The sequence below is a fragment of the Exiguobacterium aurantiacum genome (genome assembly GCF_001766415.1).
GTDB lineage: Bacteria > Bacillota > Bacilli > Exiguobacteriales > Exiguobacteriaceae > Exiguobacterium > Exiguobacterium aurantiacum_A.
This window is the reverse complement of record NZ_MKXO01000001.1, coordinates 859,833-975,175: the sequence shown is the minus strand read 5'-3', so window position 1 is coordinate 975,175 and position 115,343 is coordinate 859,833. Positions and strand designations below refer to the sequence as shown.

Annotated in this window: 111 protein-coding genes, 1 other RNA gene, 1 pseudogene and 3 other annotated features (1 of these 116 only partly in view); of the genes and pseudogenes, 93 read left to right on the top strand and 20 right to left on the bottom strand. The window is 53.0% G+C overall.

Annotation, left to right across the window (positions count from 1 at the left end; all coding sequences use genetic code 11):
• The 7 genes in view from BJU60_RS04960 to mnhG are tightly spaced (at most 7 nt apart) and all read left to right on the top strand, a layout consistent with a single transcriptional unit that may run on beyond the window.
• Positions 1-415, top strand: the final stretch of a protein-coding gene (locus BJU60_RS04960) for a Na+/H+ antiporter subunit A (RefSeq protein ID WP_070327740.1). The gene continues 2,021 nt to the left of window position 1, outside the view; 415 of the gene's 2,436 nt are visible here — the last part of the coding sequence; its start codon lies beyond the left edge, outside the window; its stop codon occupies positions 413-415.
• On the top strand, positions 384-836 hold the full coding sequence (locus BJU60_RS04955; RefSeq protein WP_083273987.1) for a Na(+)/H(+) antiporter subunit B: 453 nt from the start codon (positions 384-386) through the stop codon (positions 834-836). Before BJU60_RS04960 ends, BJU60_RS04955 begins: the two co-directional genes overlap by 32 nt.
• Positions 836-1,177, top strand: a complete 342-nt coding sequence (locus BJU60_RS04950) for a Na(+)/H(+) antiporter subunit C (RefSeq protein ID WP_016510019.1) — start codon at positions 836-838, stop codon at positions 1,175-1,177. Before BJU60_RS04955 ends, BJU60_RS04950 begins: the two co-directional genes overlap by 1 nt.
• On the top strand, positions 1,170-2,654 hold the full coding sequence (locus tag BJU60_RS04945) for a Na+/H+ antiporter subunit D (RefSeq protein ID WP_070327738.1): 1,485 nt from the start codon (positions 1,170-1,172) through the stop codon (positions 2,652-2,654). Before BJU60_RS04950 ends, BJU60_RS04945 begins: the two co-directional genes overlap by 8 nt.
• A 7-nt stretch (positions 2,655-2,661) precedes the next feature.
• The gene (locus tag BJU60_RS04940; protein ID WP_016510024.1) at positions 2,662-3,147 is read left to right on the top strand and encodes a Na+/H+ antiporter subunit E; all 486 of its coding nucleotides are present in this window, start codon (positions 2,662-2,664) and stop codon (positions 3,145-3,147) included.
• Entirely contained in the window at positions 3,144-3,443 is a 300-nt protein-coding gene (locus tag BJU60_RS04935; protein ID WP_016510029.1) for a Na(+)/H(+) antiporter subunit F1, read from the top strand. The genes BJU60_RS04940 and BJU60_RS04935 overlap by 4 nt, the downstream gene beginning before the upstream one ends.
• The gene (gene mnhG / locus BJU60_RS04930; RefSeq protein ID WP_070327737.1) at positions 3,421-3,780 is read left to right on the top strand and encodes a monovalent cation/H(+) antiporter subunit G; all 360 of its coding nucleotides are present in this window, start codon (positions 3,421-3,423) and stop codon (positions 3,778-3,780) included. The genes BJU60_RS04935 and mnhG overlap by 23 nt, the downstream gene beginning before the upstream one ends.
• A 37-nt stretch (positions 3,781-3,817) precedes the next feature.
• On the opposite strand, the gene BJU60_RS04925 is transcribed toward mnhG, so the two are convergent.
• A complete protein-coding gene (locus BJU60_RS04925; RefSeq protein ID WP_070327736.1) occupies positions 3,818-5,131 on the bottom strand; it encodes a dihydrolipoyl dehydrogenase family protein in 1,314 nt (437 codons plus the stop codon).
• Between the two features lie 71 nt (positions 5,132-5,202).
• On the opposite strand from BJU60_RS04925, the gene uvrC reads away from it, so the two are divergent.
• On the top strand, positions 5,203-6,987 hold the full coding sequence (gene uvrC, locus BJU60_RS04920) for an excinuclease ABC subunit UvrC (protein ID WP_070327735.1): 1,785 nt from the start codon (positions 5,203-5,205) through the stop codon (positions 6,985-6,987).
• A gap of 35 nt (positions 6,988-7,022) precedes the next feature.
• Here the strand turns inward: uvrC and BJU60_RS04915 are convergent, their stop codons facing one another.
• Positions 7,023-7,415, bottom strand: coding sequence for a YslB family protein (locus BJU60_RS04915; protein WP_254281642.1), 393 nt, complete (start codon positions 7,413-7,415; stop codon positions 7,023-7,025).
• A gap of 223 nt (positions 7,416-7,638) precedes the next feature.
• On the opposite strand from BJU60_RS04915, the gene BJU60_RS04910 reads away from it, so the two are divergent.
• The 22 genes from BJU60_RS04910 to BJU60_RS04800 all read left to right on the top strand — a co-directional run bounded on the left by BJU60_RS04910 (position 7,639) and on the right by BJU60_RS04800 (position 33,132).
• Entirely contained in the window at positions 7,639-8,256 is a 618-nt protein-coding gene (locus BJU60_RS04910) for a succinate dehydrogenase cytochrome b558 subunit (protein WP_070327733.1), read from the top strand.
• 15 nt (positions 8,257-8,271) lie between these two features.
• A complete protein-coding gene (gene sdhA, locus BJU60_RS04905) occupies positions 8,272-10,029 on the top strand; it encodes a succinate dehydrogenase flavoprotein subunit (protein ID WP_070327732.1) in 1,758 nt (585 codons plus the stop codon).
• An 8-nt stretch (positions 10,030-10,037) separates the two neighbouring features.
• On the top strand, positions 10,038-10,826 hold the full coding sequence (gene sdhB / locus BJU60_RS04900) for a succinate dehydrogenase iron-sulfur subunit (protein ID WP_173647397.1): 789 nt from the start codon (positions 10,038-10,040) through the stop codon (positions 10,824-10,826).
• A 9-nt stretch (positions 10,827-10,835) separates the two neighbouring features.
• The gene (locus BJU60_RS04895) at positions 10,836-11,276 is read left to right on the top strand and encodes an acyl-CoA thioesterase (protein WP_070327968.1); all 441 of its coding nucleotides are present in this window, start codon (positions 10,836-10,838) and stop codon (positions 11,274-11,276) included.
• A 72-nt stretch (positions 11,277-11,348) separates the two neighbouring features.
• Positions 11,349-11,612, top strand: a complete 264-nt coding sequence (locus BJU60_RS04890; RefSeq protein ID WP_021066838.1) for a phosphocarrier protein HPr — start codon at positions 11,349-11,351, stop codon at positions 11,610-11,612.
• A gap of 117 nt (positions 11,613-11,729) precedes the next feature.
• The gene (gene racE, locus BJU60_RS04885) at positions 11,730-12,536 is read left to right on the top strand and encodes a glutamate racemase (protein ID WP_070327730.1); all 807 of its coding nucleotides are present in this window, start codon (positions 11,730-11,732) and stop codon (positions 12,534-12,536) included.
• On the top strand, positions 12,529-13,278 hold the full coding sequence (gene rph / locus BJU60_RS04880; protein WP_070327729.1) for a ribonuclease PH: 750 nt from the start codon (positions 12,529-12,531) through the stop codon (positions 13,276-13,278). Before racE ends, rph begins: the two co-directional genes overlap by 8 nt.
• A complete protein-coding gene (locus BJU60_RS04875) occupies positions 13,275-13,865 on the top strand; it encodes an XTP/dITP diphosphatase (RefSeq protein WP_070327728.1) in 591 nt (196 codons plus the stop codon). The genes rph and BJU60_RS04875 overlap by 4 nt, the downstream gene beginning before the upstream one ends.
• A 5-nt stretch (positions 13,866-13,870) precedes the next feature.
• Entirely contained in the window at positions 13,871-14,383 is a 513-nt protein-coding gene (locus tag BJU60_RS04870) for a metallophosphoesterase family protein (RefSeq protein WP_070327727.1), read from the top strand.
• 545 nt (positions 14,384-14,928) lie between these two features.
• Entirely contained in the window at positions 14,929-15,834 is a 906-nt protein-coding gene (locus BJU60_RS04865) for a hypothetical protein (RefSeq protein ID WP_070327726.1), read from the top strand.
• A 98-nt stretch (positions 15,835-15,932) separates the two neighbouring features.
• Positions 15,933-17,225 carry a trigger factor gene (gene tig / locus BJU60_RS04860; RefSeq protein WP_070327725.1) on the top strand — a complete coding sequence of 431 codons (1,293 nt, stop codon included), beginning with the start codon at positions 15,933-15,935 and terminating at the stop codon, positions 17,223-17,225.
• A 210-nt stretch (positions 17,226-17,435) separates the two neighbouring features.
• Entirely contained in the window at positions 17,436-18,704 is a 1,269-nt protein-coding gene (gene clpX, locus BJU60_RS04855; protein WP_016508522.1) for an ATP-dependent protease ATP-binding subunit ClpX, read from the top strand.
• Positions 18,705-18,776: 72 nt separating this feature from the next.
• Entirely contained in the window at positions 18,777-21,080 is a 2,304-nt protein-coding gene (gene lon / locus BJU60_RS04850) for an endopeptidase La (RefSeq protein WP_070327724.1), read from the top strand.
• Entirely contained in the window at positions 21,077-21,673 is a 597-nt protein-coding gene (yihA, locus tag BJU60_RS04845; protein WP_070327723.1) for a ribosome biogenesis GTP-binding protein YihA/YsxC, read from the top strand. The genes lon and yihA overlap by 4 nt, the downstream gene beginning before the upstream one ends.
• A 771-nt stretch (positions 21,674-22,444) precedes the next feature.
• Complete coding sequence (locus BJU60_RS04835; protein WP_070327721.1) at positions 22,445-23,401, top strand: reverse transcriptase family protein; 957 nt, start codon at positions 22,445-22,447, stop codon at positions 23,399-23,401.
• Between the two features lie 141 nt (positions 23,402-23,542).
• The gene (locus BJU60_RS04830; protein ID WP_070327720.1) at positions 23,543-24,715 is read left to right on the top strand and encodes an AI-2E family transporter; all 1,173 of its coding nucleotides are present in this window, start codon (positions 23,543-23,545) and stop codon (positions 24,713-24,715) included.
• Between the two features lie 186 nt (positions 24,716-24,901).
• Positions 24,902-26,245, top strand: a complete 1,344-nt coding sequence (hemA, locus tag BJU60_RS04825) for a glutamyl-tRNA reductase (protein WP_070327719.1) — start codon at positions 24,902-24,904, stop codon at positions 26,243-26,245.
• Between the two features lie 58 nt (positions 26,246-26,303).
• Complete coding sequence (gene hemC / locus BJU60_RS04820; RefSeq protein ID WP_070327718.1) at positions 26,304-27,221, top strand: hydroxymethylbilane synthase; 918 nt, start codon at positions 26,304-26,306, stop codon at positions 27,219-27,221.
• The gene (locus tag BJU60_RS04815) at positions 27,214-27,879 is read left to right on the top strand and encodes a uroporphyrinogen-III synthase (RefSeq protein ID WP_070327717.1); all 666 of its coding nucleotides are present in this window, start codon (positions 27,214-27,216) and stop codon (positions 27,877-27,879) included. The genes hemC and BJU60_RS04815 overlap by 8 nt, the downstream gene beginning before the upstream one ends.
• Positions 27,876-28,856, top strand: coding sequence for a porphobilinogen synthase (hemB, locus tag BJU60_RS04810; protein ID WP_070327716.1), 981 nt, complete (start codon positions 27,876-27,878; stop codon positions 28,854-28,856). Before BJU60_RS04815 ends, hemB begins: the two co-directional genes overlap by 4 nt.
• Positions 28,853-30,157, top strand: coding sequence for a glutamate-1-semialdehyde 2,1-aminomutase (hemL, locus tag BJU60_RS04805; RefSeq protein WP_070327715.1), 1,305 nt, complete (start codon positions 28,853-28,855; stop codon positions 30,155-30,157). Before hemB ends, hemL begins: the two co-directional genes overlap by 4 nt.
• 47 nt (positions 30,158-30,204) lie before the next feature.
• Positions 30,205-30,425, top strand: a binding site (T-box leader).
• 55 nt (positions 30,426-30,480) lie between these two features.
• Positions 30,481-33,132 carry a valine--tRNA ligase gene (locus BJU60_RS04800; RefSeq protein ID WP_070327714.1) on the top strand — a complete coding sequence of 884 codons (2,652 nt, stop codon included), beginning with the start codon at positions 30,481-30,483 and terminating at the stop codon, positions 33,130-33,132.
• A gap of 93 nt (positions 33,133-33,225) precedes the next feature.
• On the opposite strand, the gene BJU60_RS15325 is transcribed toward BJU60_RS04800, so the two are convergent.
• The 3 genes from BJU60_RS15325 to BJU60_RS04790 all read right to left on the bottom strand — a co-directional run bounded on the left by BJU60_RS15325 (position 33,226) and on the right by BJU60_RS04790 (position 35,113).
• A complete protein-coding gene (locus BJU60_RS15325) occupies positions 33,226-33,402 on the bottom strand; it encodes a hypothetical protein (protein WP_161568392.1) in 177 nt (58 codons plus the stop codon).
• The gene (locus BJU60_RS04795) at positions 33,399-33,581 is read right to left on the bottom strand and encodes a hypothetical protein (protein WP_070327713.1); all 183 of its coding nucleotides are present in this window, start codon (positions 33,579-33,581) and stop codon (positions 33,399-33,401) included. The genes BJU60_RS15325 and BJU60_RS04795 overlap by 4 nt, the downstream gene beginning before the upstream one ends.
• Before the next feature lie 89 nt (positions 33,582-33,670).
• Positions 33,671-35,113, bottom strand: a complete 1,443-nt coding sequence (locus BJU60_RS04790; protein WP_070327712.1) for a protein adenylyltransferase SelO — start codon at positions 35,111-35,113, stop codon at positions 33,671-33,673.
• A 114-nt stretch (positions 35,114-35,227) separates the two neighbouring features.
• Here BJU60_RS04790 and BJU60_RS04785 point away from each other — a divergent pair, with 114 nt between their 5' ends.
• The 3 genes from BJU60_RS04785 (at position 35,228) to BJU60_RS04775 (ending at position 40,911) form a co-directional block, all read left to right on the top strand.
• Entirely contained in the window at positions 35,228-36,445 is a 1,218-nt protein-coding gene (locus BJU60_RS04785) for a bifunctional folylpolyglutamate synthase/dihydrofolate synthase (RefSeq protein ID WP_070327711.1), read from the top strand.
• Between the two features lie 212 nt (positions 36,446-36,657).
• Complete coding sequence (locus BJU60_RS04780; RefSeq protein WP_236633417.1) at positions 36,658-40,239, top strand: DUF5057 domain-containing protein; 3,582 nt, start codon at positions 36,658-36,660, stop codon at positions 40,237-40,239.
• Between the two features lie 21 nt (positions 40,240-40,260).
• Positions 40,261-40,911, top strand: coding sequence for an ankyrin repeat domain-containing protein (locus tag BJU60_RS04775; protein WP_070327710.1), 651 nt, complete (start codon positions 40,261-40,263; stop codon positions 40,909-40,911).
• Between the two features lie 50 nt (positions 40,912-40,961).
• Here BJU60_RS04775 and BJU60_RS04770 read toward each other — a convergent pair whose 3' ends face one another.
• Genes BJU60_RS04770 through BJU60_RS04760 form a run of 3 tightly spaced genes read right to left on the bottom strand, consistent with a single transcriptional unit; the run spans position 40,962 to position 43,604 of the window.
• On the bottom strand, positions 40,962-42,617 hold the full coding sequence (locus tag BJU60_RS04770) for a hypothetical protein (protein ID WP_070327709.1): 1,656 nt from the start codon (positions 42,615-42,617) through the stop codon (positions 40,962-40,964).
• A gap of 20 nt (positions 42,618-42,637) precedes the next feature.
• A complete protein-coding gene (locus BJU60_RS04765) occupies positions 42,638-43,201 on the bottom strand; it encodes a prepilin-type N-terminal cleavage/methylation domain-containing protein (RefSeq protein ID WP_254281641.1) in 564 nt (187 codons plus the stop codon).
• A complete protein-coding gene (locus tag BJU60_RS04760; protein WP_070327707.1) occupies positions 43,140-43,604 on the bottom strand; it encodes a type IV pilus modification PilV family protein in 465 nt (154 codons plus the stop codon). The genes BJU60_RS04765 and BJU60_RS04760 overlap by 62 nt, the downstream gene beginning before the upstream one ends.
• A gap of 156 nt (positions 43,605-43,760) precedes the next feature.
• Between BJU60_RS04760 and BJU60_RS04755 the strand changes: the two genes are divergently transcribed.
• The 26 genes and pseudogenes from BJU60_RS04755 (at position 43,761) to BJU60_RS04635 (ending at position 67,365) form a co-directional block, all read left to right on the top strand.
• Positions 43,761-44,987, top strand: coding sequence for a G5 domain-containing protein (locus BJU60_RS04755; protein WP_070327706.1), 1,227 nt, complete (start codon positions 43,761-43,763; stop codon positions 44,985-44,987).
• The gene (locus BJU60_RS04750; RefSeq protein WP_070327705.1) at positions 44,984-45,265 is read left to right on the top strand and encodes a hypothetical protein; all 282 of its coding nucleotides are present in this window, start codon (positions 44,984-44,986) and stop codon (positions 45,263-45,265) included. Before BJU60_RS04755 ends, BJU60_RS04750 begins: the two co-directional genes overlap by 4 nt.
• A gap of 1 nt (position 45,266) precedes the next feature.
• Positions 45,267-46,925 (top strand): GspE/PulE family protein, encoded by a 1,659-nt coding sequence (locus tag BJU60_RS04745; protein WP_141737217.1) that lies wholly within the window; start codon positions 45,267-45,269, stop codon positions 46,923-46,925.
• A 4-nt stretch (positions 46,926-46,929) separates the two neighbouring features.
• Positions 46,930-47,967, top strand: coding sequence for a type IV pilus twitching motility protein PilT (locus tag BJU60_RS04740; protein ID WP_083273986.1), 1,038 nt, complete (start codon positions 46,930-46,932; stop codon positions 47,965-47,967).
• Between the two features lie 4 nt (positions 47,968-47,971).
• The gene (locus tag BJU60_RS04735) at positions 47,972-49,189 is read left to right on the top strand and encodes a type II secretion system F family protein (RefSeq protein ID WP_070327704.1); all 1,218 of its coding nucleotides are present in this window, start codon (positions 47,972-47,974) and stop codon (positions 49,187-49,189) included.
• A gap of 140 nt (positions 49,190-49,329) precedes the next feature.
• A complete protein-coding gene (locus tag BJU60_RS04730) occupies positions 49,330-49,800 on the top strand; it encodes a prepilin-type N-terminal cleavage/methylation domain-containing protein (protein ID WP_070327703.1) in 471 nt (156 codons plus the stop codon).
• 89 nt (positions 49,801-49,889) lie between these two features.
• Positions 49,890-50,642, top strand: a complete 753-nt coding sequence (locus BJU60_RS04725; RefSeq protein WP_083273985.1) for a prepilin peptidase — start codon at positions 49,890-49,892, stop codon at positions 50,640-50,642.
• 12 nt (positions 50,643-50,654) lie between these two features.
• Positions 50,655-52,256, top strand: a complete 1,602-nt coding sequence (gene pilM / locus BJU60_RS04720; protein ID WP_070327702.1) for a pilus assembly protein PilM — start codon at positions 50,655-50,657, stop codon at positions 52,254-52,256.
• A complete protein-coding gene (locus BJU60_RS04715; RefSeq protein ID WP_070327701.1) occupies positions 52,253-52,960 on the top strand; it encodes a hypothetical protein in 708 nt (235 codons plus the stop codon). The genes pilM and BJU60_RS04715 overlap by 4 nt, the downstream gene beginning before the upstream one ends.
• 138 nt (positions 52,961-53,098) lie before the next feature.
• Positions 53,099-53,686 (top strand): Maf family protein, encoded by a 588-nt coding sequence (locus tag BJU60_RS04710; RefSeq protein WP_070327700.1) that lies wholly within the window; start codon positions 53,099-53,101, stop codon positions 53,684-53,686.
• Positions 53,687-53,709: 23 nt separating this feature from the next.
• Positions 53,710-54,201 carry a JAB domain-containing protein gene (locus BJU60_RS04705; RefSeq protein ID WP_070327699.1) on the top strand — a complete coding sequence of 164 codons (492 nt, stop codon included), beginning with the start codon at positions 53,710-53,712 and terminating at the stop codon, positions 54,199-54,201.
• A 718-nt stretch (positions 54,202-54,919) separates the two neighbouring features.
• Positions 54,920-56,845: a group II intron reverse transcriptase/maturase gene (ltrA, locus tag BJU60_RS04700; RefSeq protein ID WP_438802334.1), complete on the top strand. Its 1,926-nt coding sequence runs from the start codon at positions 54,920-54,922 to the stop codon at positions 56,843-56,845.
• Positions 56,846-56,978: 133 nt separating this feature from the next.
• Positions 56,979-57,131 (top strand): annotated as a pseudogene (locus BJU60_RS14975) (JAB domain-containing protein); the annotation flags it as partial.
• 62 nt (positions 57,132-57,193) lie between these two features.
• Entirely contained in the window at positions 57,194-57,637 is a 444-nt protein-coding gene (locus tag BJU60_RS04695; protein ID WP_254281640.1) for a hypothetical protein, read from the top strand.
• Positions 57,638-57,837: 200 nt separating this feature from the next.
• Positions 57,838-58,875 carry a rod shape-determining protein gene (locus tag BJU60_RS04690; RefSeq protein WP_070327697.1) on the top strand — a complete coding sequence of 346 codons (1,038 nt, stop codon included), beginning with the start codon at positions 57,838-57,840 and terminating at the stop codon, positions 58,873-58,875.
• Between the two features lie 13 nt (positions 58,876-58,888).
• Entirely contained in the window at positions 58,889-59,779 is an 891-nt protein-coding gene (mreC, locus tag BJU60_RS04685; protein ID WP_070327696.1) for a rod shape-determining protein MreC, read from the top strand.
• 1 nt (position 59,780) lies between these two features.
• A complete protein-coding gene (gene mreD / locus BJU60_RS04680; RefSeq protein WP_083274026.1) occupies positions 59,781-60,275 on the top strand; it encodes a rod shape-determining protein MreD in 495 nt (164 codons plus the stop codon).
• Positions 60,276-60,280: 5 nt separating this feature from the next.
• Positions 60,281-60,949 (top strand): septum site-determining protein MinC, encoded by a 669-nt coding sequence (locus BJU60_RS04675; RefSeq protein WP_236633412.1) that lies wholly within the window; start codon positions 60,281-60,283, stop codon positions 60,947-60,949.
• Positions 60,950-60,954: 5 nt separating this feature from the next.
• Entirely contained in the window at positions 60,955-61,812 is an 858-nt protein-coding gene (gene minD, locus BJU60_RS04670; protein ID WP_070327693.1) for a septum site-determining protein MinD, read from the top strand.
• A gap of 41 nt (positions 61,813-61,853) precedes the next feature.
• Complete coding sequence (locus tag BJU60_RS04665) at positions 61,854-63,179, top strand: ribonuclease E/G (protein ID WP_070327692.1); 1,326 nt, start codon at positions 61,854-61,856, stop codon at positions 63,177-63,179.
• 55 nt (positions 63,180-63,234) lie between these two features.
• Positions 63,235-63,306: a sequence feature (ribosomal protein L21 leader region), on the top strand.
• 15 nt (positions 63,307-63,321) lie between these two features.
• Entirely contained in the window at positions 63,322-63,630 is a 309-nt protein-coding gene (rplU, locus tag BJU60_RS04660; protein ID WP_070327691.1) for a 50S ribosomal protein L21, read from the top strand.
• A 5-nt stretch (positions 63,631-63,635) separates the two neighbouring features.
• Positions 63,636-63,971 (top strand): ribosomal-processing cysteine protease Prp, encoded by a 336-nt coding sequence (locus BJU60_RS04655; RefSeq protein WP_070327690.1) that lies wholly within the window; start codon positions 63,636-63,638, stop codon positions 63,969-63,971.
• 12 nt (positions 63,972-63,983) lie between these two features.
• Positions 63,984-64,265, top strand: coding sequence for a 50S ribosomal protein L27 (gene rpmA, locus BJU60_RS04650; RefSeq protein WP_016508537.1), 282 nt, complete (start codon positions 63,984-63,986; stop codon positions 64,263-64,265).
• Between the two features lie 66 nt (positions 64,266-64,331).
• A complete protein-coding gene (locus tag BJU60_RS04645; protein ID WP_070327689.1) occupies positions 64,332-64,772 on the top strand; it encodes a Spo0B domain-containing protein in 441 nt (146 codons plus the stop codon).
• Complete coding sequence (obgE, locus tag BJU60_RS04640; protein ID WP_070327688.1) at positions 64,773-66,062, top strand: GTPase ObgE; 1,290 nt, start codon at positions 64,773-64,775, stop codon at positions 66,060-66,062.
• 16 nt (positions 66,063-66,078) lie between these two features.
• The gene (locus BJU60_RS04635) at positions 66,079-67,365 is read left to right on the top strand and encodes a hemolysin family protein (protein WP_070327687.1); all 1,287 of its coding nucleotides are present in this window, start codon (positions 66,079-66,081) and stop codon (positions 67,363-67,365) included.
• A 36-nt stretch (positions 67,366-67,401) separates the two neighbouring features.
• On the opposite strand, the gene BJU60_RS04630 is transcribed toward BJU60_RS04635, so the two are convergent.
• The 4 genes from BJU60_RS04630 to BJU60_RS04615 all read right to left on the bottom strand — a co-directional run bounded on the left by BJU60_RS04630 (position 67,402) and on the right by BJU60_RS04615 (position 70,639).
• Complete coding sequence (locus BJU60_RS04630; RefSeq protein ID WP_070327686.1) at positions 67,402-68,178, bottom strand: NUDIX domain-containing protein; 777 nt, start codon at positions 68,176-68,178, stop codon at positions 67,402-67,404.
• Positions 68,179-68,303: 125 nt separating this feature from the next.
• Positions 68,304-68,885, bottom strand: a complete 582-nt coding sequence (locus tag BJU60_RS04625) for a DedA family protein (RefSeq protein ID WP_070327685.1) — start codon at positions 68,883-68,885, stop codon at positions 68,304-68,306.
• A 106-nt stretch (positions 68,886-68,991) separates the two neighbouring features.
• Positions 68,992-69,531, bottom strand: coding sequence for a transcription repressor NadR (locus BJU60_RS04620; RefSeq protein ID WP_070327684.1), 540 nt, complete (start codon positions 69,529-69,531; stop codon positions 68,992-68,994).
• Positions 69,509-70,639: a cysteine desulfurase family protein gene (locus BJU60_RS04615; protein WP_254281638.1), complete on the bottom strand. Its 1,131-nt coding sequence runs from the start codon at positions 70,637-70,639 to the stop codon at positions 69,509-69,511. Before BJU60_RS04615 ends, BJU60_RS04620 begins: the two co-directional genes overlap by 23 nt.
• Before the next feature lie 95 nt (positions 70,640-70,734).
• Between BJU60_RS04615 and BJU60_RS04610 the strand changes: the two genes are divergently transcribed.
• From BJU60_RS04610 to yajC, 8 genes are all read left to right on the top strand, one after another.
• Positions 70,735-72,168, top strand: a complete 1,434-nt coding sequence (locus BJU60_RS04610; protein WP_254281637.1) for an L-aspartate oxidase — start codon at positions 70,735-70,737, stop codon at positions 72,166-72,168.
• A complete protein-coding gene (gene nadC, locus BJU60_RS04605; RefSeq protein WP_070327682.1) occupies positions 72,122-72,991 on the top strand; it encodes a carboxylating nicotinate-nucleotide diphosphorylase in 870 nt (289 codons plus the stop codon). The genes BJU60_RS04610 and nadC overlap by 47 nt, the downstream gene beginning before the upstream one ends.
• Positions 72,954-74,033, top strand: a complete 1,080-nt coding sequence (gene nadA, locus BJU60_RS04600; RefSeq protein WP_070327681.1) for a quinolinate synthase NadA — start codon at positions 72,954-72,956, stop codon at positions 74,031-74,033. The genes nadC and nadA overlap by 38 nt, the downstream gene beginning before the upstream one ends.
• Before the next feature lie 84 nt (positions 74,034-74,117).
• Entirely contained in the window at positions 74,118-74,705 is a 588-nt protein-coding gene (gene ruvA / locus BJU60_RS04595) for a Holliday junction branch migration protein RuvA (protein ID WP_070327680.1), read from the top strand.
• A 10-nt stretch (positions 74,706-74,715) separates the two neighbouring features.
• A complete protein-coding gene (gene ruvB, locus BJU60_RS04590) occupies positions 74,716-75,711 on the top strand; it encodes a Holliday junction branch migration DNA helicase RuvB (protein ID WP_070327679.1) in 996 nt (331 codons plus the stop codon).
• An 18-nt stretch (positions 75,712-75,729) separates the two neighbouring features.
• On the top strand, positions 75,730-76,773 hold the full coding sequence (gene queA / locus BJU60_RS04585) for a tRNA preQ1(34) S-adenosylmethionine ribosyltransferase-isomerase QueA (RefSeq protein ID WP_083274023.1): 1,044 nt from the start codon (positions 75,730-75,732) through the stop codon (positions 76,771-76,773).
• Positions 76,770-77,915: a tRNA guanosine(34) transglycosylase Tgt gene (tgt, locus tag BJU60_RS04580; protein WP_070327677.1), complete on the top strand. Its 1,146-nt coding sequence runs from the start codon at positions 76,770-76,772 to the stop codon at positions 77,913-77,915. The genes queA and tgt overlap by 4 nt, the downstream gene beginning before the upstream one ends.
• Positions 77,916-77,997: 82 nt before the next feature.
• Positions 77,998-78,276 (top strand): preprotein translocase subunit YajC, encoded by a 279-nt coding sequence (gene yajC, locus BJU60_RS04575; protein ID WP_070327676.1) that lies wholly within the window; start codon positions 77,998-78,000, stop codon positions 78,274-78,276.
• Between the two features lie 26 nt (positions 78,277-78,302).
• Here the strand turns inward: yajC and BJU60_RS04570 are convergent, their stop codons facing one another.
• Positions 78,303-79,457 carry an FAD-dependent oxidoreductase gene (locus BJU60_RS04570; protein ID WP_070327675.1) on the bottom strand — a complete coding sequence of 385 codons (1,155 nt, stop codon included), beginning with the start codon at positions 79,455-79,457 and terminating at the stop codon, positions 78,303-78,305.
• A gap of 176 nt (positions 79,458-79,633) precedes the next feature.
• Here BJU60_RS04570 and BJU60_RS04565 point away from each other — a divergent pair, with 176 nt between their 5' ends.
• Positions 79,634-81,406, top strand: coding sequence for a methyl-accepting chemotaxis protein (locus BJU60_RS04565; RefSeq protein WP_070327674.1), 1,773 nt, complete (start codon positions 79,634-79,636; stop codon positions 81,404-81,406).
• A gap of 14 nt (positions 81,407-81,420) precedes the next feature.
• Positions 81,421-81,717 carry a hypothetical protein gene (locus tag BJU60_RS04560; protein ID WP_070327673.1) on the top strand — a complete coding sequence of 99 codons (297 nt, stop codon included), beginning with the start codon at positions 81,421-81,423 and terminating at the stop codon, positions 81,715-81,717.
• 124 nt (positions 81,718-81,841) lie between these two features.
• Here BJU60_RS04560 and zupT read toward each other — a convergent pair whose 3' ends face one another.
• The gene (gene zupT / locus BJU60_RS04555; RefSeq protein ID WP_070327672.1) at positions 81,842-82,702 is read right to left on the bottom strand and encodes a zinc transporter ZupT; all 861 of its coding nucleotides are present in this window, start codon (positions 82,700-82,702) and stop codon (positions 81,842-81,844) included.
• 218 nt (positions 82,703-82,920) lie between these two features.
• On the opposite strand from zupT, the gene secD reads away from it, so the two are divergent.
• The 8 genes from secD to aspS all read left to right on the top strand — a co-directional run bounded on the left by secD (position 82,921) and on the right by aspS (position 94,267).
• Positions 82,921-84,222 (top strand): protein translocase subunit SecD, encoded by a 1,302-nt coding sequence (secD, locus tag BJU60_RS14970; RefSeq protein ID WP_083273982.1) that lies wholly within the window; start codon positions 82,921-82,923, stop codon positions 84,220-84,222.
• Positions 84,212-85,141, top strand: coding sequence for a protein translocase subunit SecF (gene secF / locus BJU60_RS14965; protein WP_083273981.1), 930 nt, complete (start codon positions 84,212-84,214; stop codon positions 85,139-85,141). Before secD ends, secF begins: the two co-directional genes overlap by 11 nt.
• A gap of 102 nt (positions 85,142-85,243) precedes the next feature.
• On the top strand, positions 85,244-87,541 hold the full coding sequence (recJ, locus tag BJU60_RS04545) for a single-stranded-DNA-specific exonuclease RecJ (RefSeq protein ID WP_070327671.1): 2,298 nt from the start codon (positions 85,244-85,246) through the stop codon (positions 87,539-87,541).
• 1 nt (position 87,542) lies between these two features.
• On the top strand, positions 87,543-88,061 hold the full coding sequence (locus BJU60_RS04540; protein WP_016508814.1) for an adenine phosphoribosyltransferase: 519 nt from the start codon (positions 87,543-87,545) through the stop codon (positions 88,059-88,061).
• Positions 88,062-88,248: 187 nt separating this feature from the next.
• Entirely contained in the window at positions 88,249-90,438 is a 2,190-nt protein-coding gene (locus BJU60_RS04535; protein WP_070327670.1) for a RelA/SpoT family protein, read from the top strand.
• Positions 90,439-90,455: 17 nt separating this feature from the next.
• Entirely contained in the window at positions 90,456-90,899 is a 444-nt protein-coding gene (gene dtd, locus BJU60_RS04530) for a D-aminoacyl-tRNA deacylase (RefSeq protein ID WP_070327669.1), read from the top strand.
• A 38-nt stretch (positions 90,900-90,937) separates the two neighbouring features.
• Positions 90,938-91,172: a binding site (T-box leader), on the top strand.
• Between the two features lie 39 nt (positions 91,173-91,211).
• Complete coding sequence (gene hisS / locus BJU60_RS04525; RefSeq protein ID WP_070327668.1) at positions 91,212-92,492, top strand: histidine--tRNA ligase; 1,281 nt, start codon at positions 91,212-91,214, stop codon at positions 92,490-92,492.
• A complete protein-coding gene (gene aspS, locus BJU60_RS04520; RefSeq protein ID WP_070327667.1) occupies positions 92,489-94,267 on the top strand; it encodes an aspartate--tRNA ligase in 1,779 nt (592 codons plus the stop codon). The genes hisS and aspS overlap by 4 nt, the downstream gene beginning before the upstream one ends.
• 33 nt (positions 94,268-94,300) lie before the next feature.
• Here the strand turns inward: aspS and BJU60_RS04515 are convergent, their stop codons facing one another.
• Positions 94,301-94,492 carry a hypothetical protein gene (locus BJU60_RS04515; RefSeq protein WP_070327666.1) on the bottom strand — a complete coding sequence of 64 codons (192 nt, stop codon included), beginning with the start codon at positions 94,490-94,492 and terminating at the stop codon, positions 94,301-94,303.
• Positions 94,489-94,839 carry an iron-sulfur cluster biosynthesis family protein gene (locus BJU60_RS04510; RefSeq protein WP_070327665.1) on the bottom strand — a complete coding sequence of 117 codons (351 nt, stop codon included), beginning with the start codon at positions 94,837-94,839 and terminating at the stop codon, positions 94,489-94,491. Before BJU60_RS04510 ends, BJU60_RS04515 begins: the two co-directional genes overlap by 4 nt.
• Positions 94,840-94,957: 118 nt before the next feature.
• Between BJU60_RS04510 and BJU60_RS04505 the strand changes: the two genes are divergently transcribed.
• Positions 94,958-96,670 (top strand): ABC transporter ATP-binding protein, encoded by a 1,713-nt coding sequence (locus tag BJU60_RS04505; RefSeq protein WP_070327664.1) that lies wholly within the window; start codon positions 94,958-94,960, stop codon positions 96,668-96,670.
• A gap of 96 nt (positions 96,671-96,766) precedes the next feature.
• Positions 96,767-97,801 carry a zinc-binding dehydrogenase gene (locus BJU60_RS04500; RefSeq protein WP_070327663.1) on the top strand — a complete coding sequence of 345 codons (1,035 nt, stop codon included), beginning with the start codon at positions 96,767-96,769 and terminating at the stop codon, positions 97,799-97,801.
• A 50-nt stretch (positions 97,802-97,851) separates the two neighbouring features.
• Here BJU60_RS04500 and BJU60_RS04495 read toward each other — a convergent pair whose 3' ends face one another.
• Positions 97,852-98,499 (bottom strand): YczE/YyaS/YitT family protein, encoded by a 648-nt coding sequence (locus BJU60_RS04495; RefSeq protein WP_070327662.1) that lies wholly within the window; start codon positions 98,497-98,499, stop codon positions 97,852-97,854.
• Between the two features lie 344 nt (positions 98,500-98,843).
• On the opposite strand from BJU60_RS04495, the gene BJU60_RS04490 reads away from it, so the two are divergent.
• From BJU60_RS04490 to BJU60_RS04480, 3 genes are all read left to right on the top strand, one after another.
• Positions 98,844-100,058, top strand: a complete 1,215-nt coding sequence (locus BJU60_RS04490; RefSeq protein WP_070327661.1) for a DASH family cryptochrome — start codon at positions 98,844-98,846, stop codon at positions 100,056-100,058.
• Positions 100,059-100,133: 75 nt separating this feature from the next.
• Positions 100,134-100,320: non-coding RNA, 6S RNA (gene ssrS / locus BJU60_RS04485), on the top strand.
• Positions 100,321-100,415: 95 nt separating this feature from the next.
• The gene (locus BJU60_RS04480) at positions 100,416-101,183 is read left to right on the top strand and encodes a tRNA threonylcarbamoyladenosine dehydratase (RefSeq protein WP_070327660.1); all 768 of its coding nucleotides are present in this window, start codon (positions 100,416-100,418) and stop codon (positions 101,181-101,183) included.
• Between the two features lie 24 nt (positions 101,184-101,207).
• Here the strand turns inward: BJU60_RS04480 and BJU60_RS04475 are convergent, their stop codons facing one another.
• On the bottom strand, positions 101,208-102,515 hold the full coding sequence (locus BJU60_RS04475) for a replication-associated recombination protein A (RefSeq protein WP_070327659.1): 1,308 nt from the start codon (positions 102,513-102,515) through the stop codon (positions 101,208-101,210).
• 60 nt (positions 102,516-102,575) lie between these two features.
• Here BJU60_RS04475 and cymR point away from each other — a divergent pair, with 60 nt between their 5' ends.
• From cymR to BJU60_RS04455, 4 genes are read left to right on the top strand one after another with little or no spacing between them, the layout of a single operon-like run.
• Positions 102,576-102,983 (top strand): cysteine metabolism transcriptional regulator CymR, encoded by a 408-nt coding sequence (gene cymR, locus BJU60_RS04470; protein ID WP_070327658.1) that lies wholly within the window; start codon positions 102,576-102,578, stop codon positions 102,981-102,983.
• A 17-nt stretch (positions 102,984-103,000) separates the two neighbouring features.
• Complete coding sequence (locus tag BJU60_RS04465) at positions 103,001-104,137, top strand: cysteine desulfurase family protein (RefSeq protein ID WP_070327657.1); 1,137 nt, start codon at positions 103,001-103,003, stop codon at positions 104,135-104,137.
• On the top strand, positions 104,138-105,259 hold the full coding sequence (mnmA, locus tag BJU60_RS04460) for a tRNA 2-thiouridine(34) synthase MnmA (RefSeq protein WP_070327656.1): 1,122 nt from the start codon (positions 104,138-104,140) through the stop codon (positions 105,257-105,259).
• Positions 105,260-105,263: 4 nt separating this feature from the next.
• Entirely contained in the window at positions 105,264-105,929 is a 666-nt protein-coding gene (locus tag BJU60_RS04455) for a tetratricopeptide repeat protein (protein ID WP_174545508.1), read from the top strand.
• Positions 105,930-105,974: 45 nt separating this feature from the next.
• Here the strand turns inward: BJU60_RS04455 and BJU60_RS04450 are convergent, their stop codons facing one another.
• Both BJU60_RS04450 and BJU60_RS04445 read right to left on the bottom strand, forming a co-directional pair.
• Complete coding sequence (locus tag BJU60_RS04450) at positions 105,975-106,421, bottom strand: hypothetical protein (RefSeq protein ID WP_070327654.1); 447 nt, start codon at positions 106,419-106,421, stop codon at positions 105,975-105,977.
• 62 nt (positions 106,422-106,483) lie between these two features.
• The gene (locus BJU60_RS04445; protein ID WP_254281636.1) at positions 106,484-107,032 is read right to left on the bottom strand and encodes a VOC family protein; all 549 of its coding nucleotides are present in this window, start codon (positions 107,030-107,032) and stop codon (positions 106,484-106,486) included.
• A 118-nt stretch (positions 107,033-107,150) separates the two neighbouring features.
• Here BJU60_RS04445 and BJU60_RS04440 point away from each other — a divergent pair, with 118 nt between their 5' ends.
• The 7 genes from BJU60_RS04440 (at position 107,151) to mltG (ending at position 115,315) form a co-directional block, all read left to right on the top strand.
• Entirely contained in the window at positions 107,151-107,837 is a 687-nt protein-coding gene (locus BJU60_RS04440; protein ID WP_070327652.1) for a hypothetical protein, read from the top strand.
• A 67-nt stretch (positions 107,838-107,904) separates the two neighbouring features.
• Complete coding sequence (gene recD2 / locus BJU60_RS04435; protein WP_070327651.1) at positions 107,905-110,115, top strand: SF1B family DNA helicase RecD2; 2,211 nt, start codon at positions 107,905-107,907, stop codon at positions 110,113-110,115.
• A 310-nt stretch (positions 110,116-110,425) separates the two neighbouring features.
• Positions 110,426-113,068, top strand: coding sequence for an alanine--tRNA ligase (gene alaS, locus BJU60_RS04430; RefSeq protein WP_070327650.1), 2,643 nt, complete (start codon positions 110,426-110,428; stop codon positions 113,066-113,068).
• 37 nt (positions 113,069-113,105) lie between these two features.
• Positions 113,106-113,372 (top strand): IreB family regulatory phosphoprotein, encoded by a 267-nt coding sequence (locus BJU60_RS04425; RefSeq protein ID WP_035386073.1) that lies wholly within the window; start codon positions 113,106-113,108, stop codon positions 113,370-113,372.
• Between the two features lies 1 nt (position 113,373).
• Positions 113,374-113,796 (top strand): Holliday junction resolvase RuvX, encoded by a 423-nt coding sequence (ruvX, locus tag BJU60_RS04420; protein ID WP_070327649.1) that lies wholly within the window; start codon positions 113,374-113,376, stop codon positions 113,794-113,796.
• Between the two features lie 13 nt (positions 113,797-113,809).
• Positions 113,810-114,106, top strand: a complete 297-nt coding sequence (locus BJU60_RS04415) for a DUF1292 domain-containing protein (RefSeq protein WP_024369916.1) — start codon at positions 113,810-113,812, stop codon at positions 114,104-114,106.
• A gap of 69 nt (positions 114,107-114,175) precedes the next feature.
• Positions 114,176-115,315, top strand: coding sequence for an endolytic transglycosylase MltG (gene mltG / locus BJU60_RS04410; RefSeq protein ID WP_083273980.1), 1,140 nt, complete (start codon positions 114,176-114,178; stop codon positions 115,313-115,315).
• Positions 115,316-115,343 lie beyond the last annotated feature (28 nt).

Below are 115,343 nucleotides of genomic sequence, written 5' to 3'. Positions count from 1 at the left end.
AGCACCGGACCTCGCCTTGACCCAACTCGTCATCGAGACGGTGTCGGTCGCACTTTTCCTGCTCGTGTTCTATCACATGCCGGAAATTAGTAAAAAAGAGGCACGCATGCGCTTCAAAGTCGGGAACGCGCTCGTTTCAATACTAGTTGGGGTCACGGTCATGATGCTCAGCTTCATGACACTTTCAAACAAATCGCTCAGCTCGATCTCGGAGTACTATAAAGAGAACGTCTACGACTTGGCTGCCGGAAAAAACATGGTCAACGTCGTCCTCGTCGACTTCCGTGGTTTTGATACGTTGTTCGAGATCGTCGTCCTTGCGGTCGCTGGTTTCGGGATTTACACGATGATTAAATTTAGAACGACTCAACGCACGAAAGGAGATGGTGAACATGAACACGAAGCGGAAAAGTAAACGCGTCAATGATGTCATTTTACAAACGGCCGCAGTGATCATCTTCTTCATCATCATCATCTTCTCGATTAACTTGTTCTTCTCCGGGCATTATTCGCCGGGTGGCGGGTTTGTGGGCGGGTTGATGACGGCAGCTGCTTTAGTGCTGTTACTGTTAGCGTTCGATTCGAAGACGCTTGCGACCGTCTTGCCATTTGATTATCGGAAAATGACGGCTTTCGGATTGTTTATCGCCATATTGACGGCGCTGCACTCGGTATTATGGGACCGTCCGTTTTTGACGCACGCCTATGACAAGTTCGACTTGCCGTTACTCGGTGAGGAGACGCTGCATACAGCGATTGCGTTCGACCTCGGCGTCTACCTCGTCGTCATCGGTGTGACGATGACGATCATTCAAACGATTGGAGAGAGTGAATAATGGAAATCTTCGTTAGCATCATCATCGGTGCCTTGACGATGTGTGCAGTCTATATGATTCTCTCAAAGAGTTTGTTACGCATCATCATCGGCACGGCACTGTTCAGTCATGCCGCCCATTTGCTCGTCTTAACGATGGCAGGACTGAAAACGGGGGCTGCCCCTGTCCTCATTGACGGTGTGACTGACTACACCGATCCGTTACCACAAGCGCTCGTCTTGACGGCAATCGTCATTAGTTTCGGGGTGACGGCGTTCTTCTTGGTGCTCGCTTATCGTACCTACCAAGAGCTCAACACGGATAATATGGAGGAAATGAAAGGAACGGAATCGAATGATTAACTTACCTGTCTTTCCGATTGTCATCCCGGCGCTTGCGGCGATCATTATGATGTTCTTGCCTAAAAACGTTCGCTTGCAACGCTTCATGGCACTTGGATCTATTTTCGTCACGATGCTCGTGTCACTCTTATTAGTGCACACTGTCTCAAACGAAGGAATTTTGACCCTCAACCTCGGGAATTGGCCGGCGCCGTTCTCAATCACGCTCGTCTCGGACATGTTGTCGGCGCTTCTCGTCACGACGTCGACAATCTTGACGTTCTTTATCGTCTGGTTCGCGATCCATTACTTTTCAACCGCTTACGAAGAGAATTATTTGTACATCGCGATGTTATTCTTGCTCGTCGGTGTCAATGGTGCTTTCACGACGGGGGATATTTTTAACTTGTTCGTTTTCTTCGAAGTGTTCTTGATCTCGTCATACGTCTTGATCGTCCTCGGCGGTAAAGGCGTCCAGTTGCGCGAGTCAATCAAATACTTGCTCGTGAACGTCATCGCGTCAGCGCTGTTCGTCATGGCGGTCGCGCTTCTATACGGTGCCGTTGGGACGCTCAGTCTAGCAGATCTTGCACAGAAGATTCCGCTCGTCGACAATCCGAACGTCATCTCCGTCATCGGCGTCATGTTCATCATCGTCTTCGGGTTGAAGGGTGCGCTCGTGCCGCTTCACTACTGGCTACCGGGTTCATACGTCGTCGCACCGACGCCGATTCTCGCGTTGTTCGGGGCACTTTTGACAAAAGTCGGTGTCTATTCGATTTTGCGGACGTATACGCTGCTGTTTGATGTGAACGGTACGTTCTTACAGACGTTCTTGATTGTGCTCGCAGTATTGACGATCATCATTGGGATGGTCGGGGCAATCGCTTATAACGATGTCAAACTGATCATCATCTACAACATCATGATTGCCGTCGGGGTCATCCTTTACGGAATCGCGATCAACACGCAGACATCGCTTGAAGGCGCGCTCTACTACTTGATCCACGACATGATGATTAAAGCAGTCTTGTTCATGCTTGTCGGCATGATGATCGGCATCACCCGGTCCGGACAGTTGCGTGACATGGGTGGATTGATCACACGCTTCCCGCTGTTCGGGTGGACGTTCTTCATCGCCGCGTTGTCACTCGCCGGCATTCCACCGCTGAGTGGGTTCTTCGGGAAACTGTTGATCGTGCAAGGAGGCGTAGGCGAAGGGGACTTGTTCGGTCCGATCCTCGTCTTGATTTCGAGCCTGTTCGTCTTGTTCTCGGTCATCAAGATTTTCTTGTACGGATTTTGGGGAGAAGAGCGCCGTGTCTATGACGGCCCGCTCGTCCCGTATACGAAACGCTTGCTCGTCCCGGTGTGCTTGTTGCTCACCGTGGCGGTTGCGTATGGTTTTGGAGCCGAGTTGATGCATCCATATATCACTCAGGCAATCGAACCGTTAACGCAACCGGAACTATACATCGATGCCGTGTTAAAGGAGTGACTACAAGATGGCTTATCAAATATTAATTAATTTTTTCTTGGCGTTCATCTGGATGTTCCTCACGGGATCTTTCACGACAAGCGGCTTCCTAGTCGGGTACTTGCTCGGTCTTCTCGTCATCTTTATGATGCGACGGTTTTTCCAAGAATCAGGAACAGGTTTCTACTTCACACGCGTGATCAAGCTGTTCAAATTGCTACTCATCTTTTCGCGAGAGCTCGTCATGGCGAACTTCGAGGTGTTACGTCTCGTCTTGAGCCCGAAATTGAAGATTCAACCGGGTATTTTCCGTTACGAAACGACGCTTAAATCAGGTTGGAAAATCAGCCTGTTATCTATGTTGATCTCGCTCACACCAGGGACGCTCGTCGTTCAAGTCTCGCAAGACAACAAGATCCTCTACATCCATGCGCTCAATATGCCGGATAAAGAGGCGCTCAAGCGTGACATTTATGAAAACTTTGAATCGAGTATTAAGGAGGCGACAGAATGATGCACTGGTTGGACATTTTAATCTACATCTCGCTCGCCATCTTATTGCTCGCCATGTTCTTTATGTTGTATCGGGTCGTTAAAGGACCGACGACGGCTGACCGCGTCATCGCGCTCGATTCGATTGGGATCGCGTTGATCTCGGTCGTCGCGCTATTGTCGATCTTGCTCGATACGACGATGTTCTTCGAGGTCATCCTTTTGCTCAGTATCCTCGCCTTCATCGGTACGGTGGCGTTCTCGAAATTCTTAGAGAGAGGAGAGATCATCCATCATGACCGCGACAACGATCTTTGATATATTGACCGGTGTCTTCACGATCATCGGGGTGTTCTTCACGGTCGTAGCGGCGATTGGTCTCATCCGCCTACCTGACATTTATTCACGGACGCACGCGGCATCGAAATCGGCGACGCTCGGCGTCATGTTCGTCTTGTTCGCAGCCGTGCTCCACGTCTGGGTCGACCAACGCGTCTTCGACGCGCGTCTCTTGCTCGGCTTGTTCTTCGTCTTGTTGACCGCACCGGTCGGCGGACACTTGCTCGCTCGGGCGGCTCACGCTAAAGGCGTCCCGCTCTGGGAGAAGTCGTTACAGGACGCGCTCAAAGAAGATAAGGATAAAGGGATCGAATGACGAAAGGCTCTTCCATACGACATGGAAGAGCCTTTTTTTACATCAAGTGTGTCAAATCAGAGGCGGACGTCGGATAGGCGAACTCTAAGTGCTTAACGTGTTGATGGCTGATATTGTTTTGTATAATAAACGAGAACAAGTTGATGAGCTCGGGCGCGTGTTGCCCGATCAAGTGAGCGCCGATGACGCGGCCGTCTTTGCTGAGTAAGACGCGCGAGAAGGCGGTCGCGTCATTGACCCGTTCATACGTAAGAAAGTGGGATATGTCATTATCCCTGCATTCATAGTCGATCCCGAGCGATTTCGCCTCGTCGACCGTCAGACCGACTTTGGCGATTGGCGGCGTCGTGAACACGACCGTCGGGGCCGGACGCTCCGGCAATGGACGTGTGTTGTTCCGCAACAGGTTAAGGGCGGCGATCCGTCCTTCTTGCCCGGCAAACGGGGTGAGCGCCGGGTTCGGACTTTTGGCGACGTCGCCGGCCGCATAGACGTTCGCGTTCGTCGTCTGTAAATAGTCGTTGACGGTTATCCCGTCCTTGTCCGCCTCGATGCCGGCCGCATCCAACCGTAGCCGCTCGATGCTCGGGATACGACCCGTGGCGTTAAGGACGAGCCCTTCTAGGGTAGAGTCATCTGATAACGTCAAGATGTTCCCGTCGAGCTTGACGGGCTCGAGCCCAAACCGGACGTCGATACCGATGTGGACCGTCTCATCGATGAGCCGCTTCACAATTTTTCGGTCGAATTGTTTAAGCGCCCGCGACCGGATGAGGAGCGTGACAGCGCAGCCGAACCGGCGGAGAATGTGCGCGAACTCGAACGCGATATATCCGGCACCGACGATGGTGATCCGCTCGGGCACGTCCTCGAGGTCGAACACGTCGTCGCTCGTGATGGCGTCTTCACCGCCCGGGATGTTGAGCGGTCGCGGGAGTTGGCCGGTCGCGATCAAAAACTGATGTGCCGAGATCTCATGGCCTTCGATGACGATCGAGTCTTCATCGATAAAGTGGGGCTCGCCCTCGTATAAGTCGATGTCATCTTCTTTCCACTTGTGCATCTTCGTCGTCGGGATGGCGAAGCGGTATTCATCGACACGTCGCTTGAAGGCGTGCCAGTCGAGCGTGATGTCTCCTTTGACGCCGAGCGGTTTCATGCGTTCGACTTTGGCGATGAGTTCCGCCCCTTCCGCGAGCATCTTTTTCGGATCGCACCCGCGTTGCGGGCACGTCCCGCCGAACGTCCAATTCTCGACGATGGCAATCCGTTTACCGGCGTCGCGTAAAACGCTCGCGGCTTGACTCGCTGCCGAACCGCTGCCGATGATGATTACGTCATATCGTTTCATCAAAAACCCTCCCTCTGAGACTACACCAATTTTTTCCCGTCTTGGAGGAAGCTAAACTGAGGTGATAAAATTTGAGTCAAACTGACCACATTAAACATAAATTGGCGCTGCTCCCGGACGAACCGGGCTGTTACTTGCATAAGAACGAGTATGGCGAGATCGTCTACGTCGGGAAAGCGAAAAACTTAAAGAATCGCGTCCGCTCTTATTTTACTGGGGCACACGATATTAAAACGATGCGTCTCGTCGCCGAGATCCGCGACTTCGAATATATCGTCACGGCGAGCGAGCTCGAGGCACTCTTGCTCGAGATGACGCTCATTAAAAAACACGACCCGAAATACAACATCCGGTTGAAAGACGACAAATCGTATCCGTATATTAAAGTCACGAACGAGCCGTACCCGCGGCTGCTCACGACACGTAAGTTGAAACGGGACGGCGGCCATTACTTCGGGCCATACCCGAACGCCTACGCCGCCAACGAGACGAAACGGTTGCTCGACAAGCTGTATCCGCTCCGGAAATGTCAGCCGATGCCACGGAAGCTCTGTCTGTACTACCACATCGGCCAATGTCTCGGTCCTTGTGAACTCGCTGTCGACACCGACGAGCAGAAGTCGATCGTCCAAGAGATCCGCCGTTTCTTGAACGGGGAGACGAGCGAGACGCTCGCCAAGCTCCAAGTCGATATGCACCAGGCGGCCGAGGATATGCAGTTCGAGCGGGCGGCCGAGCTCCGCGATCAGATCCGGGCCGTCGAATCGATCATGAACAAACAGAACATGATCACGGCCGACCCGACGGCGCGCGACGTCTTCGGCTATACGCTCGACCGGGGCTGGATGTGCGTCCAAGTGTTCTATATGCGCGGCGGCAAGATGATCGAACGCGACGTCTCGTTGTTCCCGCTCCACGGGGAACCGTCAGAAGAACTCGAGAGCTTCATCGTCCAGTTCTATGAGCAGAACGTGTTGCCGAAAGAAGTGCTCGTCCCAGAGATCGTCCGTATCGATCTATTGGTTGATGCGCTCGGGACGAAAGTGATGCAACCGAAACGCGGGGCGAAACGACAGTTGCTCGAGCTCGCGACGAAAAACGCGGGCATCGCCTTGAACGAGAAGTTCGAACTGCTCGCGCGTGATGAAGAGCGGACATTGCTCGCGATGCGTGAACTCGGTGAGGCAATCGGTATCCCGAACTTGTCGCGCGTCGACATCATCGATAACGCCAACATCCAAGGGGCTGACGCCGTCTCGGCGCTCGTCGTCTTTGAGGACGGCAAGCCGCTCAAGAAAGAATATCGGAAGTACAAGATCCGGACCGTCCAAGGACCAGACGATTACGAGACGATGCGCGAAGTCGTCCGTCGCCGTTTCCGGCGATTGTTGACCGAGGAGAAACGTCTGCCGGATCTTCTATTGATCGATGGGGGACTCGGCCAGTTGAACGCCGCCCTTGACGTGTTGCAGAATGAGTTCGGCCTCGATTTGCCGGTCGGATCGCTGAAGAAGGATGACCGCCACCGGACGAGCCAGCTTCTGTTCGGTGAAGGCGGCGGTGTCGTCGAATTGAATTCGCGGTCAAGCGCGTTCTATCTGTTGCAACGGATGCAAGACGAGGTTCACCGTTTCGCCATCACGTTCCACCGCAGCTTGCGGACGAAGAAGATGACGCAGTCGGTGCTCGACGATATCCCGGGTGTCGGACCGAAGCGGCGTCAGCAACTGATCCGTCATTTCGGGTCGATGAAACAGATCCGCCTCGCCTCGCTCGAACAGTTGAAAGAAGCGGGGCTACCTGAGAAGCTCGCCGAGATCGTGCTCGAGCATGTGCATGAGAAGACAGATGAATGAGAAAGAGCCGATGCGGTCGTCGCATCGGCTCTTCGTCATTCGTACGTATCTTTTTGGTCTAATTGGACGGTGATGTGGACGGCCTGACGCCCCGGGTCGGCATAGCCTTCAGCGACGCATTGGAAACGACCGGCAATCTGTTCGGCCAAAAACCCAGCCTCGAGTTGGTAATATCCGTTCGCTTTCGCTTGGGTCGCAGGCGGCGGAGTGAGTTCGAACACGAACTTGCTCTCTTTTTCTTTCACGAGCGTCAACTGCCCCCAACCGGCTTCCGAAAAGAACGCAGTCAGTTCTTCATTCGGCATCGTCGGGAATTTGCGGGCGACCCGTTTCCCGGACCAATAGATGACTTGGGCGTAATCGTCCCCAAGCAAATCTGTCAACACATAGTCGCGAAGCAGTTCGATCGCGAAAGTGGGTTGGCTCATCGTTTCCATTTTATTCCATCACTCCAATCTCTCTATACCATTATAACGACCAATTTGGATTTGGTCACCGGGTATTTTCTAAAAGAATGTGGGACAAATCGGCTAGGTTATCTTGTCATACAAATTTCACAAGAGTAGAATAGGAGACAGAAAGCTATATTTACATTTGAAAACGCTTTTATTTACAAAACGAGCCAAGGGCTCGTGAAAAGGGGGAACTAGAATGGCAGCGCGTCGTGACTATTTCAGTCGTAAAGTCCATTCGCTACTTGGGGTCATTCCAATCGGTCTGTTTTTGATCGTCCATTTGTCGGTCAACTACTATATCGTCGATGGGGTGGAATCGTTCAACAAGGCAGCAAAATTCATGGAGAGCTTACCGTACTTGTACTTCCTTGAAGTGACAATCATTGCTTTGCCGATGATTTTCCATGGTGTGTACGGCGTGTATTACGCCTTCCTCGGTTCGGTCAACACGAACCGATACTCGTACGCGCGGAACTGGATGTACATGATCCAACGCTTCACGGGCGTATTCCTCGTCATCTTCATCGCGTGGCACGTTTGGGAAACGCGCTTGGCGAAGTTGCGTGGCGTCGAGGTCAATGCGGAGATGATGCAAAACATCGTCGACAATCCGCTCATGCTCATCTTCTACATAGTCGGGATCCTCTCGGCTACGTTCCACTTCGCGAACGGTCTCTGGTCGTTTGCCATCACGTGGGGAATCACACAGTCGCCGCGTTCACAACACTTCATGAGCTACGTCTCTGGAGCCGTGTTCTTGGCACTATCTTTTGTCGGCATCCGTTCAATCTTGACGTTCGCGGGCATCTTGTAATAGGGGGAAATGTATATGGCAAATCAAAGTTTGATCGTCATCGGTGGCGGTCTAGCTGGACTCATGGCGACAATCAAGTCGGCAGAGATGGGTGTTCCGGTTAAACTATTCTCGCTTGTACCGGTCAAGCGTTCACATTCAGTTTGTGCTCAGGGCGGCATCAACGGAGCCGTCAACACGAAAGGGGAAGGGGACTCTACTTGGCAACACTTCGATGACACGGTTTACGGCGGGGACTTCCTTGCCAACCAACAGCCAGTCCAAAAGATGGCGGAAGCGGCACCGAAGATCATCCACATGTTCGACCGGATGGGCGTCATGTTCAACCGGACTCCGGAAGGTCTGCTCGACTTCCGCCGCTTCGGGGGCACGCTCTATCATCGGACGGCTTACGCCGGCGCGACGACAGGGCAACAGCTCTTGTACGCGCTAGACGAACAAGTCCGTCGCTTCGAGGCGCAAGGTCTCGTCGAGAAGTATGAGGGCTGGGAGTTTCTCCGTGCCATCGTCGACGAAACGGGTATTTGCCGCGGTGCGGTCTGTCAGGATTTACGCTCGATGGAAATTAAAGCGTTTCCATCGGATGCGGTCATCCTCGCGACAGGCGGCCCAGGTGTCATCTTCGGCAAATCGACGAACTCGGTCATCAACACAGGGCAAGCGGCCGGTGCGGTTTACCGCCAAGGTGCCGTCTACGCCAACGGGGAGTTCATCCAAATCCACCCGACGGCGATCCCAGGGGACGACAAGCTTCGGCTCATGAGTGAGTCGGCGCGTGGAGAAGGTGGACGTGTTTGGACATACAAAGACGGAAAACCTTGGTACTTCCTTGAAGAGAAGTATCCGGACTACGGAAACCTCGTACCGCGTGATATCGCGACACGTGAGATTTTCGAAGTCTGCGTCAACCAAAAGCTCGGCGTCAACGGCGAGAACATGGTCTATCTCGATTTGTCGCATAAAGATTCGAAAGAACTCGACATCAAGCTCGGCGGTATTCTTGAAATTTATGAGAAGTTCGTCGGCGACGATCCGCGTAAAGTACCGATGAAGATCTTCCCGGCCGTTCACTACTCGATGGGCGGACTATGGGTCGACTACGATCAAATGACGAACATCCCAGGGCTGTTCGCAGCCGGCGAGTGTGACTATTCGATGCACGGGGCGAACCGTCTCGGCGCGAACTCACTCTTGTCTGCCGTTTACGGCGGGATGGAGGCCGGTCCTGCGGCGGTCAACTATATGCGCGGTCTCGACCAAGCGACCGAGAGCGTGCCAGAAGCGCTCTTCAACTTCAACGAACGTGAAGAGATCGAGCGGTTCAATGACATTCTCGCGATGGAAGGTACGGAGAACGCCTACCAGATTCACCGGGAACTCGGCGAACTCATGACCGACAACGTCACGGTCGTTCGTTACAACGATAAGCTCGAAGCGACAGACTTGAAGCTACGCGAGCTACGTGAACGCTTCAACAACATCTCAGCGACCGATACGGCGCGCTGGAGCAACCAAGGTGCCTCGTTCATCCGTCAACTCGACCACATGCTCGACCTCGCGCGCGTCATCACGCTCGGCGCCCTTAAACGCGACGAGAGCCGTGGCGCTCATTACAAACCGGACTTCCCGGAACGGAATGACGAGTTGTTCATGAAGACGACGATGGCACGTTACAACGAAGGGGAAGTCGATATCTCGTTTGAAGAGATCGACGTTTCGTTAATCCCGCCACGTAAACGGGATTACTCGAAGAAAGGGGCGAAGACGAAATGACGACGCCGATGCAGTCTGAGCATAAAGATATTCGTTTTATCATCGAACGCCAGGACGGTCCGGATCAAGCGACCTACTCGGAAGAGTTCTCGGTCCCATATCGTCCGAACATGAACGTCATCTCGGCGCTCATGGAGATCCGCCGCAACCCGGTCAACGCCGAAGGCAACAAGACGACACCGATCACCTGGGACATGAACTGTCTTGAGGAAGTGTGCGGCGCTTGTTCGATGATCATCAACGGCAAGCCGCGCCAGTCGTGTACGGCGCTCGTCGATAAACTCGAGCAGCCGATCCGCCTTGCTCCGATGAAGACGTTCCCGGTCATCCGTGATCTTCAAGTCGACCGTCAGCGCATGTTCGACGCTTTGAAAAAAGTGAAGGCGTGGGTACCGATCGATGGCACGTACGACCTCGGTCCAGGACCACGGATGCCAGAGAACAAACGTCAATGGGCGTATGAACTATCGAAATGTATGACGTGCGGTGTCTGCCTCGAGGCTTGCCCGAACGTCAACGACAAGTCGAACTTCATCGGCCCGGCCGCACTCTCACAAGTCCGTCTCTTCAACTCGCATCCGACCGGCGCTTTCCACGCGGAAGAACGTCTCGAAGCGCTCATGGAAGACGGGGGCATCATGCAGTGCGGAAACGCGCAAAACTGTGTCGAGGTTTGTCCGAAAGGCATTCCACTCACGACGTCAATCGCCGCGATGAACCGTCAGACGACGCTTCACTCGTTCAAACAGTTCTTCGGCAGCGACAAAGGTCGCACCGGTTCTGCGGTCGAGGCGTAACGTTTGTCGATGTCAAAGTATTTTCGGGAACCCGGTTGGGAAACGCGTGTCAGGTCAGGAATCGAGCTCGACGTCAAAGTCCGCTTTTCGGAGTGCGACCCGTACGGCCATATGAATAACACGATCCCGTTCATCTATTTTGAGGATGCGCGGATCGAGCTGCTCGAAACGACAGGATTTTCCTTGAAAGACGGTTTCGTCGTCGTGGCGGACGCCCAGTGCGATTACGTCCGACAAGTGATGCCGCGGCAACAGTTGAAGGTGTATGCCAATGTCTTGACGGTCGGAAACACTTCATGTGATATTCATTACGGCGCATATGATGGAGATCAACTCATGTTCGCGGGCCGTACGAGCCTCGTGCATTTGTCAAAAGCCGGTCGCCCGGCCGAATGGACTCCAGAATATAAAAATCGCTTGCAGAATTTTTGCGAATCCGCTATCATTTGATAATGAGTTCACAAACAAAAATTTCTGCCGGTTCGCCTGCAGAATTCAGATTTGAAGGGAGACTATCACGTCATGGAAAAAACATTCACAGTCGTTGCTGATTCAGGAATCCACGCTCGTCCAGCTACTCAGTTGGTCAACACAGCTTCTAAGTTCCAATCAGATATCAACCTTGAGTACAACGGTAAGACAGTTAACTTGAAGTCGATCATGGGTGTACTTTCACTCGGAATCGCTAAAGATTCAACAATCAAGATCACTGCAGCAGGTGACGATGCAGAAGAAGCGGTTAACACGCTCTCTGACATGCTCACTAGCGAAGGTCTTGCTCAGTAATTCGAGCAACGGACGAGGCGGCCAATCGGCTACCTCGTCTTTTTTGTTTGTCATGACACCGTTTCTTTTTTGGATACGGCTTTTTTGGTAAGATAGATGGGAATGGAAGTGATATTTATGAAACGAGCGATTGGAGTACTCGATTCAGGTGTTGGCGGCTTGACCGTAGTCAAAGAACTGATCCGCCAGCTGCCGAAAGAAGAAATCATCTATATCGGCGACACGGAGCGCTGTCCGTATGGGCCGCGCCCGCACGATGAGATTGAAGCATATACGTGGGAATTGATTGAATTCCTATTAGAAAAAGACGTTAAGATGATCGTCATCGCCTGCAACACGGCGACGGCCGTCGTCTTGAAAGAAGCGCGCAAGCGCCTCAACATCCCGGTCATCGGTGTCATCGACCCGGGCGCCCGGGCCGCCGTCAAAGGCACGCGCAACAAACATATCGGTGTCATCGGCACGAAGATGACGGTCGAAAGCAATTCGTACGAGACGGCGCTCCGTCACGTCGCGGGCGAGATTGATGTCTATTCGCTCGCTTGCCCGCCGTTCGTTCCGCTCGTCGAAGCCGGCGAACTGAGCGGCGAACGCGTCCGGTCGATCGTCGCCGAGACAATCCTGCCGCTCCAAGCTTCGGAGATGGACACGCTCATCCTCGGGTGCACCCATTATCCGTTGCTTGCGCCGGTCATCCAAGACGTCGTCGGACCCGATGTCCATTTGATTTCGTCAGGTGATGAGACAGCGCTCGAAGTGGCAGCGATCCTTGATTTTAAAGAACTTGAGAACGATTTGGATACCATCCCGACGCATCAGTTTTATGCGACCGGGGATGTCGCCATCTTCAACCGATTGGCGACAGAATGGCTTGGCCAACCCGTGAAAGCGGAGAAAGTAGAGGTGTCTGGTGTCGATGCGTAACGAAAGACAACATGATGAACTGCGGACCGTTGAGATCATTCCGCACGTGAACAAACATGCCGAAGGCTCGGTCTTGATCTCGATCGGGGACACGAAAGTAATCTGTACGGCAACGGTCGAAGAACGCGTCCCGAACTTCCTGCGCGGGAAGAAGCAAGGCTGGATCAACGCCGAGTACGCGATGCTGCCACGGGCGACGGGCAACCGGACCGTCCGGGAATCCGTTCGCGGTAAGCAGACAGGACGGACGATGGAGATTCAACGGTTGATTTCGCGCTCGCTCCGTTCGGTCGTCGACTTGGAACGGCTCGGTGAACGGACGATCTGGATCGATTGTGACGTCATCCAAGCGGATGGTGGCACACGGACAGCGTCGATCACAGGCGGTTTTTGTGCGCTCGTGCTCGCGGTCGACGCGCTCATCCGTCAAGGCAAGCTCGGCGACACACCGATCAAAGAAGGCGTCGCCGCCATCTCGGTCGGTCGGACGAACGAGCTGTTGCTCGACTTGAACTATGAAGAAGACGCGGCGGCCGAAGTTGACATGAACGTCGTCATGACGGCGAGCGGACGCTTCGTCGAAGTGCAAGGCACGGGTGAAGAAGCGACGTTCACGCTACAAGAAATGAATGAGATGCTCCAGATGGCCCAAGGCGGGATCGAGACGCTGTTCAAAGCAGCAGAAGACGCGCTCGGTGCCTCATGGTGGTATGTCGGGGAACAAATGGAGGAAACGATATGAAACTGATTGTCGCGACACGCAACAAAGGGAAAGTGGTTGAAATCGAAGGGATGCTCACGCCGCTCGGATTTGAAGTCGAATCGCTCTTGGACTATCCGGATGCACCGGAAACGGATGAGACGGGCACGACGTTCGAAGCGAACGCCGAACTGAAAGCGACCGAGGCGGCCCGTTACTTCGGACACGCCGTCCTCGCCGACGACTCGGGGCTTGAAGTCGATGCGCTCGACGGTGCCCCAGGCGTCCACTCGGCCCGCTTCGCCGGTCCTGAGAAGTCGGACGCGGCGAACAACGCGCTCCTGCTCGAGAAGTTGAACGGGGCGAACGATCGCTCGGCCCGCTTTGTCTGCGCGCTCTGCCTCGCCAAACCGACAGGCGAGATGTTGACCGTGCGCGGGACGATCGAAGGTACGATCGGCTATGCGCCCCACGGGGAAAATGGATTCGGGTACGACCCGCTCTTTATCGTCCCATCGCTCCATAAGACGGCAGCAGAGCTCGAGCGTGACGAAAAGGCGGCGGTCAGTCACCGCGGTCAGGCGTTAAGAAAACTAGAGGCAGAAATCATTCCATTTATGAAAGGTTGAGGTGTATGCGTTTTCTCGTAGTCAGTGACAGTCACGGATTGACAGACGAACTATCGACTATCTTTACTCGGCATGAAACTGAGATTGAGGACGCGTTCCATTGCGGCGACTCCCAGCTCGCGCTCGTCGACGAGCACTTGCTGCCGTATCGGACCGTCCGCGGCAACTGCGATTTTGGGGGCGACTTGCCGCTCGAACGGATCGAAGCGACACCTGAAGGCACGGTTTTAATCGTCCACGGCCATCACCATGACGTGAAGTTCGATTTGAACCGGTTGCGTTATCGGGCCGAGGAAATCGGGGCGAACGTCGTCTTGTACGGTCACTCGCACGTGGCCGGGGCCGTCATCGAAGACGGGGTGCTCTACGTGAACCCGGGCTCGATCCGGATGCCGCGCGGACGCTCGGACAAGACGTACGCGTTGATCGACCTTGACGCCGGTCAGGCAGCGGTCCGGTTTTACCGGTCTGAGGACGGGACGCCCGTCGAAGATTTGGACTTGTCAGGACAACTTTGAACAAAACAGAAAGAACCAATTGACAGCAAAGCATTTTTCTATTATAGTTTTCTTGTCAATGTCCCAATAGCTCAGCTGGATAGAGCAACGCCCTTCAAGACAAATAGGAGCCTTTATAGGGAAACAGAAACCTATAGAGTGGACGACACTATATCGGTGAAGCCTTAACAGATCATGCTGATGGTAATACCGAGGAAACTTGTATCCTTTCGAGGTCAAGGTGGTTCAAAGGACTAAAGGGTCAGCCTTTAGAGGTAGAACCATTGAAGGAACAATTTGTTCGTGAGGTTCCGTAGAGACTACACGTGTCGCACCTGAAATGGTGAAGATATAGTCCAGACTACAAACAACATGCGTTGGTGGCGAAAGCCATGGTGGTAAGCTAAGGCGTCGGTCGGGGGTTCGAATCCCTCTTGGGACACTTCCATTTAAAATAGAGATAGCCTCCACGGAGGTTGTCTCTTTTTTCGTTTTCCGGGGTATTGATTGACAACGCAGCAATTCCTAAGGAAGATGGAGATGGATGGAAGAAAGGGTGTGTGAAGATGGAAAAAGAGCGGGAGTACCCGTTTCCAGGGAACTGGTCGCGGCTGCAGAAGATGATTCAAGAAGCGGACGCGGCCGGGGAGCGGCAACGGGTCGAGCCGATCCTATGGGATTGGTACGCAGCCGTCAAAGGCGATCAGTTTATTTTCATGGAAATTTTTCAATGTTTGATGGAGCGTCCGGAAGAGCCGGAAACGCTTGAAAAACTCGAAGAACTCGTCACGACGCAGATTCATGAGGCAGAAGAACCGGCAGCCGGCGGGCTTCAAATTGCCCAGTACTACATCATGCGTGACCAACCTTTCGAGGCGGCACACTGGATCCATCAATATTTAGAGTGGCAAGACAAGGCCGATCAAGTGAACACCCAAGCTTACCAAGTGCTCCAAGTACTTAAGATGACCGAGTTTCCGGCGGCCATCGCCAAACTGAAACGGACGGTTCATCGTGGCAGTGTCGGGGAACAGATTGAACTGCTCGAGCACGTCCATTTCAATATCGATGACGTACTCGACAACGTATTGAAGGGACTGCTCCTTGAAGATCGCCCGAAATTGATGAAGCTGATCGTGCTCGAAAAAGCGTTCGAAGAACTGTCCGTCATCGAATGGGTCGACCTCGAAACGCATCATCGGCTGACGCAGGCAGAGGCACAAGTGAAGATGGACGAATGGGAGCATGTGGTCCACGATTTGCAGAAGGCCGTCAAAGGCGACGAAATCGCGACGCAACTGCTCATGAACTACATGTATACGCACTATCCGTTCACACCGGGTGAGGCATCTGAAATCGAAACAGCCGTCGTGAGAGCGAAAGCAGCGATCCTGAACGATGAAGAAACAGACGGGCTCGCGGCTGAAATTTTAGAGGCGGATATCCGGTTCACGCAAGCGTTTCTAGACTAAATCCTTGTGTGCAGTCACCGGATTTATGCTATAATACTGATTGTTGTACATTTTTGTACGGTATAGAAGAATAAACGAATTTGTTGGAGGGACTTAGCATGACAGCAAAATGGGAAAAAACATCAGGTAGCCAAGGCGTACTCACGTACGAAGCACCTGCAGAAGCATTCAATAAAGCAGTCGACGCAGCATTTAAAGATGTCGTCAAAAACTTGAACGTACCTGGCTTCCGTAAAGGGAAATTGCCACGTCCAATGTTCAACAAAATGTACGGAGAAGAAGCACTCTTCCAAGATGCGCTTGATATCCTCTACCGTGACACAATCCAATCTGCAGTCGAAGAAGCTGGTTTCGAACCAATGGCTCTCGAAAACATCGACGTTGATGGCACACTCGAAAAAGGTCAGCCGGTTACTTTCAAAGTAACATTCGTGGTTGAACCAGAAGCTGAGCTCGGCGACTACAAAGGTCTCGAGTACGATGCTGTAGAAACGAACGTCACAGACGAAGAAGTCGCAGCAGAACTTGACGCCCTCAAAGAGCAAGGCGCAGAACTTGCTGTTAAAGAAGGCGCAGTCGAAAACGGCGATACAGCTGTCTTTGATTTCGCAGGTTTCGCTGAAGGCGAGCAATTCGAAGGTGGCACGGCTGAAAACTACACACTTGAAATCGGTTCAGGTCAATTCATTCCTGGATTCGAAGAGCAAATGGTAGGCATGACTGCTGGTGAAGAAAAAGACATCGAAGTAACATTCCCTGAAGAGTACCACGCTGACAACTTGGCGGGTAAACCAGCGACGTTCAAAGTCAAACTTCACGAAGTAAAAGCGAAGCAAGTTCCTGAGCTCGACGACGAGTTCGCAAAAGACATCGACGAGTCAGTAGCATCACTCGACGAGTTGAAAGCGAAAATTCGTGAGCGCTTAGAAGCTGCGAAGCAACAAGAAGCTGATGGCACGATGCGCGACCAACTCGTTGAGCAAGCAACTGCTAACGCGACAATCGACGTACCTGCAATCCTCATCGACCAAGAAGTAGACCGCATGGTTCAAGAGTTCGGTACTCGTGTATCTTCACAAGGCATCGACCTCAACATGTACTTCGAACTCACTGGCACAACAGAAGAAGCTATGCGTGAAGAGATGAAAGAGCAAGCTGAAGAGCGCGTTAAAGCTCGTCTCGTCTTGAAAGCAATCGCTGAAAAAGAAGCGATCGAAGTAACTGATGAAGATGCTGAGAAAGAACTCGAAGAAATGTCTAAACTCTACAACATCGCACCGGACCAACTCCGTACGATGCTCGCACCGCAAGGCGGAATCGAGACACTTAAAGGTGACCTCAAATTCCGTAAGGCGATCGACATCCTCGTTGAAACTGGTAAAGCGAAGTAATTAGATGAGATGAGGGCGACTGCCACGCAGTCGTCCTTTTTTCTGTAATGACACTTTGTATGTGTTAATCTTTGATGTCGCTATATGTTCATGCTACAATTATTGCAACGCAGAGATGTAAATGTTTTTTCGTGAGTGCTTTGCACCTGAAAATACAAATAGGCGATTTATCGCACTTACATCCATTTTCATTCAGAAGGGGTGTACCGAATGTTCAAATTTAACGAGGAAAAGGGACAACTTAAATGCTCGTTTTGCGGGAAATCGCAAGAACAAGTCCGTAAACTAGTCGCCGGTCCTGGCGTATACATTTGTGACGAATGTATTGAACTTTGCAATGAAATCGTTGAGGAAGAGCTCGGTGTCGAAGAAGAAGTCGAATTCAAAGACATTCCAAAACCACAAGAGATCCGTAACGTCCTTGACGAGTATGTCATCGGCCAAGACCGGGCGAAACGTGCGCTTTCGGTAGCTGTCTATAACCACTATAAACGCATCAACGCCGGTGGCCGTTCTGATGATGTCGAACTTTCGAAGTCGAACATCGTCATGATCGGACCAACTGGTAGCGGTAAAACGCTTCTCGCTCAGACGATGGCTCGCGTCTTGAACGTCCCGTTCGCAATCGCGGATGCGACGAGCTTGACGGAAGCCGGTTACGTCGGGGAAGACGTCGAGAACATCTTGCTCAAGCTGATCCAATCGGCTGACTACGATGTCGAGAAGGCTGAAAAAGGGATTATCTATATCGATGAAATCGATAAGATTGCCCGCAAGTCGGAAAACCCATCGATCACGCGTGACGTGTCTGGTGAAGGGGTCCAACAAGCCTTGCTCAAGATTCTTGAAGGGACGACTGCGAGCGTACCGCCACAAGGTGGACGGAAGCATCCGCATCAAGAGTTCATCCAAATCGATACGACGAACATTCTCTTCATCGTCGGCGGCGCATTCGCCGGCATCGAAGCGGTCGTCAAACGCCGCATCGGGAAGAAAGTCATCGGTTTCGGGAACGAACAAGAAAATCGCGAGATGACGCAAGAAGACTTGCTCGCCCGCGCATTGCCGGAAGACCTTCAAAAATTCGGCTTGATCCCTGAATTTATCGGACGTCTACCGGTCATGGCGACGCTCATGACACTCGACGAGTCAGCGCTCGTCGAAATCTTGACGAAGCCGAAAAACGCGCTCGTCCGTCAGTACGTGAAGATGCTCGAACTCGACGATGTCGAACTCACGTTCACAGACGAGTCGTTGATTGAAATTGCCAAACTTGCGATCAAACGTAAGACAGGTGCACGTGGTCTCCGCTCGATTATCGAAGAAATGATGCTCGATGTGATGTTCACCGTCCCATCGCGTGACGATATCGAGAAAGTCATCATTACAGACGAAACGATTACGGGTCTTGCCGGTCCGAAATATGTTCTCCGTGATGGTACTGTCGAACAGACAGGGGACAACCAAGAAACAGCTTAAAGTTCTTAACGAAAAAGGCTCAAACACTCGGCACAACCGAGTTTTGGGCCTTTTTGCACAGGAGGCGTTGTAATGGAACAATTACCAATTCTTCCTTTGCGTGGAGTTGTCGTTTATCCGCTGATCGGAGTGACGATCGACGTCGGGCGACCGCTCTCATTACGAGCACTCCTTGCCGCAAAGGAACACGAGACAGACTTGATTGTCGTCACACAAAAAGAGACAGGCAAAGAATCACCTGAACCGGAAGACCTTTACGCGATCGGGACGCGGGTCCATATCGCCAAGATGAGCGAACTGTCGAACGATACGGTACGGGTCCGCCTCGTCGGGAAAGAACGCGTCAAAATCAACGCCGTCGAAGCGACGAAAGACGGCTGGTTTGCTGACGTCGACTCGCTCGAACTCGTTGAAGGGGAAGAAGTCGAGCGGACGGCACTCGTGCGGCTCTTGAAAGAACAGTTCGGCAAACTCGTTGGGACGATCAAAGGCTTGTCACCGGACGAGCGTCGTCGGTTTGAGATGTATGAGCGGCTCGAATCGCTCACTGACTACATCTCATCGAAACTCGATGTCGATGTCGACATTCGCCAAGCGATGCTTGAAGAACCAGACGCGGTCAAACGCGGGCTCGAACTGCTCGAGATCATGACGCACGAAGTCGAGATCATCGAGCTCGAACAAGAGTTGCGTGAACGGACGAAGAAGACGATTGAACAAGCGCAAAAAGAGTATTACTTACGTGAACAGATGAAGACGATTCAACAAGAACTCGGGGACCAGTCGCAAGAGTCGGAACCGAACCGTCTCCTTGAGAAGCTCGAGGCGCTCGACTTGCCGGAAACGACACGGAAGAACGTCATGCGGGAAGCGGAACGGTTGAACGTCGTCCCGGCGACGTCACCTGAGTACGCGGTCATCCGCAACTACCTCGATTGGATCGTCTCGCTGCCGTGGGGAATTGAAACCGAAGATAAATTGGACGTCAAACATGCGGCCGGTGTCCTCGACGACGACCATTACGGGCTCGAATCGGTCAAAGACCGGATCCTCGAATACTTGGCGGTCCGTCAATTGACGAACTCGCTGCGTGGACCGATCCTTTGTCTCGCCGGACCTCCTGGGGTCGGGAAGACGTCGCTCGCCCGCTCGATCGCTTCGGCGCTCGAACGTAACTTCGTCCGCGTCTCGCTCGGCGGGGTGCGTGACGAGGCTGAGATTCGCGGTCACCGCCGGACGTATATCGGCGCGATGCCAGGCCGGATCATCCGTGGCTTGAAGCAAGCTGAAAGTAAGAACCCGGTGTTCTTGCTCGATGAGATCGACAAGATGGCGTCGGACTTCCGGGGCGACCCGGCTTCGGCCATGCTCGAAGTGCTCGACCCGGAACAGAACGTCTCGTTCTCGGACCATTACATCGAGGAGCCGTTCGACTTGTCGAACGTGCTGTTCATCGCGACGGCGAACGACGTCTCGCAAATTCCGGCCCCGCTCCTCGACCGGATGGAACTCATTCAAATCGGCGGCTACACGGAGCTCGAAAAAGTCGAGATCGCGAAACGTCACTTGATTCCGAAACAATATAAAGAACACGGCTTGAAAAAGAGCCAGCTCACGATTAAAGAAGACGCGCTCTATGAAGTCGTCCGCCGCTACACACGCGAGGCCGGCGTCCGCAACCTTGAGCGTGTCATCGGATCGCTTTGTCGGAAAGCGGCGAAACAGATCGCGATCGGCGAGAAGAAACGTGTCACCGTGTCGCTCAAAGTCCTAAGCGACTACCTCGGGAAACCGAAGTATCGTTACGGCAAAGGCGAGACGGAAGACTCGATCGGAGCGGTCACAGGCCTCGCTTACACGGCGTTCGGCGGTGATACGCTCACGATCGAAGTCGCGCTCGCACCGGGCAAAGGCAAGCTGCAGTTGACGGGGAAACTCGGTGACGTCATGCAGGAGTCGGCGCAGACGGCGTACAGTTACGTCCGCTCGAACGCGGAACGGTTCGGGATCGACCCGACGTTCTACGAGCGGCAAGACGTGCACATCCACGTCCCGGAAGGTGCCGTCCCGAAAGACGGGCCATCCGCCGGGATCACGATCGCGACGGCGCTCATCTCGGCCTTGACCGGGAAGAAAGTCCGGCGTGATATCGGGATGACCGGAGAGATCACGCTCCGTGGCCGTGTCCTGCCGATCGGTGGCTTGAAAGAAAAAGCGCTCGCCGCGCATCGGGCCGGACTCACGACCATCATCATCCCGAAAGACAATGAACGTGACATCGATGATATTCAAGACACCGTCCGTGAAAAACTGACGTTCGTCCCGGTCACGATGCTCGATCAAGTATTAGAAGTAGCATTTGGAGGAAAACAATGAAAATCAATAAAGCAGAATTTATTACGAGTGCTGTGGCGCCGGACCATTATCCGGTCCACGAGTTGCCAGAAGTCGCACTCGCCGGCCGTTCGAACGTCGGGAAATCGTCATTCATCAACAAGATCTGTCAGCGTAAAGCACTCGCCCGGACATCATCAAAACCGGGGAAGACGCAGACGCTGAACTTCTTCAACATCAATGACGAGATCATGTTCGTCGACGTCCCGGGCTATGGGTATGCCAAAGTTTCGAAGACCGAGCGTGAGAAGTGGGGCGTCATGATGGAGCAATACTTGACGTCGCAAAGCGCACTCAAAGGTGTCGTCCTCTTGGTCGATATCCGACACGAGCCGTCGGGTGATGACGTGACGATGTACAATTTCTTGAAACATTATGAGATTCCGGTCATCGTCGTCGCGACGAAACTCGATAAGATCAAGAAAGCGCAGCGCCAGAAACATGAGGCGGCCGTGAAGCGGAAGCTTCAATTCGAATCGACTGACCGATTCGTCTCTTTCTCGGCCGAGACGGCGGAAGGAAAAGACGAAGCGTGGAAAGCCATCTACGATTTGTTGACACGCGAAGAAGATTGATTTTCAATAAAAAATATTTACTGCGTTTGTCTTTTTGAGCCTTCGCTTTCCTCGGGGCAAGCAAGAAGCCGCATCGCGACTTTGTCGCTGCTGGGTCTTCTTTTGCTTGCTTTTCCCGTAGGAGTCTACGGCTCCACAGACAAACGATGCGTACGGTCACCAATTGGTGGCCATTTTCTTTTTCCTATATCAAGCTTGTCTACTGTTGTTCTTTACTTGTGATGGAAGCCTCGAGAGGTTAAAATTAAGGTGCGAGTCAAAAAGAGGAATATCTCTGCACAATATAATTGCCTTCTTTTGGCGTGGTGTAATTGTATAACGAGCTATCACACACCTATTACGTTGAAAGTCTCAAGTATCCACGATAGGTGATCTTCGTGTTGCAATCACTTAACCTCGATTCTGTGTTTCTTACCGAGCAGAGGTTTAAAATTGTAGGAGCTAATTCGATCCATTTCCTCGTCTTCTAAAAATGTGAGCAGAGGGGAAGTTTTTAACTTCCTACATTTTTAGAAAGGAGAAATCCTGTATGAACCAAAAAACTCGTATGGATCGTTTTGAGAGTAAAAGAAAGAACTCGAGAGTAAAGTTGCTGTATAGCGGCTTGACATGGGTGACGCTCGTCGCTGGTGGGCTGAAAGTACTTGCACATTTAATTGCGGTGCTTTCATACGGTCTTTCGTTGTTTTTTATGAATGTGCACGAATTCACTGTGTACATTATTAAACTCATTAGCTCCTGCACATTTTATGATATGAGGACTTTACAAAAATGAATTTTGAAAAATCTATTCTATATAATGTGCAAAGTAAAAAACATCTGGCTAATTTACTACGTATAGATGCCAGGAAATTGAAAGCGGTGAGAGAGTATTTTTCAGTTGAACCTTTTGTTGCTGAAATTAATGGGAAGAAAAGATTACTATATAACCCTTCATATTTTCATAAACAACTACTGAAAAGAATGCTATTGCTACTCTATCCAATTGGTGCCGCTAATTATGTTTTTGGTGGTATTAAAAATCGTGACTACATAATGAATGCTGAATTTCACAAAAATAATAAGTGTTTCTGCCTAATAGACATAAAAGATTTTTTTCCTTCTACAAGCTCTGATTTTGTTTATCGTTTTTTTAGATACAAAATGAATATGTCTATTGATGTAGCAAAAATATGTACATTACTTACTACCGCAAGTAGTCGAGAAACAAATAAGCTTGACTACCTTCCTCAAGGGTATCCAACTAGTCCTTACCTTAGCTATTTATGCTATCTTGAGTTTTTTGAACAATTAAATAATATTTCGGTTTCAAAGAACATAACTTTTTCATGCTACTACGATGACCTTACTTTTTCTTCTCAACACTTTATTAGTAAGGGAACAAAAAGGGACATTATCAAACTGATAGAGAGCTATCAATTCCAAGTTAACAAGGATAAAAGTAGACTTCTTAAAAATAGTAATGGAGTAAAGGTTACTGGTGCGGTTATTCGTGACCATAAACTTTTGATACCAAACTCAATGCATTTAAAACTATATAAAACGTACGATAAATTACTGAATGACTTCTATTTATCTTCTTTTGATCAGACGAACATTGTTAACATGTGTGATGCAGTTGATGGTATTTTAGCCTCGATTAGTCGAGTGGAATCGATTGAAAATATTAAGCACATAAAAAATAAGGTGCGAATAATTCGTGAAATAAGCAACGCTATAACTTCATAGACAATAAGAACAGCCAATAGCTCTGATTTTCTAAGACGAGGGATAACCCCCTCGTCTTTTTGTTTTTAGGGTTACGTGAACGGGTAAGTATCGTATAATTGTCATATTGTATAGCAATACATTAATGAACGAGGTGGAAAGATGCAGAGAATGTTTGAAAGCAAATGGTATCGCTTCTTATTTTGGACGTTGACGATTTTCTTAGTGATCTTGGTCGGGACAGAGATTTCATTCGTGTTCGAACCGATCCAAGTCATATTGGCGCTCGTCACGGTACCGCTTATTATTTCAGGACTTTTCTTTTATTTTCTCGTTGGAGTCGTCGATTATTTAGAACGACGGTCCGGGAAACGTGGCATGTCAGTCGCAATCACGCTAACATCGCTTATCCTGATCATCACGCTCGTTTTCAGTATTCTCGGGCCCGTGCTCGTCGAACAAGTGACCGATCTCGTCAACGCGATGCCGAGCATCGCCAAAGAGTTGCAGCAACAAGCGTTCTCAGTGCGTGACTCGCTCATGCAAAACGAGTTCCTGTCGCGCTTCATGGCGGAAAACGATGACATGTTCACCGACTTGACTAACAATGTCACCACATACCTCGGTGATATTTTTGGCAATATTGCTTCTTCATTCGGCCAAGTCATCGGATTCATTACATCAGCTGTCATCACGATTGTCGTCATTCCGTTCATGTTGCTCTATATGCTGCTTGACGGGAAGCATTTGCCGGACTCGATCGTCAAGCTGTTGCCATCGAGCTATGAGAAAGAGACACGTAAAATTTTGAACGACATGCACACGACCGTTAAGAACTACGTGCACGCCCAACTGATCGTCGCGTTCTTCGTCGGGATCACGTCGCTCATCGGTCTTTGGATCGTCGGTGTCGACTACGCCATCTTGCTCGCACTCTTCATGATGGTGACGAACATCATCCCGTACGTCGGACCGTTCCTCGGGGCGGCACCGGCCGTCGTCGTCGCCTTCATCCAAGATCCGATCAAAGTGCTCTGGGTCATCCTCGTCATCATCATCGTCCAACAGATCGAGGCGAACGTCATCTCCCCGCTCATTCAAGGGAAAACGCTCAAAGTGCATCCGCTCACGATCATCATCGTCTTGCTCGTGGCCGGTAACCTGGCTGGGATCATCGGGATGTTGATCGCGGTTCCGACGTATGCGGTGGCGAAAGTCGTCGTCAAAAACATCGTCCGCATCTACAAATTGAAAGAGCGACAACATTACCTCGAGTCGGAAGAAGAAGACAAGCCGGAAAGTACGATTATCACAGATTCATCGTCACTTAAATGACAAAACAAGTAGAAATGGCCAATTTGACCGTTTCTACTTTTTTTCGTCACAAAAAGTTCTTAAATTATTTCACGAAAATCGAACAGAAGATTATAGTTCCTAAATAAAAATTGTTATACTGTACGGTAGAGACGTAAAAAAGAAATGACAACCGCCACTGTGATTTTAGATGAGGGGAAGAGGTACATGCATATTGTCGTCGTTGGACTAAATAACAAGACAGCCCCTGTCGCGATTCGGGAGCAGTTCTCGTTTGGGGAGCAAGAAATCGTGGATGCGATGATTGCGCTCCGCGAAGAGAAAAGCATTTTTGAATCGGTTATTTTGTCGACCTGTAACCGTACCGAGCTATACGTCGTCACAGACCAGCTCCATACGGGTCGTTATTATACAAAACGTTTTTTAGCGAACTGGTTCGATCTTGAGATGGATCAGTTCACACCATACTTGTCGATCCGTGAAGGGGAGGAAGCGATTCGTCACTTGTTCCGTGTCACGTCGGGTCTCGACTCGATGATCATCGGGGAAACGCAGATTTTAGGACAAGTGAAGTCAAGCTTCTTCCGCGCCCAAGAGAACGGGACGACGGGGACAGTGTTTAATAAATTGTTCAAAGAAGCCGTGACGCTCGCCAAACGGGCCCATACTGACACGCAAATTGGGGAAATGTCGGTATCGGTCAGCTCGGCTGCGGTCGCGCTCGCCCAAGAGATGTACACGCGCCTCGATGACAAACAAGTTGTCGTCGTCGGTGCAGGTGAGACGGGTGAGCTGACAACGCTCAACTTGTTCGAAGCCGGCGCCAAACAAATTGCCGTCTTCAACCGGACTGAAAGTAAAGCGAAAGCGGTCGCTGCCAAGTTCAAAGGCCGGGCCCACTCGATCCGCGAGATCGCCTGTGGACTGCTCGATGCCGATATTTTGATCAGCTCGACCGGCGCCAAAGAAGCCGTTATCGCGTATGACGACGTCGCCGCAGCGCAATTGTTGCGTCGGGAACGACCACTTCTTCTCATTGACATTGCCGTGCCGCGAGATATCGATCCAGCGGTCCGGTCGCTTCCGGGCGTCCGTTTGTTTGATGTCGATGACTTGAACGGGATCGTCAATAAAAACTTGGCAGCCCGTCTCGTCGAGGCCGAAAAGATTGAAGTGAAGATTGATGAGGCGATTCAAGAGTTCCAAGCATGGCTCGTCACGCTCGGTGTCGTGCCGATCATGAACGAGTTGCGCGAACGAGCGCTCCGCGTCCAAGAAGAGACGATGGAAAGTCTTGAGCGCAAGCTCGACCATCTGTCGGACCGGGACAAGAAAGTCATCGGCAAGCACATGAAGTCGATCATCAACCACATGCTGCGTGAACCGATCGACTACATTAAAGACGCGGCCGCTCAACCGGACGCGAACACGCGCATCGCCCAGTTCGTCGAAGCGTTCGCGCTAGACGTCGACGTTCCGACTGCGGACACAGAACCGGAAGAGCTAGAAGCGATGGCGGCTAAAGCACCACTTCGCGCGTTGATGCGCTAATACAAACCAAAAAGGCGGCGGATCTCGTCGCCTTTTTCTATGAAGGGGACTAAACATTATGCGTAAAATTATCGTCGGCTCACGCCGCTCACAACTCGCGATGACACAGACGAAATGGGTCATCGAACAATTGAAGCAAGCCGGGGCCCAGAACGAGTTCGAGATCAAAGAAATCGTGACGAAAGGTGACCAAATCGTTGACGTCCAACTGTCGAAAGTTGGCGGGAAAGGCTTGTTCGTCAAAGAGATCCAACAGCAGATGCTCGCCGGTGACATCGATTTTGCCGTCCACAGCATGAAAGACGTCCCGGCCGAACTGCCGGAAGACCTCTTTATCAGCTGTATGCCAAAACGTGTCGACGCGCGTGACGTCTTGATTTGCGAGGACGGCTACACGCTCGAGACGCTACCGCAAGGCGCGGTCATCGGGACGAGCTCGCTCCGTCGCGGTGCGCAGATGCTCGCGGCTCGTCCGGACTTCGAGATCCAATGGATCCGTGGCAACATCGACACGCGCTTGAAAAAACTCGATACCGAGAACTTCAACGCCATCTTGCTCGCGAAAGCGGGACTTGAGCGCATGGGTTGGACCGATCGCGTCAAGTTCGAAGCGCTCGACGCCGACATGATGGTACCGGCCGTCGGACAAGGCGTGCTCGCGATCGAGAGCCGGAAAGACGACGCCGAAGTGACGCAGATTTTACAGCTCCTTCACGATGACGTGACGGCGAAAGCTGCGACGGCGGAGCGGACGTTCTTGAAGGCGATCGAAGGCAGCTGCCACGTACCGGTCGGCGGCTACGCGACGGTTGACGGGGACACGGTCACGCTCACCGGCTTGATCGCCTCGGTCGACGGCAAAGACGTGCTCCGTGTGACGAAAACGTCAACGGACGAAGTCGCGCTCGGTCAAGACGTCGCTGACGACTTGCTCGGACGTGGCGGACGCGAGATCCTCGCCTCGGTCAATGTGTGACGTCTGGTACACAGGGACAAAACGACTGACCGCTTCGCAACGGGCCTTGCTCGACGCGAGCGGTCTTTCCGTTCATCACGTCCCGATGATCGAGACACGGCTGACCGGGAAACCAACGCCAACTGATTCGTTCGACTGGCTCGTCGTCACGAGTCAAACCGCTGTCCCAGCGCTTCAAGACGTTCCTCGGGACGTTCAAGTCGCTGCCGTCGGCGAGAAGACGCGGGACGCGCTCGAGGCAGAAGGATTCACCGTTTCGCTCATGCCGGAGACGTATACGGGCGAGGCGTTGTTCCGCGAGTTGGCTAGCGTCGTCGGTAAGGATGACGTCGTCTTGTTCGCCCGCGGGGACTTGGCGAACACCGAGCACATGCAGCAGTTGCCGCATGTGCACGACTGGGTCGTCTATGAGACGGTCGAGAAAGCACTCACGATTGATCAAGCGGAAGCGCTCGAACACGTCGAGGCGCTGCTCGTGCTCAGTCCGTCCGCCGTCCACGCGCTCACGCCTTACCTCGAACGGTTCCACGGGACATGGTACGCCATCGGTGAAGTGACCGAGCGAGCTGTCCGAGAAGTTTCGACGTTACCGGTCCGAGTGCCTGAGTGTTATACTATGGATGCATTAATACAGTGTGTAGGGGGAGATTTTTCATGAACCAATTCGACCGTCACCGTCGTCTGCGCTCGTCGAAGTCGATGCGTGCACTCGTACGTGAAAACCATGTTCGGAAAGAAGATTTGATTTATCCGCTCTTCGTCGTCGAAGGGACAAATATTAAACGCGAAGTCAGCTCGATGCCTGGCGTCTTCAACTTCTCGCTCGATCGTCTCGAAGACGAGATCCGTGAGCTCGTCGACCTCGGGCTCGAGTCCGTTCTCTTGTTCGGTGTACCTGAGCATAAAGACCCGGAAGGCACGGAAGCATACCACGATCACGGCATCGTCCAAGAAGCGATCCGCAAAGTGAAAGAGTGGGCACCACAGCTCACGGTCATCGCCGACACGTGCCTCTGTGAATATACGTCGACGGGCCACTGTGGCATCGTGAAGAACGGTGACGTCGATAACGACGCGACACTGCCGCTTCACGTCCAGACGGCGATCACGCAAGCGCAAGCGGGCGCAGACATCATCGCGCCGAGCTCGATGATGGACGGCTTCGTCGCCGCCATCCGCGAAGGGCTCGACCAAAACGGCTTCAGCCACATCCCGATCATGAGCTACGGCGTCAAATACGCATCGGCGTACTACGGCCCGTTCCGTGACGCGGCGCAGTCGGCGCCTGGTGAAGGCGACCGCAAAGGCTATCAGATGGACCCGGCCAACCGCCGCGAGGCGTTCCGGGAATCACAGTCGGACGTCGAGCAAGGTGCCGACTTTATGATCGTCAAACCGGCGCTCGCGTTCATGGACATCATCCGCGACATGCGCGACTCGCTCGATATGCCGATCGTGGCGTATAACGTGAGCGGGGAGTACGCGATGATTAAAGCAGCGTCGATGAACGACTGGATCGATGAACAACGCATCGTCATGGAGACGATGGTCGGTTTCAAACGAGCCGGTGCCGATTTGATCGTCACGTATTTCGCAAAAGACGTCTGTCGCTATTTGGAAGGAGAATTCGCATGACATACAAGCAAACTCGCTCAGAAGCAGCGTTCAAACAAGCACTCCCACTCATGCCGGGCGGGGTCAACAGCCCGGTCCGTGCCTATAAATCGGTCGGGATGACGCCGATCTTCGCCGAACGCGGTGAAGGTTCACGCGTCTACGACATCGACGGCAACGAGTACATCGACTACGTCCTCTCATGGGGACCACTCATTCTCGGTCACCGCGACCCGGTCGTCATGAAAGCGATCCAAGATCAGGCTGAAAAAGGCTGGACGTTCGGGACACCGACGGAGCTCGAGACGAAGATGGCCGAGCTCGTCATCGACCGCGTCCCATCGATTGAGATGGTCCGCATGGTCAACTCTGGTACGGAAGCGACGATGGCGGCTCTCCGCCTCGCACGCGGCTATACGGGCAAGACGAAGATCTTGAAGTTTGAAGGCTGCTACCACGGCCACGGGGACTCGCTCCTCATCAAGGCCGGATCAGGTGTTGCGACACTCGGTCTCCCGGACTCACCGGGCGTCCCGAAAGACTTGGCGAGCCACACGCTCACCGTCCCATACAACGACCTCGACGCGCTTCGCATCGCGTTCGAGAAGCACGGCGACGACATCGCCGGCGTCATCGTCGAGCCGGCTGCCGGCAACATGGGCTTCGTCCCGCCGCAGCCAGGATTCCTCGAAGGACTGCGTGAGATCACGGAACAAAACGGTGCGCTCCTCATCTTTGACGAGGTCATGACCGGCTTCCGCGTCGGTTACAATTGCGCCCAAGGTTACTTCGGCGTGACGCCTGATCTTACGTGCCTCGGCAAAGTCATCGGCGGCGGCCTTCCGGTCGGCGCATACGGCGGCAAACGGGAGATCATGGAACACATCGCACCGCAAGGGCCGATCTACCAAGCAGGGACGCTTTCAGGCAACCCGCTCGCGATGATCGCCGGCTACACGACGCTGTCGCAACTCAAGCCTGAGCACTACGAAGAGTTCGAGCGCAAAGCCGACCGCCTCGCGGCAGGCTTCACGGCAGCGGCCGAGAAATATAACATCCCGCACGACACGAACCGGGCCGGCTCGATGTTCGGCTTCTTCTTCACGAACGAGAAAGTGACGAACTTCGAGAAGGCGAAAACGTCGAACCTCGACATGTTCCGCTCGTACTATCAGAAGATGGCGGCGCGCGGCGTGTTCTTGCCACCGTCACAGTTCGAAGGCTTGTTCTTGTCGACTGTGCATACGGACGAGGATATCGACGCGACGCTTGCCGCGGTCGATGCGACGTTCAAAGAGCTGCAACAAGAGTTTTCACTGTAATCTTGACTGAAACGTCTTCACTCGCTACAATTGTTTAACAGATACGTTTAAAAGCTATGATGAGGAATAGTACGCAACAACACTCCTTTCTAGAGACGCGGCCGCTTGGTGCAAGGTCGCGAGGGAAGTGTGCGGAAGTCGCCTCGGAGCTGACCTTGTGAATCAAGTAGGAAGGTCCGGTCCATCGACCGTTATTCGATTTTGAGGGCGCCACGTGTTGGCGAACTAAGGTGGTACCGCGGAAGATACGGCTTCTTTCGTCCTTAGCGTTAAGGACGAGAGTAGCCGTTTTTTGTGTAGACAGATAGAGGAGGATTGGCACAATGACCAACGAAACAAATGAAATCAGCATGCCGACGAAGTACGACCCGAGTGCGACGGAAGCGAAATGGTACGACTATTGGATGGAGAACAACGTGTTCAAGGCGGACGAGGACGACTCGAAACAGCCTTACACGATCGTCATCCCGCCACCGAACGTCACAGGGAAACTTCACCTCGGACACGCGTGGGATACGACGCTCCAAGATCTACTCACGCGCTTGAAGCGCATGCAAGGCTATGACGTCCTCTGGCTCCCAGGGATGGACCACGCCGGTATCGCGACACAGGCGAAAGTTGAACAGAAGCTCCGTGAGGACGGCATCATGCGTTACGACCTCGGACGTGAGAAGTTCCTCGAGAAGACGTGGGAATGGAAAGACGAGTACGCCGACACGATCCGGGCCCAGTGGTCAAAACTCGGCCTCGGCCTCGACTACTCGCGTGAACGGTTCACACTCGACGCGGGACTGTCAAAAGCGGTCCAGGAAGTCTTCGTCCGCTTGTATGAAAAAGGCTTGATCTACCGCGGCGAATATATCGTCAACTGGGACCCGGCGCAAAAGACGGCCGTCTCCGACATCGAAGTCATCTATCAGGAAGTCGAAGGCGCGTTCTACCATATGAAATATCCGCTCGCTGACGGCTCAGGCCACATTGAGATCGCGACGACGCGCCCAGAGACGATGCTCGGCGATACGGCCGTCGCCGTCAACCCGAAAGACGAGCGCTACGCGCACCTCGTCGGTAAGACGATCATGCTCCCGGTCATGAACCGTGAGATCCCGATCGTCGCGGACGACTACGTCGACGTCGAGTTCGGTACCGGTTGCGTGAAGATCACGCCGGCGCACGACCCGAACGACTTTGAGATCGGGAACCGTCACGAGCTTCCGCGTATCCTCATCATGGACGAGTCGGGGACGATGAACGAGAATGCTGGCAAGTACGAAGGGCTCGACCGCTTCGACTGCCGCAAGCAGCTCGTCAAAGACTTAGAAGCAGATGGCACGCTCGTCAAAATCGAGCCGCATACGCACTCGGTCGGTCACTCGGAACGTTCAGGCGCGGTCATCGAGCCTTACTTGTCGAAGCAATGGTTCGTCGATATGGAGCCACTCGCCAAAGCGGCGCTCGCAGCGCAAGGCAACGACGAGACGAAAGTCAACTTCGTCCCAGAGCGGTTCGAAGGCACGTACCTCCGCTGGATGGAAAACATCCGCGACTGGTGCATCAGCCGTCAACTTTGGTGGGGCCACCGCATCCCGGCTTGGTACCATAACGAGACAGGTGAAATCTATGTAGGCAAAGAAGCGCCGGCTGATATTGAGAACTGGCATCAAGACGAAGACGTGCTCGACACGTGGTTCTCGTCAGCGCTCTGGCCGTTCTCGACGATGGGCTGGCCGGACACGGATTCAGCAGACTTCAAACGCTACTTCCCGACGAGCGCGCTCGTCACGGGTTACGACATCATCTTCTTCTGGGTATCGCGGATGATCTTCCAATCGCTCGAATTCACGGGCAAGCAGCCGTTCAACGACGTGCTCATCCACGGTCTGATCCGTGACTCGGAAGGCCGCAAGATGTCGAAATCGCTCGGTAACGGCGTCGACCCGATGGAAGTCATCGACCAGTACGGTGCCGACTCGCTCCGCTGGTTCCTGCTCACGGGCTCGACACCAGGGAACGACCTTCGCTTCTACTGGGAGAAAATCGAATCGACATGGAACTTCGCGAACAAGATTTGGAACGCGAGCCGCTTCGCCCTCATGAACATGGACGGGATGAAGTTTGAAGACATCGACCTCTCAGGTGAGAAGACGCTCGCCGACAAGTGGATCTTGACGCGCTTGAACGACACGGTCGACCAAGTGACACGCCTCGTCGACAAGTACGAGTTCGGTGAAGCCGGTCGTTACTTGTACAACTTCATCTGGGAAGAGTTCTGTAACTGGTACATCGAGATGGCGAAACTCACGCTCTACGGTGAGGACGAAGCGGCGAAAGCGACGACACGTTCGGTGCTCGCGCATACGCTCGATTCGATCATGCGTCTCATGCATCCGTTCATGCCGTTCTTGACAGAAGAAATTTGGCAGCACTTGCCGCACGAAGGCGACTCGATCGTCCGTGCGAGCTATCCGACGCGCCGTGACGACCTCCACTATGCGGAGTCGGTACCGGCGTTCGAAGCGGTCATGAACGTCATCCGTTCAGTCCGTAACATCCGTTCGGAAGTGAACGCACCGATGTCGAAACCGATCCAATTGTTCATCGCGACGAGTGACGACACGACACAAGGCTACTTGAGCGAAAACGAAGCGACAATCGGCAAGTTCACGAATGCGACCGAACTTGAAATCGGACGTGGCTTGACGGCACCGGACAAATCGATGTCAGCGATCATGACGGGCGCAGAGCTGTTCATCCCGCTCGCCGACTTGATCAACTTCGAAGAAGAGATCGCCCGTCTTGAAAAAGAAGTGGCGAAGTACGAGAAAGAAGTCGAACGCGTGCAGAAGAAACTCGGCAACCCAGGTTTCACCGGCAAAGCACCGGCTCACGTCATCGACGAAGAGAAAGCGAAAGAGAAAGACTACCTCGACAAGCGTGACGCCGTGCGCGCGCGTCTTGAAGAGTTGCGTAAGTAAAAGTTGGACCTTCTTTGGAGATTTATGCTCCAAGGAAGGTTTTTTTTGTGGTTTGGGAGAATTTTGGCATCTAAACGAGAAGAACCCCCGACGTCACGAACGACGTTTGGGGGTTCTTCGACGTAGCCATAAAACATAAAGTCCGATTCCCGTGATCCACAGGAAGTGCATGTAGAGCGAATCAGTCAGCCCGACTCGATACAAATGGGCGAGATACACGGCATATAGGAATCCGGCGATGAGCATGATAGTGAAGTAGACGAGCCTCATGTGTCGTTCTCACCACTCCATTCAAGCTCATTCAAATGTTTCATGAACTGGAAAAACGAGACGATTAAGAAGAAGGCGGGCATGGACCAAATCCAGCCACTATAAAACGGACCTTGCCATAGCTCGAGCGAGATCAGGCAAGCGAAACCTAGAGAAATGAGTGAAGCAAGTAGTCGCATAGTAAACCTCCAGAGTGTCGTTTGTCTATAGTACGCACCCAAACGCTAAAAGGTTCCAAAAAAAATCCATCCCGCGAAAGCGAAATGGATCACGTGCCACAAAACGTCTGATACGGATACGTCCGCTCTGGTCCCGGCGACACGTAACGCCCGTAATCGGCTTCGTAGTCATACGGCTGACGCAACACGTCAAGCAAGGCGGTTGTCGGACCGAAGTCACCTCGTTCAGCTGACGTGATTGCCGCTTCGACGTGATGGTTGCGCGGGATGACGGCCGGATTGTGTTGGCGCATGAGTCGCGTCACATCTTCGTCCGGAAGAGCTTGTTCAGCGAGACGTTTGCGCCATGCCGAAAGCCAGTCCTTCCCATCGTCACGCGACGCGAACGGAAGTGACTCCGTTTCTCCTAGCGTGAGCACGCGGAACGTGTTCGTGAAGTCGGCCTCGGTCTCCATCATGAGCCGGAGCAGTTCGTCCGTCAGCGCGTCATCGCCGTCTTTTCGGACGTAGAGGCCGATTTTATGGGCGAGTCCGGTGAAGTACGCTTGTTTATAAATCTCCGTATAATCGTTCAACAAACGATTGGCGATGTCGACGGCAGCTTCTTGCGTGTCGGCGAGCAGCGGCAACAGCGTCTCGGCGAGTCGGGCCAAGTTCCAAGATCCGATATACGGCTGGTTCGCGTAGGCGTAACGGCCCTCGCGGTCGATCGAGCTGAAGACGGTGTGCGGATGGTACGAGTCCATGAAGGCGCACGGACCGTAGTCGAGCCCTTCGCCGCTGATGAACGTGTTATCCGTGTTCATGACACCGTGGATGAAGCCGACGAGTTGCCAGTCGGCGATCAGTTCCGCCTGACGTTCGATGACGCGTCCGAGGAACGCCTCGTAGCGGTCGGGACGACCTTCAAGGTCCGGGTCGTGACGATGGATCGCATAGTCGGCGAGGGCGATAACGTCATCGATCGACCCGGCAGCAGCCGCATATTGGAACGTGCCGACGCGAAGATGGCTCGAGGCGACACGGGTCAGGACGGCACCGTGCTTCGGTCCTTGACGCATGACCGGCTCGTTTGTCGCAACGACGGCGAGGGCGCGGTTTGTCGGGATGCCGAGCGCGTGCATCGCTTCGCTGATGAGGTATTCACGTACCATCGGCCCGATGGCGGCCCGTCCGTCACCGCCACGCGAATACTCCGTCGGTCCTGAGCCTTTCAATTGCACGTCGACCCGTTTACCGTTCGCTGTGACGTGTTCCCCTAAGAAGAGGGCGCGTCCGTCACCGAGCATCGTGAAGTTGCCGAACTGATGCCCGGCGTACGCTTGCGAGAACGACGTGTCGGTCTGCCGGTTTCCGGACAGGAGCGCCACGTCTTCTTTCAATGCATCAATATCGAGTCCGAGTGTCTCGGCGAGGGGTTCATTCAATAAGACGAGTTCTGGTTTGTCGACCGGGTTGATCGGCCCACGGTCGTAAAACATGTCACGAAGTTCGACGTATGTCGCTTCAAAGTTCCAACCTGTGTCTTTCATCTGAATTCCTCCTATCTCTGTTCGCTTCGAGTATAGCACAGCCGATTCTCTGCGTAGGCCTTCGTGAATTTTGGTAAGATGGGAGGGAAGTGTTAGAACAGGGGTGGGTTAAAGATGGAGACAAGACAAGACGTATTTGAATGGCTGAGCGGACAATTACGGTTTGGGATTAAACCAGGATTGAATCGAGTCGAGTGGATGCTCGAGACGTTACAAATTGACGAATTGCCGTCGATTCACGTGGCCGGGACGAACGGGAAGGGATCGACCGTCGCGTTTTTGCGGGCGATGGCGATCGCTGAAGGGTTGAACGTCGGGACTTTCATCTCGCCGTACATCATCCAGTTCGAGGAGCGGATTATGTTGAACGGCGAACCGATTCGCGAGGTTGATCTCGTCCGTATCGCGAACCGTGTCCGTGACCGTGCCGATGAGTCGCCGGAGACGTTGACCGAGTTTGAACTGCTGACGGTCATGGCGTGGCTGTACTTCCATGAACAGCAACCGGACCTCGTCATTTGGGAAGTCGGTCTCGGGGGACGGCTCGATTCGACGAACGTGTTGAAGCGACCGCTCGCGACGGTCGTGACATCTATCGGGCACGACCATCAAGGTATACTCGGCGATACGCTCGCAGAGATCGCCATGGAGAAGTTCGGCATCATGAAACGAGGTGTCCCGATGTTCCATAGTTTGGACGATGCGCAGTTGATCACGTTGCTCGAGCAACAAGGACGGACGATGGAGGCACCGGTGCATGCGGTCATGCCGCTCATCGAGTCGATCGAGGACGGGGCCGACACAACTGTTACATATGAAGGACTGCCTGCTGCGGCTCTCGGCTTGACGGGTCATCATCAAGCCTACAACGGAGCGTGCGCCGTCGCGGTCGCCCGTCATCTCGGATGGAAGACCGAGGCGATATTGATAGGGCTTGAGACGGCACAACATCCGGGGCGCTATGAGCTCATCTCAAAAGAGCCGCGGATCATTTTAGACGGGGCGCATAACGCGGAAGGCGTAGCGGCACTCTGTGAGCAACTTCGGCTAGAAGAAGATGTCACCGTGCTTGTCGCGACTCTTGCCGACAAGGACCGTGAAGCGATAATCAAATCGTTAGGGACGATCGCGACCGTTTATGAGACGACGTTCGACTTTCCGCGGGCACGGACGAAAGACAGTCTAATCGAGGACGGGGCCCGTTACGTCGAGTGGAAAGATTGGTTGGCGGAATGGGTACGTTCGCCGCGCTCGAAAACACTCGTCGTGACGGGATCGCTTTACTTTATTAGTGAAGTGAGAACACATTTGAAAAGAAACATTTACCAATGATCGAAGAAAGCTATGTATGTTTTTCCAAAGAGGTGGGATAATTAGTGGTAAACACTAAAATTGGGGAGGAACTCACGTTGCGTAAGTTCATGCAATATATCGCAGTTCTCGTCTTACTTATATCTATATTTCCACAGTACGTCAAAGCGAATACGACTGAGGTTCCATTGAACGTCTTGATTCTTAGGGATGCATTTAGTACCTCTAAAGTCGTGACAATTACTGAATACGATACTGCCGTCAAGACGTATCGCGATTCTTTAAATTTAGATTCGACGAAAATCAATGCGAAATTTATGACGATTAAAGAATTTAACGCTTCACGTTTTCCGATGAACGGTGCTTTTGACGCCGTCATGATTGGCAGTAGCCCACTCTCAGCAAAATATCAAACGGGAACGATCGGGAAGAGTGCGAATCACGATACGACAAGCCAACACAACGATTTAACGGCGCTAAAAGTCGACGAGTTGTTCGATTCGGTTGTCCGTATCGGCCTTCCGCTCTATATGCATGAAGATGCAGCAAACGGAGGTGCACAGTTAAAACGCTTAGCTTCGTTTACAAACGTGAATGTTTTTACTGAAAAAACCAATGCAAATATTGACCAAGAAATGGCGGCACAGTTGAAGTCGTTGACGGGTAGCAGACCACGCATGAAGACGGTCGATGTGCGATACAACAATCAAACACTCACGAATAATACGATTAAAGTGCAAGGCGGTGTCCGTGCCCCAATCAACTTTAATTATAACTTGGCTACTTCTCCAACGAGTTCGGCCATCATTGAGCTTTATATCGACTTTGATCATAATGACCGGTTTGCCACACAAGAGAAAGTGCTCGAAAAACAGGCTAAAACTTCAGATACAGTCGACTTCACACTTTCACGCCCGACGTTTAGCGGTCCTAAAAATTGGATGCTCGTCGTAAAAGATACGGTGACCGGACAAGCGGATTATAAGAGAGGTACGTTCATCTATCTAGATCAAAAAGTACAAGCGAATATTTTACAGTTAACAGCTGGGACGAGTACGAACGGACAGATTTCAAAAGATTTGTCAGACATGCTCGTCGATCCAGCCGGCAACTATGAATTTAACTTGACGAACGGGAACACAGATAACTTCGATAAAGGTTCTTATGATACAGCGTTAGCCGCGAACGATTATGACATGCTCATCTTCGGTTTCCAAGATTCATACAACATCTCAGGAAGTATGAGTGAGGCCGCGACAAGAAAAGTAAAACGATTCAGCGAGACAGGGCAAGGAGTCATGTTGACACATGACACTATTTTCCGGACAAATAGCGGCAACAGCGCAACTTCTGAATGGGAACGACAATTTGTTAACAGCGACCCGACTTTAAACATTTCGGGACAAAAAACGTATACAAACATGGGTTATGGTGCACCAGAACAGACAAGTCGAGCTATCAAAGTACAAGATGGTATTTTTACGACATATCCTTATAAATTGGATGATGCGCCAAAGAACATCTCAAATACGCATAATCAATATTTCACGCTTGATTTAAATGATCCCGATGTGACACCTTGGTACAATCTTTATTCGACGAGCGGAAATCGTATATACGGTGACGCCAACAACCATTATTATACGTACACGAAGAATAATTTCACCTATTCAGGCGCAGGACACACGAACAAATTTTCGCAGTCTGATGAGAAGAAAATCTTTATTAATACGATGTATCGAGCTTTTATCGGTGCGAATCATAAACCGTACAACGTGCTTGAGTCGGTGAGTGACCAATCGAACGCCTACACGACGGACGATATTAAAAATAACAAAATCGAAGTGACGGAAGGCCGAGATGTCAGTATTATGTGGCGTCCGAGCGATTATGACTTCCAAGATCAAACACTCACTTCAAAAATCAGCTATAACGGTCAAACGACGACGTTCAATAACTTGAGAAACTATGAAGTGAAAGAATTCGTCATTCCGGCAAAAGATGTAATCGAAGGTGAGCCGATGCAAGTGTCGATTGAGACGACGGATCAACGGAATGCCAAAGTGACGGACTCGTTTACAATCAACGTGAAACGAGCAGAAGATGTGTCTGAGTTGATTGAAGTGACGCGCGCAATTACTCCTTCGACGATTAGTTTGTACGAGACAGGAACGATTAAGTATCAAATTGAGTATCCAGAGCAGTTCGATCGCTTATCGAATCAAAAAGGCGATAAGTTTCTTAGAGTAAACACGGCCACATTCTCAGAGAAACTTCCAAAAGAGCTCGAGATTGTTGCTGTACGTGGCACAGACGGAAAAGAGATCGCATTGAAAGACAAGCAATCGATTAACCTGGAGTTAGAGTTAGATCTGTATTATGAACGGAAAGGAAATAAAAATGTATTCTTATCTGACGAAAGCAGCAGCCGCTTTTTCACGTTCGAAGTGGACGTCCGTGCAGTACAAGCTGCGACTTCTTTGATTCATTTGAAAAAAACTGAAAATGAATTGAAGTCTGAGGTGGAGATATCTAAAAAGCAAGATCATCGCCTAGATAAGCATAATGAGTGGGACAAAGAGACGACGATTTCGTCTAAGTTTCCGGATCTATTCATCAATATCGGGGCACCGTTCGCCTTCAAAGCGAGTATTCCGGACGTGACGTTACAAATTGGAGCCGAACAGATTGTGAGTCCTGTCATTACCGACGCGAAAGGAAACAGTTTCTCAAATCCGAAGTGGAAGACATTGAAATGGGAAATTGTCGGCAATAACGGTATGGCGCAACTAAGTGGGTCGGGGAACAATGCGGTCATTAAAGGCTTGAAAACGGGAGACTCAACAATCCGATTGACGATTGATCCTGGTGAAGGGCGGCCGTTCGTCATCGCCGAGTCTAAGCTTAAAGTCATCAGTCCACCGGAACAGATTCAAATTAAATCAGAGAGCCTGTTTGTTGGTCAAACGTTGACGGTGACACCGACTGTTTTCCCGACAACGGCCCAGTATGACTCGATTCGTTATGAAACCGTCTCTGGAGACAGCGTCACCTTTGTCCAAAAAGGGACTGGGTTAGAAGTGAGCGGACTCAAGCCGGGTGTTACCACGATTAAAGCGAGTATTGATGCCAGTCCTTTGTTTAACAATTTAAATGTGAGAATGCCAGTGACGACATTTACGATTACAGTACTTGCACCAAGTCTGACACAGACACCAGACCAACTGGATTTATGGGTATGGAATAGCCTTGATCCAGACAAACGGGTAAATGACGTGGCAACGATTAACGTCGTATCGACACCGAACGTCGGGAAACAGCTGAAGTTAGTCGGGACAGTCCCGGCAGCTGTCGATGTGACAGCTACAGCAACAGGTTATACTATTCGTGCAAATTACGGATACGGACAAGGTGGAGTACTCACTCCGATTTCGTTACAAACGACATTTGAAGAAGCAACGTTGCGAAACGTTCTATCTAATCCGACAATCGTTCGGGTGAACGAATACCCGAACCAAATCCTTGCCCAAGACATGACGATCAATATCGGAGAAGGTACGGCTCCGAGATCTCCATCGCTTCAATTCTGGCCGACAACGTCTACGTGGCAAGATAGTCGATTGAACGTAGTGTCAGGACAGGAATATGTACAAGTTAGCAGTTCAGGCAAGCAACTAGTACCAGTCAAACCTGGTGTTGCGAAAGTAGAGGTCTATACAACATTGCCAGCCGGCCGCGACTTTATCCCGGTAAAAGATACGTTCTTTGTCCGAGTGATTCAGACGTCTGGTGACAATAAGGATGATCGTTATTAATAACGGAAAGTTGGAAATGCCGTGAAACGAAAATGGTTACTCGTATTACTTTCTTTGCTCATCATCGTTGCTGTATTCGCGATGTACAGATTGAACATGACAAAAGCGAATCTTGATTCGTTAAGCGGTGAAGAATTACAAGATGCGATTTCCTCGAAAAAGCAATTGACTGTCGAGGAAGTGACCTCGTTACAAGAACGAGGTGAATGGGGTGCGGTTGAGCAAGTCCTTCGCTCGAATAAAGTTCAACCGACACCTGAGTTATTCTCTCAAGCAATCCAACAAGGCACGCCAGAAGTCGTCACCGCATATTTACAGACGGATATCGATCCGTTTGCTGAAGTGAATGGTGAAGCGGTGCTAGCTAGACTGTATGGAGAGAACGCTGACCGTGACAAGTGGGAAATCGTTCATCAGGAACTAAAAGATGAACGTTTGCTTCCAATCGCGGCGAACGCTTTAGATATGAGAGCGGTCCAGTCGTTACTTGGAAACGGTGTAGCGATTCCGAGTACAGCTGAGGAGACGATCCTCTTCCAAGCGGTACGACATAATCAGGTTCCATTGATTGAACTATTGATTGAGAACGGAGCGGTTTGGACAAGCGAGCATGAGCAACTGGCCAAAGACTTCCGCTCAGACTTAGTCATCGAATGGATGGGCCAGAACTAAGAAAAACCTCACCTGCAAAAAATGCAGGTGAGGTTTTTCTGTTGAACCGGTCACTTTAACTGAACAGGGTTGCTGACAAAGAATTGGAGTTGATTCGTGACGGGCAGTGTATTTAATTGATTGAAAACCGCATCGTTATAGGTCAGTTGCAACCGCGAATATTCGGGGCGGTGCTCTTGGATGTGGCTGTCAAAATACTGTTCCGCCGACAACTCGTCACTCTCCGAAAAGCGACCGCGGAATACGTTCAACTCAAGCGGACCTTTGCTATAGAGCCCTCCTTTGATCTGTAAATCAGAGCCTACGGCGTACACTTGGGTCTTGTCTAAAGAATCACTATATAAGAAAGCCTGGAGCACAGTTGATTCTGCTTTGAATTCATTGATCCGGTTAAGTAGAATTTTCCCTTTTGACAGCAAAATGAGTGAGTTGAGCCCATCGGCAGTCAACGGTTGAATATTTGCCCGGTCAATGATGGTATCTCCGAGCACATAAACCGTCGATTCAAAAGAAACGGTTCCTTGAATTTTTAAATCGCCTCGTACGATCAACGGTCGCTCGATTGAGAGGTGGGTCAAAGAATCAATGACTACGTCGCCATCGAACAACAAGGGACGATCACTCTTTTTAATCGATTCCGTGATATACATCTGGTTATTTGTCAATTCGCTAGGAAGTGTAATGATCGTCGACTCAGTCAACCGATCATAGGCGGCTTTGTTTAAGTACGGACTTGGACGCTCGATGATTTGAGATCCATCGTCAGTAATCACTTTGTCGATTTCAAATACATCATCTGTTTTCGGGATTGTCGGTGCTTCGAACACCGTTGTATCTACTGAATTCGTATAAGGGAGCTTTGTATCGAGTCGTCGATTCAAAAATTCAATGATGGAATAGTCATATTGGAATGCAGAGAACTGACTTGCCGCTGGACCGAAGTCTGGCAACTCATTTGCAACGTCATTTCCTGTGGTGAAATAGTTAGGTTGCTTACAAATCAGACAGTCGGTTGGGTTCGCTAAATCGATGCGTCCGTCTAAAAGAAAACGACTTGACGCTGAATTTTCAAGTTGTTCATCGTTACCGTTCAGCTGGTAATTCGCCGTCCGGTCAAACGTCAAAGGCCCACCTGAGAAGATGTTCCCTTGCACGGTCGGCATTCCGTTCACCGTCAACTGCTCGTCCGACCCGAGTACGTAATACAAAAACGCGGGCAGAGCCGTCAAATAGAGGTCTTGCGTGTATTCGACCGACAGGAGCGGTTGCTCGGGATTTGTTTGCCGGCTCGCGACGACGTTCACTTGCAAAATCTTCGTAAATGGCGCGGTATCGAGCAGGTTCGCGTCCGCATTCTCTTTTAATTGAATTGAATAGCTGATTTCACTGTCGCTCTCACTCGGAAGCCCGAGGAACGGTTCGTTTGAAACGAGTGCGCCTTGAACCGCGTCATTAAAAGCCGACTCCGACTCCATATGAGCCGGTACATCATTTGCGTCATGAAGAGGGAAACGATTTCGAACATCCGCCGCAATCAGATTGAGCGCACTTTTCGCGTCTTCGTTCAGCTGCGTATCTTCCGTGCGGATGACCGTCAGTTTATTCGTGACCAAGTTCACTTGCATGGCAGCGAGCGATAAGACGGCGAGCGCGGCCATCGTCACGAGGACGAGTACGAGCACATAGCCTTCTTCTCGTTTATGCATAAGTGGTGCCTCCTTTCTTCTCAAAATGGGATCGAGCTTTTAAACGTTTTAATGGAATCGGGATTTGCCTTTAACGATAGATTCATCTCGATTTCAATCAAGCCGCTCGTCATATAGTCCGGTCGCCGTGGATCATAGACGGGCTCGATCAGTTGAATCGTAATGTTATCTAGTAAGACGTTCGGGTTGCTCGGCACGTATGAATCTGCTGATAAGTTCAAGCTGATCGGTTCGTATCCGGCTTCCCGATAAATCATCCCAGTCGATGAGATGCGAGGTTCGGATAGTTGGTGGAATTGGTAGGTGTCATCTACTTCGGTGACGGCATCGAATTCACTCCGGTTGACCTCGGATAGGATGGACGTGACCAAATAGTCGGCTTCACTGCGCAGTTCGCTCGTTTCATTCGTCAATTGAAAACCGAGCGTGCCTGAAATGAAGGCAGTGATGATGACACCGCTTAAGATCGAGGCAACGACGACGGTCACAAGGAGCTCGACGAGCGTAAACCCTTCGGACGCTTTACTGAACGAGTTCACTTTCTGGGACAGCCGTTTCAGGGAACGGCTCTCGTAACGTTGCATTCGAAATCACTCCTTTCAACGTGACAGGTGTTCGGAGTCGATCGGTCGTCACGGAAATCTCGACTTCGATTGTATTTGAAGGCAGCGTTGACAATTGGGTGATGGTAGCGACGTACGTCTCACCATGGATCCGATAATCAGAACAAAAGTCACACTCTAAACTCACGCTGTTTCGATTCAACAGTTTATTCAAGTCAAGCGTTTCTTGAACAGCTGAGGCGCGTCGATCTAATGTATGCAGTGCGTTTTGAGCGACTTGGTTGGCGATGGTCGTACTCAGACTATCATTCGTCGTCTTCAGACTTTGGCTGAATATGTTTAACAAGGAGAACGAAACAATTGATAAAATGACGATCGACACGAGTACTTCGACGAGCGTAAAACCTTTTTCGGAACGGGCCAACGCATTGACCTCCTTTTCAAATATAATAAAATACTAGGAAAAAAGCGTATGATTTCCTAAATAAATGTTAATTTCTGTCCAATGCATATTATACTAAAGTTAGAGTACAAACGGATAGTAAATCGAAAGTCTCATTTTTACATAGGGGGAATTGGAATGAAGCAATATGGGATGCACTTTTTCATCCTGACATGTCTTGTGTTGCTCGTGTCGTTACCGACGATCGGGCTCGTCAACTATCTCGACGCGTCAGCGAAGACAAGCGCTACATATAAAGACACACGTGTCGCCGGGATCAACATATCGGGGATGACGAAAGAAGAGGCGGTCGTCCGACTCGACAATGCCGTCAAAGACTTCGCAAACGCACCGTTCACGGTCACGCTCGTCGACGGGACGGCGCTTGAAGTCGGCAAAGACGTCGTATCATTCAACATCGACGATACGCTTGAAGCCATATCTGAACCAGGGGACTATCCGCTCATCACAACAATCGATGAAGAGCGAATCGCTCCGTATTTAGAGAATCAACCCGTCACGATGACGATGGTGACCCCACCGCTCGTCGCCTCAGCGTCTAAGCTCGATTCGAACGTCGCCCTTGAGATGGTCGCAGAAGAGAACGAGGTCGTCGCGTCGATGACGATTAGTCCGACGCCAGCAATGCGCTCGGCGTTAGAACGGATGAACGGATTTGAAATGGATGCAGGCGACATGTTCAGCTTGAAGTCGTTCGGGGAAGATTTTGAAGCACTCACGCCGCTCGGCTCGTCGCTTTATAAATTGTTTGCGGCGACTCCGTTCAAAGTGCTCGAGCGTGTCCCGCATGAAGTGCTTCCGAGCGGCATCGAGCTCGGCTACGACGTCAAAATCGATGCCGGCTCGAACTTCGCCGTCCAAAACACGGAACAATCACCTTACGCCATCATCGTCCTAGATGAAGGGAACGTGATGACGGTGCAACTGCTCGGGAAAGCGTTCGTCGGCGCGTACGAATCGCGGGTCGAAGAAGTCGCAAGCGTTCCGTACCAGAACGTGATCCGCTTCTCCCCATCACTCCCGGCCGGAAGTTCTTCGGTGACGCAATCCGGTCAAACTGGAGAGTCAGGGAAGTTGTATCGCATCCGTGTCACCGAGGCAGGCGAGACGCGTGAACTGTTGGGCTTTGACTTCTATGAGCCGGTACCGGAGATCGTGACGAAAAGTTCAGTCCCGCTACCGCCGCCTGAACCGGTTGAACCGATCATTCCGACGTTCCCGGATGAAACACTGGACGACGACCCGTTTAATGACGATATAGAAGATGATGGATTGAATGAATTTGAAGAGCAACCGCCGGTGGACGAGGATGTCCCGGCGTCTAGCGAGGAGGCAGTCGGATGATCGGATATGTAATACTGCTCGCCTTTTGGGTGCTGGCCACGTTGACGCTGTTTGCCTTGTCGATCCCATACGTACGGAAGCGCGAGACGAAACTCGTCGTGTCGGTACTTGTGGCCGTGTTATCGCTCGGTATGTATATGCTGTATGCGGAATCGCTTGAACGGACGTGGTGGGCTTGGCTCCTCATCGTCATCGGTTTAGCGGGCGGCGCAGCGTTGAGCGTCTTCATTGAACAGCGAGACGTCGAGCAGGAGGTACCTCAGAGGATGGTGAAGTAAGGTGAGACGAACGAAAAAACGATTGGGCGAGATGTTGATCGAGGCTGGATTGATTATGAACGAGCAACTCGACGAGGCGCTCGCCCAAAAACGGCGAGGCGAAAAACTCGGCGATGCACTCATGCGGTTGCACTATTTGACCGAGACACAATTGATTCAAGTGCTTCATGAACAACTAGACGTGCCAATCATCGCACTATATTCGCAAGACATTAACGTCACCGTCACAAAACTCGTGCCAAAAGCGATTGCCCAAAAGCACGACATCATGCCGATTGAATTACAGGGGAACACGCTATTCGTTGCGACGGCGGATCCCCTTGATTTGATTGCGATCGATGACGTCCGGTTACAGACCGGGATGAATATCGAGGTTGGCATTGCGACGCGTGAACAAATTCGGAAGACGATCAGCCGGTATTACGAGATGGACGCCTCGCTCATCGAGATTTTAAAAGATGAGGCGCCGGAATTCGAGCGGCAAGACACGGCATCGCGCGACGATGCCCCGGTCATTCGGCTCGTCAACCAGCTGTTTTTGAGCGCGATCGATCAACGGGCGTCGGATATCCATTTCGATCCGCATGAGAAGCAACTGCACGTCCGCTTCCGCGTCGACGGCGACTTGCGCACGGAAGCAATCTATCCAAAGAAAATTCAAAGCGTCATGCTGACGCGACTTAAAGTGATGAGTAACCTAGACATCACGGAAAGCCGGCTGCCCCAAGATGGACGGATCAAGTATACGCTGCGCGACCGCCCGTACGATTTCCGCGTCTCGACGCTCCCGACGATGTACGGCGAAAAGATCGTCATCCGGGTGCTCGATTCCTCACAAGGGTTGACCGACTTGACGAAACTCGGGTTCGGCGACCATAACGAGATGTTGTATCGCGACATGTTGAAGCGGCCGAACGGCATTATTTTGATCACAGGGCCGACCGGTTCGGGTAAATCGTCGACACTGTACGCATCGCTCAAAGAACTGAATGACGAGTCGAAGAACATCATCACGGTCGAAGACCCGGTCGAGTATCAACTTGACGGCATCAACCAAGTCCAAGTCAATGCGAAAGTGGGCCTCACGTTCGCATCCGGTCTCCGCTCGATCCTCCGCCAAGACCCGAACATCGTCATGGTCGGGGAGATCCGGGATACCGAGACGGCCGAGATTGCGATCCGGGCCTCACTCACCGGACATTTGGTCTTATCGACGCTTCATACGAACTCGGCGATCAGCTCGATCACCCGCCTCGTCGATATGGGGGTCGAACCGTTTCTCGTCGCGGCTTCAACGTCCGGCCTCGTCGCCCAGCGCCTCGTCCGCCGCGTCTGTCGCGACTGTGGTCATGAGCAACCGGTCTCGAAACGGGAGCAAGAACTGTTCGATGCCGAACGTGTGGCGATCACACGCGTCATCCGCGGAAACGGGTGCTCGTCGTGTAACTTTACAGGCTATCGTGGGCGACTCGCCATCCACGAAGTCGTGCCGATTGATGAAGAGTTGCGTCGTTTGATCATGAACCAAGCGACCGAGGCCGAGATGGTCGAGCAAGCGAAACGAGCCGGTGCCCGGTTCTTGCTCGCCGACGGTCTCGAGAAAGTCGCGCAAGGTTTGACGACGACCGAGGAAATACTGAGAACAGTCATAACGGAGTGAACCTATGATCCATCAATCAATCGAAGCGATTTTAACGAAAGCGGTCGAACAACGTGCCTCAGACATCCATCTGACCGCCGGTTCGCCACCGATTTTCCGGATTGACGGCAGTCTGATCACGATGGGCGAGGAGAAAGTGCTCCCCGTCCACATCGAAGGATACTTACAGGAAATCATGACCGACGAGATGCGAGGCCGCCTTGAGATCCAGCGCGACCTCGACTTCTCGTTCGGTGTGCCCCGCGTGTCGCGCTTCCGCGTCAACGCCTACTATCAACGTGGCACGATCGCCATCGCGTTTCGTTCTATTTCCGGGGAAATCCCGACGTTGAACGAACTCAATTTACCGCCGGTGCTCAAGCGCCTCATCGAGAAACCACACGGGTTGATCCTTGTGACCGGACCGACGGGGTCTGGGAAATCGACGACGCTCGCGGCGATGATCCATGAGATCAACCGGACGCAGCGAAAGCGCATCATCACGCTCGAAGACCCGATCGAATATTTACACACGCACGATCAGAGCATCGTCGACCAGCGGGAAATCGGATCGGACGTCATGAAGTTCGTGAGCGGCCTGCGGGCGGCGCTCCGCCAAGACCCGGACGTCATCTTGCTCGGGGAGATGCGCGACTTAGAGACGATCTCGACGGCGATGACCGCCGCTGAGACCGGTCATCTCGTCATGGCGACGCTCCATACGTCGAGTGCGATGTCGACCGTCAGCAGGATCATCGACGCTTTCCCGGCCGAGCAACAAGACCAAATCCGGACCCAACTCGCCAACGTATTGCTTGGGGTCGTCAGTCAACGCCTGTTCCCGCGTGTCGACGTGCCGAAGGGTCGGGTCGCGGCGATGGAGATCATGATCGGGAACGCAGCCGTCGCCAACTTGATCCGGAACGAGAAGGAGTTTCAGCTCCCGACCGTCATTCAGACGAACCGGCAGAACGGGATGCAATCGATGGAAATGTCGATCGAACAGCTGATCCGTCAAGGGGTCATCAATCCAAGCGCCGTGCCAAGCGAAGAAATGAGGTGAGACTATGGCCATCTTTCAATACGAAGGAAAACTGCTGAACGGGAAGCGCAAGAAAGGGCGGATCACCGCCGTGTCGCTCCGGGAAGCCAAAGATAAACTTCGGCAAGAGTCGATTCTCGTCACTGACTTGTCCGAACTCGAGTCGACCGGACTGAACACGGAAGTCAACTTATTGCCGGAACGCGTCAAGATCGAACATTTGATCATGTATGTCCGCCAGTTCGCCACGCTCATCCGAGCCGGCGTCCCGATCGTCCGGGCGACGTCGATTTTGCGCGTCCAGACGGAGTCGAAGCTGTTGAAGAAGACGCTCAGCCAAGTCGAGGACGACCTTCGAGAAGGGATCGCCTTCTCGGAAGCGATCAAAAAACATCCGCGCGTGTTCTCGAACTTCTTTAGCTCGATGGCGCTCGCGGGTGAGGCGAGCGGTAACTTAGAAGAAGCACTCGACCAAATCGGGCTGCAACTTCAGAAACAGTACGATATTAAACGTAAAGTCATCTCGGCACTCACGTATCCGCTCGTCGTCTCGATTGTCGCGATCGGCGTCGTCGCTTTCCTGATGGTGAACGTCGTCCCGACGTTCGCGAGCATCTTCGGACAGCTCGGCGGTGAGCTCCCGCTCATCACCCGGATCGTCGTCGCCGTCTCGGACTTCGTCGCCGCCTATTGGTGGTTATTGTTCGGTGGCGCGCTGCTCGGCGTCCTCCTGTTCTCGTGGATGTTAAAGCGCGACAAAGAGCGGTTCTTGATCGACGGGTTGTTGCTGAAGATGCCGATTTTCGGACCGATCGTCCTAAAGTCCCAGATCGCGCTCTTGACGCGAAGTTTGGCCGTCTTACTGCAAGCGGCCGTGCCGATCTTGTCAGCGATCGAGATCACGGAGAAGATCGTCTCGAACCGGGTTATCCGTAAAGGGCTCGGACAGGCGCGCAATATGATGGCGCAAGGGATCCCGCTCCATGAACCGCTAGAACGGAACCCGAACTTCCCGCCGCTCATGACACAAATGATTGCCGTCGGCGAGGAGAGCGGCGATTTAGATTCGATGTTGAACGAAGTCGCCGAGTTTTATGAGACCGAGGTCGAGACGACGACAGACCGGTTGAAGTCGATCATCGAACCGCTGTTGATCGTCGTGTTGGCCAGTATCGTCGGGGTCATCGTCATCGCCATCGTCGTCCCGATGTTCCAAATTTATGGCGACATCCAAAATCAGTAGAAAATTCTTAGTTTATGCATATAAACTACTTTTCAACTCCATATTTTGAATGTATAGTAAAATTGTACTACTTGTTTTAGTACTACGGTAATGAATCCAGCACAAAATACAGCAAAACACACAAAAGGGGAGAATCAGTCATGTTAGAAAAAATGAAAATGATTTGGCAAGATGCGAAACAATTGAAAGATGAGCGCGGACTCACACTCGTCGAGTTACTCGTCGTCGTCGTTATTTTAGGAATTATCGCAGCCATCGCCGTTGTCGCGATCGGTGGGATTATCGAGAACTCGCGTAAAGACGCGATGGTTTCTGACGCAAAACAGATGGTAAGTGCAGCGAAATTGTATACAGCCTCAAATCCTGTTCAGGCAGATACTCAACTAAACTTTAAAGGCGGGACTCCTGGAGTCGATGCAACTTCTTATATGAGTTCACTCAAAGATCCATATAGTGATACTACTTATACGAAAGCGATTGTAAATGTAAAACCAGATTTAACTGGGAAATTTACTTATACAGTAGAGCTAGAGGGGTCAAAGAAAGTAATTGGAAAAGATGCTGCAGTAGCTGAGAGTGCTCTTTCAAAAGAGTCAGTAGAAAATAAATAATATATCCCTCCGGCTGGCGCTGGGCTCTCGCTCAGCCTAGCCGGTTTTCTATTTTTGGCATATACTTACAAGTAAGGAAGTGACCAATTTTGCTTGACCTCATTGGACTCATTTACAGCATCGTGCTCGGGATGATCATCACCTCGTTCACAAACGTCGTCGGGCTCCGCGTGCCACGCAAGCAGTCGATCGTGACGCCGCGGTCGCATTGTCCGTCGTGCGGACACGTCTTGTCTGCCTGGGAACTCATCCCGGTGTTCGGTTACATATTGTTACGCGGCAAGTGCCGCGGCTGTGGCGGACGGATCGCGCCGACGTATCCGCTGTTCGAACTGCTCGGGGCGGTCGGTTACGGCTATAGCTTTTGGCTGTACGGATTCTCCGGGACGACGTTGCTCGCGTTCGTCTTCTTATCGACGCTGCTCGCACTGGCGATGTCTGATTTGTCGACGATGCTCGTGCCGAACGTGATTCTTCTATTTGCGGCACCACTGCTGCTCATCCTCGCTTACGCGTCCGGAGCCACATGGTGGAGCCCGCTCGCCGGGGCCGCGCTCGGATTTTCTGTCCTCGCCACCGTTTTTTTCGTCTCAAAAGGGGGACTTGGGGCCGGCGATGTCAAACTATTTACAGTGATCGGGCTCGTGCTCGGACCACGTGACGTATTGGTCGCATTGTTTTTAGCGAGCTTGATCGGAGCAGTCGTCGGACTGTTGCTCATCGGACTGAAACAGATCGGCCGCAAGCAACCGATCCCGTTCGTCCCGTCGATCGCACTCGGTACGATGCTGACGTTTTGGTTCAGCGAACGTTTTTTTGATTGGTATTTTGATTTGATGTAGGGGGAAACAAGCATGAGCCGGGCTATAGAAAAAGGAACGGTCGCGTACTTCTCGTTCGATGCGCTCAGCATCCACGGGGCCGTGATTAAACAAGGCGTCTTTAAACGAAGCGCTTCCGTCCAATTGGCGAAAGGTGCCTATGCGGAAGGTTTGATTCAAGACGAGAACGCGTTCGGACTCGCCTTTGACGAGTTGTGCCGTAAAATAAAAGTAAGAAAAGGGATGGTCTGTGCCGTCGATATGGCGGAGACGGAAGTGCTGTCCCGCAAAGTCGAGATTCCATCGAATATCCCGAAAGACGAGATCCGTGGCTACTTGTTCATGGAAATCGGCAGCTCGATCATCCTGCCGTTCGACGACGTCGCCTTCGACTACGAAGTGCTCGGCGAGACGGACATGAAGACCGAGGTCATGTTGCACGCCGTCTCGGTCGATTTGACGAAAGCGATCCGCGCCTACATGAAGAAACGCGGCTTCGCCTTGAAAAAAATTGTCCCGCGTCCGATCGCGATCGCGAACGGGGTGTCTCGACTCGAGACGCTCGACCCGCTCAAGTCAACGCTATTGTGGCACGTGACACCGTTCGCGCACCAACTACTCGTCCTCGAGGAAGGGCAGGTCCGCTTCATCCGTGCCATCGAGAATGACTTATCGTATCGTGCCGACACGACAGACGGCATCGTTACATATACGTTCAACGGCTCAAACGAGGCGTTAGCGAATCGGACCGATGAATGGTTGAATGAACTCGCCCGTTTCCTCGATTTCTACCGTTACTCGCTCCGTACGGACGGACGGCCAATCGACGAACTGATCATCTCCGGGACGGTCCCTGAACTCGATGACCTCGTCCGGACGATCGAACTGGAATCGATGGTCCCGATCAAACGGATTGATGACCCGTTGCCGTTGTCGCACGCGACGCCGCTGACACATCAGATGTTGCCGCTTCTCGGGATGGCGACGCTCGACCGCGACCATGACGCCAACTTCATCAACGCGACCGACGTGACGCTGCGTTGGCCGATCGTCGCGAGTCTGGCCGCTTTATTGATCGGCGGCGGACTGACCGGCTATCTTTATTACGAAGTGAACGGAATCGAACAGGACAAAGCACAAGTCAACGAACAGTTACAGCTCGTCCGCATCTACCAGACCGAGCAAGTGAACTCGAAAGGTCAACAAGTCATCTCGCTCGAGCAGACGGTGACCGCGCTGACGACTGAAGAGAAGCAGGCGGTCCCGGCGCTCCGTGCGCTGACCGAACAGCTGCCGCCGACAGGTTACGTCTTGACGTATAACTACGCCGACGGTTCGCTCATGAGCGTCCGGACCCAGTTTGAGACGTTACCTGACTTGAACGCGTTCCAACGAGCGCTGTTGAACGATCCGCGATTCGATAATGTCAAACTGCTCGGCGTGACGACCGAGACGAAAGCAGAGACGGATCAAGACACGGAAACTGATACGGGGACATCGGTTCTCAATGCGTCAGATGAACCGCTCCCACGCTATATCGGAGAGTTTACGTTCACGTTCATCGATGCCGAACCTGAGACGCCTGAAAGCGAGACGGAACAACCCGAGGAAGATGAGGAGGTGGTGAGCGAATGAAACGTTCAACGATTTATTTGATCTTTACAATTTGTTTGTTCGCAGCCATTGCCGTCCCGTCGTACTTCGGCTACCAGTACTTTATCAACCAAGGTGAATTGAAGGCGCTCGAGCGCGAGCTGTCACTCGAACAGACGAAGCTCGAACTGTTGCGCCAAGAAGGCGAAGTCGTCGACGTCGCCGATTCGCAGCGCTTGCAGACACGTGTCCCGACGGAGCCAGCGCTCGATACGGTCGTCGAGACGTTATCGCAAGCGAGCCAGCTGTCTGACGTGCGCGTGACGAGCATCGCTTTCGCGGACGGACTCATCGCCGAATCGGAAGTGCCGGAACCGATCACCGAACCGGAACCGAACGATGTGAGCGAGACGGCCGAACCGGCTGAACCGGTCGAGATCACACCGGTCAACGCCTCGTCCGTCCGCTCGACGGTGTCGCTCCAAGCGGAGACGTATGAGGCGCTCGTCCTCTTCCTCGAGTCGGTCGAGTCGATGAACCGGATCCACATTTTGCGGACCGTCCAGTTCACGGGACCTGCCGAAACGGGTCCGAACACGACCGAACCGGCCGCACCGCTCGACTTCACGGTCGAACTCGATGCGTTTTACCGGCCCGACCTCGATCAACTCGTCCCGGACCGCTACGTGCCGACGCAGACGTTCCCACGAAAAGATATCCCGGTGTACGATTACACGACACCGTAAACGAGCGTCCCTTCGAAAAGAAGGGGCGTTTTTTTTTGGCGGCTTGGATTGTGTTCGGGTGACGCTTTGCCTACAATCAACAGAGAAGCGTGAAACGGCAAGGAAGCCCGTTTCGAAAGTATGGAAGGAGTCGATACAATGAACACAACACAGAAACGTGTCATCCTCGCCTCGATGTCGCCGCGGCGGACCGAGTTGTTGAAACAAGCCGGCATTTTGCACGAGGTGATCCCGTCAAACGTTATCGAAGGAACTGACGGACGTGAGCATCCGGACGAGTACGTCGGACGTCTCGCCCGTGAGAAAGCGATGGACGTCGCCCGGGACAACCGCGACGCGATTGTGATTGGGTCGGACACGGTCGTCGTCCTAGACGGAACGATTTTAGAGAAACCGAACGATCGCGATGATGCACGCCGGATGCTCAAGCATTTGTCAGGGGCGACCCATGAAGTGCTCACTGGCGTCAGCATCATCGGACCAGACCGGCACGACTTGTTCGTCACGACGACGCACGTCACGTTCATCGACATCCCGGAGTCTTGGCTCGACGGCTACCTCGATTCGTCGGAGCCGTATGACAAGGCCGGTGCCTACGGGATCCAAGGGTCGGGCGGTTTGTTCGTCGAACGGCTCGAAGGGGATTACTATAACGTCGTCGGCCTCCCGCTCCGGCCGCTCGTCGAGACGCTCGAGCGTCACGGGGTATCGCCGCGCTTTCTGTGAATGATGCGAGAGTAGGTGAAGGAATGACTATGGTGCTCGACCGAAGTGTTGAATCCGCTATTGCCAGACTGCTTCAAATCGGTGGACGGGGCGGGGACCCGCAGGCGACGGCCCGGCGGTTGTCAGATGTATATCCGACGCTTCGGGCGCTGTCACAGGCGTCCGTGCACGACCTCTGTCAAATTGAAGGGATGACGAAGAAGAAAGCCGAGCAGTTGCTCGCGGCGTTCACGATCGGCATCCGTTACGTCGAGGAGCCGAAAGTCGACATGCCGACGATCCGGTCGCCGCAGGACGCGTACGAGCTGCTGCGTGATGAGCTCCGGCTACTTAATCAAGAACATTTCGTCTGTTTGTACTTAAACACGAAAAATCAATTGATCGCGCGCAAGACGTTGTTCGTCGGCGGGTTGAATTCGTCGATTGTTCATCCGCGCGACGTCTTCCGCGAAGCGCTCAAGCTGTCGGCAGCGTGTTTTATTGCTGTGCATAACCATCGTGCGACACGTTCGTAACTGAAAAGGTTACGCACGCTGTCTGAAAGTCAAAAGACTGGAAGAGAGTCGTGAACTCTTCACTCGATAGGTAAAATGATAGGGTAACGCCTTGAAGTGCCTACTCTAATACTCCGACATGCAATATTCAAATGTGTATACGGATATTGTGTGAAGCTCGGTAAAGTCGGCTGAAAGTTGTCGTAGTGCTAATTTTAGTAACCGAAAGCTAACCAGAGGTGGTTGGTACAACTGATAGGTCGGGAGTCGTAAAAAGCTTAATATGGTGAGAATGTGGTAAAACACTGACGAACTAGCGAATGAAATGTCTGTAAGTGGAGAACTCAGAAATGAGTGGGCTTGATGAAAGAATCAAGTACGTTCCGTGGGCGAGTACCTATGGTGGTTTCGAAAGCTCCATGCACCGTTATAGGCGGTGGAGAGGACGTCAGGCAAGAGCTAGCACCTAAGTTAAGATATGGATAGAGTGAAGGGAACGTGGAAAGCTACCGACATGGAGAGTACACACTCGATGAAGTGGTAGGAAGGAAAGGATTCGTCCATAACTTCCTTTAACGGTAGTGAGAGTAGTGGCATGAGCGTTGAAGTTCTTGTAATGAGAGCCGAGCAATAGCCACTAGTCGAATGTATATTAATATTTATTTATTTCAACTCAATCACCTCAAGGATTCTCGTATGACTAAAAAGGTCACGAGTCCAGTTTGGAGCGTGATAAACCTTGAAAGAAAATTATAAGAAAATCCCAAGAATGAAGAACACACGGTTACGCCATGCTGAATATTATGGAATGACCGAAACGTTAGATAAGCTTTTTGCAGAAAGTAAAGAAAGCAAACAATTTACGAATCTAATGTCGATTATCACTTCAGACGATAACATTCTACTCGCTTACCGTAATATTAAGCGAAATAACGGAAGTGCTACGGCAGGTGAAGACAAAGTTACAATCAATGATATCGAAAAACTGAGTACTAACGAGTTCATTGCCATTGTAAAGAAACGATTCGTACATTATAATCCTCGAAAATTTAAACGGGTGGAAATTCCAAAACCTAATGGAAAAATCAGACCGTTAGGAATACCTTCTATGTGGGATAGAATAGCACAACAATGTATCTTACAAGTTTTAGAACCGATATGTGAAGCTAAATTCTATAAATACAGTTTCGGTTTCCGACCAACCAAATCTGCCGAGAATGCAATTTCTGCTTGTGCAGGACGGATTAACAATAACAAAATGCAATATGTTGTGGATGTTGATCTTCAAGGTTTCTTTGATGAAGTAAAACATTCAAAACTAATGCAACAAATATGGACTATGGGCATCCGAGATAAGCAGTTACTCGTTATTATTCGGAAGATGCTTAAAGCTCCAGTTGTCCTACCAGACGGTAAAATTGTTTATCCGAAAAAGGGAACCCTGCAAGGTGGCATACTTTCTCCGTTATTAGCTAATATCAACCTAAATGAATTTGACTGGTGGATTGCGAATCAATGGGAAAGTAAGAAATGTCGAAACATTAATGACCACCTTGTAAAGAAAACGGGACTGTATAGTCATCAATATAGATATGAGCAATTGCGTAAAACTTCTAAACTGAAAGAAATGTACATTGTACGCTATGCTGACGACTTTAAAATTTTTACGACAACACGCTCCAACGCCAATAAAATATTTATGGCTAGTAGAATGTGGTTGGAAGAACGGCTAAATCTTCCGATTTCCGAAGAGAAATCTCAAATCACAAACCTGAAAAAGAAAAGCAGTGAATTTCTTGGGTTTGAATTGAAGATGGAACGTAAAGGAACCGACCGTTTTGGACGTAAAAAGTTTGTCTGTCAGTCCCATATAGCAGAAAAAGCACGAACGAGGATTAAAAAGCAACTCAAAGACCAAATCAAACTTATGCAAAAAGCTCCAAGTGGAACTGACCTAATCAAAAACGCTCAGATCTACAATAGTATGGTTATTGGCATTCATAACTATTACCAAATCGCAACACAGGTAAATGAAAGTCTGATGCCAATACAATACCAACTGACGTTAGTTGAACGTAATAGGTTGAAACAATTTTCGCTTAAGAAAACATCTAACTATCCAATCAAAGACAAAGGAATTAAGCCTTATTTAAAATCAAAAATGACCAGATATATTAATGGGTATCCCATCATACCAATTGGATTTGTCAAAACAAAAAATGCGTTAATGCCTAAAAATGGTGTAAATAAATTCACCAAAGAAGGACGGGAATTGATGCATCAGGAACAAAAAGCTGTCCCGGACTGGAAAGTGCAATGGATTAGGAAACACCCAGTCGCAAACGGACGAGCATCAGTAGAGTTTAATGACAATCGAATTTCACTTTTCATTGCTCAAAATGGTATGTGTGCGGTAACTGGGGAAGAATTAATTCTGACTGAAATGGACTGCCATCATAAGACGTTATGGAATGTCACAAAAGACGACAGCTACTCCAACCTAGTGCTAATAACTAGGGATGTCCATCGGCTAGTACATTCAACAGAAAGCGAAATTATCCAGAAATATATCAGGCCACTCAACTTAAATAAGGAACAGTTGGTTAAGATAAACAAACTGCGTCTACTGATTGGGAACAAAGCAATTACAAATGGGGATTACTAATAATTGAAACAAGATTGAGGAAAATGAAATAAATAGACATTCGATGGAACGCCGTGTGCGATGAAAGTTGCACGCACGGTGTGAAGCGGGGGAAAAGGCGGAGGTAACTTCAAAGCCCTACCTATCGCTATCGAGCGGGGACGCGACGCCGAGCCGGGAAGACATCGAAGTGTCCGAGCGCTTGGTCGAAGCGGGCAACATCGTCGGGATCGCTTGCCTCGACCACGTCATCATCGGCGAGGACCATTATGTGAGTATGAAGCAACGTGGGTATATGAACGGGTGAAATTAGGAGACGTTTCCCATATCCCTCTTGAAGTTTGGTATACTAACGGACGAGGTGTTCGTATGGAGAAACTAGTTTGGATTGTTATGATTGGAATCGCGCTAGCCGCGAGTTTTGTTCCGCTCGAGCCGTTCGCGTTGTCGCTCGTCGTCTTCGCGTTGTTCGTCTTTGTGAGTATGGCGCTATTTCAACAGTTTTCAAAAGACGGGCATTGGCTTGACCGGTACCCGCCGCTCGTCGGGGTCGGACTCGGAATTGTGTCGCTCATCGCCTACATCGGTCTGTTCATCGCCTGGGTAAATGCGTCAGGAGACAGTCAAGTGTGGCGTGTCATCCCGCAACTCATCTTCGTTTACGTCGGGATTTATTTGTTCACCGTGACGATGGCGAGCTTTTTGGCGGGTGCGACGCGCGAGCGACCGTCCCGTTTCTTTCGGCCGATCCTCATCTTTTCGGTCGTCTTTTATGCGGCAATGCTGTTGCTTCCGTTTCAACCTGGTCTTTAAATGATTGGTTCATCTAAGCAGACGCCTTCAGACGTCTGCTTTTTGATTTGCGTTTTTGTTGAAAAGCAGGCACACTAATATACGGTGGAACAGGACTGAGATGAAGGGGATTGTAAATAACCTGTAATCGATTGAACGTTTTCAAACATGATTTTTCCGTTATAATAATAATTAGTGTAACCAGGAGAGGGGCAGTACGTATGTTTCGTAGTTTTAACCGAGAAATCGGAATCGACCTTGGAACGGCAAATACGCTCGTTTATGTAAAAGGTCAAGGAATCGTTGTTCGTGAACCGTCCGTAGTGGCGTTCCGTACAGATACAGGTAGAATTGAGGCCGTAGGTAATCAGGCCAAAGATATGATTGGACGTACGCCGGGGAACGTTACGGCACGCCGTCCGATGAAAGATGGGGTTATCGCTGACTTCGAAACGACTGCAACGATGATCAAATATTTCATGGAGCAAGCACAAAAATCGAAGAGCGGGTTGTTCTCATCGAAGACGAACGTCATGATCTGTGTGCCAAGTGGCATCACGTCAGTTGAAAAACGTGCGGTTGAAGATGCGGCCAAGCAAGCAGGCGCTCGCGAAGCGTACACGATTGAAGAACCGTTCGCGGCAGCAATCGGCGCCGGTCTCCCAGTTTGGGAACCGACAGGCTCGATGGTCGTTGATATCGGTGGCGGTACGACCGAAGTCGCAGTGATCTCACTCGGCGGCATCGTGACAAGCCAGTCGATCCGTGTCGGTGGTGACGAAATGGATGACGCCATTATTCGTTACATTAAAAACAAATACAACCTCATGATCGGGGAACGTACGTCAGAAGCGCTCAAGATGGAAATCGGTTCGGCCCGCATCGACGAGTCGAACGAAAACGAAACGATGGAGATCCGCGGACGCGATCTCGTGACCGGTCTCCCGAAACAGATCGAAGTAGGGGCAGTTGAAGTGTGCGAGGCGCTTTCAGACACGGTAGACGCGATTCTAGCCGGTGTGAAACAAACGCTCGAACAAACACCGCCAGAACTCGCAGCCGACGTCATGGACCGCGGCATTGTTCTGACAGGCGGCGGCGCGCTCCTTAAAAACTTGGACGGTGTCATCTCTGATGAGACGCACATCCCGACACTCATTGCGGATGAGCCGCTCGATTGCGTTGCGATCGGGACTGGAAAATCTCTTGAAATGATGGACGTCCTCCGTTCAAAATCAGGCATCTCGTCACGCCGATGAAAGGTGTTAAGCGATGAGCCGGTTTGTACGCAATAAAAAGCTCATCATCACGCTGATCGGTATCATCTTATTTCTCGTCATTTTAGGGGTTTCGATTCGAGGACGGTCGGAATCCGCCTGGTACCAAGACGTCACGCGTGATGTGGTCGGAACGTTCCAACGGGTGTTCACGGTGCCGATCGGCTGGATGGATAGTACCGTGTCCTCGATTTCGAACGTCCGTGAAATTTATGAAGAGAACCGTGAATTGAAGCAACATTTGACGAAATACGCCGAAGTGTCCGTCGAAGCTGACGACCTGCGCCGTGAGAACGAGGAGTTGCGTCAAATGGTCGAGGCGGGCGAAAGCTCGCTCCGTGACTTTGATTTGATTCCGGCCGAGGTCATCGGGCGCACGCCGAACGACTGGCAGCGCTATGTGACGATCAACGTCGGGCAAGAACGCGGCGTTGAAAAAGGCATGGCCGTGACGGCCGCTGGCGGCATGGTCGGACGCGTCATTCAAACGAGCGCCTATACGTCACAAGTTCAGCTCCTGAGCGACAACAACCGGACGAACAACGTCTCGGCGGTCGTCAAAGATGCGGACGGTAAAGCGGCGTACGGAACGATCGACGGCTTCGACAGCGAGACGAACGAACTCTTTTTCACAAAGGTTTCGAACAGCGTCAAGTTGAAAGAAGGCGAGATCGTCTCGACGTCAGGGCTCGGCGGACGTTATCCGGCCGGTCTCGTCATCGGTAAGGTGAAGTCGATCGAGACCGATGAATATGGCGTGTCTCAAGTTGCCCGCATCACGCCAGAGGCGGACTTCAACGAGTTCTCGCAAATGTTTGTCATCGATCGAACGCTAGACGAACCGTTTTTGACGGGTCCCGAGGAAGGAGGAGCAGCGGGTGAGTAACATGAAAGTGTTCATCGCCCTGTTCCTCCTCTTTCTTATTGAAGGGACATGGGCTGCCATCTTTTCATGGCACTACGCGACGCCGTTCGTGTATTTGACGTTGATTGGGTTAATGTACGTCGGTTTGTATGGCCGGTTTGAGTCGGCACTCGGATTCGGTCTCGTATTCGGGTTGTTGTATGACATCGTCTACACCGACTTGCTCGGAATTTACTTATTTACTTTTTCACTCATTCCTCTCTTAGTCAGCTTCGTGTTAAAATATATAGGTGAGAACTTCTTCTCGGTCGTCATCACGTTCACGTTCATGATTCTCGTCTTCTCCTTCGGGATTTACGGTATCATGGCAGCGGTCGGTGGGACGACCATGACCATACAAACACTATTAGTTGAACAGATTCCAGGGACGCTCGTCGTCAATGTGATCGCCATCGCGATTCTTTATTATCCGATGACGCGATACGTGGCGGTGCGCCCTGTAGCGAAAAGAGGGTAGCCATGATGGAGCGTAAACGACACATTACGATAAAAGGACATCGCAACGGTATTGCAATCCACTTCAATCCACGGAGTGGCGTCGATGAGGTGCTCGGAGAGCTTGAGGCTACGTTACAAGAAATGGAGCCGCCCTCTGGGGAGATTGCACTCAAGTTGCACGCGGGTACTCGTTATTTGGACGAGGAGCTGTCACGTCAAATTCGTGAAGTCGTTGCTCGTCATGGCGTTTTTTATATCGAGGAGCTGTCGAGCGAGGTCATGTTGACCGAAGAGGCGAAAGCGACTTACGGGAAAAAGACGTTCCATTACCATAGCGGGACGATCCGCAGCGGGCAAGTGCTCTCATTTGAGGGTTCGGTGCTCATTATCGGCGACGTCAATCCGGGGTCTGAAGTTCGGGCGACAGGAAGTATCTATTGTTTAGGCACGATACGAGGAAATGTCCGGGCCGGTGTCGAAGGATGGGAGGACGCGGTCATTACCGCAAGTCTGTTGCATCCGCTGTTTCTAGCGATCGGTGAGCACGTGCTCACGCCAGACGACGATACCGAGATGCCAGAGATCGAGATGGGCTGCGCGTATCAGACGAATCATGGCATTGAAATGACGCGTCTCCGCCAAGTCATGACAGGGCTTAAAGACGCATATGCAATGGAATTACAGAGAGGGTGAGTTTGATGGAGCAAGTAGTAGAGCCTGTACATACAGCAAAAGAAGTGAAGAAAGGTCGGGCCATCGTCGTGACGTCGGGGAAAGGTGGCGTCGGCAAGACGACGACGACCGCTAACCTCGGGACGGGTCTCGCATTGTCCGGACACTCGGTCTGTCTCGTCGATACGGACATCGGTCTACGGAACTTGGATATCATCCTAGGACTCGACAACCGGAGCATCTATAACCTCGTCGACGTCATCAACGGGCAGTGCAAGCTGCACCAAGCGCTCGTCCGTGACAAACGGTTCGAAGAGATGTATCTGCTGCCGGCGGCCCAGTCAAAAGACAAGACGTCGGTCCAACCGGAGCAAGTCAAGGAGATCATCGACCAGTTGAAGACGGAATATGATTTCGTCTTGATCGATTGCCCGGCCGGTATCGAGCAAGGGTTCATGAACGCCATCGCCGGTGCCGACGAGGCTGTCGTCGTGACGACGCCTGAGAAGGCGGCCGTCCAAGACGCGGACCGCATCATCGGTATGCTCGAACAAGCGGAACACGTCGCGCCGCCTAAACTCATCGTCAACCGCGTGAAGAATCATCTCGTCGCATCGGGCGACATGCTCGACATCGATGACATCATGCGCATCCTGTCGATCGACCTGCTCGGCGTCGTCGTCGATGATGAAGAAGTCATCGCCGCGGCAAACCGAGGTGTCCCGGTGACGATGAACCCGGACAATAACGCCGGACAAGCGTATCGCAACATCACGCGCCGTATTCTCGGTGAGTCGGTGCCGCTCATGTCCATCCAGACGGACCAACAACCGACCGGATTTTGGGCACGATTGCTATTGAAGTTTGGAATGAAAAAAGCCTAAGGCAACGAAAGTTGCCTTTTTGTGTCGAAAGGAGTGCTCGTATGAAACTCATCTATGAACGGACCCCGTCGATCGAGCGGGCCATGCTCGTCGACGGCGAGCGTCTGCTTGAAGTCGAGGAGCGCTTTGTCGACCAGCTCTCGGTCGGGACGATCCTTGAAGCTGCGATCGAGCGGATCCATCCGTCACTCGGCGCCGCTTTCCTCGTCAACGGCGAGACGACGTTTTTCTTGCCGATCGCCGAGACGCTCCGGGCGCTCGCTGTCTACCCGGAAGTACTGGGCATCGGTCAGGCGGCCGTCGTCGGGGAGAAACGTCTCGTCCAAGTGACGAAAGAGGGCATCGGGGGTAAGCACCACAAAGTGACCGAGAACATTCGGTTCGGAGGGCGCTATCTCGTCTACTTCCCGTATGGACGGCGGCAGTTGTTCAGCCGTAAGCTCGACCTCGCTACGCAGGACCGGTTATCGAAAGTGTTCACGCTCAATGAGGCGGAAGGTGTGTTGTTCCGGACCGAATCAGGACAAGCCAGTCCTGAGGCGCTTCGCGAGGAGCTGGCCTTGTTGCGGGCCCGGGCTACTGACGTCGAGACGGCGCGCCGCGGTCAAGACGAACTGCTCTGTGAGCAGTTCGTCCGGCGCCATTCGGTCGAGTCGGTACTGTTGAACGATAAAGAGGCGCAAGAGCGTTTGAAGCGGCTCGACGTCCCGGTCGAACGCCACGTCGGCAAGGGCCGGATGAAAGAAGCCGCGCGTTTAGACACAGCGATCGAGAAGCTCGAGAACCGTGTCGTCTGGCTCGAAGGCGGGTCTTACGTCTTGGTCGAACAAGTCGAGACGATGACCGTCATCGACGTCAACAGCGGCAAGAACGTCGCCGTTAAAGATAAAGGGCGCGCCGCCGACACGATCAATGAGGCAGCGCTGTATGCGATTATGGAACAGCTCCGCCTGCGCAATATCGGCGGCATGGTCGTCATCGACTTTTTACGCGGATCAAAAGACGGACAAGACCGACTTTTGAAACGAATGAAAGAACTCGGGGCCCGTGACCCACGTCGTGTCGAAGTGTACGGCTTCACACGGATGGGATTGTTCGAACTATCGCGCGAGCGGACCGGACGTTCAATTCAAGACCGGATGACGTATAACGGTTCACCGTCAAAGCTGGCCGTGTTCTCACGGCTTGAGCGCACGCTCATGGAGCTAGACGGAAAACAGGAGGCGGTCGTACTGTCGCTACCGGCGAAGTGGCAAGGCGGGGTCTGGGACGCGTCAGGTCTTCATGTGTTCTTTATAGAAGGAGAGCCCGACGTCGCTTTTCATGGTACACTCGAGGAATGTGAGAACTTCGTATCTCGTCATTGACAAGCTTCGCGCGAGAGTGGTAATATCTATAACGTTAGTTCGTTTGGAAGCACCCAAATGGCTACAACCGCACAGAACGGGTTGAAACGGTTTCGCCCTGCCCTGGATGGCGAGTCTGAGTTTAATAAGGAGGTGCACGTATATGTACGCAATCATCAAAACTGGTGGTAAGCAAATCAAAGTTGAAGCAGGTCAAGAGATCTACATCGAAAAACTCGATGCTGATGTCGAGGGTACTGTAGAATTCGGTGAAGTTCTTTTCGTTGGTGGTGACGATGTTAAAGTCGGAGCTCCATTCGTAGAGGGCGCTAAAGTAGTAGCAACTGTCGTTAAACACGGTCGCGCGAAAAAGATCACTGTCTTCAAAATGAAAGCTAAGAAAAACTACCGTCGTAAGCAAGGTCACCGTCAGCCTTACACGAAAGTTCGCATCGAGAAAATCGAAGCGTAATTTCTATGATTCAAGTAACGGTCAGACGAGACGAGACGAAGTCGATTCGTTCCGTCGAAGTGACAGGTCACGCCAACTTTGCTGAACCCGGTTCTGACTTAGTGTGTGCCGGCGTTTCCGCTATCATTTTTGGGGCGTATAACGCTGTTGAGGTACTCGCAGGCCAGTCGCTTCTTGTAGAAATGGCAGACAAAACAGAGGGTGGTTACTTTTATGTCGAGACATATCCTGAACTATCACCGCAGGATATGACTCGCACCCAGCTGTTATTAGAAGGGATGCTCGTGCAACTAGACACGATCGCCCAAAGTTACGGTGATTATATCCAAATTGAACAATAGGAGGTGGACCTCATGTTACAATTGAACCTTCAGTTCTTCGCATCGAAAAAAGGAGTTGGATCGACTAAAAACGGTCGTGACTCGATTTCGAAACGCCTCGGCGCTAAACGCGCTGACGGACAGACAGTTTCAGCTGGATCGATTCTCTACCGTCAACGCGGTACGAAAATTCACCCAGGTGAAAACGTCGGCCGTGGTGGCGACGACACATTGTTTGCTAAAGTTGACGGCGTAGTACGCTTCGAGCGTCTTGGTCGCGACAAGAAACAAGTGAGCGTTTACCCAGTTGCGTAAGTAGAACCACGCAAAAGACTCTAGCCACTTATTTGGTTAGAGTCTTTTTTACTAGGAGAGGATCAAATGGACTCACAGGCAACGCTGAAATTATTATCGACCGTCCGTCACGAATGGATGAATCGGCTTCAGATGATCTCCTTGTATGCGGCGCTCGAGCCTGATAGACTCGAGGAGCTGTACGAACGTTATCGTCAGCACGCCGACGAGGAGAGTGCGCTCGTTCGCTTAAATATGCCGGCGACTAGTCTCGTCATCATACAGGCGAATTGGGAAGGGCGGTTGACCTATAAGGTATCGACCGACCGTGCGTCGTTGGACGACGCACGCGTGGCGGATAAACTTGTCCGTCTTCTGTCAGGAACGGATGGACCGATTCATGTGACGTTCACGGACGGACTGGCGGTTCGCGTCTTCGGCAACGTGCCGGGAGATGTGTTCACGTCAGACGAAGTGCACGAACAGACTGTAGAATGTTCTACGTTTCGTTTAAAAGGAGGGAATTAAATGTTTGTCGATCAGGTGAATATTTTTGTAAAAGCTGGAGACGGTGGTAAAGGAATGGTCGCGTTCCGCCGCGAGAAGTATGTTCCAGATGGTGGACCAGCAGGTGGTGACGGTGGTCACGGTGGCGACGTCGTCTTTGAAGTAGAAGAAGGATTACGGACGCTCGTTGATTTCCGCTTCTCGAAGAAGTTCATCGCCTATAACGGTGAAAAAGGAATGTCGAAAGGGATGCACGGACGTAAAGCGAAGCCGCTCGTCGTCAAAGTCCCGCCAGGCACAATCGTCTTCGATTCAGTGACGGATACTGTCATTGCCGACCTTACCGAGCACGGCCAACGGGCCACGATCGCTAAAGGCGGCCGCGGTGGACGCGGAAACTGTCGATTTGCGACACCGTCGAACCCGGCACCAGAAATCGCTGAAAACGGGGAACCAGGCCAAGAGCGCGAGTTGCGTCTTGAACTGAAACTCCTCGCCGACGTCGGTCTTGTCGGATTCCCGTCAGTGGGGAAATCGACGCTCTTGTCGGTCGTCTCATCGGCACGTCCGAAAATCGGAGCGTACCACTTCACGACGATCACACCGAACCTCGGTGTCGTCAAAACAGCTGACGACCGTGACTTCGTCATGGCCGACCTTCCTGGACTTATCGAAGGTGCGAGCCAAGGCGTCGGTCTCGGTCACCAGTTCTTGCGTCATATCGAACGGACGAAAGTCATCGTCCATATGATCGATATGAGCGGGATCGAAGGACGTGACCCGTTCGAAGACTACACGACGATCAACCGTGAGCTCGAGTCGTACAATTTACGTCTCCTCGAGCGTCCACAGATCGTCGTCGCCAACAAGATGGATATGCCGGATGCGCCAGAACTTCTTAAAGAGTTCCAACAGAAAGTCGGCGATGACGTCAAAGTCTTCCCGATCTCGGCACTCGCGAAAGAAGGACTTCGCAACTTGCTCATCGAAGTAGCTAATCTCGTCGACGCGACACCTGAATTCCCACTTGAAGAGCTTGAAGCGAAAACGGCCACACCACGTGTCGTCTATCGTTACGAGAAGGAAGAGAAAGGGTATCAGATTCATGTCGATGAGTACCAACGCTTCGTGATCACGGGGCCGCGCATCGAGAAGCTATTCAAGATGACGAACTTCGATCACGATGACTCGATCAAACGATTCGCCCGTCAGATGCGTCAAATGGGCGTCGATGAGGACCTTCGTAAGCTAGGTGCTCAAGATGGCGACGTCGTTGCGATCTCTGATTTTGAATTCGAATTTGTCGAATAATTTTTTAAAATAAGAAATGGAGTGTGAAGTAAACGTGGACCCTGTGCCCTCGTCTAGTTTAATTCTTTATGCAGTTTTGATTCTTTTGTCAGCTTTCTTCTCTTCAGCAGAGACCGCGCTCTCAAGCGTTAACCGTGTCCGGATGATCCGGATGGCCGAAGACGGGGACAAGGGCGCGAAACGCGTCCTTCACCTCGTCGATCGGTTTGACGATACGCTCTCGACGATCCTCGTCGGGAACAACGTTGTCAACATCGGTTCAGCGACCGTAGCGACGGCAATCGCCACGTCAATCTTTAGTGGCGGGACGGGACTTTTAGTCTCGACGTTCGCAACGACGGTGCTCATCTTAATCTTCGGTGAGATCTTGCCGAAGTCACTTGCGAAAGAGTTTGCGGAGAAGTATTCGCTCTTAATTAGCGGAACGCTCGTCTTCCTCGTCAAAGTGCTGAAACCGATCACGATTGTGTTCACCGGTCTCAAGCGCTTGACGCTTCGCATGATCGGAATGGCCGACAAAGAACCGTCGGTGACGGAAGAAGAGTTGAAAGTGCTCGTCGATATGGGAGAAGAGGAAGGTGTGCTCGGAGAGACCGAGGCTGAACTCGTCCACAGCGCCTTCGCGTTCAATGACATCACCGTCGATGACGTGTTGACACCGCGAATCGACATTCTCGCCGTCGACATCGACGATACGCTCGAAGAGATCAAAGACACGATCTTTAGCGGGGGGCACTCCCGTCTCCCGGTTTATAAAGACTCGATTGACAACGTCATCGGGGTGTTGTCGGAACGTGACTTCCTTCGCTCGATGATGCGAGATGAAGTGACAGATGTGCGGGCGCTCATCCGTCCGCTCACGTACGTGTCACCGCAGACGAAATTGATCGAACTGCTCCCGATCCTGCAGCAAAAACAATCACACATGGCTATCGTGCTCGATGAGTTTGGTGGGACGGCTGGTCTCATCACGCTCGAAGATATGCTTGAAGAGCTCGTCGGCGATATTTGGGACGAGCACGACGAATCGATCGTCTACTTAAGACGGCTTCGAGACGGCGTATACGAGTGTATGGCCGACATGGACGTCGATCAGTTCGCTGACGAGATGGGAATCAAAGAACCTGAAATAGACTCGAATACAATGGGTGGATGGATCGTCGAGCTGCTCGGCGACATCCCAGAGAAAGGTGCGCGTGTCACATACCAGGACATGACGTTCACCGTTCTCCACGTCGAAAAACGACGCATTCGCAAACTGTTAGTCGAAACGAGTCAATCCGAATCGGCTGAACAGGCATAAGAAAAGGAGATCGCCACGTGGCGATCTCCTTTTTGTTTAGACAGTATGGTGGCGCTCGACGCGCTCGAGCAACTCGTAAGGACGAACCTTGTAGATTGCGTGCGGGATGTACGTCGGGTCGATCGCATCAATGAGACGCATCTGGAAGTGGTCACGTTTGATGTAGTCCGACACGTTCGACGCATCGATCGGGAAGAAGCCGACCTCGTGTGTCTCGCCTGCTTGCGGACGAAGGTCGCCCGAGACGTAACGCCCATGGAACGAGACGCAGAGGACGCGTGACGACACGTTTTGATAGATCCCGATGATGCCGTCGATCTCGATGTCGGCCCCGGTCTCTTCTTTCACTTCACGATGAATCGCATCGATGATCGATTCGTGTTCTTCGACCTGTCCGCCCGGCATCTCGTACGTGTCGCTCCGGTGCGTGTTTTTGACGAGCAGCACCTCGCCGTCATCGTTCGTGATGTAGGCGGTCACGGAGACGATCGTGCGCGGCGGGGTGTAGTGCCCGGTCGGCATCATGAACTCTTCGCTCGACTTGATGTACAAGTCTTTCCCGAGACGGGCCCGCTTCTTCATCGCCTCGCGACGGAGTGCGCTCGAGCGGTAATCGCGTTCGACTTGTTCGTAGTGCTCACGGTCGCGGTATTCCCAAAGTGCCATGACCTCGGTTTGGTCCTCGGTCACCCAACGGCCGACGAGCCGTGCGCCGTGCGATACCTGAATCGGATACAGGTATGTATGGAAAAACTCAGTGAATTCTTGCAAGCGTTCGGGACGGATCGTATACGTTTTTCGACGATGGAACATGAAAATTCCTCCTTTGACGGTTGCTGTCTCTGTGCTTTAGAAATAGATTGATTTCCTCACTATGACGTATTCGCCATACGTATCAGTTTACCCTCTATTTAAAAAAAGTCAGCCCGAACTTTTGTTCAGGCTGACTTTTTCATGAAGTTCGGATGTGAGCGGATATAGCGGGCGACAAAGAAGATGCCGATGCCGAGACCGATATAAGGAAACAGGCCGTGTGTGTATTCGCCGATGTATCGCCAATTACTGCCGAGCATCATGCCGACTTTGACGAAGACGAACGACCAGACCGCGAAGACGATCGTTGTCATCGTCAGGAATTTACGGAACGACAACCGCATCACGCCGGCGCTGATGGCGAACAATTGACGCCAAATCACACTGAGGCAGACGATCCACGCCCCGTATTTCTCAAACCACGACTCGGCTTGAAGCTGTTTCTCCTGCTTGATCCGAAACGAGCGATACAATCGCAGGGCGACTGGTCGTCCGCCGTACCGGCCAATCCCATACAACGCGACTTGGGACACGACGAAAGCCGACCAAGCGAGCAAAAAGATGAACAGGAATGACGCGTCAAGGGAACCGACGAGATAACCGCCGTATGCGAGGACGAGCTCGTTTGGGATGACTTGGATGAAGATGCCGAGCGGGATACTGAAGACGCCGCATCCGGCCAAGAGTTGCTCGAGGAAGTGCCACATGACAGATCACTCCTTTCAATACGTAGTAGGGAATTTGTTCCATCCATCAGTATAACGGACAAACTAGGAAAGCAAAAGAAAAGATGTCACAAAGGCGTGACATCTTTTAGTCGAGTTCGGAAACGAGCACGCCGAGGCGCTCAAGTTCAGAGACGGCGGCATCAATCGCGTCCGCACTGTCGGCTTCGAGCGTGTGAATGTGCAGCCCACCTGTCAAATGGGACAGTGGGGCAGCCTGGTTGGCCTCGACGCGTTCGAGGAAGGCTCGAACGTCGCGCCGGCTCTTCACCATCAGCTGACCAGTCAACGACCCGTAGACGGGGTGGTCGATGATGACGTCACGAATCGTGACACCTTCGTCGACGATGGCGTTCATCTCGGCTTCCATGTCCTCGGCTTCGTGCCGACAGACGACTTTTCGTGTGTAGGCGGACGGTGACGCCTCGCCGGGTAGATAGACGTAGCCGCGGGCGGTCGCGACGATTTGGTGGCCTTTCGCCTTCAAGAGCGACAAGTCTTGGACGATGACTTGGCGGCTGACCGCGACGCGGCGGGCGAGCTCGGAACCGGTGATCGGTTCCGTACTCGCTTCAATCAATTCCAATAAAGTGCGCCGGCGTTCTTCACCGGCTAAACGTTTGTTCATGGTGTTCAACTCTCCTTGCTAAAGTGACGATGGCATCGGCGAGTGCCGCCGTGGCTTCGGCGGTTGTCTGTTCGCCGAAGGAAATTCGGACGAGCCCGTGGCAGGCGCTCGTCTCATAGCCGAGTGATTCGAGCATGCGGTTCGGTCCGTTTTGACCGGCCCGGCAAGCCGAGCCGGCCGACACTTGGAAGCCGAGTGCGTCGAGTTCGGTCATCCACCATTGGCCGTCTCGTTTGTCCGAGACGAATGAGAGGATGGCCGGACTTTGGTCGTCGAACTCGAGCCAGTCAACATGTGACGATGTCTTCTCTTTCAAGATAGCACGAAACGCTAAGAAATTTCTTTCGTGACGTGTCCGATTCTCGTGCCGATTGGTGAACGCCTTGACGAACGCAGAGATGCCGGGCACGTCGATCGTCCCGGGACGGATGCCGTACTGATGGTGACCCGGGTAGTAGGGGGGAGGCAATAGACGTTCCATATAGAGACCGCCGACCCCTTTCGGCCCGCCGACTTTATGGGCGCTGAACGAGTAAGCGTCGATCCCGTCGACCGAGACCGGTATTTTTCCGAGCGCTTGTACTCCGTCGATATGGAGCAGTACTTTCTTATATTTAAGTTTACAGAGGATGTTATGGAGCGGCAAAACCCAGCCGGTGTCGGAGTTGACGTGCTGAAACGTGACGAGTCCGATATCACGATCGAGCAAGTGGAGGAACTTGTCGTGGTCGAACTGGCCGTCTTTCAGCTTGAGGCGATGGACGATCACACCTTCAGCTTCCCACTCGTCGAGTAGGAGCGAGACCGAGTCGTGCTCTTGCCAGGACGTGATGACCTCGCTGCCTTTCATGCGTTTGCGCAGACTCGTCAGCGCGATGTAATTGCTTTCCGAGCCGCTCCCGGTAAACAACAGCTTCCCTCTCAGCATATCGAGACCGAGCGCCTGCTTGACGAGCCGGCGCGCCTCTGTCAAATAGTCCTCGGCTATGAACCCATGCGTATGAAGCGACGAGGGATTGCCGGGGACGCCTTTGGCCATGGCGACGTAATGGTCAAGGGCGGCTTGGGTCATCGGGTGTGTCGCCGCGTAGTCAAAGTAACCGTTCATCGAAGTATCCCCTTTTCTCATGTTGTCTTCTTCACAAAATTATGCGAAACTAGTTTACAAGTCAACATTACATATGAAATACAGGTGATATACAGATGTCTTTACAGTTAAAACAAGTCGATGTTTTGATTATCGGGGCGGGGTTGGCCGGGGTCACGGTGGCACTCCATTTGCCGGAGACGTACCGCATCCTCCTCGTCTCAAAACGTGACGTGACCGCCTCGAACTCTGACCTCGCCCAAGGCGGGATCGCGAGTTCATATTTGGAGCCGTCGAGTCTCGATCACGCACACGATACGCTCGTCGCTTCCAAGATGACGGCGCAAGCGGACCGGGTCGTCACGCTCGTCGAGGACGGCCGTGGTGTCGTTTCAGAGATGGAGCGGTTCGGTGTCGCGTTCGACCGGGACGAGTCCGGGTATAAGATCGGCCGAGAAGGCGCCCACGGGAAACATCGGATCTACCACGTCGGAGGTGACGAGACCGGACGTCATGTGATGACCGCGTTACGGGAACGGCTCCCGCAAAACGTTGAAGTGATGGAACACGTCTTGATCGACGGACTGACAAAAACGGGCGGCCGAGTCGTCGGTGCGACCGGTTTCCAAGGTGACGAACGAATCCATATTCAAGCGGGCGCGGTCGTCTTGGCGACAGGTGGCATCGGCGGGCTCGTCGATTGGACGTCGAACTGTCGGGCCGTGACGGGGGATGGACTCGTCTTGGCGAGCGCTGCCGGTGCCGAACTTTCCAACTTGACCGAGATCCAGTTTCATCCGACACTGCTAGCGGTCGAGACGCCGCACCTCGTGACCGAGGCGCTACGAGGTGCGGGCGCGGAACTCGTCGATGAGGACGGGTGTCACGTGATGCGGCACCATCCGCTAGGCAGTCTGGCGCCCCGTGATGAAGTGGCGGCCGTGCTCACGCGTCACTGCGGCCCGGTCTATCTCGATACGAGTCGCGTCAAAGACATTGCGGCCCGGTTCCCGAAATTGTGGGCGACGTGTCAGGCCGAACGGATCGACGTCGCTCGCATCCCGGTCCGGCCGGGTCTGCATTTTCATATGGGCGGGGTGCGGGTCGATGAAACCGGGTCGACGGGTGTGGCCGGGCTTTACGCGGTCGGTGAAGTCGCCGACACGGGTGTTCACGGGATGAATCGCTTGGCGTCGAATTCACTACTTGAATGCTGGGTGTTCGGAAAGCGTGTCGCCGCATCGGTGCGACTTGAAGAAGGGCCGTTCACGGTGACTGAAGTGACCGCTTATGAGTTATCGAAGGAGACGTTTCAAGCTTATCGTCAGCGATTAGGCAACTGGCTGACAATCTCGCCTGGGTTTGGAGAAATGAGAAGTTTCTTAGAAAATACCCAACAACTGGCACGGACGAAACACGTGACAAGACAATTGGCAGAACGAACATTACAACTTGAGGCGGGCCGGATTTTAGCACGCGCCTTTATGAGAACGGAGGAGTTCCATGAACAGAACATTACTGCGCGAACAGCTCACACAATTTCTAAATGAGGATATCGGATTTGGAGACGCCTCGAGCGCGCTCATCGACCCGATCGACGTGGCGACAGCCGTCGTCACCGCCAAGGCGGACGGGGTCTTCGCCGGTGTTGACGTCGTGATGGAACTCGCGGCGATGCAACGGCTCGTCGTCGAACAGTGCCGTGACGATGGGACGGATTTGAAAAAAGGGGACGTCATGTTCGCTTTGCGCGGTAAGACGCGGACGATCCTCGAGACGGAACGGATACTGCTCAACCTCGTGCAACATATGTGCGGCATCGCCACGCTGACAAGGCGCTGTGTCGAGGCGCTCGCCGACCCATCGATCCGGGTCACCGACACGCGGAAGACGACGCCGGGACTGCGGATGCTTGAAAAATACGCCGTTCGATGTGGTGGGGGGTACAACCATCGGCTGCGTCTCGACGATGCCGTCATGATCAAAGACAACCACATTGCGGCACTCGGGGGCATCACGCGGGCCATCGAAACGGCGAGAGCTCAAAACGGGCACACGACACCGATCGAAGTCGAGGTCGAGACGATCGAGCAGTTGCGTGAGGCGATCGTGGCAAGTCCTGACATCATCATGCTCGATAACCGGTCACCGGAAGAGTTGAAGGCGTGGGTTGCGCTCGTGCCGTCCCACATCACGACGGAAGCGTCGGGCGGGATCACCGTCGACACGATCGCCGCCTACCGCGGGACGGGCGTCGACGTCATCTCGGTCGGACAGTTGACGCATTCGGTGACGGCTCTCGATTGCAGCTTAAATCTTAAAGGCGGGGTCAAATATGCAGTTACTCGGAACGATGCCAGCGCAATACGCTAATATGACGATCGAACAGATGGAAGCTCGGATCGAAGCCATTAAAGCACGGCTCGGCAGCCGGCTGTTTCTACCGGCACATCACTATCAAAAGGATGAGGTCGTCCAGTTCGCGGACGCGACCGGAGATTCGCTCCAGCTCGCACGACTCGCCGAACAAATGAATGGGGCCGAGTTTATCGTCTTTTGCGGCGTCCATTTCATGGCCGAGACGGCCGACATGCTGACACGCGACGACCAACTCGTCATCTTGCCGGACATGCGGGCCGGTTGTTCGATGGCAGATATGGCCGATATCGACCAGACCGAGATTGCTTGGGAGGAATTGACCGACTTGTTCGGTGACGACATCATCCCGATCACGTATGTCAATTCGACGGCAGCCATCAAGGCGTTCGTCGGAAAGAACGGCGGCGCGACCGTCACGTCGTCAAACGCAAACGACATCGTCCGTTGGGCGCTCGAGACTGGCGAACGGATTATGTTCTTGCCAGATCAACACTTAGGGCGCAACACGGCGTTTGATCTCGGTGTGCCGCTGGCGGCGATGGCCGTCTGGGACCCGCTTCGTGAGCGTCTCGACTACGAGGGCGACATCGAAGACGTACGGGTCATCCTCTGGAAAGGGCATTGTTCGGTCCACGAGAAGTTCAATGTCGCCCAAATCGAGGCGTTGCGGAAGCATGACCCGGAACGACGCATCATCGTCCATCCCGAGTGTACGTTTGACGTCGTGCAGGCGGCGGACGAGGCCGGGTCGACATCCTACATCATCGACCAGATCGAGGCGAGCGCTCCGGGGACGAAGTGGGCCGTCGGGACGGAGATGAACTTGGTCAATCGACTAGCAATGACGCATCCCGAGCAAGACATCGTCTCCCTCAACCCGTACATGTGTCCGTGTCTGACGATGAACCGCATCGATTTGCCGCATCTGTTGTGGGCGCTCGAGTCGCTCGAGACGGATCCGGTCAACATCATTCGTGTCGATGAGGAAACGACGAAATGGGCAACGCTCGCCCTTGAGCGGATGTTAGCGAGATAACGGACAGGCGATCGCCTGTCCTTTTTTCACGACGTTTTCTATGGTACAATGAATGCAGTTTTCCTATGAAGAGGAGATAACAAAGTGATTGAATTCGTAAAAGGATCCGTCGCCTACGTGTGTGCGGAATATATAACGTTGGATGTTTCGGGCGTCGGCTACAAAGTACATGTGCCTAACCCGTTTTTTTATCGTGAACAAGACGAACATGTAATCGTGTTTACGCACCATTACGTCAGAGAAGATCAACAGACGCTGTACGGTTTCCGGTCACGCCGGGAGCGGGAACTGTTCAATAAACTGCTCGGCGTCAACGGCATCGGACCGAAAGGCGCGCTCGCCATCGTCGCCTCGGGCGACATGGACGCGTTGATTGACGCGATCGAGACCGAGAACGAGAAGTACTTGATGAAGTTCCCGGGCGTCGGCAAGAAGACGGCCAAACAAATGGCGCTCGATTTAAAAGGGAAGTTGTCAGAGCTCGCACCGGACTATGTGCCGAACACAGGCCTGTTCGCACAAGGCTCGTCAGAACTTGACGAAGCGTGTGAAGCGCTCGCCGCCCTCGGTTATTCGGAACGTGAAATCACACGTGTCCGCAAAGAACTGAATTCAGAAATATTGACGACAGACGCTTACATAAAGCGCGCCCTGCAATTGTTGTTGAAATAAGGAGGAACCTATGGACGAACGATTGTTGTCACAATCCCACCAACAGTATGAAGACTCTGAAGAGTGGAGCCTGCGTCCGCAACGGTTCGAGCAGTATATCGGACAAGAGAAGGCGAAAGGGAACTTATCCGTCTTTATCCAAGCGGCAAAAATGCGAAGCGAGACGCTCGACCACGTCCTCCTTTACGGGCCACCTGGTCTAGGGAAGACGACGCTCGCGCAAATTATCGCCAACGAGATGGGTGTCGGCATCAAGACGACAGCCGGTCCCGCCATCGAACGCCCAGGTGACTTAGCAGCGATCCTGTCGACGCTCGAGCCGGGGGACGTCCTGTTTATTGACGAGATCCATCGGCTCAGCCGGACGATTGAAGAGATCCTGTATCCGGCGATGGAAGACTACTGCCTTGATATCGTCTACGGACAAGGCGAGATGGCGCGCAGCGTCCGCATCGACTTGCCACCGTTCACGCTCGTCGGCGCGACGACACGGGCCGGCATGTTGTCGGCCCCGCTCCGTGACCGTTTCGGGGTGACGCTCAAGCTCGAGTATTACGAAGCGCACGAACTCGCGGCCATCGTCAGCCGGACGGCCCAACTGTTCCGTCTGTCGATCTCACCGGAAGCGAGCGGCGCGATCGCCAAACGCGCGCGCGGGACGCCACGGATCGCCAACCGGCTGTTGCGTCGTGTCCGTGACTTCGCGCAAGTGGAAGGGACGAAAGAAATCGACCCAGCCATGGCATCGAGTGCGCTCGATCGCCTGCACGTCGACGCCCTCGGGCTCGACGAGGTCGATCATCGGCTCTTGCGGGCCATGGTCGAACGGTTCGGCGGCGGTCCGGTCGGGCTCGAGACGCTCGCCGCGACAATCGGTGAAGACGCCCAGACGATCGAGGACGTCTACGAACCATACTTGTTACAACAAGGCTTCCTCCAGCGGACACCGCGAGGACGCATGATCACACAATACGCTAAGACGCATTTTGGATACGAAGAGGGGTAAATGATGCAAGATATTCAATTGAACGTAAACGACTATGATTTTGACTTGCCAGAAGAACTGATCGCCCAAGTCCCGCTCCTTGATCGGACGAGCTCACGTTTGCTCGTCCTCGACCGGGACACAGGTGACATCGAGCACCGCCACTTCCGTGACGTGCTCGACTATTTACAAGCAGGCGACGCGCTCGTCGTCAACGATTCACGTGTCTTGCCGGCCCGTCTGTTCGGGGCGAAGCAAGAGACGGGCGGCAAAGTCGAGCTGCTGCTCTTGAAGCAGACCGAAGATGACGTCTGGGAAGCGCTCGTCAAACCGGCGAAGAAAGTCCGCGTCGGCGCCATCGTCGAATTCGGGAACGGATTGCTCCGGGCCGAATGCGTCGAAGAGCTCCCGGAAGGCGGACGCCGCTTCAAGTTCGAGTATGACGGGATCTTCTATGAGATTTTAGACGAGCTCGGCACGATGCCGCTCCCGCCTTACATCCGCGAACAGCTTGACGATCAAGACCGCTACCAGACCGTCTACGCCCGCGAACGCGGCAGTGCGGCCGCACCGACGGCAGGTCTTCATTTCACAGAAGAATTGCTCGAGGCCGCCCAGGCGAAAGGGGTCAACTTGATCCCGCTCACGCTTCACGTCGGGCTCGGGACGTTCCGCCCGGTCACGGCCGATACGATCGAAGAGCATACGATGCATAGCGAGTACTTTGAACTGTCCGAGCAATCGGCACGGGCGCTCCGTGACGTCCGCGCGAGCGGAGGCCGCGTCTTCGCGGTCGGGACGACGTCGACACGGACGCTCGAGACGATCATGCGCGATCACGGGGATTTCGTCGAGTCATCGGGCTGGACGGACATCTTTATTTACCCGGGCGTCGAGTTGAAGGCGATCGATGGACTGATCACGAACTTCCATCTGCCGAAGTCAACGCTCGTCATGCTCGTCTCGGCGTTCGCGTCACGCGACATCATCTTACACGCCTACCGGACCGCGGTGGAAAACGAATACCGCTTCTTCAGCTTTGGAGACGCGATGCTCATTACGAGGAAGGAAGAAAACAAATGACCAAACATGCAGTCACATACGAACACATCCACACGTGTAAACAATCAGGAGCGCGGCACGGGATCGTCCATACGCCGCACGGCTCGTTCGAGACGCCTGTCTTCATGCCGGTCGGCACGCAGGCGAGCGTCAAGACGATGGCACCTGAACAAGTGAAAGCGATGGGTGCGAACATCATCTTATCGAACACGTACCACCTATGGATTCGTCCCGGACACGAGGTCGTCAAGCAAGCGGGCGGACTTCACAAGTTCATGAACTGGGACGGCGCGATCTTGACGGACTCAGGCGGCTTCCAAGTGTTCTCACTCGCTGACCTGCGTAACATTCAAGAAGAAGGCGTCCATTTCCGTAACCATTTGAACGGGGACAAGTTGTTCTTGTCACCAGAGAAGGCGATGGAAATCCAAAACGCGCTCGGTGCGGACATTATGATGGCGTTCGATGAGTGCCCGCCGTTCCCGGCGACGCATGAATACATGAAGAAGTCAGTCGAGCGGACAAGCCGTTGGGCCGAACGTTGCCTCGCGGCGCACGAACGTCCGGAGGACCAGGCGCTGTTCGGCATCATCCAAGGTGGCGAGTACGAAGACCTTCGCCGTCAGAGCGCCGAAGACCTCGTCTCACTCGATTTCCCGGGTTATGCGGTCGGCGGTTTGTCGGTCGGCGAACCGAAAGACGTCATGTATCGGGCGCTTGAGTTCACGACACCGTTCATGCCGGAAGATAAGCCGCGCTACTTGATGGGCGTCGGATCACCGGATGCGTTGATCGAAGGTTCGATTCGCGGGATCGACATGTTCGACTGCGTCTTGCCGACACGGATCGCCCGTAACGGCACGCTCATGACGTCTAAAGGTCGCGTGACGATCAAACACGCGAAACATAAGACGGACTTTGGCCCAATCGATGAGAAGTGCGATTGCTATACGTGTAAGAACTATTCACGGGCATACGTGCACCATTTGATCCGTGCCGATGAGATGTTCGGTCTCCACCTTTGCTCGACGCATAACCTTCATTTCCTCGTGAATTTGATGGAACAAGTCCGTCAAGCGATCCGCGAAGACCGTCTGCTCGATTTCAAAGAAGAGTACTTCGAAGAATATGGATATAACAAACCGAACGCCAAGAATTTCTAATTCTCTGACAGCGATTATGTGACAACGAATCGGTTTCACGGTATAATGAACCTGATATTGAAGGAAAGGGTGAATTCTACAAATGGAAACTCTCGTAGCACTATTACCGATGATCCTTATTTTCGTCGTGTTCTACTTCTTGTTGATCCGTCCACAGACGAAGCGACAAAAGCAAGTACAAACGATGCAAAATGCGCTTGAGCGTGGCGATCATGTCGTGACGATTGGCGGCCTTCACGGTGTCGTCCATCAGATCGAAGACACAGAAGTCACATTGAAATGCGACCAAGCACTTCTCAAGTTCAATCGCAGTGCGATTGCTGAAGTGACGAAAAAAGGAAACTCTTCATTCGCTGAGTAAGCAAATGACGCCTGACCAGTATATGGTCAGGCGTTTTTTCGTGCGGGTAATAGGCGAGGAATGATACGACGAGCTCCTTCTTGCCCGCCGTAAATGGCACGAGCGAACGGGCCGACGATCAAGTCGGCGTAAGCGCCAGTCATGTAGAAGTTGTCTGTCCAAGCGAGTGAGGCATCGAGTACCGGTGTGCCGCATGGGGTGAGCGGTAAGTCGAGCTGCTCCATGAGCGGCCGTAAAAACGTCTCTTTCGGATGGAGCGGGCGGATCCCCGTGCAGCAAACGATCTCGTCAGACGGCAACGCAATCCCGTCGACGAATAACTGGTCACCGTCACGGACCGCTTCTCCAATGATGTGTCGGATTTCACCAAGTTGCACGAGCCGCTTCACTTTTAAGACGAGGTCGTTCGGGGACGTCCCAGGCTTTCGTTCTTGTTTGACGAAGTCACGTTTCTCAATCCAATTTTCTTCCAACTGATGAAAAGCGCGTAACCCCTTTGGACCCATGAAACTGCGGTCGGCGTCGAACTGGCTCACCTCGAGCGGGCGCTTCGTGACGAGCGTGACGTCATGGCCTTTACTATGACGCGATACCGTATAATGTAACGCCGTGATCCCGCCGCCGACGACGGTAACGTTCGATTGTTCCGGTTGATCGTTAACTGAAAAGACGTGTCGGCATGTCGGGATGTCCGCAAAGCCCGGTAGATGCATCGAGCTCGATTGACCGGTCGAAACGATGACTGTCTCGGCGGTAATCCGTCGAGTCGATGTCGTCACTTCGTAGACGTTGCCGGACCGTTTAATCGAGGAGACGGGTTGATTGCCTAAAAAACGAGAACGAAGATTAAAGTCCGCAATCACTTGATCACAGTGATCGTTGAACAACGCTAAAGACGGTCGGCCGAACGTATCCTTGAAATGATAAGAGCCATAGTCGTTCGCCGCCGCGAACTGTTTCAACGCGTATGGATTAGACGATATATGATGGACGCGCGTCGAGCGCAAATGTGACATTTCAATATGAGCGGTTTGGGACTTCCAGTTCTTGAGTAGTTGATCGTGAGCGTCAATTAGCAGAAGCTCTTCTAACGCACCGCCTTGTTCTAAATAAGATACAGCGAGGGTCATACCGTGAACGCCGGCGCCGATGATTAATACCCGTGTTGACAGATCAGTCATGCTTCCACCTCTTAAATAGTAATAGTTACGATTTGTATCATAGAGTAAATGTCTGCTTTTTGTCAAACTTCATCAATCCGTCGAATCATCGACCTCATTTCCAAAAATCAAATTGATTAGTGAAAACGTTTGCATTAATGTCAAGTTGAGAAGAAATTGGAAATGAGGAAACGGACATGGACGTTAAACGATTATTACAACCAATCAAAAATTGGCAAGGTTGGGCTCGCGTCAAACAAACGAAAGGCCGTTCATCGATGCGACGGAAGATGGCGATCGCGCTCGTGCCGACAATCATTGCCTTGCTCCTCGTCGGTGCGCTCGGTTCTTATCAATTGCAAAAGGCCACTGCTGAGTACGATCGGGTGTTGAACGAAGGTCTCCGTGACATGTTGATCGCCGAAGATTTGGCGTTGACCGTCACTGATGCCGAGCGCTACTTGAATTATTATTTACTCGTCTCGAACCCGAAGACGCTGATCAGTTTAGAAGCGTCGCAACAAAAGCGCGACGAATTGATGGATGCACTTAAAAAGTCTTCATCTGACGACAAAGTGCTCAGCTGGCTTGGGGATCTAGAGAAGTTTAATCAACTGCTCGACACCGAGATGGCACGTGCCATCGAACTGCGCCAACAACAAGATGAGATCGGGTACAAGACGGTACTCAACACGAGCGTGACCCCGACGACCGATCGGGTCCGGATGACGGTTACCGATCTCGTCGCCCATCAAGCGGAAATGTTGGACGAAGAGACGGCAGCGGTACAAGCAAACGCCGGCACCTCGATCGTCTGGATGATCATCATCAGTATCATCGGTGTCGCCATCGGGCTGTTGTCGCTCTATGCGCTCCAGAAACTGTTCTTAACACCGATCAACCGTCTCGTCCGTGAAGCACGAGTCGTCGCGGAAGGGGATTTGACCGGGGAAGACATCGTCGTCAAATCGAATGATGAGCTTGGTGATCTCGTGACGGCCTTTAACGAGATGAAACGCAACCTCGTCGGGTTGATCCGCCAGGTCGGCGCGGCCTCGGATAAAGTGACGGCGTATTCGGAAGAGCTATACGCGAGCACGGACCACGTCGCGACGACGACCCAAGGCGTGGCTGGACTGTTCGAAGACATGAATATCGCGGCCCAAGTGTCGGCCAAGCGCGCCGAGGAAGGGACGTCTGGCGTCAATCAGGCCGTCACCGGCTTGAATCAAATCGCTGCCGCCTCCCAAGGTGTGAATGAACAGACGATTCATACACTTGAGGCTGCGAGCGGCGGACTTGAGACGATTCAGTTGGCCGAGAGTCAGATGCAAGAAATTCAACGGGCCAACGATCTGACCCAACAGATGGTCGAACGTCTTTCGAACCAATCGCTTGAGATTGAAAAGATTACCCGGTCGATCACGGCCATCACCGAACAGACGAACTTGCTCGCTTTGAACGCCGCCATCGAGGCAGCGCGGGCCGGCGAGCATGGAAAAGGATTCGCGGTCGTCGCCGCCGAAGTCCGAAAACTCGCCGAAGAGTCGAAACAATCGGCTAAGAAGATTCAAGCGGTCGTCGTCGATATCCAACGGGACACGAAACAAGTTGAGGCGGCGTTTGACGTGACGAGCGGGCATGTGACGAACGGCGTCGCCCAAATGGGTGAAGTCGCCGGGGCGTTCCGTGAAATCGTATCGGTCATTCAAGAGACATCGCGTCAGATGAGTGAAATTGCCGCAGCGACAGAGGAAGTCAGTGCGAATACGACCGAAGTCGCGGTCTCGGTCGAGGACATGTCGACGAACGCGGTCTCGACGCAACGCAGTGTCGAAGAAGCGGGGGCGAACGTGGAAGAACAGCTCGCCGCGATTCAAGAAATCAATGGCATCGCCGAGACGATGAGCCATATGTCGGTCGAGTTGAAAGATCTCGTCCACTTGTTCAAGACTTCTACACCGCATTGAAAAGGGGTTTAAGTGTGGACAATACGAGCAATTTAATCGGGATATTAGTAGACAAGACAGCAAGTGATGCAGAAAGAGACGATGCTGCTATCGATTTGGGTTTTATTTCAAACAACGAAGCAGTAGAGATTGCATTGTTGACCGTCGCAAATGATGAAGGCACGGATGAGATGATTCGAGCAAGTTGTGGAGAATCTTTAGCACAAATTTGGATTGAAAATAATGTATTAAACCTTAAAAACATTTCATTGCTGACAGGAATCGCTTTTTTTGAAGCGCTAGAAATTTTTAAGAAGAAAAACTCTGAATGATGAGTAGAGAACAAAATCATCTTAAGTGAACTACTATCTATGAAATGAAAAGAGGTCATTGAGACGGATAATCCGTTTCAACGACCTCTTTATTGATAGGTGCATAGATTGACACATGTCTTCGTTACATTAAAAGAACGAGGCTCGCTGCCATGACCATCATTCCGGCGACCATGCCGTAAATCGAGTGATGGGCCCGGCCGTATTCACGGGCGGCTGGTAACAGTTCGTCGAGCGAGATGAATACCATGATCCCACCGACTGATGCGAACAACAAACCGAAGATCGTATCGTTCAAGAATGGCATCAAAATCAAGAAGCCGACGATGGCACCGACCGGTTCCGCTAGACCTGACAGGAACGAGAGTTTTAACGCTTTCTTCCGCGAGCCGGTCGCGTAGTAAATCGGCACCGACACGGCAATCCCTTCCGGAATATTGTGCAAGGCGATGGCAATCGCGATGGCGATACCGACGGCCGGATCATCGAGCGCGGAGATGAACGTGGCCAGTCCTTCAGGGAAGTTATGAATCGTGATGGCGAGCGCCATGAACAGACCCATTTTGTGAAGCCGTTGCTTCGTCTCCTGATTTAGCGGAGCGGGCTCATCCTTAGTTGCGGTCGTGGCCAGTTCTTGAGACGATGGGTCGTTTTGCATCGTCTCGACGAACTTGACTTCATGCGGGTTTTCAGGGGAAGGGATCAACTTATCGATTAACGCGATCAGGAGCATCCCTCCAAAAAATGCGAGCACGGTATAAATTGTGCCGGCCTTTTCCCCGTGGGCACCGACGAGTTCGACAAGCGCTTTCGGGAAGATCTCAATGAACGAGACGTAAATCATGACCCCAGCCGAGAAGCCGAGCGAGATTGACAGAAAGGCTGTGTTCGTCCGCTTCGCGAAGAAGGCAATCATGCTTCCGATCCCGGTCGCGAGCCCAGCGAATAGTGTCAACAAAAAGGCGAAAACAATTGTACTATCCATTGTAGAGGACTCCTTTGTAAACGTAATATATTTTCGATAATCATAGCATAACGTAAGTTTTGCCCTAATGCAACTTTTAGTCGTTCGGGCAAAAAAGCCAGAAAATCTCGAGGTTGGTGTTACAATTTTAGGAAAATGATTGATAAATGTTTAGAATATTTGTAATGTTAACGGGAGAAGTTTTATATAGAACACGTATCTAGAAAGGAAATAGCCGTATGTACAAAAAAGGGAATATCGCGATTTTTGCGGTCATCATGATCACGACGATCTTGCTCGCCGTGTTCACGACGCCATGGGTCGTCAAGAACACGAACCTTGGACTCGACTTAAAAGGCGGGTTTGAAGTGCTGTACGAAGTCCAGCCACTCGAGGACGGCGACGTCATCGACCAATCGGCGATGAATGCAACCGTTCGCGCTATCAACAACCGTGTCAACGTCTTAGGTGTCTCTGAACCGGATATCCGGATCGAAGACGAGAATCGCATCCGCGTCCAACTCGCGGGCGTATCGAACCAGAACGATGCGCGGGAAGTGCTGTCGTCGACAGCGCAGCTCACGTTCCGTGACATCGATGACAACGTCTTGCTCGATGGGAAAGACCTCGCACCGCGAGGCGCTGCTATCAGTTATGACCAACAAGGGAACCCGGTCGTCGAGTTGACGCTTCAGTCAGCGGAACAGTTCGGCGAAGTGACGTCGCAAATCGCAGAGCGTCCAGCCCCAGAGAACCGTCTCGTCATCTGGTTAGACTTTGAAGAAGGCGATTCATATGAAGAAGAGATTCAAAAAGAGAACTCGAAGATCGTCTCAGATGCTTCGGTCAACGGACCAATTCTATCTGACAAAGCGATCATTTCGGGCGGCGATATCGATGCTGAAAGCGGACAACGCTTAGCCGACATTTTGAACGCCGGCGCGCTTCCAGTCAAGCTTGAAGAGATTTACTCGACGTCAGTATCAGCCCAGTTCGGACAAGACGCGCTCGATAAGACTGTCTTCGCTTCGCTCATCGGGATTGCAGCTGTCTTATTGTTCATGCTGTTCTTCTATCGTTTACCTGGACTCGTCTCGATCATCACGCTCATCTTGTATATCAATTTGATCATGTTGTTCTTCAACGGCATCAACGCTGTCTTGACGCTGCCAGGGATTGCCGCTCTCGTCCTCGGGGTCGGGATGGCAGTTGACGCGAACATCATCACGGCCGAGCGGATTAAAGACGAGCTTCGTTCAGGCAAGTCGGTACTGTCGGCGTTCCGCGCCGGTAACCGCCGTTCGCTCAGTACGATCATCGATGCCAACTTGACGACGCTCATCTCAGCCGCTGTGTTGTTCTACTTTGGGACAAGCTCGGTCCGAGGGTTCGCCATCATGCTCATGATCTCAATTGCGATGACGTTCATCTCGAACGTCTTCATCTCACGTTATTTGATGCACCTCCTCGTCGCTAGTCGCTTGTTCGACAAACGTAAAGGTTGGTTTGGTGTGAAGGAGAGTGAAATCCGTGAACTTTAAGCTCACTGAATTAAACTATGTGAAACATATGCGCACGCTGTTCATCATCTCGTGTGCCGTCGTTATCATCGGTCTCGGTATTTTGTTCTTCCGAGGGTTAAACCTTGGAATCGACTTCGCGTCAGGGACGCGTGTCGAAGTGCAGACCGGGTCACAAGTGTCACAACAAGAACTTGAAGCCGCCTTTACAGAAGCGGGCGTCGACGAGTCGATTTCTTCGATTCAGTACGCCGATGGCGGGTCGCTCGCGAACGTGACGTTCGTCGGTCAGCTCGGCCAGGATGAAGTCGCTTCAGTCAAGACTGTATTCACGGAAACGTTTGGAAGTGATCCGAATATTAGTACCGTTTCAGCCGAAGTCGGCCGCGACATCGCCCGTAACGCCATCTATGCGGTCGCCCTCGCGTCGCTCGGGATCATTCTCTACATCACGTTCCGGTTCCAATTCTCATATGCGGTCGCGACCGTCGTCGCGATGCTACACGATGCGTTCTTCATGATCGTCGCGTTCTCGATTTTTGGGATCGAAGTCAACTTGTACTTCGTCGCCGCGATCTTGACGATCATCGGGTACTCAGTCAACGATACGATCGTCACGTTCGACCGGTTGCGCGAGAATATTCAAGCGTACGAAAAAGAGCGGAAGATCAAGTCGATGGACGTCTACCGCGACATCGTCAACACGTCGATTCAAGAGACGATCGTCCGTTCGGTCAACACGGTCATCACCGTGCTCGTGACGGCGCTCGCTTTGTACATCTTCGGAGCCGAGTCGATTCGCGGCTTCGCGGTCGCGCTTCTCATCGGACTTGTCATGGGGATGTACTCATCGATCTTCATCGCGTCATACCTCTGGCTCATGCTCAAAAAATTAACAATCAATAAAAAGAAACAAGCCACACCCGCCCCTGAGGCGTGATGAGAAGGTCTTCCGATTCGTTCGGAGGACCTTTTTCATATGTCAAGACGGCAAAACACGTCCCCGTTCTGATATAATCAACAGTTGATTGGAGTGAAGGATATGTATCATGCAAAGAAACGGTGGGTGTATCCGGAGACGGATGCGGCCGCGATCGAACAACTACAGACAGAACTAAATATATCGGAACAACTCGCGACGTTGCTCACGCAACGGGGCCATCGAGAGCCTGACGCAGCGAAGGCGTTCCTCCAGATCGAGGACGAACTCGAGTTCCACGACCCGAACTTGTTCGAGCAGATGCCGAAAGTCGTCGAGCGCTTGAAGCGAGCGGCTGACGAAGGCGAGATGGTGCTCATCTACGGGGATTACGACGTCGATGGGGTCAGTGCCTCGGCTGTCATGTGGCATGCGTTGACTGAGATCGGGGTCATGGCCGAGTGCTATATCCCGAACCGGTTCACGGAAGGATACGGGCCGAACAAAGAAGCGTTCAGTTGGGCGGCAAGTGAAGGGTTCACGCTCGTCATCACGGTCGACTGCGGGATCTCGGGGATCGAAGAAGCGGCGCTGTTGAAAGAACTGAACGTCGACTTGATCATCACCGACCACCACGAGCCAAAAGCGACGCTACCTGACGCGTTTGCAATCATTCATCCACACATCGATCCGTCGTATCCATACGACAAGCTCGCCGGAGCCGGAGTCGCCCTTAAAGTGGCACACGCCGTGCTCGGTCGGATGCCTGACGAGCTGCTCGACTTGGCTGTCCTCGGGACGATCGCCGATCTCGTACCGCTCGACGGAGAAAACCGTCTGCTCGCGAAGCTTGGTCTCAAGGCGCTCGATGAATCGAAGCGGCCCGGGATTTTAGCGCTGCGCGAAGTGTGTGCCTTGACGGACAGCACGCTCAACGAAGAGTCGGTCGGGTTCGCGTTCGGTCCCCGCATCAATGCGGCCGGACGACTTGACTCGGCGATGCCAGCCCTCCAGATGCTGCTCGCCGAAAGTGTCGAAGAAGCACTCGTCTTAGCGAATCAACTCGATAAACAAAACAAAGAGCGTCAAGACATCGTCAAGACGATCGCAAAAGAAGCGACCGAACTCGTCGAAGCATCGATGACGGACGACCGTGTCCTCGTCGTCGCGAGCGAACGTTGGAATCCGGGTGTCGTCGGAATCGTCGCCTCACGTCTCGTCGAGGCGTACTATCGACCGGTCATCCTGCTCTGCCACGATCCGAAGACGGGGAAAGCTAAGGGTTCGGGCCGCTCGATCGATGGTTTTGACTTATTTAAAGAGCTTTCTAAAAACGAAGATATTCTCCCGCACTTCGGGGGACACCCGGCAGCGGCCGGGATGACGCTCATGTCAGAGAATGTGGCGGAGCTGAGACGACGCTTGAACGAGCAAGCGGAATCGATTCCGGACGAGACGTTCGTCGCCCGCGTGAACGTCGATTTGAAGCTCGACGTCAGTGACGTATCGCTCGACTTGATCGCAGAGATCGGCAAGCTCGCCCCGTTTGGGATGGGCAACCCGTCACCGCGCGTCGTCGTCGCGGACGCGAAACTGCGCGATATCCGTCAAATCGGGCGCGACAACACGCATCTTAAAGTTCAGCTTGCTGGAGACAAGCGCGAACTCGACGGCATCGGCTTCGGGTTCGGTCACGTCGTCTCGGAAATCTCGAAGATGGCACTCGTTTCGGTCATGGGGAGTCTCCAAGTGAACGAATGGAACGGGATGCGCAAGCCGCAACTCATGATTCAAGACATCCGTGTCGATGGGTTCCAAGTGTTCGATTATCGAGGCAAGAAAAACTCGATTGATGAATTGAGACAGCTTCCGAGTGACGCGACATCGTACGTGTCGTTCAGAGGCGAGTCGAACGAGTTTTCACTCCACGATTTCAAAACGCCGGTCAAACGGTTCGTCGTCTTGCTCGATTTACCGGACGACGAGACGGCGCTGTCCGACCTGCTCAACGAAGATGTCGAGCGCGTCTATTGCGCGTTCGGCCAAGCGGGTAATTCGTTTTTCGAGAAATTGCCGAGCCGGGAAGATTTCCGAACGTATTACGTCCATATGGCCACGTGCGAACGGAAACACCTGCGTGAAAACTTGATTCGTTTGTCAATCGAACGAAAATGGACAAAAAATACGATTCAATTTATGCATCAAGTATTCTCTGAACTCGAATTTCTTGTTACAATGGAAGACGGACTGCCTGGAGTGAATCCAGAAGCACCGAAACGTGATTTGACCGAAGCGCCTTGTTACAAACGTCGCGTCGGACGAGAACAACTCGAAGAACGTTTCGTCTATGCGTCGTTGGCAGAGCTGAAAGAGCGGTTACAATCATTGCGATCGAACAAGATGCAGGAGGCTTACACATAAAATGGATTTCAAACAGCATATTAAAGAAGTAGCGGATTACCCTAAAGAAGGGATCAGCTTTAAAGACATCACGTCGCTTATGCAAGACGGACCTGCCTATAAGAAAGCGGTCGACGAATTGATCGTCTACGCGCAGGAACGTGGCGCTGAACTCATCGCCGGACCAGAAGCACGCGGGTTCGTCGTTGGATGCCCGGCGGCTTACGCCCTCGAACTCGGCTTCGTCCCGGTACGTAAAGAAGGCAAGTTGCCGCGCGAAACGGTTCGCGTATCGTACGGTCTTGAATACGGCACGGACATTTTGACGATGCACAAAGATTCAATCAAGCCAGGTCAGCAAGTCGTCATCCTCGACGATTTACTGGCGACGGGTGGCACAATCGAAGCGACGATCAAAATGATCGAACAACTCGGTGGTGTCGTTGCTGGAATCGGGTTCTTGATCGAACTCGACGGCCTCGGTGGACGCGAACGTCTCGAAGGATACGACGTGTTCTCACTCATCCGCTACGAAGACTGAGGAAACGGGAAGCTCATGCTTCCCGTTTTTTGAATAGTTTTTGAGGAAAACAACCTACAACCTTTGACAGTTCGTCAGATTTTTTTGATAATGGTAATAAAAAATAGAACAACTTGTACGCAAACTACTACCATGCTGCGACGAATCCGAGACGTTGGGAGCGGTAAGAAAAAGGGTGTCGAATGTTATGACCAAAAAACAAATCGTAAGTATTGAGGATCTTCTCGACGCGCTCGGGAAGTATATGGATGAGCATGATGTTGCCGAAGTGAAACGCGCTTACGAATACGCAAAACTTCATCATACCGGTCAGTTCAGACGCTCAGGTGAACCCTACATCCTGCACCCGGTGCAAGTGGCCGGTATTCTCGTCGACATCGGCTTAGATGCGACGACGATTGTCGGTGCCTTGTTGCACGACGTTGTCGAGGACACGGATGTCACGCTCAAAGAACTAACTGACGAATTTGGGGTTGAAGTCGCCATGCTTGTCGATGGTGTGACGAAGCTTGGGAAGATCAAGTATAAGTCGAAGAAAGAAGAACTCGCGGAGAATCACCGTAAGATGATCATCGCGATGGCTGAAGACGTGCGCGTCATCTTGATCAAACTCGCCGACCGCTTGCACAACATGCGGACGTTGCAGCATATGCCGAAAGAGAAGCAAGTCCAAAAAGCCGAGGAGACGCTTGAAATCTTTGCGCCGCTCGCGCACCGGATGGGGATCTCGACGATCAAGTGGGAGCTCGAAGATATTTCGTTACGCTATATCAACCCGCAGCAATACTATAAGATCGTCTCGATGATGAAACAGAAACGGACAGAGCGTGAAGCGCTCGTCTCATCGGTCATCACCGAAGTGAACGCCGTGCTCGATGAAGTGAGTATCGAAGCCGATGTCAACGGTCGACCGAAACATATTTACTCGATTTACAATAAGATCGTGAAGCATAATAAAGAGTTCAATGAAATTTACGACTTGATGGCGGTCCGGATCATCGTTGATTCGATCCGTGATTGCTACGCTGTCCTCGGGATCATTCATACGCAGTACAAGCCGATGCCGGGTCGTTTCAAGGACTATATCGCCATGCCGAAACCGAACATGTATCAATCGCTTCACACGACGGTGATCGGACCGAAGGGTGAGCCGCTCGAGGTGCAGATCCGGACGAAGGACATGCACTTCATCGCCGAGTTCGGGATTGCCGCGCACTGGGCTTATAAAGAAGGCAAAAACGTCGCGACGAACGGGTTTGATGAAAAGATTGCCCATCTTCGTGAAATTTTAGAGTTGCAAAAAGATACGACCGACGCCGAAGAGTTCATGGAGTCGCTCAAAGTCGACTTCTTCAGCGACATGTTGTACGTCTTCACGCCAAAAGGTGACGTGTTCGAGTTGCCGAAAGGCTCGGTCCCAATCGACTATGCGTACCGCATCCATACCGAGATCGGTCATCGGATGACCGGTGCGAAAGTGAACGGACGCATGGTGCCGCTCGACCATAAACTTGAGACGGGTGACATCATCGAGATCATCACGTCGAAACATAGTTATGGACCGAGCAAGGACTGGCTCAAACTCGCCGTCTCGAGTCAGGCGAAGAATAAGATCCGCCAATGGTTCAAACGCCAACAACGTGAAGAGAACGTCGAGAAAGGCAAAGAACTCGTCGATGTCGAGATCAAGAAGCTCGGCTTCGAACCGAAAGAAGTCATCGATGACCAATCGATCAGCATCGTCGTCGAGAAGTTCAACTTCGGGAACGAAGAAGAGATGTACGCCGCCGTCGGCTATCACGGCATCACCGCGGCCCAAGTCGCGCACAAGTTGACGGAGAAGCAACGGAAAGAGCCGAAACTCGAACTGTCTGACGCGATCAACGAACTAAAAGTCAGCCAGTCACCGAAGAAGAAGACGGCCGAGGCCGGCGTCTCGGTCAAAGGGATCGACAATATGCTCATCCGGATGAGCCGGTGCTGTAACCCGGTGCCGGGCGACGAAATCGTCGGATATATCACCCGCGGTCGCGGCGTCTCGATCCACCGGAAAGACTGCTTGAACATCATCAACGAGCAACACCCGGAACGCCTCTTGACCGTCGAGTGGGAAGCGGGCCAGGCGAAAGAGAAGAACTACAACGTCGATATCGAGATCACTGGTTATGACCGGTCGGGACTGTTGAACGACGTGCTCCAAGCCGTCTCCGCGACGAACACGAACATCATCGCCGTCAGCGGACGTGGGGACCAAAACAAACAAGCCCGCATCTCGATGACGATCTCGATTCCGAACGTGAACCATTTGCAAAAAGTCGTCGACCGGATCAAACAGATCTCGGACGTATACTCGGTCAGCCGAGTCATGATGACGTAACGAAAGGAAGATTTTAAGTGCGTGTATTGTTGCAACGAGTGAAGGAAGCATCTGTCAAAGTCGATGAACAGACGGTCGGACAAATCGACGCCGGCTATCTGCTCCTCGTCGGGGTGACCCATGAGGATACCGAGCAGGAAGTGAACTGGCTCGCCGATAAAGTGGCGGGGCTCCGTGTGTTCGAAGACGCGGAAGAGAAGATGAACTTGTCGATTCAAGACGTCGCCGGCAAAGTGTTGTCAGTGTCGCAGTTCACGCTTTACGGCGATACGTCGAAAGGCCGCCGTCCCGCGTTCACGCAGGCGGCGAAACCCGACATCGCCGAACGTCTTTACGAGCAGTTCAACGACCGTTTGCGGACGCACGGACTCGTCGTCGAGACCGGAAAGTTCGGGGCGATGATGGACGTCGGGCTCGTCAACGACGGTCCGGTCACGCTCATGCTCGAAAAAAACGCTTGACAGAAGGCGCCAAAATTCGGCATCATGAACCATATAACCTAACACCTATGATAAAGAGAAGTACGGTCACCCCACCAGCAAAGAGAGCGATGCCGAGGCTGAAAGCATCGACTGGATGATGACCCGAACGACACTTTGGAGGTGCTTCCTTGAACGTTTAGTAGGGGAAGCCGTTTCATCGGGCGTTAACCGATTTCGAGTGGCAGAGTATCGATTTTGGCTCTGCAACGAGGGTGGTACCACGGGAAACTTTAACAGGCTCTCGTCCCTTTGCGGACGAGGGCCTTTTTGTATTCTAAGGAGGGAATTTTGATGAAAGCACCACGCGGTACACAAGACCTGCTCCCGGGCACGGTCGAGACGTGGCAGTATGTCGAAGACAAGTTACGCGACATTAGTGCCCGCTACAACTATAAAGAGATTCGCACACCGATTTTTGAAACGACGGACCTGTTCACACGCAGCGTCGGCGAAACGACGGACATCGTCCAAAAAGAGATGTTCACGCTCGTCAAAAAAGGCAAGGACGAGTACACGCTCCGTCCGGAAGGAACGGCCTCGGTCGTTCGCGCTTTCGTCACGAACAAACTGTTCGGCAGTCCCGATCAACCGACAAAGCTGTACTATATGGGACCGATGTTCCGTTACGAGCGTCCGCAAAAAGGCCGTTTCCGCCAGTTGCACCAGTACGGTGTCGAGGCGATCGGCAGCAGTGACCCGGCCGTCGACGCCGAAGTGATCAGCCTCGCCTACACGATCTACAAATCGTTCGGCTTACAAAAAATCAAAGTCGTCGTCAACTCGCTCGGTGACGCGGAGAGCCGCAACGCCCACCGCGAAGCGCTCATCCGTCACTTCGAGCCGGTCGCACACGAATTGTGCCAGGACTGTCAGACGCGCCTGCACCAAAACCCGCTCCGCGTCCTCGATTGTAAAGTCGATCGCGACCACCCGGCGATGAAGTCGGCACCGTCGATCCTCGACTTTTTGAACGAAGAGTCGAAAGCGTATTTCGACAAAGTGCTCGAGCACTTGGACGCGCTCGGTGTCGTCTATGAAGTCGACCCGACACTCGTCCGTGGCCTCGATTACTACACGCACACGGCGTTTGAGATCATGTCGGAAGCAGAAGGTTTCGGCGCGATCACGACGCTTTGCGGCGGTGGACGCTATAACGGCCTCGTCCAAGATATCGGTGGACCGGATATGCCAGGTATCGGCTTCGGAATCGGGCTTGAACGGCTCATCCTCGCGCTCGAGAACGAGAACGTGCTCCCTGAGCTTTCGACCGGGCTTGATGTCTTTGTCGTCGCCCAAGGCGGAAAAGACGTCGAGACGACGGCGACGCGCCTGTTGCAACTCCTCCGCATGGAAGGGTTCAAAGCCGACCGCGATTACCTCGGACGTAAGTTCAAAGGTCAATTCAAACAAGCCGACCGCTTAAATGCGGCATTCACCGTCATCCTTGGAGACGATGAAGTCGAACGCGGCTCGGCCTCGCTCAAAGTCATGGCAACTGGAGAACAAGTCGACGTGCCTCTCTCGGCCGTCGCAGACAAAATTCGTGAACTATCGGAAGGAGCAGGACAATGATCGGACGCACACATATGAACGGCCGCGTGACAGAGTCACTGATCGGCCAAGAAGTACAATTGAAAGGTTGGGTTCAAAAACGACGCGACCTCGGAGGACTCATCTTCATCGACCTTCGTGACCGCACGGGCATCGTCCAAGTCGTCGTGCGCCCTGAGAACGAAGCGGTGCACAAACTCGCGGAATCGATCCGTAGCGAATACGTCCTCGACGTGACGGGAATGGTACTCGAGCGTGAGAACAAAAACCCGAACATGCCGACAGGGAACATCGAAGTCATCGCTTCAGAGATCAACATCTTGAACGCGGCGAAGATGACACCGATCCCGATCGGCGACGAAGCGGAAAATGTCTCAGAAGACCTTCGCCTCAAATACCGTTACCTCGACCTGCGTCGTCCGGCACTCCAAGAGACGTTCCGTCTCCGCTCGAAGGCGTCGAACACGATCCGTAACTTCTTGACAGAAGAAGAGTTCCTCGAAGTCGAGACGCCGATCTTGACGAAGTCGACACCGGAAGGCGCCCGTGACTATCTCGTCCCGAGCCGTGTCCACGGTGGCGAGTTCTACGCGCTCCCACAATCACCGCAGCTGTTCAAACAGTTGCTCATGGTCGCTGGGTTCGACCGTTACTTCCAAATCGCCCGCTGTTTCCGTGACGAAGACCTCCGGGCCGACCGTCAACCGGAATTCACACAAGTCGACATCGAGACGAGCTTCATGGACGTCGAAGACTTGATGGCGATGATGGAAGCGATGATGGGGCAAGTGATGGAAGCGACGCTCGGTCGCACCGACACACCGGCCAAGTTCGAGCGGATGACGCACGAGGAAGCGATGCGTCGCTTCGGTTCGGATAAGCCGGACACACGTTTCGGTCTCGAACTCATCGACGTCGCCGACGCCGTCACAGGCGCAGGCTTCAAAGTGTTCGATATGGCGCTCGAGTCGAACGGACACGTCAAAGCGATCAACGTCAAAGGCGAGGCCGACAAGTTCTCGCGTAAAGACATCGACAAACTTCAAGAGTTCACGGCCGTCTACGGCGCGAAAGGCCTCGCTTGGCTTAAAGTGACGGCTGAAGGCTTGAACGGACCGATCGCGAAGTTCTTCGACGAGACGTACGCACAGAAGTTGATTGAAGCGACGAACGCGGAAGCGGGCGATCTGCTCTTGTTCGTGGCGGCAAAACCAACTGTCGTCGCCGACAGCCTCGGCGCCCTTCGTGTCAAGCTCGGTCATGAGCTCGGACTCATCGACGAGTCGAAGTTCAACTTCCTTTGGGTGACGGACTTCCCGCTCGTCACGTTCGAAGAAGAAGACGGCCGCTTCTACGCCAACCACCACCCGTTCACGATGCCAAACCGTGACGACCTCCACTTGCTCGAGACGGACCCAGCAAGCGTGCGCGCGCTCGCGTATGACCTCGTCTTGAACGGCTATGAGCTCGGTGGCGGATCGCAGCGGATTTATGAGCGTGACATTCAAGAGCGCATGTTCAAACTGCTCGGCTTCACGGTCGAAGAGTCGGTCGCCCAGTTCGGCTTCTTGCTCGAAGCGTTCGAATACGGCACACCGCCGCACGCGGGTATCGCGCTCGGTCTCGACCGCCTCGTCATGATCCTCGCGGGTCGTTCGAACCTTCGTGACACGATCGCCTTCCCGAAAACGGCGTCGGCGAGCTGTCTATTGACGCAAGCACCAAGCCCGGTCGCGGACGCGCAACTCGAAGAGTTGTCAATCCGGACAGCGGTGAAAGAGAAGAAACAAGGATAAACAAAAGGAGGTTCGCCGCGGCGAACCTCCTTTTTAGTCATTCTGCTGTTCCATCTTCTTTGCGGTCCGTTGAAGCGCGAACCCGAACGCGAACAGCGATGCGATCACGGCCGTCATCGTATAGACGGAGTCCGTGAAAGCGAGATAGATGCCGAACAAACCGAGGCCGAAGCTGAGGAGGAACCAAAGCATCAACTTCGGGTGCTCCTGGAGCGCTTGTTTCATGCGCTCGGCACGTTCAGCTGGCAACCGGTCCCGTCGGTCACAAGCAGGTTCGAGTTGAACACTTGACCGTTGCTCTTCAAGACGAGCGACCGTTTATCGTCGCGGTAGTCGATGATCATGTCTTCATCTAGGAAGACTTTCGTCCAGTTCTTGATGAGGATTGGCCCGACGTTCGAGTCGATCTCGACGTCTTCTGGCGTCGTCTCGGTCACGTAACGGATCTCGAAGATGCCGCTATTGCCGCAACCGCAGCCTTCCGTCTCATAAAACAAGTGCATCTGTCCGTCACGGTCGCCTTTTAAGGCGTTGATGCGCTCGTTCGCGCGGTCTGTAATCTGTACGTTCATTGTTATCACTCCTTACATCCATTATACATCGTCTGAAAAAAGATTGAAAAAGACGTGCTTCCCATTTTCCACTTCCTGCAAAAAAGCGTAAACTATTTGTTTAGAAGGGGGAAAGGAAATGATCTCACGTTTTTTTAGTTATTACCGTCCACATAAGAAGTTATTCATCCTTGATTTCACGTTCGCCATCCTCGTCGGCCTGCTCGAGCTCGGCTTCCCGCTCGCTGTGAAATGGTTCATCGACGTTCTGTTACCAGGCGGCGAATGGAACTGGATCATTATCATCAGTATCGGCCTGCTTATTCTGTACATACTCGCCATGATGATGCAGTACGTCGTCAACTATTGGGGGCACAAGCTCGGGATCAATATCGAGACCGACATGCGCGAAGAACTGTTCACGCACATCCATAAGCAATCGTTCCGCTTCTTCGACAACCATAAGACCGGTCACTTGATGAGCCGGGTCACGAACGACTTGTTCGACATCGGCGAAGTGGCACACCACGGCCCGGAAGACTTCTTCATCGCCATCATGACATTGCTCGGCGCGTTCGGGATCATGTTCTCGATCAATCCGCAACTTGCGCTCGTGACGGTCATCGCCGTTCCGTTCCTCGTCATCATGATCACGTACGCCAATAAAAACATGAACAAGGCGTGGCAGAAGATGTACGGCAACATCAGTGAAGTGAACGCCCGCGTCGAAGATAGCGTCTCTGGCGCGCGTGTCGTCCAGTCGTTCACGAACGAGACGTTCGAAATCAACCGGTTCCAACAAGACAACAACTTCTATCGCGGTTCGAAGATCGAAGCGTATCGGGTCATGAGTAAGTCGCTCGCCGGGATCTATATCACGACACGGCTCATGACATTGCTCGTCCTCGTCTACGGGGCGTACTTGACGTATGAAAACGAATTGACATACGGTGAGCTCGTCGGTTTCATCTTGTATATGAACTTGCTCATCAAACCGGTCGAGAAGATCACGGCGCTCCTCGAGATGTATCCGAAAGGGATGGCCGGCTTCAAACGGTTCACAGAACTGATCGATGAGGCACCGGACATCGAGAACCGTCCGGACGCGGTCGAGGTCAGTTCACTGAAAGGGAACATCGCTTTCCACGACGTCTCGTTCGGCTACTCGGACTACCGAGAAGTGTTGACGCATATCGACCTCGACATCACGACCGGATCGACGGTCGCCCTCGTCGGGACGAGCGGTGCCGGCAAAACAACGATCTGCTCACTCATCCCACGCTTTTATGACGTGACGGCTGGGGCCATCACGATCGACGGGATCGACATCCGTGACATGACGAAAGAGAGTCTGCGTCGCCAGATCGGGATCGTGCAGCAGGACGTGTTCTTGTTCGCCGGGACGCTCCGCGAGAACATCGCCTACGGCAAGCTCGAGGCGAGCGACGCGGAAGTCATGCACGCGGTCGAGAAGGCACATTTGAACTCGCTCGTCGACGAACTCGAGCACGGGCTCGACACGCAGATCGGAGAGCGGGGACTGAAACTGTCGGGCGGACAGAAACAACGGATCGCCATCGCCCGCATGTTCTTGAAGAACCCACCGATCTTGATCTTAGATGAAGCGACGTCCGCCCTCGACACCGAGACGGAAGCGATTATCCAAGAGTCGCTTACGGAACTCGCGGCCGACCGGACGACGCTCATCATCGCGCACCGTCTTGCGACCGTGAAGAATGCCGACCGCATCCTCGTCGTCACCGCCGACGGCATCGTCGAGGACGGCACGCACGACGAGTTGAGTGCCAAAGGCGGCGTCTTCGCCGGGCTGCTCAGACGGCAACAACTATAACTAGTCGGGCAGCCACCAGTGATTCAAGTCTTGGTGGCTGTTTTGCGTAAAATGGGTATAAACAAGCATCAGTGTGTGTGAGGAGGAAACGAATTGATGAAAGCAGTTCAAGTTATCGGATACGGTGACGTCGATCAATTACAGGTCGTCGACGTCCCGGTCCCGACACCGAAAGACGATGAGGTGCTCGTCCGCGTACAGGCGTGCGGCATCAACAATACGGAGATATGGATGCGAGAAGGGGCGTACGGGACGGAGCAGGAATCAGGCTGGCGTCCGGAGGGAGTCCAGTTTCCACGGATTCCAGGATCAGATATTACCGGAGAAATTGTCGGGGTCGGGAATCAAGTGGATGAAGGGATGATCGGCCGACGTGTCGTCTTGTTTCCGTTCACGTCGAGTGGGGCGGACGGTGCGGAGCATATCGCTCCCGACATGTCGTTCATCGGCTCGGAATATGACGGCGGTTATGCGGAATATGTCGTCTGGCCGGCCGAGCTTTGTTATGACATGCCGCTCGACAGTTTCGTCGACAGCGCCGTCTTCTCGGTGAGCGGGTTGACGGCGTGGCACATGAACGAGCAAATTCAAATCCGTCCTGGTGAGACGGTCGTCGTCACCGGTGCGAGCGGCGGTGTCGGCTCGTTGAACGTGCAGATTGCAGCGCACGTGTTCGGAGCGAACGTCATCGCCATCATCGGTGATTTGAAAGACGCACCGAAACTGAAAGCGCTCGGGGCGAGCCACGTCGTTTCCTATCGGTCGAAGACGCTCGCGGACGAGATTTTAGCAGCGAACGGTGGACCGGTCGATGCCGTGCTCGACGTCGTCGGGGATGCGTTGTTCGCAACGTCGCTCGATGTATTGAAGAACGGCGGTAAGTTTTGCATATCCGGATCGGCCGGGGGACAACGGACCGATCTCGATTTCCGTACGCTCTACTTGAAGCACATTACGATGTATGGATCGGTGCTCGGGACACGAGCGGAATTCAAAGCGATGCTCCAAGCGATTTCGAGCGGTCAAATCAAGCCGGTCGTCGACCGCACATTCCCGTTAGAAGAGGCCCGGGCGGCGCAAACGTATTTCAAACAGCAAGGCAAGGTCGGTAAGATCGTCCTCGTCCCGTAACAGCAAAGAGAGGAAATCGGACCCCTTGAGTCCGATTTCCTCTCTTAAATTCAGGCGATATCGGCTTTCGCCCGGTCGATGACCGAGACGAGCCGGCGGAACTGTTCGAGCCAAAACTGGAAGAACGGACCGATCAAGAAAATCGACAGCACCGTCCCGAAAAAAACGGGACCGCCGAGCACCCAGCCGATCAAGCAAGCGGAAAGCTCCATCCACGTCCGCATCATGCGGACCGATGTATTGAAACGGTCGGCCAAGGCGAGCGTCAGTCCGTCACGCGGGCCGGCGCCGTAACCGATGGCGACATACAGCCCGGCGCCCATGCCAATGACGAAGATGCCGAGAACGAGCCAGGCGATATTGAGTGCGGTTCCGTCGAGCGTCGGCAACAAGTGGTGGTCAAGGATCAAGTTCATGAACACACCGACGAAGACGGCGTTGACGAGCGTCCCGAACTGGGGTCGGATGCGGTCCAATATGTATTTGCATAAGACGAGCAACAGGCCGACGAGGAGAATGATCGTCCCGACCGAGATCGGCGTGTGCCGGGCGAGCCCGAGATGGAGCACGTCCCACGTCGAGACGCCGAGGTCGGCCGTGATCATCATCGACGACCCGAGGGCGAGCAGGAACAAACCGCCCATGAACAACGCCCACTTCAAACTAATTCGTAAAGACTGTATCCATACCGCCTGCATATTGGTCGCCTCGATTCCCTAAAATGTTCCATCATCATATCATAATTGGTTTCAAGGCAAGAAAAAAACGCCTCAGCTTGGCTGAGACGTCATTGATTATTTTTTAGGTGTTTCTGCTTTTTTTGCTTTGTTCTTTTTATAATAATTGTAGACGAACGGAGCGACCGCCGTCGCGACTTTGATGAGTGTGCCAAATTTTCCTTTTCTAGCCATGTTGTTGCACCCCTTTCTCTTCTCTAAAGAGTTATATTCCACACGTTGCGGAAATGAAAACATATTTCGAACAGGTTCGACACGATTGATGGTAGATGCATCACGCATAATAGAGCCAGGAGGCGAAGGATATGAAGACGATTATTTGGTATCAGAACGATTTACGGATCGATGACCATCGGCCGCTCGAAGAGGCGCAGAAGCATGATGAAGCGATCGAGGGGCATTACTTTATAAGGGAAGACGAGCTGAACGAAAATCGGTTCGGCGTCATCCCGCTCGGGGCCAGACGGCTTCAATTTTTAAAAGAGTCGCTAGAAGACTTGGCCGGATCGCTCGATGCGCTCGGGATCCCGCTCTACGTGCATGTCGGTCATCCGCTCGACATCCTCGACCCGACAGACCGGCTGTTGTTTCAACGGTCGATCGGGTTGAACGAACGCTTGCTTGAAAAAGACGTCATCGCACGTTGGCAAGGGGAGTGGCAATCGTTCGACGGATTCACGCTGTACCCACGCACCGAAATCCCGTTTAAAAAAATGCCGTTTTTGTTCACCGAGTTCCGAAAAGCGGTCGAGGACGATGCCCGTCCTGAACAGCTGATCGAGCGGACGAGCTCAGGTCAGTCGCGTCCGCTCCCGTTTCCTGTCCCGTTCGAGCGTCCGACGCTCGACGCCCGGTCCGCTTTTCCGTTTCAAGGCGGCGAGACGTCGGGGCTGAAACGTCTGAGCGACTATTTGGCAGGTCCCGTCCGCACGTATAAAGAGACGCGGAACGGCTTTGGGGTCGACGACTCATCCAAGTTGTCGGCTTTTCTTGCCAACGGGTCGCTCTCGCCGCGGCGTGTGCTCCATGAACTAGAGCTTCATGAACGACAGCACGGGGCGAACGAGTCGACATATTGGCTCTATTTTGAACTGTTGTGGCGCGAGTTTTTCCAATGGGTCGCGCTCGAGCAAGGGAAGCGGTTGTTCCGTCGCCAAGGGATACGTTCGAAGGACAAGGCGTGGAAAGTGGACGAGGATGTGATTCATCGGTGGCAGCAAGGCGAGACGGGCGTCGCGTTCGTCGATGCGTTCATGCACGAGTTGAACGCGACGGGATGGATGTCGAACCGGGGCCGGCAAATCGTTGCGAGCTATTTCGCCAAAGAGCTCGGACAAGATTGGCGCTACGGTGCGGCCTACTTCGAAGCGATGCTCATCGACTACGACGTCGCCAGCAATTATGGCAATTGGGCGTATCAGGCCGGTGTCGGCAACGATTCACGCGACCGGCGTTTCAACGTCTCACGCCAACAAGATACGTATGACCCGACGCGTGCGTTTCGTGACACGTGGATGTGACGAAACCGTCACCGGAAATCGAGGTTTCTGATTGACTTCTTTTTACATGGGATGCTATAGTAAGGGCATCAGATGGGATACCTGAGGTGTTCGAGAGCCGCCTTCGTTATTTTGAGCCAACACTTTGAATACGGGAGATCGAACTGCCAGCCGGATCAACTGCCTCATCACGTGCAGGAGGACTTGTGAAGGGGACGCTAGATCACCCACCTGCTTAAGCAGGTTCAAAAGCAGGGCATCGTCACGGCACTCCGGGCCCCATCGATTTTATTGTAAAAACGTCGCTAGACGTCTTTTTTTTGACTATAATTCCGAGTAAAATAGTGTGAAAAAATAGTATTAATTTGGAGGAAGATTATGTTACACCAGTTTTCGCGTAATGAGTTGGCCATCGGTCAAGAAGGTATTGAAACGTTGAAAGGAAAGACGGTCGCCATTCTTGGCGTCGGCGGTGTCGGCTCGTTCGCAGCAGAAGCACTTGCCCGGAGCGGTGTCGGTCGGATCGTGCTCGTCGATAAAGACGATATCGACATCACGAACGTCAATCGTCAAATCCACGCGCTCTTGTCGACAGTCGGACAACCGAAAGTCGAGGCGATGGGGGCACGTCTGCTCGACATTAACCCGGACGTCGAACTCGTCCAGTTGAAGATGTTTTATACCGAAGAGACGTTTGAAGAGTTTTTCGCTCAAAACATCGATTTCGTCATCGACGCGTCAGATACGATCATCTATAAAATCCATTTGATCGTCGAGTGTAAACGTCGTGGTATCCCGGTCATTTCAAGCATGGGGATGGCCAACAAGATGGACCCGACCCGGATTCAAGTCATCGACATTAAAGACACGTCATACGATCCGATCGCGAAGATGGTGCGGACGCGTTTGCGTAAACATAACATCTATAAAGGCGTGCCGGTCGTGTTCTCGGACGAGTCACCGATCGTGACGCGCGAGGACGTGAACGAGGTCGTCGGTAAGAAAGACGCCCCGATCCGTAAAGCGAAGATGCCACCGAGCTCGAACGCGTTCGTGCCGTCGGTCGCAGGACTCGTCGCCGCCGGGTACGTCATCAATCAAATGCTCGAGACGGCTGGTGTCGAGATCAATCGCATCCAGAACTAAGAAAACGACGCCGACTCGAATGAGTCAGCGTCGTTTTTCCCAATAGTCGAGCCGCTTTTGGAGTTGTTGCTCGAAGCCACGGCTCGTCGGTGTATAATATTTAGGACGTTTCCGGGCCAAGTTTTCCGGCCAGTAGTTTTGCGGGACGTACCCGTCTTTCTCGTCGTGTGGATATTTGTAGCCGGCGCCATTACCGAGCTCGCGTGCCCCGGGGCTATGCGCATCGCGGAGATGGACCGGGACGGGACCACCTTCGACCGTCCGGACGTGATGGATCGCCTTGTCGATCGCGGTGATGACGGCGTTCGACTTCGGTGCCGTCGCCAGATAGAGGACGGCCTCGGCCATCGGGATGCGTGCTTCCGGGAACCCGATATGTTCGCTCGCCCGTGCGGCCGCGTCGACGATGACGAGCGCGTTCGGGTCACTCAGACCGATATCTTCGGCCGCGTGAACGTACAGGCGACGCATGATAAAGCGCGGCGATTCGCCCGCCTCGATCATGACGGCGAGCCAGTACAGGGCGGCGTCCGGGTCCGAGCCGCGGATCGACTTGATGAACGCCGAGATGACGTCATAGTGTCGGTCGCCCGTCTTATCGTATTTGATGGCTTTTTGTTGGATCGACTCTTCGGCGACGTCGAGCGTGATTTGAATCTTGCCGTCGACTTCCGGCGTCGTCAAGACGGCCAGTTCGAGCGCGTTCAATAAGACACGGTAGTCACCGTCCGCCATTTTGATATAATGGTCAACAGCTGCGTCTTCGATTTCAACCGGGTAGTTGCCGAGCCCTTTCTTGTCGGCGAGCGCACGCTCAAGCACGACCCGGAGCTCGTCTTGTCCAGGCGGCTCGAGCCGAAACACGGTCGCGCGCGACAATAGCGCCGCATTGACCTCGAAACTTGGATTTTCGGTCGTCGCCCCGATCAAGACGAGCTTGCCGGCCTCTAGCGCCGGGAGCAACGCATCTTGTTGCAGTTTATTGAAACGATGGATCTCGTCTAAAAATAAAATCGTCCGCTCTTGCTCGAAATCAAAACGAGATTCGGCTGCACGGATGACGCTCCGTAGCTCATCTAGTTTTGCCGTGACGGCGTTCAATTGAACAAACGTCGCTTTCGTATACTTTGAAATGACGCGAGCGAGCGTCGTCTTGCCAGTGCCTGGCGGACCATAAAGAATAATGGTGCCGAGCCGGTCGGCCTCGATGGCGCGGCGCAACAGCTTGCCTTCACCGATGATGTGGCGTTGACCGATGACTTCGTCTAACGTCTCCGGGCGCATCCGGTTGGCGAGCGGCCCGCTATTCGATTGTTGAAATAAATCACTCATACGGACACGTTCCTTTCGACAAACGTTTGTTCGAACAGTATAACAGAAGGAGAAACCAATATGAAAATATCTACTAAAGGCCGTTATGGTTTAACGATCATGATCGCGCTTGCCCGTGAGACGGACAGCAAACCGCTCAGTTTGAAGAAAATCGCGGCGCGCCATGAACTGCCAGAACATTACTTGGAACAATTGATCGGCCCGCTCCGTAACGGCGGTCTCGTCAAAAGTGTCCGCGGTGCCTACGGCGGTTATCAGCTCGTCAAAGCACCGCGCGACATCACGGCCGGTGAGATCATTCGACTGCTCGAAGGCCCGCTGACGATCGTCGAAGACTCGGAGACGGATGACGCCGTGAAGCGAAAACTTTGGGACAAGATCAAAGCGGCGATCGAGACGGTGTTAGAAGAAACGACACTCGCCGATCTCGCGGAAGAAGATTCAGAAGGCTACATGTTCTATATTTAACGATGAGGTGAACGGATATGAACTATTTTGACCACGCGGCCACGACGCCGATGCGTCCCGAGGTGCTCGAGGCGATGACTCCCTATTTTTTAGAGCAGTACGGCAATCCGTCGAGCATACATGGTGTCGGCCGGAAAGCTCGGGCGGCACTCGACGCGTCACGACGGACGCTCGCGACATGGATCGGTGCGACGCCAAACGAGATCGTCTTCACGTCGGGCGGGACCGAGTCAGACAATTACGCCTTGTTCGGCGCGGCTTATGCGAACCAACACAAAGGGAAGCATGTGATCACGACGAAAGTCGAGCACCACGCCGTCTTGCATGCGATGGAGCAACTCGAGCGTGAAGGGTTCGACGTGACGTACTTAGACGTCGACGAGTCCGGTGCCGTATCTGTCGCTGCGCTTAAAGACGCACTCCGTGACGATACGATCCTCGTCTCGGTCATGTACGGCAACAACGAGGTCGGCACGCTCCAACCGATTGCTGACATCGGGATGTTGCTTGCCGATCGGGATACGTTGTTCCATACGGACGCGGTCCAGGTGCTCGGCACAGAAGCGATCGACGTGCACGCGCTCGGCGTCGACTTGTTGTCGGCGTCGGCGCATAAAGTGAACGGTCCGAAAGGTATCGGTTTTCTTTTTATAAAAACAGGTGTAAAATTAGCGACGCGTTCTTTTGGAGGACAACAAGAACGGAAACGTCGAGCCGGCACGGAAAACGTTCCGGGTGCCGTCGGATTTAGCCGAGCGGCCGAACTGGTCATGGCCGAACGGAACGAGCGGGTGACAGCTTACCGAGAGATGGCTGACACGTTGCTACACACGCTTGATGAACTTGGCGTCGAGTACGAAGTGAACGGGGCGAACCGCTTGCCGCACATCGTCAACTTGTACCTGCCGGGCATCGAGCTTGAGCCGTTCCTGATCATGATGGACATGCGTGGTTATGCCATTTCGAGCGGCAGTGCCTGCACGGCTGGAACGATTGAGCCGTCGCACGTGCTGACGGCCATGTACGGTCAATCTGACCGGACGAAACAATCGGTCCGCATCAGTTTTGGACTGGGTAACACGGTCGATGACGTGACACGGCTCGCCGAACGACTACATGAGGTCGTCTCGACATTTATGAACGGAGTGAGATAGATGAACTTACGAACAAAAGCCCCTGAAGACACGACGGTCGTCGTCGGGATGTCAGGCGGCGTCGATTCTTCGGTGACGGCCCATCTGTTAAAAGAGCAAGGGTATAACGTCATCGGGATCTTTATGAAAAACTGGGACGATACGGATGAGTCTGGATTCTGCACGGCGACAGAGGACTATGAGGACGTCATCGCGGTCGCCAACCAAATCGGGATCCCGTACTACGCGGTCAACTTCGAGAAAGAATATTGGGACCGCGTCTTTGAATATTTCTTGGCCGAGTATCGCCTCGGGCGGACGCCGAACCCGGACGTCATGTGTAACAAAGAGATCAAGTTCAAGGCGTTCCTTGATCATGCACTCCGCCTCGGGGCCGACTTCGTCGCGACAGGGCATTACGCCCGCGTCGAGTTCGTCGACGGCGAGCACCGCCTGCTTCGTGGGAAAGACGACAACAAGGATCAAACGTACTTCTTGAACCAATTGTCGCAAGACCAACTCGAGCGGACGATGTTCCCAATCGGGCACATGGACAAAAAAGACGTCCGTGTCATCGCCGAGACTGCTGGACTCGCGACGGCGAAGAAGAAAGATTCGACCGGCATCTGCTTCATCGGAGAGCGGAACTTCAAAGAGTTCCTCGGTCAATACTTGCCGTCGCAACCAGGTGAGATGCAGACGCTCGACGGGGTTGCGAAAGGACGCCACGACGGGCTCATGTATTACACGCTCGGTCAGCGGCACGGCCTCGGCATCGGCGGAGACGGAGAGCCGTGGTTCGTCGTCGGGAAAGACGTCGAAAAGAACATCCTCTACGTCGGCCAAGGCTTCCATCACGACGCGCTCTATTCAGACGCGCTCTTTGCGTCACAATTGTCGTGGACCGGCTCGGCTCCTGAGGCTGAGTTCCGGGCGACGGCGAAGTTCCGCTATCGTCAACAAGACGTGCCGGTAACGATCGCGCCGCTCGATGGTGGCGAAGTACTCGTCAAATTTGATGAGCCACAACGTGCCATCACGCCAGGACAAGCCGTTGTCTTTTATGACGGCGATATCTGTCTAGGCGGGGCGACGATCGACAAAGCGTATATTAACGGGAAACAACTCGACTATATCGGATGAGGTGATGACAGTGAACGCAAACGAACAAGGCATCCAAGCGATGCAGCAAGGTGAATTTGAACAAGCGGCCAAACATTTCAACGACGCCATCGAGGCGAACCCGACGGACCCGACCGGTTACGTCAACATGGGCACACTGCTTCAAGCGATCGGTGACCATGAACGGGCGGTCGTCTTTTACGACAAGGCGCTCGAACTCGACAATGCGTTCGGTGCGGCCCATTACGCGAAAGGCGCGCTCGCCTATGAGCTCGAACAAGTCGACTTGGCCGAAGCGTCGCTTCGACAAGCGCTTCTTTCCGGCATAAATGATGCAGACTTGCACTTCATGCTCGGTTTGACGTACAAGGCGATGGGCGACTTCGTCCGCGCGTTGCCGCGACTTCGTGAAGCGAAAACGCAAGCGCCGGAAGACGTCGAGATCACGTTCCAATACGGGCTCGCGCTCGCGCAAAACGAGCAGCTCGACTTGGCGGTCGACGCACTCGAGGACACGCTCGACTTGGATGCGTCTCATACGGACGCCCGCTACAACTTGGCGATCGCCTATGCGTTCCTCGGTGAGCAGGACAAGACGTACGCCGAACTCGAGCGCGTACTCGAACTGCAACCGGACCATGAGCTCGCGCGTGACGCGAAAGCGAAAATGGACGCCTTGCTCGGTAACTGAATGAACGTAAACAAGCGCCCCTGCGATTCGCAGGGGCGCTTTCTGTTAGTCCCAGTAATGAAAAATAACATTGCCGATTGTCTTCGGGTTCCAATATTCGATCTGCATGCGATCCACCTCGCTTAAAAACGGCTGAAGCGACAAATCGAATCGTTCATTAAGTTCCGCCGCTGACGGAATCTGGTAAGTGTCAGGAAACAAGTCGGTCAGCTCGGGTACATCGATGTACTCGTATTGAAACGGTTCAAGTTTAGAGATGCCGATGACCGGATAAAGGTGGCTGAGTAAGACATAGATGGTCCGTTCGCCAATTCTGATATTAGCTTGTTCATAGTTCGGCGTGACCCCGTCCCCGAGAATAAAGAAACAGGTGCCGCCTTTCTGGCTCGCGAAGTCGAGGCAGATGTTTTCGAACGTCTCGATATCCGACCCGGGTGCGGGGCAGTCGCTGTAAGAGAATCCGGTGATGCATTCAGGGAGAATGAGCGTCATAGAGCACAACCTTTACCATTTTCTCTCATCTTATCATGCGGCTCGTTCAGCTTCCATCGCATTCATAACTGTTTCGTCGTGATCTTCACCGGCTTGCCGGCAAACTCGCCGTACGCCTCGTCCATATTTTTCGTATACAGTTCGATGACGTTCTTGCTCGGGTCCTTAAAATAGACCGAGCGCTCTTTGCCGTTGACCGTCTCATCCTCGTCCCACGTCCGCAACTTCGTCGGGATCGTTGACGCCTCGAGCACTTCTAACGCTTGATCGAACGATTCCATCGGCACGAAAAAGGCACAATGGACGTGGGCGCCGCCTTCGTCATACAGCGTGTCCCATGCGGTCACTTGTTGCTGACGGTTTTCTTCCTCGTCTGGAGTGAAGTCACGCTTCAGCCAAAGACCGAGGCGTGTGTTGCCGCCGACGTACAGCCATGTCGCCCAAGGTTCGTTCGCTTGTTCTTGCGACGCGCTCGGTTCGGCGTCATCCCCGACCCATTGCTCGACGACCGGCAGACCGAGCTTACCGTGCCAAAAATCGACGGCCTCCGTCATATCGGTCACTTCTAATACGAGTTCACATAGTCCACTGATTGGTAGCCGCTTCGTCATAATTGTTTCCTCCTTCATGGTTTCACTTCGACAGTTCCCCCTTTGATTCAGCAAAAAACGTGCATAGCTTGTTTCATGTTCGGGGAAAAGAAGGGGAACGCTAGAAAGGGGAGACATCATGCGCATACTTAGTCTATTCAGTGTCGTCGTATTTTTCATTGTCGAATGGTTCATGCTCGGACGTTTATTTACAGCGGTCGATGACCGGCTTGCCAGCGGGGAGTGGACGAACAACGTGCTGTACCGGGTCGTCGTCGAGTCCGAGCGGGCGACGTCGACGCTTTTGTTATTGTTTGTGACGTTCCTCGTCATCGGGATCCTCATGCATTGGCTATTGTCATCAAACCGGTCGTGGACCAAGACGCTCGGGACGGTCGGGGTGGCGTGGGTCGTCCCAGCACTGCTCGCGCTCACCGCCTGGTTCATCTCGAACCCGTACGTTCAACTCATCATCATCGTCTTGCAACTCTCGTTCATCCCGCTCATCCCGTTCGTCGGACAGACGGTACGGCTCGGTCACGTCGTTCTCAACTGGGGTGTCCACGTAGCGGCCGCCGGGCTCGTCTTCTTCATTCAACGACCGTCACTCGAGCAGCTGTTCCGCATCGAGCGGACCGAGCTATTTGATCGGCTCGAAGGATACGTCAACTCAGGTGAACTCGAACGGTTCGAGCGGTTGCTAGAGACCGTCGACTTGGAACAACTCGAACGCATCTTAAATCGGGTCGATATCGACCAATTGATTCGGCTGCTCGAGCGGCTTAACCTCGATCAACTCGAGCAAATCTTGAATCTATTCAGTTAGTCCATTTGTTCTACCGTTCGAACTCGGGCTATAATGGGGAATGGAAAACTAGCTGGAGGTGGCTCGAATGATAGCAGCACCTTACGAGTTGACAGGAAAAGTCATCCGCGTCCTGTTTCAATCGGAAGAAGAAGCGCACACCATTGCGCTCGTACGTATAAAAGAGAAAAATTTTGAGACAGACGAGACCGAAATGGTCATCGCCGGCGTCGGTGTCGGCATTGAGAAAGGCGAGACGTACAAAGCGCACGGCCGTCTCGTCGACCATCCACGGTTTGGCAAACAGATGAAAGCGGATTGGATCCGCCGCGTCGTCCCGATGACGAAGCGGGCCGCTGTCCGTTTTTTGACGAACGGATCGTTCCCAGGGATCGGCCAAAAGACGGCACAAAAAATCGCGGACACGCTCGGTGACGATTGTATCGACCAGATCGTCAAGCATCCCGATGTCTTATCGAAAATCGAAGGGTTGAAAGAAAAACAAGCCCGCGTCATCACCGAGCGGTTGAACGTCTTATACGGGGTCGACCAGCTGTTGCTGTTTTTAGCCCCGTTCGACGTGACCCCGCGACTCGCTTCGAAGATTCATAAGGAGTATGAAGGACGGGCTATGGAGACGATTGAAAAGAATCCATACGCGCTCATGTATGACGTGCAAGGTATCGGCTTCAAGACGGCCGACGCCATCGCCGCTCACTTCGGGATTCAAGGCATCCATCCGGAGCGGATCGCGGCGGCGGTATTGTATGTGCTCGAACTCGAGCAAGGGAACGGACACTTGTTCGTCACGGCCGATCAACTCGCGAGTGAGATGCCGCGTATCATCGGCGGCGACCCGGGCGAGGCACTCAACGGCGCGCTCGAGACGCTCGTCAAGGATGAACGGATCATCGTCGAGGACGGTGTCGTCTATCATCCACGCATCTACCGGGCTGAACGAAAAGCAGCCGAAGAACTGGCCAGGATCATGTCGACATCGACGACGGAAGACGTCGATATGACGACGATCTTCGACGCGGTCGGCCGGGTCGAGGAGATGTTCTCGATCGAGTACGCCAAGCAACAGCGCGAAGCGATCGAGCTCGCTTTGAAGTCCCCGCTCATGGTGCTCACCGGCGGACCGGGAACAGGGAAGACGACTGTCGTCCGCGGCATCATCCACGCCCTCAGCGACGTGTTCGATTGGAAACTCGAGCCGGTACCGAACCAACCGTTCCCGTTCGTCCTCGCCGCACCGACCGGCCGCGCCGCCAAGCGGCTCAGTGAATCGACCGGGCTACCGGCCTCGACGATTCACCGGTTGCTCAAGTTCGACGGCAGCTCATTCCAAGTCGATGACACGAACCCGCTCGTCGGCAAAGTGTTAATCGTTGACGAGGCCTCGATGATCGATATCTTCTTGTTCCGCAGCCTGCTGCGGGCCGTGCCGAACGGGATGAAGATCTTGTTCGTCGGTGACCGTGATCAACTCCCGTCGGTCGGACCGGGACAAGTGCTCGCCGACTTGATGGCGACCGGCGGCATCCCTGTCGTCCGGCTCGACGTCGTCCACCGGCAGGCGTCCGAGTCGAGCATCCTGCGTTTGGCGCACGCGCTCAACGCGAAACAAATGCCAGACGACTTGCTCGCGGCGTTGCCGGACCGCCGGTTTTATACGGCGAACCAAGAGACGGCGCTGCAGGCGATCTGTCAGATGGCCGGCGCCGCACTGCGAAAAGGCTATTCGCCGTTCGATATCCAAGTGCTCGCCCCGACGTATCGCGGGGTATGCGGCATCGATGGGTTGAACGAGGCGCTCCAAAACGTGTTCAATCCGAAGTCGGCGGCAAGGGAAGTAAAACACGGCAATCGGACGTACCGGAGCGGCGACAAAGTGCTCCAACTCGTCAACAACGCCGAAGAGAACGTCTATAACGGTGACATCGGCGAGATCACGAACATCTTCTTCGCCAAAGAGAACGTCGACAAAGTCGATAAGATTTACATCCGCTTCGACCAGACCGAGGTCGAATACAACCGCAGCGAATGGGACCAGTTCACCCACGCCTATGCGATCACGATCCATAAGTCGCAAGGCTCCGAGTTTCCGATCGTACTCATGCCCGTCTTCTTCAACGGCGGCTTCCGCTCGTCGCGCAACTTGATCTATACGGCCGTCACGCGGGCGAAGAAGAGTTTGCTCTTGTTCGGCGACGTCCGGGCGCTCGAGGCGGCGACGCGGGAAGAAGAGCCGGTGCGGCGGACAAAACTCGTCGAACGGCTTGGCGGCAAGTCTTGACGTCTGGTTTCTGACATGTGATAATGACCAATAGAAAACTGAAACGATTAAAGACGATGAAGGAAATGAGTAAGTCGTAACCGCCTCACCAGAGACATCTTCCTAGGCTGTGAGAAGATGGGGGTCGGTCGACCGAAGCTAGTCTGGAGTCCCCACTCACCCTGGGCGTCTCATCCGCGTTATCGGATGTTTCGAGGCACGGTAAATCCGTGCGAACGAGGGTGGTACCACGAAGCGATGCTTTCGTCCCTTTCCACAGGGACGGGCATCGCTTTTTTTTCGTTTCGTTCAGAATAAGGAGGAATTGTTGATGAAACCGCTCAAACCATTAACTGGCGCCGAGATTCGCCAAATGTATTTAGATTTCTTTAAGTCAAAAGGACACGCGGTCGAGCCGAGTGCCTCACTCGTACCGGTCGAGGACCCGACACTTCTTTGGATCAACTCAGGCGTCGCGACGCTTAAAAAATATTTTGACGGCCGCGTCATTCCGGCAAACCCGCGTATCGTCAACGCCCAGAAGTCGATTCGGACGAACGATATCGAAAACGTCGGGAAGACGGCGCGTCACCATACGTTCTTCGAGATGCTCGGGAACTTCTCGGTCGGTGAATATTTCCGCGAAGACGCCATCAAATGGGGTTGGGAACTACTCACGAGCGACGACTGGTACGGGCTTGACCCGGACTTTTTGTCGGTAACGATTCACCCGGATGACGAGGAAGCGAAACAAATTTGGCTCGAGTTAGGTGTTCCTGCTGACCGGATCATCCCGCTCAAAGAAAACTTCTGGGAGATCGGCGAAGGCCCGTCTGGCCCGAATACGGAAATCTTCTTCGATCGCGGCCCGGCGTTCGGTGACGACCCGACTGACCCGGAACTTTATCCAGGCGGCGAAAACGAGCGTTACCTTGAAATTTGGAACATCGTCTTCAGCCAGTTCAACCATGACGGTCACGGTAACTACACCGAGCTCCCGCGTAAAAACATTGATACAGGGATGGGACTCGAGCGAATGGCGAGTGTGCTTCAAGACGTGCCGACGAACTTCGACACCGACTTGTTCATGCCGATCATTCGCGAGACAGAAAAAATCAGCGGTGAGACGTATCGGGCTAACAACAGTAAAGACGTTGCGTTCAAAGTCATCGCCGACCACATCCGGACCGTATCGTTCGCGATCGGGGACGGGGCACTCCCATCAAACGAAGGCCGCGGCTACGTGTTGCGCCGTCTGCTCCGTCGTGCCGTCCGTTACGCGAAGATGCTTGGGATCGAGCGTCCGTTCATGTTTGAACTCGTCGACGTCGTCGGCGACATCATGGTCGACTTCTATCCAGAAGTGAGTGAGAAAAAGGACTTCATCAAAAAAGTCATCAAGAACGAAGAGGAGCGCTTCCACGAGACGCTTCACGACGGCCTTGCGATCTTGAACGAAGTCGCGAAAGCACAAAAAGCAACTGGATCGAACGTGATCAGTGGAGAAGACGCGTTCCGTCTATATGACACGTACGGTTTCCCGCTCGAGTTGACGATCGAATACGCAGAAGACCACAAGTTGACGGTTGATGAGGATGGATTCAAGCAAGCGATGAACGCACAACGTGAACGGGCCCGTACGGCACGTGCTGACGTCGAGTCGATGCAAATTCAATCCGGTGTCCTCGCTGACATCACGCTCCCGTCATCATTCGTCGGGTACACGGATCTTGAGTCTGAAGCGAAAATCGTTAGCTTGATTCATAACGGCGAGCTTGCGGACGTTGTCGCGGCAGGAGAAGAGGCGCAAGTCATCCTTGACCACACGCCGTTCTACGCCGAGAGTGGCGGTCAGGTCGGCGACAAAGGCCGAATCGTCGGAACGGACTTCGTCTTGCGCGTCACGGGTGTATCGAAAGCACCGAACGGTCAAAACTTGCATACGGTCGTCGTCGATTCAGGGATCGCCAAGGCTGAGGTCGCGGTGACGGCTACGGTCGATAAAGACGAGCGCCAAGCGATCATCAAGAACCATACGGCGACGCACTTGTTGCACCGCGCTTTGAAAGATACGCTCGGTGAGCACGTCAATCAAGCCGGATCCCTCGTGACACCGGACCGTCTCCGCTTCGACTTCTCGCACTTCGGTCAAGTGACAGCGGATGAACTCCAGTCGATCGAACGTCAAGTGAACGAGAAGATTTGGGCATCAATCGGTGTCGATATCGAAGAGATGAACATCGCCGACGCGAAAGCGAAGGGAGCGATGGCGCTGTTCGGAGAGAAGTACGGGGACGTCGTCCGCGTCGTCGCGGCCGGTGATTACTCGGTCGAGCTATGCGGAGGTTGCCACGTCGCCAACACGGCTGAAATCGGTTTGTTCAAAATTTTGTCTGAGTCAGGTATCGGGGCCGGGACTCGCCGGATCGAGGCAGTCACAGGCGCTGGCGCGTATGAAGTCATGAACCAACATATCGAGACGCTTGAAGCGGCTGCGAAACTGTTGAAGACGAAACCGTTCGAAGTGCCTACTCGCGTCCAAGCGCTTCAAGTTGAAATGAAAGAGACGGAACGCGCGACCGAGTCGTTGAAAGCCAAACTTGCGAACATCGAGGCGTCAACGCTCACGGATTCGATCGAGACGTACGGCGACGTCCAATTGATCGCCAAACGTGTCGACGGACAGGATATGGATGCGCTCCGGGGCATGGTCGACGAGTTGAAAGGAAAACTTGGATCAGCCGTCATCATTCTCGGATCAGCGAACGGTGACAAGGTCAACCTGGTCGCAGGTGTGACGAAAGACTTGAACGACCGCGGTTTCCACGCCGGGAAATTGATTAAAGAAGTCGCGACTCGTTGCGGTGGAGGCGGCGGCGGCCGTCCTGATATGGCGCAAGCCGGAGGTCGTGATGCGACAAAACTGGACGAAGCATTGAAGTTTGCTTCACATTACGTTCAATCACTGGCATAATAGAATGTGAAGTGCAAACGGAAAGAGGTGGATTCTTGTGAGCCAAATGGATCGCACGATGCAATTCAATTTTCCAGAAGATGATAATCGAGCCAATACTCGAGAGACACTGATCACGGTGTATCAAGCACTCGAGGAAAAAGGCTACCAACCGATCAATCAAATCGTCGGATACTTGTTGTCAGGTGACCCTGCCTACATTCCGCGTCATAACGATGCGCGAAACTTGATTCGCAAAATTGAGCGAGATGAACTGCTCGAAGAGTTGGTCAAATCGTATTTGAACGATCGGAAAGAGGACTAATATGAAGCGAGTTATGGGGCTTGATGTCGGTTCGAAGACGATTGGGGTCGCAGTGAGCGATCTCATGGGTTGGACGGCGCAAGGTGTGGAGACGGTCTATTGGACGGAACCCGACTTTGAACAGGCTGTTCGTTTGCTTCGACCGATTATCGAGCAGTACGATGTGAAAGAAGTCGTCGTTGGTCTTCCGAAGAACATGAACGCAACGATCGGTCCTCGGGGTGAGGCGTCACAGGCGTTTGCCGCCGCCCTCACCGAGGCGACCGGTTTGCCGACTGTTCTCGTCGACGAACGTTTAACGACGATGCAAGCGGAGCGGATGCTCATTTCAGCAGACGTCAGCCGTAAAAAGAGAAAGGCCGTCATCGATAAGATGGCAGCCGTCATGATTTTACAAAATTACCTGGATCGTCCAGGGAAATAAGGAGGAACTACGCATGGCAGAAATCCGTCGTGAAGAAGAAATGTACCGTATTCCAGATGAAAATGGAGACGAGCATTTATTTGCAGAAATTTTCCGTATGACGAGCGACCGTTCGAAAAAGACGTTTGTCGTCCTCGAACCAGTCGGTAACCCGGAAACAGAAGATGAAGATACAATCGAAGTTTACGCGTTTGAAATCGAAGAACTTGAAGATGGTGAGTTCATCTTGAAACTCGTCGAAGATGATGATGACTTTGAAGAAGTGATGGAAGCGTTCGACATCGTCAACGACGAAGTCGGATTAGACTAATAAATGGACGGGCGGCTAGGGTAAACCCTCGTCGCCCATCTTCATACAGAAGAACAGGGGAGAACACGCATGAACCATCCATCGATGCCTGATGAGAAGCGTGCGCGTAGCCGGATCGTTCGACGCATCACGGTTATTATCCTTGCTGTCTTTCTTCTTGTCATCGCCACGGGCGCCGCTGTCTCGTATGCATTCGTAAAGCGGTCACTTGAGCCGATCGATCCCGCTTCGTCCGAAACGGTCGAAGTCGAGGTTCCGCTCGGTGCAGGCTCAGGTTATATTGGCGAACTACTCGAAGAGAATGGACTTGTGAGGAGTAGCACGATTTTCCGTTTATACACACGGTTTAAAAATGAGTCATCGTTCCAGGCGGGGACGTATACGCTGTCTCCGTCACAGTCACTTGACGAGTTGATCGCCACGCTGAAAACAGGTAAAGTGATCGTCGTACCTGACATCAAACTCGTCATTCCAGAAGGATTCACAATCGATCAAGTCATCGCGCGGCTCGCCAACGTGGCTGAAATTCCGAAAGAAGAGATTTCGGCACAGCTGAGCGATCAGGAATATATCCGTTCACTCGTCGCCGAACACGAGATGTTGACCGAAGAAGTGTTAGCAGAAGGGATTTATCACCCGCTCGAAGGCTACTTGTTCCCGGCCACGTATGAGTTCGACAAAGGTGTCACGCTCACACAAATCATCGATGAGATGCTCAAGCCGACCGAACAGCTATATCTCGAGTATGCTGATACTGTCGAGGCGTCAGGACGTACGTTCCACGAGACGCTCGCCCTCGCTTCCGTCGTCGAAAAAGAAGCGGTATCGACAGAAGACCGTCAAGAGATTGCCGGCGTGTTTGAGAACCGGCTTGCGGACGGGATGAAGTTGCAGTCCGACCCGACCGTTTGGTACGGAACGGGTGAGACGTCAATTTTCACGTCGTTCAATGATTTGCAAAACGATTCACTGTATAACACGTACCGTTACCCTGGGATCCCGATTGGTCCGATTGCCTCGGTCAGTCGTGATGCGTTCGTAGCGACGCTCAACCCGAACGATACAGACAACGTTTATTTCTACGCACGGCCGCCTCGCGAAGGTTTCCCGAGCGGAGAAGTTCTGTTTGAAGTGACATATGAGGCACATCAACAGAACGTCAACACGTATCGCCCCGAATGGGAAGCGTTCGAAGAAGCGAACAACTGATAGATATGCGACCGGAGGCCTTGGCTTC

Bases quoted from the DNA above. Each gene is read 5' to 3' on its own strand.
- BJU60_RS04955 (WP_083273987.1), top strand. From the start codon at position 384: ATGGTGAACATGAACACGAAGCGGAAAAGTAAACGCGTCAATGATGTC.
- BJU60_RS04950 (WP_016510019.1), top strand. From the start codon at position 836: ATGGAAATCTTCGTTAGCATCATCATCGGTGCCTTGACGATGTGTGCA.
- BJU60_RS04945 (WP_070327738.1), top strand. From the start codon at position 1,170: ATGATTAACTTACCTGTCTTTCCGATTGTCATCCCGGCGCTTGCGGCG.
- BJU60_RS04940 (WP_016510024.1), top strand. From the start codon at position 2,662: ATGGCTTATCAAATATTAATTAATTTTTTCTTGGCGTTCATCTGGATG.
- BJU60_RS04935 (WP_016510029.1), top strand. From the start codon at position 3,144: ATGATGCACTGGTTGGACATTTTAATCTACATCTCGCTCGCCATCTTA.
- mnhG (WP_070327737.1), top strand. From the start codon at position 3,421: ATGACCGCGACAACGATCTTTGATATATTGACCGGTGTCTTCACGATC.
- BJU60_RS04925 (WP_070327736.1), bottom strand. From the start codon at position 5,131: ATGAAACGATATGACGTAATCATCATCGGCAGCGGTTCGGCAGCGAGT.
- BJU60_RS04915 (WP_254281642.1), bottom strand. From the start codon at position 7,415: ATGAGCCAACCCACTTTCGCGATCGAACTGCTTCGCGACTATGTGTTG.
- BJU60_RS04910 (WP_070327733.1), top strand. From the start codon at position 7,639: ATGGCAGCGCGTCGTGACTATTTCAGTCGTAAAGTCCATTCGCTACTT.
- sdhA (WP_070327732.1), top strand. From the start codon at position 8,272: ATGGCAAATCAAAGTTTGATCGTCATCGGTGGCGGTCTAGCTGGACTC.
- sdhB (WP_173647397.1), top strand. From the start codon at position 10,038: ATGCAGTCTGAGCATAAAGATATTCGTTTTATCATCGAACGCCAGGAC.
- BJU60_RS04895 (WP_070327968.1), top strand. From the start codon at position 10,836: ATGTCAAAGTATTTTCGGGAACCCGGTTGGGAAACGCGTGTCAGGTCA.
- BJU60_RS04890 (WP_021066838.1), top strand. From the start codon at position 11,349: ATGGAAAAAACATTCACAGTCGTTGCTGATTCAGGAATCCACGCTCGT.
- racE (WP_070327730.1), top strand. From the start codon at position 11,730: ATGAAACGAGCGATTGGAGTACTCGATTCAGGTGTTGGCGGCTTGACC.
- rph (WP_070327729.1), top strand. From the start codon at position 12,529: ATGCGTAACGAAAGACAACATGATGAACTGCGGACCGTTGAGATCATT.
- BJU60_RS04875 (WP_070327728.1), top strand. From the start codon at position 13,275: ATGAAACTGATTGTCGCGACACGCAACAAAGGGAAAGTGGTTGAAATC.
- BJU60_RS04870 (WP_070327727.1), top strand. From the start codon at position 13,871: ATGCGTTTTCTCGTAGTCAGTGACAGTCACGGATTGACAGACGAACTA.
- BJU60_RS04865 (WP_070327726.1), top strand. From the start codon at position 14,929: ATGGAAAAAGAGCGGGAGTACCCGTTTCCAGGGAACTGGTCGCGGCTG.
- tig (WP_070327725.1), top strand. From the start codon at position 15,933: ATGACAGCAAAATGGGAAAAAACATCAGGTAGCCAAGGCGTACTCACG.
- clpX (WP_016508522.1), top strand. From the start codon at position 17,436: ATGTTCAAATTTAACGAGGAAAAGGGACAACTTAAATGCTCGTTTTGC.
- lon (WP_070327724.1), top strand. From the start codon at position 18,777: ATGGAACAATTACCAATTCTTCCTTTGCGTGGAGTTGTCGTTTATCCG.
- yihA (WP_070327723.1), top strand. From the start codon at position 21,077: ATGAAAATCAATAAAGCAGAATTTATTACGAGTGCTGTGGCGCCGGAC.
- BJU60_RS04835 (WP_070327721.1), top strand. From the start codon at position 22,445: ATGAATTTTGAAAAATCTATTCTATATAATGTGCAAAGTAAAAAACAT.
- BJU60_RS04830 (WP_070327720.1), top strand. From the start codon at position 23,543: ATGCAGAGAATGTTTGAAAGCAAATGGTATCGCTTCTTATTTTGGACG.
- hemA (WP_070327719.1), top strand. From the start codon at position 24,902: ATGCATATTGTCGTCGTTGGACTAAATAACAAGACAGCCCCTGTCGCG.
- hemC (WP_070327718.1), top strand. From the start codon at position 26,304: ATGCGTAAAATTATCGTCGGCTCACGCCGCTCACAACTCGCGATGACA.
- BJU60_RS04815 (WP_070327717.1), top strand. From the start codon at position 27,214: ATGTGTGACGTCTGGTACACAGGGACAAAACGACTGACCGCTTCGCAA.
- hemB (WP_070327716.1), top strand. From the start codon at position 27,876: ATGAACCAATTCGACCGTCACCGTCGTCTGCGCTCGTCGAAGTCGATG.
- hemL (WP_070327715.1), top strand. From the start codon at position 28,853: ATGACATACAAGCAAACTCGCTCAGAAGCAGCGTTCAAACAAGCACTC.
- BJU60_RS04800 (WP_070327714.1), top strand. From the start codon at position 30,481: ATGACCAACGAAACAAATGAAATCAGCATGCCGACGAAGTACGACCCG.
- BJU60_RS15325 (WP_161568392.1), bottom strand. From the start codon at position 33,402: ATGAGGCTCGTCTACTTCACTATCATGCTCATCGCCGGATTCCTATAT.
- BJU60_RS04795 (WP_070327713.1), bottom strand. From the start codon at position 33,581: ATGCGACTACTTGCTTCACTCATTTCTCTAGGTTTCGCTTGCCTGATC.
- BJU60_RS04790 (WP_070327712.1), bottom strand. From the start codon at position 35,113: ATGAAAGACACAGGTTGGAACTTTGAAGCGACATACGTCGAACTTCGT.
- BJU60_RS04785 (WP_070327711.1), top strand. From the start codon at position 35,228: ATGGAGACAAGACAAGACGTATTTGAATGGCTGAGCGGACAATTACGG.
- BJU60_RS04770 (WP_070327709.1), bottom strand. From the start codon at position 42,617: ATGCATAAACGAGAAGAAGGCTATGTGCTCGTACTCGTCCTCGTGACG.
- BJU60_RS04765 (WP_254281641.1), bottom strand. From the start codon at position 43,201: ATGCAACGTTACGAGAGCCGTTCCCTGAAACGGCTGTCCCAGAAAGTG.
- BJU60_RS04755 (WP_070327706.1), top strand. From the start codon at position 43,761: ATGAAGCAATATGGGATGCACTTTTTCATCCTGACATGTCTTGTGTTG.
- BJU60_RS04750 (WP_070327705.1), top strand. From the start codon at position 44,984: ATGATCGGATATGTAATACTGCTCGCCTTTTGGGTGCTGGCCACGTTG.
- BJU60_RS04740 (WP_083273986.1), top strand. From the start codon at position 46,930: ATGATCCATCAATCAATCGAAGCGATTTTAACGAAAGCGGTCGAACAA.
- BJU60_RS04735 (WP_070327704.1), top strand. From the start codon at position 47,972: ATGGCCATCTTTCAATACGAAGGAAAACTGCTGAACGGGAAGCGCAAG.
- BJU60_RS04730 (WP_070327703.1), top strand. From the start codon at position 49,330: ATGTTAGAAAAAATGAAAATGATTTGGCAAGATGCGAAACAATTGAAA.
- pilM (WP_070327702.1), top strand. From the start codon at position 50,655: ATGAGCCGGGCTATAGAAAAAGGAACGGTCGCGTACTTCTCGTTCGAT.
- BJU60_RS04715 (WP_070327701.1), top strand. From the start codon at position 52,253: ATGAAACGTTCAACGATTTATTTGATCTTTACAATTTGTTTGTTCGCA.
- BJU60_RS04710 (WP_070327700.1), top strand. From the start codon at position 53,099: ATGAACACAACACAGAAACGTGTCATCCTCGCCTCGATGTCGCCGCGG.
- BJU60_RS04705 (WP_070327699.1), top strand. From the start codon at position 53,710: ATGACTATGGTGCTCGACCGAAGTGTTGAATCCGCTATTGCCAGACTG.
- BJU60_RS04695 (WP_254281640.1), top strand. From the start codon at position 57,194: ATGGAGAAACTAGTTTGGATTGTTATGATTGGAATCGCGCTAGCCGCG.
- BJU60_RS04690 (WP_070327697.1), top strand. From the start codon at position 57,838: ATGTTTCGTAGTTTTAACCGAGAAATCGGAATCGACCTTGGAACGGCA.
- mreC (WP_070327696.1), top strand. From the start codon at position 58,889: ATGAGCCGGTTTGTACGCAATAAAAAGCTCATCATCACGCTGATCGGT.
- mreD (WP_083274026.1), top strand. From the start codon at position 59,781: ATGAAAGTGTTCATCGCCCTGTTCCTCCTCTTTCTTATTGAAGGGACA.
- BJU60_RS04675 (WP_236633412.1), top strand. From the start codon at position 60,281: ATGGAGCGTAAACGACACATTACGATAAAAGGACATCGCAACGGTATT.
- minD (WP_070327693.1), top strand. From the start codon at position 60,955: ATGGAGCAAGTAGTAGAGCCTGTACATACAGCAAAAGAAGTGAAGAAA.
- BJU60_RS04665 (WP_070327692.1), top strand. From the start codon at position 61,854: ATGAAACTCATCTATGAACGGACCCCGTCGATCGAGCGGGCCATGCTC.
- rplU (WP_070327691.1), top strand. From the start codon at position 63,322: ATGTACGCAATCATCAAAACTGGTGGTAAGCAAATCAAAGTTGAAGCA.
- BJU60_RS04655 (WP_070327690.1), top strand. From the start codon at position 63,636: ATGATTCAAGTAACGGTCAGACGAGACGAGACGAAGTCGATTCGTTCC.
- rpmA (WP_016508537.1), top strand. From the start codon at position 63,984: ATGTTACAATTGAACCTTCAGTTCTTCGCATCGAAAAAAGGAGTTGGA.
- BJU60_RS04645 (WP_070327689.1), top strand. From the start codon at position 64,332: ATGGACTCACAGGCAACGCTGAAATTATTATCGACCGTCCGTCACGAA.
- obgE (WP_070327688.1), top strand. From the start codon at position 64,773: ATGTTTGTCGATCAGGTGAATATTTTTGTAAAAGCTGGAGACGGTGGT.
- BJU60_RS04635 (WP_070327687.1), top strand. From the start codon at position 66,079: ATGGAGTGTGAAGTAAACGTGGACCCTGTGCCCTCGTCTAGTTTAATT.
- BJU60_RS04630 (WP_070327686.1), bottom strand. From the start codon at position 68,178: ATGTTCCATCGTCGAAAAACGTATACGATCCGTCCCGAACGCTTGCAA.
- BJU60_RS04625 (WP_070327685.1), bottom strand. From the start codon at position 68,885: ATGTGGCACTTCCTCGAGCAACTCTTGGCCGGATGCGGCGTCTTCAGT.
- BJU60_RS04620 (WP_070327684.1), bottom strand. From the start codon at position 69,531: ATGAACAAACGTTTAGCCGGTGAAGAACGCCGGCGCACTTTATTGGAA.
- BJU60_RS04615 (WP_254281638.1), bottom strand. From the start codon at position 70,639: ATGAACGGTTACTTTGACTACGCGGCGACACACCCGATGACCCAAGCC.
- BJU60_RS04610 (WP_254281637.1), top strand. From the start codon at position 70,735: ATGTCTTTACAGTTAAAACAAGTCGATGTTTTGATTATCGGGGCGGGG.
- nadC (WP_070327682.1), top strand. From the start codon at position 72,122: ATGAACAGAACATTACTGCGCGAACAGCTCACACAATTTCTAAATGAG.
- nadA (WP_070327681.1), top strand. From the start codon at position 72,954: ATGCAGTTACTCGGAACGATGCCAGCGCAATACGCTAATATGACGATC.
- ruvB (WP_070327679.1), top strand. From the start codon at position 74,716: ATGGACGAACGATTGTTGTCACAATCCCACCAACAGTATGAAGACTCT.
- tgt (WP_070327677.1), top strand. From the start codon at position 76,770: ATGACCAAACATGCAGTCACATACGAACACATCCACACGTGTAAACAA.
- yajC (WP_070327676.1), top strand. From the start codon at position 77,998: ATGGAAACTCTCGTAGCACTATTACCGATGATCCTTATTTTCGTCGTG.
- BJU60_RS04570 (WP_070327675.1), bottom strand. From the start codon at position 79,457: ATGACTGATCTGTCAACACGGGTATTAATCATCGGCGCCGGCGTTCAC.
- BJU60_RS04565 (WP_070327674.1), top strand. From the start codon at position 79,634: ATGGACGTTAAACGATTATTACAACCAATCAAAAATTGGCAAGGTTGG.
- zupT (WP_070327672.1), bottom strand. From the start codon at position 82,702: ATGGATAGTACAATTGTTTTCGCCTTTTTGTTGACACTATTCGCTGGG.
- secD (WP_083273982.1), top strand. From the start codon at position 82,921: ATGTACAAAAAAGGGAATATCGCGATTTTTGCGGTCATCATGATCACG.
- recJ (WP_070327671.1), top strand. From the start codon at position 85,244: ATGTATCATGCAAAGAAACGGTGGGTGTATCCGGAGACGGATGCGGCC.
- BJU60_RS04540 (WP_016508814.1), top strand. From the start codon at position 87,543: ATGGATTTCAAACAGCATATTAAAGAAGTAGCGGATTACCCTAAAGAA.
- BJU60_RS04535 (WP_070327670.1), top strand. From the start codon at position 88,249: ATGACCAAAAAACAAATCGTAAGTATTGAGGATCTTCTCGACGCGCTC.
- hisS (WP_070327668.1), top strand. From the start codon at position 91,212: ATGAAAGCACCACGCGGTACACAAGACCTGCTCCCGGGCACGGTCGAG.
- aspS (WP_070327667.1), top strand. From the start codon at position 92,489: ATGATCGGACGCACACATATGAACGGCCGCGTGACAGAGTCACTGATC.
- BJU60_RS04515 (WP_070327666.1), bottom strand. From the start codon at position 94,492: ATGAAACAAGCGCTCCAGGAGCACCCGAAGTTGATGCTTTGGTTCCTC.
- BJU60_RS04510 (WP_070327665.1), bottom strand. From the start codon at position 94,839: ATGAACGTACAGATTACAGACCGCGCGAACGAGCGCATCAACGCCTTA.
- BJU60_RS04505 (WP_070327664.1), top strand. From the start codon at position 94,958: ATGATCTCACGTTTTTTTAGTTATTACCGTCCACATAAGAAGTTATTC.
- BJU60_RS04500 (WP_070327663.1), top strand. From the start codon at position 96,767: ATGAAAGCAGTTCAAGTTATCGGATACGGTGACGTCGATCAATTACAG.
- BJU60_RS04495 (WP_070327662.1), bottom strand. From the start codon at position 98,499: ATGCAGGCGGTATGGATACAGTCTTTACGAATTAGTTTGAAGTGGGCG.
- BJU60_RS04490 (WP_070327661.1), top strand. From the start codon at position 98,844: ATGAAGACGATTATTTGGTATCAGAACGATTTACGGATCGATGACCAT.
- BJU60_RS04480 (WP_070327660.1), top strand. From the start codon at position 100,416: ATGTTACACCAGTTTTCGCGTAATGAGTTGGCCATCGGTCAAGAAGGT.
- BJU60_RS04475 (WP_070327659.1), bottom strand. From the start codon at position 102,515: ATGAGTGATTTATTTCAACAATCGAATAGCGGGCCGCTCGCCAACCGG.
- cymR (WP_070327658.1), top strand. From the start codon at position 102,576: ATGAAAATATCTACTAAAGGCCGTTATGGTTTAACGATCATGATCGCG.
- BJU60_RS04465 (WP_070327657.1), top strand. From the start codon at position 103,001: ATGAACTATTTTGACCACGCGGCCACGACGCCGATGCGTCCCGAGGTG.
- mnmA (WP_070327656.1), top strand. From the start codon at position 104,138: ATGAACTTACGAACAAAAGCCCCTGAAGACACGACGGTCGTCGTCGGG.
- BJU60_RS04455 (WP_174545508.1), top strand. From the start codon at position 105,264: ATGACAGTGAACGCAAACGAACAAGGCATCCAAGCGATGCAGCAAGGT.
- BJU60_RS04450 (WP_070327654.1), bottom strand. From the start codon at position 106,421: ATGACGCTCATTCTCCCTGAATGCATCACCGGATTCTCTTACAGCGAC.
- BJU60_RS04445 (WP_254281636.1), bottom strand. From the start codon at position 107,032: ATGACGAAGCGGCTACCAATCAGTGGACTATGTGAACTCGTATTAGAA.
- BJU60_RS04440 (WP_070327652.1), top strand. From the start codon at position 107,151: ATGCGCATACTTAGTCTATTCAGTGTCGTCGTATTTTTCATTGTCGAA.
- recD2 (WP_070327651.1), top strand. From the start codon at position 107,905: ATGATAGCAGCACCTTACGAGTTGACAGGAAAAGTCATCCGCGTCCTG.
- alaS (WP_070327650.1), top strand. From the start codon at position 110,426: ATGAAACCGCTCAAACCATTAACTGGCGCCGAGATTCGCCAAATGTAT.
- ruvX (WP_070327649.1), top strand. From the start codon at position 113,374: ATGAAGCGAGTTATGGGGCTTGATGTCGGTTCGAAGACGATTGGGGTC.
- BJU60_RS04415 (WP_024369916.1), top strand. From the start codon at position 113,810: ATGGCAGAAATCCGTCGTGAAGAAGAAATGTACCGTATTCCAGATGAA.
- mltG (WP_083273980.1), top strand. From the start codon at position 114,176: ATGAACCATCCATCGATGCCTGATGAGAAGCGTGCGCGTAGCCGGATC.